Source organism: Pseudomonas sp. UBA4617 (genome assembly GCF_002386445.1).
Classification (GTDB): domain Bacteria; phylum Pseudomonadota; class Gammaproteobacteria; order Pseudomonadales; family Pseudomonadaceae; genus Aquipseudomonas.
The window spans coordinates 1-86,641 of sequence record NZ_DGIR01000008.1; the positions used below are offsets into that span (position 1 = coordinate 1).

The following is an 86,641-nucleotide window of genomic DNA, read 5'->3' on the forward strand; positions in this document are numbered from 1 at the left end:
GCTTGCCCCGCGAAGAGGCCGTAACAGGCTAAATCATTCCTTCTTCTGCAACCGCACTGCCAGCACGTCGCACGGTGCGCCGTGCAGCACGTCATTGGCAGTAGACCCGAGCAACAACGCCAGGCCATGCCGGCCGTGGCTGCCGACCACGATCAGGTCGCATTTCTGATCCTTGGCCAGCTGGTGGATTTCCTGGCGCGGCTGGCCATAGGTCAGGTGCGAGTCGCCGCGGTTGATGTTTGGGTATTTGTTGAACAACCGCTCCATGCGTTCCTTGGCTTGGTCGAACTGCTGCTGTTGCAATTGCGACAGGTCCATGGGCACGTCACCGCCGAACGCCATGGCCATCGGCTCGACGATATGTACCAGCGACACCTTGGCATTCGACGGTGCCGCCAGCGCCATGGCGCGTTTGATCACCGGGTCGCATTCTTCGGTCAGGTCGACGGCGACCAGAAGATGTTCGTAGGACATGAGCGGAACTCCTGACAATCGCGATAGAAGAAGTATGGTCGCTTTCGGGCGGGTCTTCCGTGAAAAATGGCTAACCGGCTCATTTGCAACGTTTTATGAGAACTACTGATATGACGGTATTGCTGGTGGTGTCAATCCTTGCGCTGATTCTCAGCCCGCTTTCCTGGCTGCGCACCTCGCGCAAGCAGAATGAGCAGATGAAGCTGCGCCTGGAGGCCCGGCGCATGGGCCTGGCCATGCAGCTGGCGCCGCAGCAGTGGCCGCACTGGCTGGAAAGGCAGCCGCCAAGCCCGTGCCCGCAATACCACCGGGCGCGCCGTCGCGGGCATGAGGACAGCTTCAGCTTCTGGCAGGTCAGCCCCGGGGTGTGGTGGAACCAGTGGCGAGAACCCTGTGAGGACCCGCGCTTCATGGAGCCCCTGGCGCGTTTGCCGGCCAGCGTCTACAAGGTCGAAGCCGATGCGCGGATGATCGCGCTGTACTGGACCGAGCGGGGTGATACGGCTGTGTTGCAGGATGTTGCCTACGTCCTCGAAACCCTGGCCTGAGACCTGGCTGCACGGCGCCTCGTCCAAGAGCATGCGGCGCTTTTTGAACCTCCATGACGACAAAGCGGCGGCTTGGCATACCCTGAAGGGGTGGGGAGCCAAGTCGCCGCTTTGCGTTCTGCTGCGCAGAAAGGCCAGGCAGGCCGGGTATCTTCGAGCAAGTGGCAGTGTAGCTGCCATGGATCGCCGTGCAAGTTAAAAAACGCAAGCGTTTTCCCATCGTTCGTGGTCAATCGCTGACATGAATGGTCAGCGATCACTGTCATCATGTTTTGTACCTGGGCGATACAAAATGACTGGAAAGTCGCGTTTTAGCCCCGCACGGGAGCATTTGACAACGTCGATCTTTTCGGAGAATGTGTGCACACCCAAATCAAACGGGCGTATGAATTGAGCGTTTGTATGTCACCACGCCAAGCCATACTTCCGACTAGCGCGCTGACGGGTGTGCCTGGGGCAGGGCAGCTAGGCCTGCTTTTGCTGCAGCGATCGGCGTGTACGTTCAGCTTCCATATCGTGGAGATCAGTTGATGATTTACGAAGGTAAAGCCATCACGGTTAAGGCTCTTGAAAGTGGCATCGTCGAGCTCAAGTTCGACCTCAAGGGTGAGTCCGTCAACAAGTTCAACCGCCTGACCCTGAACGAGCTTCGCCAGGCTGTCGATGCCATCCAGGCCGACGCCTCGGTCAAGGGTGTGATCGTCAGCAGTGGCAAGGACGTGTTCATCGTCGGCGCCGACATCACCGAGTTCGTCGACAACTTCAAGCTGCCCGAGGCCGAACTGGTCGCCGGCAACCTGGAAGCCAACCGCATCTTCAACGCCTTCGAAGACCTCGAAGTGCCGACCGTCGCGGCCATCAACGGCATCGCCCTGGGCGGTGGCCTGGAAATGTGCCTGGCCGCCGACTACCGGGTCATGTCCAGCAGCGCCAAGATCGGCCTGCCGGAAGTCAAGCTGGGGATCTACCCGGGCTTCGGCGGTACCGTGCGCCTGCCGCGTCTGATCGGTTCGGACAATGCCATCGAGTGGATCGCCGCCGGCAAGGAAAACCGCGCCGAAGACGCCCTCAAGGTGGGCGCGGTCGATGCCGTGGTCGCCCCTGAGCTGCTCATGGCCGGTGCCCTCGACCTGATCAAGCGTGCCATCAGCGGTGAGCTGGACTACAAGGCCAAGCGCCAGCCCAAGCTGGAAAAGCTCAAGCTCAACGCCATCGAGCAGATGATGGCCTTCGAGACCGCCAAAGGCTTCGTTGCCGGCCAGGCTGGCCCGAACTACCCAGCTCCGGTCGAAGCCATCAAGACCATCCAGAAGGCGGCCAATTTCGGCCGTGACAAGGCCCTGGAAGTGGAAGCCGCAGGCTTTGCCAAGCTGGCCCGGACCTCGGTCGCCGAGAGCCTGGTCGGCCTGTTCCTGAACGATCAGGAACTCAAGCGCAAGGCCAAGGCACATGACGAGATCGCCCGCGACGTGAAGCAGGCCGCGGTGCTCGGCGCCGGCATCATGGGCGGCGGCATCGCCTACCAGTCGGCGGTCAAGGGCACGCCGATCCTGATGAAGGACATCCGCGAGGAAGCCATCCAGCTGGGTCTGAACGAGGCCTCCAAGCTGCTCGGCAACCGCGTCGAGAAAGGCCGTTTGACCCCGGCCAAGATGGCCGAGGCACTTAACGCCATTCGCCCGACCCTGTCCTATGGCGACTTCGCCAACGTCGACATCGTCGTCGAGGCGGTGGTCGAGAACCCGAAGGTCAAGCAGGCCGTGCTGGCGGAAGTGGAAAGCCAGGTGAAAGACGATGCGATCCTCGCCTCGAACACCTCCACCATTTCCATCAACCTGCTGGCCAAGGCGCTCAAGCGCCCGGAGAACTTTGTCGGCATGCACTTCTTCAACCCGGTGCACATGATGCCGCTGGTGGAGGTGATCCGTGGCGAGAAGTCCAGTGAAGTGGCCGTCGCCACCACAGTGGCCTATGCCAAGAAAATGGGCAAGAACCCTATCGTGGTCAACGACTGCCCTGGCTTCCTGGTCAATCGCGTGCTGTTCCCGTACTTCGGCGGTTTCGCCAAGCTGGTCAGCGCCGGTGTCGACTTCGTACGGATCGACAAGGTCATGGAGAAGTTCGGCTGGCCGATGGGCCCTGCCTACCTGATGGACGTGGTCGGCATCGACACCGGTCACCACGGCCGCGACGTGATGGCCGAAGGCTTCCCGGACCGCATGAAGGATGAGCGGCGCTCGGCCGTCGATGCCCTGTACGAGGCCAATTGCCTGGGCCAGAAGAATGGCAAAGGCTTCTACGCCTACGAAACCGACAAGCGCGGCAAGCCGAAGAAGGTCGCCGACGCCAGCGTGCTCGACGTGCTCAAGCCGATCGTCTTCGAGCAGCGTGAAGTCAGCGACGAAGACATCATCAACTGGATGATGATCCCGCTGTGCCTGGAGACTGTGCGTTGCCTGGAAGACGGCATCGTCGAAACCGCAGCCGAAGCCGACATGGGCCTGGTCTATGGCATTGGTTTCCCTCCTTTCCGCGGTGGTGCGCTGCGCTACATCGACTCGATCGGTGTGGCCGAATTCGTCGCCCTGGCCGATCAGTATGCCGACCTGGGGCCGCTGTACCACCCGACCGCCAAGTTGCGTGAAATGGCCAAGAACGGCCAGCGCTTCTTCAACTGAGCGGTCAACGAGCTAGAGCGAGAGATTTGATATGAGCCTGAATCCAAGAGACGTGGTGATTGTCGACTTCGGTCGCACGCCAATGGGCCGCTCCAAGGGTGGCATGCACCGTAATACCCGCGCCGAAGACATGTCGGCGCACCTGATCAGCAAGCTGCTGGAACGCAACGACAAGGTCGACCCGAAAGAGGTCGAGGACGTGATCTGGGGCTGCGTCAACCAGACCCTGGAACAGGGCTGGAACATCGCCCGCATGGCCTCGCTGATGACCCAGATCCCGCACACCTCCGCAGCGCAGACCGTCAGCCGCCTGTGTGGCTCGTCGATGAGCGCGCTGCACACTGCCGCCCAGGCAATCATGACCGGTAACGGTGATGTGTTCGTGGTCGGTGGCGTCGAGCACATGGGCCACGTCAGCATGATGCATGGCGTGGATCCTAACCCGCACCTGTCCCTGCATGCGGCCAAGGCTTCCGGAATGATGGGCCTGACCGCTGAAATGCTCGGCAAGATGCACGGCATTACCCGTGAGCAGCAGGACCTGTTCGGCCTGCGTTCGCACCAGCTGGCCCACAAGGCTACGGTCGAAGGCAAGTTCAAGGACGAGATCATCCCGATGCAGGGCTATGACGAGAACGGCTTCCTCAAGGTTTTCGACTTCGACGAAACCATTCGCCCGGAAACCACCCTCGAAGGCCTGGCGGCGCTCAAGCCGGCGTTCAACCCGAAAGGCGGCACCGTCACTGCTGGTACCTCGTCGCAGATCACCGACGGTGCCTCGTGCATGATCGTCATGTCCGGGCAGCGCGCCATGGACCTGGGCATCCAGCCACTGGCGGTCATTCGCGCCATGGCGGTGGCTGGTGTCGACCCGGCGATCATGGGCTACGGCCCCGTGCCGTCGACCCAGAAAGCCCTCAAGCGCGCCGGCCTGACCATGGCCGACATCGACTTCATCGAACTCAACGAAGCCTTCGCTGCACAGGCCCTGCCAGTGCTGAAAGATTTGAAAGTGCTCGACAAGATGGATGAGAAGGTTAACCTGCACGGCGGCGCCATTGCCTTGGGCCACCCGTTCGGTTGCTCCGGGGCACGAATTTCCGGCACCCTGCTCAACGTCATGAAGCAGAATGGCGGTACCCTGGGGGTGGCGACCATGTGCGTGGGTCTCGGCCAAGGTATCACCACTGTCTTCGAACGCGTCTGATCGCGTTGGCGGACAGCGACCGGGGCCTTGTGCCCCGGTTTTGTTTTTTCAGGTTTTTTCAAGAGGGTGGGCAACATGCAGATACAACCAGGCATATACCGGCATTACAAAGGGCCTGAGTACCGTGTCTTCAGTGTTGCGCGGCACTCCGAAAGCGAAGAGTGGATGGTTTTCTACCAATGCCTGTATGGTGATTACAGCTTCTGGGTACGGCCCCTTTCGATGTTCGAGGAGTCCGTCGAGGTTGACGGGGAACAGGTGCCACGCTTTGCTTTGGTCAAGGCCGAAGAGGGGCTTCCCGGGCTGCTGGGCAAGTCGCAAGCGTGACAGTCCGAGCTTGACCTCACACTTTTGCCACTATATATAGCGGTGCCGCGTCTGGCACCTGACGCGTTTTTCATCTTCAGATTCAGGAATACTCCGATCCATGGGCAAATCGCTGGTCATTGTGGAATCCCCGGCCAAGGCCAAGACCATCAACAAGTATCTGGGCAACCAGTACGTGGTGAAGTCGAGTATCGGCCATATCCGAGACCTCCCCACCAGCGGTTCGGCCAGCGCCAGCAAAGAGCCGGCCGCCAAGCGTGGCAAGGCCGCGGGTGAGGCTCCGGCGCTGTCGCCGAAGGAAAAGGCCCGCCGCCAGCTGGTGGCACGCATGGGCGTCGACCCGGAGCACGGCTGGAAGGCCAAGTACGAGATCCTGCCCGGCAAGGAAAAGGTGATCGAAGAGCTGCGCCGTCTGGCCAAGGACGCCGACACCATCTATCTCGCAACCGACTTGGACCGCGAGGGGGAAGCCATTGCCTGGCACCTGCGCGAGGCCATCGGCGGCGACGATAGCCGCTACAAGCGTGTGGTGTTCAACGAAATTACCAAGAAGGCCATCCAGGATGCCTTCTCGCAGCCGGGCGAGCTGGACATCGACCGGGTCAATGCCCAGCAGGCGCGGCGCTTCCTTGACCGTGTGGTCGGCTACATGGTTTCGCCGCTGCTGTGGGCCAAGATTGCCCGCGGCCTGTCCGCCGGCCGTGTGCAGTCGGTGGCGGTGAAGCTGGTGGTGGAGCGCGAGCGCGAGATCCGCGCGTTCATCCCGGAAGAGTACTGGGAAATCCACGCTGATCTCGGCACGGCCAAGAACGCCAAGGTGCGCTTCGAAGTGGCACGCGAGAAGGGCGAGGCCTTCAAGCCGCTGAACGAAGCCCAGGCCATGGCTGCGCTGGAAAAGCTCAAGGCCTCCAGCTACAGCGTGGTCAAGCGCGAAGACCGCCCGACCAGCAGCAAGCCGTCGGCACCGTTCATTACCTCCACCTTGCAGCAAGCGGCCAGCAACCGCCTGGGCTTCGGTGTGAAGAAAACCATGATGATGGCCCAGCGCTTGTACGAAGCGGGCTACATCACCTACATGCGTACCGACTCGACCAACCTGTCGGCCGACGCCCTGGACATGGCGCGCAGTTACATCGAACGTGAATTCGGCAAGCAGTACCTGCCGGAGGCGCCGCTGGTGTATGGCAGCAAGGAAGGCGCCCAAGAGGCGCACGAAGCAATTCGTCCTTCCGACGTCAACACCCACCCGAGCAAGCTCAGTGGCATGGAGCGCGACGCCGAGCGCCTGTACGAGCTGATCTGGCGTCAGTTCCTGGCCTGCCAGATGCCACCAGCGCAGTACCTGTCCACCAGCGTCACCGTGGCTGCCGGCGACTTCGAGCTGCGAGCCAAGGGCCGTATCCTCAAGTTTGACGGTTACACCCGAGTGCTGCCGCAGCAGAGCAAGCCGGGCGAAGACGACGTGTTGCCGGAAATGGTCCAGGGTGAAGCGCTGAAGCCCATCCAGATCGACCCGAGCCAGCATTTCACCAAGCCACCGGCGCGCTTCACCGAAGCCAGCCTGGTCAAGGAAATGGAGAAGCGCGGCATCGGTCGTCCATCGACCTACGCGGCGATCATCTCGACCATCCAGGACCGTGGTTATGTGACCCTGCACAACCGCCGCTTCTACTCGGAGAAGATGGGTGACATCGTCACCGAGCGGCTGTCGGAGAGTTTCTCCAACCTGATGGACTACGGCTTTACCGCCGACATGGAAGAGAACCTCGACGACGTGGCCCAGGGTGAGCGTGACTGGAAGAACGTGCTCGACGAGTTCTATGGCGACTTCAGCAAGAAGCTGCAGACTGCCGAGTCCAGCGAAGACGGCATGCGCGCCAACCAGCCGACCATGACCAACATTCCGTGCAAGGAATGTGGCCGCCCGATGATGATTCGTACTGCCTCGACCGGCGTGTTCCTCGGTTGCTCGGGCTACAGCCTGCCGCCGAAAGAGCGCTGCAAGGCCACCGTGAACCTGGTGCCGGGCGATGAGATTGCCGCCGACGACGAGGGTGAATCGGAATCCCGTGTGCTGCTGGGCAAGCACCGCTGCCCGATCTGCGCCACGGCGATGGACGCCTACCTATTGGATGAGAAGCACAAGCTGCACATCTGCGGTAACAACCCGGATTGCGCCGGCTATGAGATCGAAGAAGGCAACTATCGCATCAAGGGCTACGAAGGGCCGAGCCTGGAATGTGACAAGTGCGGCAGCGAGATGCAGTTGAAAACTGGCCGTTTCGGCAAGTTCTTCGGTTGCACCAACCCGGCCTGCAAGAACACCCGCAAGCTGCTCAAGAGTGGTGAGGCGGCGCCACCGAAGATGGACAAGGTGGATATGCCTGAGCTCAAGTGCGAGAAGGTTGACGATACCTACGTGCTGCGTGATGGCGCTTCGGGGCTGTTCCTGGCTGCCAGCCAGTTCCCCAAGAACCGTGAGACGCGCGCTCCGCTGGTGCTGGAGATCGTGCCGCACAAGCACGAGATCGATCCGAAGTACCACTTCCTGTGCGATGCACCGCAGAAAGACCCGGATGGTCGCCCAGCGGTGATCCGTTACAGCCGCAAGACCAAGGAGCAGTACGTGCAATCCGAAGTCGATGGCAAGCCGACCGGCTGGAAGGCGTTCTACGACGGCAATGCGTGGAAGGTTGAAGACAAGCGCTGATCCTTGAGTGCTGTAATCGGGGCCGCTTTGCGGCCCCAATCATTTATGATGCAGCTATCCGCCTTGCAGCCTCATGGGAGGGCACCGAGATGGCCCAGGAACTCTATACCCGCACCAACCAGAAACTGTTCTTCGCTGGCCTCGCCCTGGAGTCCATGGCCAAGGCCGAACAAAGCCAGGCAATGAACGCCCAGGGCCTGGTCCAGGCTGAGCGCGAATCGGCGCTGTTTCACCTGTACGGCGCGCTGCTGGGGTTGTGCCATGAGATTGGTGGCTTCTACCGCTTGCCTGTGGTTGCTACTGTCGAGCAAGCACTGGCTGACGACGCCCTGAACGGCATCGCTATCCCGGAAGTGGCCGAGCTGCTGGAGTTGGCGCGCCAGCATGAAACCTGGCTGGCACAAATGCTCGGTGCTTATGCCGATTTGTTCCGACCACCGGTCGCGAAGAAAACACCAAAAACGGACGTTACCCAGCCGCTGATTCAGGCGGTCAATCTCGATGAGCCTGAGCATCCGGCGCTGTCACGCGCGGAACTGGAAAGCTGGCGCAGCAACCTCAAAGGTCTTGTAAGACGTTTCCGTGACGCGTTGAGTGAGTGCTGACAGCCGCTACGGCTGGTACAATACTGGCCTTTCGCGGAGAACTGCCATTTATGTCTACGTCGTTTCTGGAAATTGTCGAGTTGCCTGATGGCCGCATCGAACTGCGTCGCGCCGAGGATGAGGGCTCTCTGGTAACCCTGGATTTTTCGGAAGACGCCAAGGCGTTCCTGCAGGGCCAGCATGTGGAAGTAGCCAAGGCCATGCTCAGTGTGGGCGTGCAGATGGCCGGTCGCCTGATGGATGGCGAGCTCGAACGTGATGAAGGGCCACGCGTGCTGCACTGACAGGCAGCAGGTGTCAGGTGTTTAGCTACAGCAGGCAAAGCCTGAGCATCAGCCGAGGCGGATGTTCAGGCTTTGTGCGTTTCCGGTGCTGGCGGCACGCAGCAATTGCTGGCGTGCAGTGGCGTTGATATTGCCCAGCCAGCTGACCACGGTGTGGCTACGGCCCAGGCGCAGCGCTTCGCATGCCAATTGCAGCGGGCTTTGATTGCCGCGAGGGTGCAGCAGCAGGATGCGTTCACGGTTGAGCCCGGCGTCGCGCAGCCAGGTCTGGGTCAGGCTTGACGGCGGGGCGATCAGGGTCAGCCAGCGGCTCTCGTCCTCTTCGCTCAACTCGCGCAGAACCGGGGCCAGCAGGCTGTGGCAATGCCCGGGGGCGCCGCGCAACGACAGTTCGCTGAACAGCTCGGGCTGGGTGCTCTTGCGCGCCACTTCGCTGGCTTTCAGGCCTGGCAGTACGGGCTGGGCGAGGAATGCTTCGAACAATGGCAACTGGGCTTGCTCGGGTGCGTGAATGAACTGCTGCATGACGCCTCCTGGATCAGCGGCGAATGACGCCGACGCTCAAGCCCTCGATCACCAGTTCCTGTTCTTTCAGGTCGACTTCGATAGGGGCGAATTCGGGATTTTCGGCAAGCAGCCAGACCTTGCTGCCTTCACGCTTGAAGCGCTTGACGGTGACTTCATCACCGATCCGGGCCACGACGATCTGGCCGTTGCGCGCTTCACGGCAGGTATGTACCGCCAGCAGGTCGCCGTCGAAGATGCCGACATCCTTCATGCTCATGCCGTGCACGCGCAGCAGGTAGTCGGCCTGGGGATGGAAAAAGTCGGGGCTGATGTTGCAGGATTGCTCGATGTGCTGTTCGGCGAGGATCGGTGCACCGGCAGCAACCCGGCCGATGATCGGCAGGCCGCTTTCCTCGGCCTTGGCTTCCAGGCCGGGGATGCGGATGCCACGGGAGGCGCCCGGGGTCATCTCGATCGCACCTTTGCGAGCGAGGGCCTTGAGGTGCTCCTCGGCGGCGTTGGGCGACTTGAAGCCCAGCTCCTGAGCGATCTCGGCGCGCGTGGGCGGGAAGCCGTTGTCTTCCAGGCAACGCTTGATGAACGCGAGAATTTCGGCTTGGCGTGGCGTGAGTTTCAACATGGTGAGCGCTCTGTCTTTTTGTACAGTGACTGGGATTATATACAGTACTGGATGCGCTGCAACCTGTAACCCGCAATAAAAATGCCGAACGACGCAGCAACCCCCGCCTGCGCTATGCCTGGCTGGGGCTTGCAGCTTGAAGCGCGGCGCTTTTAAATGGCGACCGGCCAGTCACCGAGCCTTGACAGAAGCAGGGCTGAAACGTATGTTTCAAACACCTGTTTGTCTGGCGGAGTAGTCGGAGTAGTCATGGCCCAATCGGAAACCGTTGAACGCATTCTCGATGCTGCCGAGCAGCTGTTCGCGGAAAGGGGGTTCGCCGAAACCTCGTTGCGTCTGATTACCAGCAAGGCCGGCGTCAACCTGGCGGCGGTCAACTATCACTTCGGCTCCAAGAAGGCCTTGATCCAGGCAGTGTTCTCGCGCTTCCTCGGGCCGTTCTGTGCCAGCCTCGAGCGTGAACTGGAGCGGCGCCAGGCCAAGCCGGAGCACAAGCCCAGCCTCGAGGAGCTGCTGGAAATGCTGGTGGAGCAGGCCTTGGCCGTGCAGCCACGCAGCAACAACGACCTGTCGATCTTCATGCGCCTGCTGGGCCTGGCCTTCAGCCAGAGCCAAGGCCACCTGCGGCGGTACCTGGAAGACATGTACGGCAAGGTGTTCCGCCGCTACATGCTGCTGGTCAACGAAGCCGCGCCGCGCATCCCGCCGCTCGAGCTGTTCTGGCGCGTGCACTTCATGCTCGGTGCCGCAGCCTTCAGCATGTCCGGTATCAAGGCCCTGCGGGCGATCGCCGAGACCGACTTCGGTATCAACACCTCGATCGAACAGGTGATGCGCCTGATGGTGCCATTCCTCGCTGCGGGCATGCGTGCCGATAGTGGCGTCACCGACGCGGCCATGGCCGCTGCCCAGTTGCGCCCACGCAGCAAGGCCGGTACCGCCACTGCCAAAGCCTGAAGGCTGGGCGGGGCAGGGCGCTTCGGCTAAGCTAGCGCCCATGTCCGATCTTGATCTGTTGCACATTTCCCTTGCCGACCAGCGTCTGTATGGCTTCGCCCGTGGTCAGCTGTGCCTGCGCCTGCCGGTTTCCACGGCGCGCAACGGTGCTGGTGAGCGCAATGGTTCGGGTTGCACGCCGTGTGGCTTGCACCAGGTGCGGGCGAAGATCGGTGCAGGCCTGCCGCTGAATGCGGTGCTGGCCGGGCGGCGCTGGACCGGCGAGGTGTGGTCGCCGGCCTTGCACGCGCAGTATCCCGGCCGGGACTGGATCCTCACCCGCATCCTCTGGCTCAGCGGTTGCGAACCGGGGGTCAACCGCCTGGGTGCGGTCGATACCTTCCGCCGCTTTATCTACCTGCACGGGACCCCGGATACGGAACCCATGGGCGTAGCGCTGTCCCATGGCTGCATACGCCTGCGCAACACCGATTTGCTCAACCTGTTCGAGCGGGTGCCGGCGCATTGCCTGGTGCGCATCGAGCAGGCCGCTTGCCCCCAGTGGGCTTCTCTCAGTCTTCAATGAAGGATTACCCATGACTGTCAGCCTGCAAGGCTCCTTGATGGTGGATATCGCCGGTAAATGGCTGACCGCCGAAGACCGTCACCTGTTGCGCCAGCCTGAGGTGGCCGGCCTGATCATCTTTGCCCGTAACATCGACAGCCCGCGCCAGGTGCGTGAGCTATGCGCCTCGATTCGTGCCATTCGCCCCGACCTGATCCTGGCGGTGGACCAGGAAGGCGGGCGCGTGCAGCGCCTGCGCCAGGGTTTTGTGCGCCTGCCAGCCATGCGTGCGCTGGCCGACAACGACAACGCCGAGTACCTGGCCGAGCAATGCGGCTGGTTGATGGCGACCGAGGTGCTGGCGGTTGGCCTGGACCTCAGCTTTGCCCCGGTGCTCGACCTGGATCACCAGCGCAGTGCGGTGGTCGGCAGTCGCGCCTTCGAGGGTGACCCACTGCGTGCCACGCAACTGGCCGGGGCGTTCATCCGCGGCATGAACGCGGCGGGCATGGCGGCGTGTGGCAAACATTTCCCGGGCCATGGCTGGGCCGAGGCGGACTCGCATGTGGCGATCCCCACGGATGAGCGCAGCCTCGCGCAATTGCGCCAGGCCGACCTGGTGCCGTTTGCCCGCTTGAGCGGGCAACTGGCGGCAGTGATGCCGGCGCATGTCATTTATCCGCAGGTCGACAGCCAGCCGGCCGGCTTCTCGCGGCGTTGGCTGCAAGACATTCTGCGGGGGGAGTTGGGCTTTGACGGGGTGATCTTCAGTGACGACCTGTCGATGGCCGGTGCACATGTGGTTGGCGATGCGGCCAGCCGGATCGAGGCGGCCTTGACTGCGGGCTGCGACATGGGTCTGGTGTGCAACGACCGGGCTGCAGCCGAGCTGGCGCTGACTGCGGCGCAGCGGATGAAGGTCAGGCCCTCGCCGCGGATTGCACGGATGCGCGGGCAGGGGTTCGCACGCACCGATTACCGCCAGCAGCCGCGGTGGCTGGAGGCGCTGGGGGCATTGAAAGAGGCGCAGCTGGTCGATTGACCGCGGCGGCCGGTTCGCCGGTCGGCCCACTGTCGCAGGAACAGCCTGTTGCTGGCGGTGCGATACCTGTAGCGGCAGGTTTACCTGCGAAGTGGCCGCAATGGCAACTCATGACGCGGGCTCTATCGCCCGCGCTTGCCCGGCAATGGCGCGAACAGCGCCTCGATCTCTTCATCCCCCAGCCGCCACTGCCCGGCTTGCCCACCATCCAGCAGGCCCGCTGCCAGCGCCGCTTTCTCCTGCTGCAACAGCTGGATCTTCTCTTCCACCGTGCCTCGTGTGATCAGTTTGTACACGAACACCGGCTTGTCCTGGCCAATGCGGTAGGCGCGGTCGGTGGCCTGGTTCTCGCTGGCCGGGTTCCACCAAGGGTCGAAGTGGATCACCGTGTCTGCAGCCGTCAGGTTCAGGCCCACACCACCGGCCTTGAGGCTGATCAGGAAAACTTCGCTGTCACCCTGCTGGAATTGCTGCACCGGCGTGCGCCGGTCACGGGTATCGCCAGTCAGCAGGCTGTAGCGGATCTTGCGTTTGTTCAGCTCTTCCTCGATCAACGCCAGCATCGAGGTGAATTGCGAAAACAGCAGCACCCGGCGCCCTTCGCTGAGCAGCTCTTCGAGCATTTCCAGCAGCGCGCCCAGTTTGCCTTTGTCGGCTTGGTTGCCTTTGCTTTCCACCCCTTTGACCAGACGCAGGTCGCAACATACCTGGCGTAGCTTGAGCAAGGCGTCGAGGATGACGATCTGGCTGCGGGCGGCCCCATTGCGGGCGATTTCGTCGCGGACCTTCTTGTCCATGGCCACTCGCACGGCCTCGTAGGTGTCACGCTGGGCATCGCTGAGCTCGACCCAGTGCACCATCTCGGTCTTGGCTGGCAGTTCGGTGGCCACCTGCTCCTTGGTGCGGCGCAGCAGGAACGGGCGGATGCGGTTGGCCAGGTGGGCCATGCGCTCGCTGTCGCCGTGGCGCTCGATCGGGGTGCGGTAGTCCTGGTTGAAGCGCTTCAGGTCGCCCAGCCACCCGGGCATGAGGAAGTGGAAGAGCGACCACAGCTCGCCGAGGTTGTTCTCCATCGGCGTGCCGGTCAGGCACAGGCGCTGCCCGGCCTGCAGTTCGCAGACGGCAAGGGCGGCCTTGCTGGTGCTGCTCTTGATGTTCTGCGCCTCGTCCAGCACCAGCACGTGCCAGGTCCGGAGGCGCAGGTGTTCGAGGTCGCGAGGTACCAGGGCATAGGTAGTCAGCACCAGGTCATAATCGTGCAGGTTGGCGAAATGCTTGCTGCGCCCGGGCCCGTGCAAGGCCAGAACCCGCAGGCCGGGGGCGAAGCGTTGAGCTTCGTCGAGCCAGTTCGGGATCAGGCTGGTGGGCATGACTGCCAGCGCCGGTGTGTTCATGCGCCCGGACTGTTTTTCCAGCAGCAGGTGTGCCAGGGTCTGCAAGGTCTTGCCCAGGCCCATGTCGTCGCCAAGGATGCCGCCGGTGCCCATTTCCCGCAGCGCCTGCAGCCAGTTCAGGCCCTGCTGCTGGTAGGGACGCAGGCTGGCTTGCAGGCCGGCCGGCGGTGGCGCCTGCAGGTCGCGGGCATCGCGCAGGCGGCGACCGAGATCGCGCACACGCTCGCCGCCTTCCCAGTGCAGTGGCAGGCCTTCGATTTCGTTCAGGCGCGCGGCGTCGGCGCGGTCCAGGCGCAGCGATGGGCCCGCGGCATGGTCGTGCAGGTAGAGTTCGCCGAGGGTGCCCATGACCGCCTTGATCCGGCCGTACGGCAGGGCGACGCGCAAGGCCGGCGCGTCGAGGCGCCCGCGGTTGAGGTCGAGCAGCAGGTGTTCGTCGTCGCTGCGCCGGGCCAGTTCGCTGGGGCGCAGCAGTTCCGGGTTGCTGCGCAGCAGTTGCAGTACGATCGGCAACAGGCTGTGGCGCTGGCCATCGACCACGATGCCAAGCTCCAGGTCGAACCATTCATGGCCAGGTGCTTCGTCAACGCTGGCGTACCAGTCGTCCACTTCCTGCAGGTTGAAGGCAAAGTCGCGTTGGATGTCGATGTCCCAACCGGCCTCGCGCAAGCGTGGCAGGCCTGCGCGGGCAAAACGTAGCCAGGCTTCGTCGTCGGGAAGCTGGAGCATCTCGCCAGCGCTGTCGGGCAACGCCTTGCTCTGCCGGGTGGCGGGCGTGAAACCGAGGTCGCGCAGCACCTTGCGCAGCGCCTGCTCGGCCTGCGGTTGGCGACGGATGCGCTGGCTGGTGTCGCCGACCAGGCGGGTCAGCGGTTTGTCGTCGCTGCCGCTGGCGCGCAGGCCGTCGTAGTCGAATGCCAGCGCGGCACGGTGCTGCATCTGCCGTTGCATACGGCCGGTCTTGGGCATGTAGGCACTGAATTCCAGGCTGCCGAGGGTCAGCCTCCCTCTTGGCGTGAGGTCTTCGATTTGCCTGGTGCTCACGGCTGTGGGGGTGGGCACGTGGCGGTTCAGGGCGTTCAAGCGATGGCTCAAGGGAACGACCAAATGCTCGGGAACAACAGGCGCACGCGCGAGCTGGCTGGCAATGAAGGGGTCGAGGTCATGGCGCAGCTTGCCGGTCTGGTGCGAATGCCTGTCGACATAGTACATGGGTTCGATAGGCAGTACCTGCAGCTGCCGGTGGCCATCGTGATACCAGGCGCCGCGGTAGCTGCCATTGTCAAGCCTGACCCAGCGGAACTCGGCATGCAGCTCCGGCCCGGAAGACAATGGCGCAGCGTCGTCTTCGAACAGTAGGCGATCAGTGGCCAGGGCGTAGCTGTAGAGTTCCGCACCCTGCTTGCCTTCCAGTTGCACCACGGGCGTAATCGTCTTGCTGCGGGCATCGATCAGGCGCAACAGCCGGGCGTCGTCCTCGGTGACATAGCGAGGGGTGTAGTAGATCATCTCGGGCATCGACGTGATGCGGCCGATCTTCAGTGTGCCGTCTGTCTGCCGCGTGCCCTTGATCGGTTCGAGCCGCCAGTGCTCATGATCCAGTTGAATACGGTAATAGATTGCCGGGCCTTTGCGTGCGGGTTCGCGTGAGGCAGCGGGTTGGGACGGTGACTCGAGTGCCTGCACCCACAGGTTGAGGTCCGGTGGCAGCGAAAGCGCGGCCTGCTCCGATGGCGCTGCGGCCTCAAGGCGGTCGCTACCATCCTGCAACTGCAGTAATGCAGCAACGCAGTGCTTGCAGTTGAGGGCGACGGGACAGGAGCAGCGCCCGAACATGCGCAGGTCGCCGTGGTTGAGGACCAGCTGGATGGTCTGCTGGTAGGTCTGGCCGGCCGAGCCCTTGCAGCTTGCCTCGACCGTTGCGCCATGCTGCGACAGGATGCGCGTCCGCTCTTGCGCCGCATAATCGCGGCCTCGTGCCAGTACGCCGGCCTCGATGAACCTCACCCAGCCCGGGTGGGCCCTCAGCAGTTGCTGCGCATCGCCGCTGCTCACATCACTGCTCCATCATCTCCGGGTCCATTACCGGCATCTTCGGCGTGCCCGGTGGTGTCACCTTCAGCAGCAGCGCCAGGTGCCCGCCGTCAAGGAAGGTCAGTTGCCCACCCTTGACGTTGCTGTTGCTCTGCTTGAACTGCTCGCTTTGCAGCACGCTGCCGTTGCCGTCCAGCTGGTTGACCCAGAAATTGGCCTCGACCGCGATGAAGCGGCCCTCGGCAATGCTCAGGTTGCCTTCGATGGGGTAATGGCCGAACTGCTCGGCGCCTTCGCCCAGGGCGATACGGCTGGGTTCGCTGCCGACCCGCTGCTGCCAGGCCTTGTGCATCAGGACGGTGTAGTCGGCGGTGGCTTCCAGGCGGGTGGCTTCGTCTTCCAGCGCCAGGCGGCGCTCGGCGTCCTTTTCCAGGCGCGGGGCGCCGGCGCTCCAGTTTTCCGGGGCAAACGGGCTGGTGAAGGCGGGCACGCTGTTCTGCCGTACCAGGATCATTTCTACCTGATAAAGGCCTTCGGCGAAGGCAGCCGGGGCGAACAGCGCCAGCAGCAGGGTCAGGCAACGGATGGCACGCATGGGTCTTCCTTAAGCAGGCTGTGGAGTCAGGCGCTCGAACAGCGCCTCCAGGGTATTGAAGCGTTCGTCGGGGCGTTCCATCGGTACCAGAAAGCGGAACTGGGTGGCGCCTTCGAACTTGTAGCGTTTGGGCTGGCCCTGGATCAGCTTGATCAGGGTCAGCGGGTCGACCGGCGTCTCGGCCTCGAACTCGATCTTGCCGCCATTGGGGCCGGCATCGACTTTCTTGATGCCAAGCTTTTCCGCCTGCAGCTTGAGCGAGGTCAGGCGCATGAGGTTCTTGGTCGGCTCGGGCAGCAGGCCGAAGCGGTCGATCATCTCCACCTGCAGGTCCTTGAGGCCTTCTTCGTCGGCGGCCGAGGCGATGCGCTTGTACAGGATCAGCCGTGCATGCACGTCGGGCAGGTAGTCCTCGGGGATCAGGGCCGGCAGGCGCAGGTTGATTTCCGGGCCACCGCCCAGCGGCTGCTCCAGGTTGGGCTGGGTACCCTTGCGGATCGCCTTGACCGCGCGCTCGAGCATTTCCATGTACAGGGTGAAGCCCACCGCCTGGATCTGCCCGCTCTGGCCTTCGCCCAGCAGCTCGCCGGCGCCGCGGATCTCCAGGTCGTTGGTGGCCAGGACGAAGCCGGCACCGAGGTCCTGGGTGTTGGCGATCGCCTCCAGGCGTTTCTCGGCATCGGCGCTGACCTTTTGCCGGGTGGGTGTCAGCAGGTAGGCGTAGGCCTGGTGGTGGCTACGGCCAACCCGGCCGCGCAGCTGGTGCAGCTGGGCCAGGCCGAACTTGTCGGCACGCTCGATGACGATGGTGTTGGCGCTGGGCACGTCGATGCCGGTTTCGATGATGGTCGAGGCCACCAGCACGTTGAAGCGCTTGTGGTAGAAGTCGCTCATCACCTGTTCCAGCTCGCGCTCGCGCATCTGCCCATGGCCGATGCCGATGCGCGCCTCGGGGACCAGCTCGGCAAGATCGGCGGCGCATTTCTCGATGGTCTTCACATCGTTGTGCAGGTAGTACACCTGGCCGCCGCGCAACAGTTCACGCAGCAGCGCCTCCTTCACCGTGCTCTTGTTCTGCTCCATGACGAAGGTGCGAACCGACAGGCGGCGCGCCGGTGGCGTGGCAATGATCGACAGGTCGCGCATGCCCGCCACGGCCATGTTCAGCGTACGCGGAATCGGCGTGGCGGTGAGGGTGAGGATGTCCACCTCGCTGCGCAGGGCCTTGAGCTGTTCTTTCTGGCGCACGCCGAAGCGGTGCTCTTCGTCGATGATGGCCAGGCCCAGGTCCTTGAAGCGCACGTCGTCCTGCAGCAGCTTGTGGGTACCGATGAGGATGTCGATCTTGCCTTCGGCGAGGTCTGCGGCGGCGGCGGCCACCTCTTTGGCCGACTTGAAGCGGCTCATCACCTCCACGGTCACCGGCCAGTCGGCAAAGCGGTCACGGAAGCTGTTGTAGTGCTGTTGGGCGAGCAGGGTGGTGGGCACCAGCACGGCCACCTGGCGGCCACTGTGTACGGCAATGAATGCCGCGCGCATGGCCACTTCGGTCTTGCCGAAGCCGACGTCGCCGCACACCAGCCGGTCCATCGGCTTGGGCGCCAGCATGTCGGCGCGCACGGCTTCGATGGCGGCCTGCTGGTCCGGGGTTTCCTCGAACGGGAAGCCGGCGCTGAAGGTGGCGTAGTCGGCGGCCGGATCGGCGAACGCATAACCTTTGCGTGCGGCGCGGCGGGCATAGATGTCGAGCAGCTCGGCGGCGACATCGCGTACCTGTTCGGCAGCCTTGCGCTTGGCCTTCTGCCAGGCCTCCGAACCCAGCCGGTGCAACGGCGCCAGGGCATCGTCGCTGCCGGTGTAGCGGGCGATCAGGTGCAGGTTGGCCACGGGCACGTACAGCTTGGCGCCTTCGGCGTATTCCAGGGTGAGGAATTCGGCGGCCTGGCCTTCGATTTCCAGCGTGGCCAGGCCCAGGTAGCGGCCGACGCCATGGTCGATGTGCACCACCGGTGCGCCTTCACGCAGCTCGGTGAGGTTCTTGATCACCGCGTCGTTGGCGGTTTCGCCACGCTTGTCGCGGCGCCTGCGCTGCATGACGCGCTGGCCGAACAGCGGGCTTTCGGCGATGAGGGCGACGGCCGGGTCGTCCAGCAGCAGGCCATCGTCCAGCGGGGCGATGGTGATCGCCAGGCGCTCGGCGCCAGTGATGAAGTCGGCCCAGCCATCGACGCCCTGTGGGCGCAGTTTCAGCCGCTCGAGCAGCTCCAGCAGTACTTCGCGGCGCCCCGCCGATTCTGCGGTGAACAGCACGCGGCCAGGGAACTGGTCGAGGAAGTTGGCCAGTTCGGCCAGCGGCTGGTTGGCCTTGGCCTCGATCGCCAGGTTGGGCAGCGCGCGCGCCGGGAAGCGTTCGCGGCCGACCCCGGGCTCGAGGTCCTCGCTGCTGACCACCACCCGTGGCCATTGCTTGAGCCGGGCAAAGCAGTCTTCCACCGGCAGGAACAGCTCGGCGGGCGGCAGCAAGGGCCGGCTCAGGTCGCCACGGCGGTCTTCATAACGCCCGCGCACGTCGTTCCAGAAATGCTCGGCAGCCTGTTCCACGCCGGGCAGCGAGAACACCTGGGTGTCGGCTGGCAGGTAGTCGAACAAGGTCGAGGTTTCTTCGAAGAACAGCGGCAGGTAGTACTCGATACCGGCGGGGATGATACCGCTGGCCAGGTCCTGGAAGATCGCGCTGCGGCGGAAGTCGACGTCGAAGCGTTCACGGAAGCGCGCCTTGAAGCGGGTCACTTCCTCTTTCTGCATCGGGAATTCGCGCGCCGGCAGCAGGCGTACCGAATCGACCTTGTCGATCGAGCGCTGGGTCTCGGGGTCGAAGGTGCGCAGGGTTTCGATCTCGTCATCGAACAGGTCGATGCGGTAGGGCAGCTTGCTGCCCATCGGGAACAGGTCGATCAGCGCACCGCGCACGGCGAACTCGCCATGCTCGTAGACGGTATCGACACAGCGATAGCCGCTGGCTTCCAGGCGCGTGCGCATCTGTTCGACATCGATGGTCTGGCCGACGTCCAGCACCAGGCTGCTGCCCAGCAGGAAGCGGGTCGGCGCCAGGCGGTGCAGGGCGGTGGTGACCGGTACCACGAGGATGCCATGGCTCAGCTCCGGCAGGCGGTACAGGCTGGCGATGCGCTGGGAGATGATGTCCTGGTGCGGCGAGAACAGGTCGTAGGGCAGGGTTTCCCAATCGGGGAACGGCAGCACCGGCAGGTCCGGCGCAAAGAAGCGAAGTTCCTGTTCCAGACGATCGGCCGCCTGGCTGTCGGCAGTCAGCAGCAAAGTGAAGCGGCCCGCGCTGCTGGCGGCCTCGGCGATGGCCAGGCTGAGGGCGGCTCCGGGGAGATTACCCCAGGTTTGTTTGCCGGCCGTGGCCGACATTTGCGGTAGGCGCAGAACTGACACGGGAGATTGCACTCCAAGCGTTGCGGCAAAGAGATCGATTGTACCGGTGACGGTGCCGGCTGTCAGGCTCGAAAGGGCATGAACGCTGGCTTGCGTGACCGCGACAGGCGCTCATTGCCGGTTACGCGTTGGGGCGTCATAATGTAGCCCCTTTTTTCTGTCCCTACATGTGGAAGGTTCCCGTGACTCAGAAGCCCGACCAGTGTCTTGGTGAGTGGATCGATCGTGAAGCCCTGGCTGAAGCGATGATCCCGCTTATCGGTCAGCTCTACCGCAACAACAATGTGGTGAGCTCGATTTATGGCCGTAGCCTGATCAACCGTTCGGTTATCTCGATCCTCAAGGCGCACCGCTTTGCGCGTCATCGTCAAGCCGACGAGACCGAACTGTCCGTACACGAGACATTCCCCCTGCTGAAGGCCATGAGCGAGCTGAAGCTGGGCGCCGCCTCGGTCGACCTGGGCAAGCTGGCCAACAAGTTCAAGCAGGAAGGCAATGGCCGTACTGCCGAGCAGTTCGTCCGTGAAGAACTGGCCGAAGTGGTAGGTCAGCAGAACGCTTCGTCGCGCAAGGGCACCGACGTCGTGCTGTACGGCTTCGGCCGCATCGGCCGCCTGCTGGCGCGCATCCTGATCGAGAAGACCGGTGGCGGCGACGGCCTGCGCCTGCGTGCCATCGTCGTGCGCAAGGGCGCCGAGAACGACCTGGTCAAGCGTGCCAGCCTGCTGCGCCGTGACTCGGTGCACGGCCCGTTCGATGGCACCATCACCATCGACGAAGCCAACAACACCATCACCGCCAACGGCAACCTGATCCAGGTTATCTACGCCAAGAGCCCAAGCGAAGTCGACTACACCCAGTACGGCATCGAGAACGCGCTGATCGTCGACAACACCGGCGTATGGCGTGATGCCGACGGCCTGGGCCAGCACCTGGCCTGCCCGGGCGCTGCCCGCGTGATCCTCACCGCACCTGGCAAGGGCGCGCTGAAGAACATCGTGCACGGCATCAACCACGGTGACATCGCTGCCGATGACAAGATCATCTCGGCCGCTTCCTGCACCACCAACGCCATCGTGCCGGTGCTCAAGGCCATCAACGACCAGTACGGCATCGTCAACGGCCACGTCGAAACCGTTCACTCGTTCACCAACGACCAGAACCTGATCGACAACTTCCACAAGGGCAGCCGCCGTGGCCGTGCCGCGCCGCTGAACATGGTCATCACCGAAACCGGCGCCGCCACTGCTGCTGCCAAGGCGCTGCCAGTGCTCAAGGGCAAGCTGACCGGCAACGCCATTCGCGTACCGACGCCGAACGTTTCGATGGCCATCCTGAACCTGAACCTGGAAAAGCCTACCTCGCGCGACGAGATCAACGAGTACCTGCGCCAGACCGCCATGCACTCGGAACTGCACAAGCAGATCGACTACGTCAGCTCGCAGGAAGTGGTTTCGACCGACTTCGTCGGCTCGCGCCACGCCGGTGTGGTTGATGCTGAAGCGACCATCGCCAACGATAACCGCGTTGTGCTGTACGTCTGGTACGACAACGAATTCGGTTACAGCTGCCAGGTGGTTCGCGTGATGGAAGAGATGGCCGGTGTGAACCCGCCAGCGTTTCCGCGCTGATTCGCTTGTAAGGCAATGAAAAAACGGGAACCTTCGGGTTCCCGTTTTTTTATCCAGAATTTGTGTTGCCAGTACTGGTAATCGAGAGGACGAAGCTTGCGCACAGCCTTGCTGTTCATTCTCATGCTCCTGACCGCTTGCAACCAGGGCCCCGCCCTGGAGCGCCTGGGCGGCCCGACCATGGGCAGCAGCTATAGCATCCAGTATGTGCGTGAGCCCGGCGGCCCTGCCCCGGCCCAGGTGCAAGCCGCGGTCGAAACCATTCTGCAGGGCATCGACCAGCACTACTCGACCTACCGCAGCGATTCCACCGTCAGCCAGTTCAACCAGTTGCCCGCCAAACAGTGCCAGGCCCTACCGGCCGACATGCTCGAACTGGTCAGCCTGGGCCAGCAACTGGCCGAGCAGAGCGACGGCGCCTTCGACCTCACCGTCGAGCCGTTGCTCGACCTGTGGGGCTTCGGCCCACAGGCGCGCCACATGCAAGTGCCCGACCCCCGGGCGCTGGCCCGGGCGCGCCAACGGGTAGGCTACCGGCACCTGCATATCCAGGGCCAGGCCCTGTGCAAGGACGCTCCGGTGCAGCTCGACTTCAACAGCATTGCCGCTGGCCATGCCGTCGACCTGATCGCTACACGCCTGCAGGCCATGGGCGTAGCCAGCTTTGTCGCCGAAGTGACCGGCGAGCTCAAGGCCGTCGGCCGCAAGCCTGACGGCAGCCCCTGGCGCATCGCCCTGGAGCTGCCCCGCGAAGACCGCCAGATCGCCCGCCAGGTCATTCCGCTCGATGGCCTTTCGGTATCAACCTCGGGTGACTATCGGCATTATTTCGAGGACAATGGCCGGCGCTATTCGCACACCTTCGATGCCCGTCTCGGGCGCCCGGTGCAGCACGACCTGGCCGCGGTCACCGTGCTCGATGCCTCGGCCCTGCGGGCAGACGGCTATTCGACGCTGCTGTTGATCCTCGGCCCGCAGCGCGGCTGGGATTTTGCCATTACGCATGGCCTGCCGGCTGTTCTGGTGACTCGGGCCGAGGGTGGCTTCGTCTCCCAAGCTACGCCCGCGTTCGAACGGGCAGTGAAAGGCGAGTGAAAGCACAAGCAGGGATGATCGCCGCCAGGGAGTGGGTGAACCACATGTAGTGCGGGCGAAACTGGCCTACGACGCGACCAAGGGTTAATGTGCGCGGCGTTCACGCTTGATTAGACTGCACCCGAATTTTCTCATGGCGCCCCGGCGGCATGATCGCGCCCCGCGAGCGACCGTGGCTTGCGGGCCAGTTCTGAAGGAGTACGCATGGCTGTCTACAACTACGACGTAGTGGTGCTGGGTTCCGGCCCGGCCGGGGAAGGCGCGGCAATGAACGCCGCCAAAGCAGGGCGCAAGGTAGCGATGGTCGACAGCCGTCGCCAGGTGGGGGGCAACTGCACCCACCTCGGCACCATCCCGTCCAAGGCACTGCGTCACTCGGTGCGGCAGATCATGCAGTTCAACACCAACCCGATGTTCCGTGCCATCGGCGAGCCGCGCTGGTTCTCGTTCCCCGACGTGCTGAAGAGCGCCGAGAAGGTCATCGCCAAGCAGGTGGCCTCGCGCACCGGCTATTACGCCCGTAACCGCGTTGATGTGTTCGTCGGCACCGGCAGCTTCGCCGACGAGCAGACCATCGAAGTGGTCTGCCCGAACGGTGTGGTGGAAAAGCTCAACGCCAAGCACATCATCATTGCCACCGGCTCGCGCCCCTATCGCCCGGCCGACATCGACTTCAACCACCCGCGCGTGTACGACAGCGACACCATCCTCAGCCTCAGCCACACCCCGCGCAAGCTGATCGTGTACGGCGCCGGTGTGATCGGTTGCGAGTACGCCTCGATCTTCAGCGGCCTCGGCGTGCTGGTGGAACTGGTGGACAACCGTGGTCAGCTGCTGAGCTTCCTCGATTCGGAAATTTCCCAGGCGCTGAGCTACCACTTCAGCAACAACAACATCACCGTACGCCACAACGAAGACTACGAGCGTGTCGAAGGCCTGGACAACGGTGTGATCCTGCACCTGAAATCGGGCAAGAAGATCAAGGCCGACGCCTTGCTGTGGTGCAACGGCCGTACTGGCAACACCGACAAGCTGGGCCTGGAAAATATCGGCATCAAGGTCAACAGCCGCGGCCAGATCGAGGTCGACGAGAGCTACCGCACCAGCGTGCCGAACATCTACGGCGCCGGTGACGTGATCGGCTGGCCAAGCCTGGCCAGTGCTGCACACGACCAGGGCCGCTCGGCCGCGGGCAGCATCGTCGACAATGGCAGCTGGCGTTTCGTCAACGACGTGCCGACCGGCATCTACACCATTCCCGAGATCAGCTCGATCGGCAAGAACGAGCAGGAGCTGACCCAGGCCAAGGTGCCATACGAGGTGGGCAAGGCCTTCTTCAAGAGCATGGCCCGTGCGCAGATTGCCGGCGAGCCGCAAGGCATGCTGAAGATCCTGTTCCATCGCGAAACGCTGGAAGTGCTGGGTGTGCACTGCTTCGGCTACCAGGCTTCGGAAATCGTCCACATCGGCCAGGCAGTGATGAACCAGCCGGGCGAGCTGAACAACCTGAAGTACTTCGTCAACACCACGTTCAACTACCCGACCATGGCCGAAGCCTATCGGGTAGCTGCCTACGACGGCCTGAACCGGCTTTTTTGAGCGGCTCCGACCGGTGGCCTGAGCCGGTCGGAGAGACCGATTTCAACCCTGCCCGAGGGTGGTCTTGGCCAAACCGGGAAAGTCTGTAATCAGGCTGTCCACGCCAAAGTCAGCGAGCCGGCGCATCAGTGCCGGTTCGTTGACCGTCCATACCGACACGTGCAGCCCCTGGCCCTGCGCTTTCAACAGGCGCTCCGGCGTGCACAGTGTCCAGTTCAATGCCAGCAGGTCGCAGCCGTAGTTCTGTGCCACCTTCAGCGGGTCGAGCCAGGCGTATTCGGCCACCAGCCCGCGTTGCACATCCGGCACCAGTTCCTGTGCGGCGCCCAGCACTTCGCGCGAGCTCGAGGTGATGGTCACCTTGTCCAGCAGGCCGTACTGCTGGGCCAGTTCACGGATCGCCAGCACGGTGGTGGCGGCGCGGGTGCGTGAGGCGCTTTTCACTTCCAGCTGCCAGTGCTCGAACGGGCATTTCTGGAACAGCTCTTCCAGCCGCGGGATCGGGCAGGGCTGGACGTGGCCAGGGCCGCCTTTGCGCGCGTCGATCCTGACCAGGTCGGCGGCCGCGTGTTCGACCACCTTGCCGCGCTTGCCGGTGGTGCGCTTGAGGGTGGGGTCGTGGATCACCATCAGCTCGTTGTCGGCCGACAGGTGCAGGTCCAGCTCGCAGCGGGTCACGCCGTGAGCCAGGCACTGCTGGAAGCTCTTCAGGGTATTCTCGGGCGCTTCGCCCTTGGCGCCGCGATGGCCGTAGATCAGGGTCACGTTCGTTCCTTCAAATCAGGGAAAAGTTGGGCTCAGGAGGCGGGGTCGTTCTGTTCCAGCTGCTGGCGCCGTTGTTGCTGCTGGCGCTGCAGGATGTAGCGGGCCAGTAATTGACGCTGGGCGTCGGTCATGTCGGTGAATTCGCTGCCGACCTCGAAGCCGCCCTGCGGGCGCGGGTCGCAATGGGTAATCTTGCCGCGCAGCAGCAAACCATGGGCGCGTGGCATCAGCACCATCTTCACTTTCACCCGGGTACCGGGGGCCAGCCGCGTGGCTTGCGTGAATTCGATGCCGCCCTCGGAAATGACTACCGGCTGGAGTTGGCCCACTTCGCCGATCAGGGTTTGGGCGACCACCGCGCTGAGCAGGTCGAGGCGTTTGTTCTGCGCACGCAGGAATGCGGCGAGGGTGCGGTCCTTTTCGCTCAACTGGCGTAGCAGGTGCTGCGACTCGAAGTCGGACAGGTGCAGCTCGCTGAGCAGGTTGAACAGCGGCGAATCATCTTGCAACACATCTGGGTCAAGGGCTTCGGCCGCGCTGAGGGGGCTGATTTGAAGTGCGATCTGATCTTCGATGCGGTAGTATTCGCGGCGATCTTCTTCGTCTAATGTCGTCATGGCGAACCCAAGGTAGCGGCGGTGGTCCGAGTGTAAAGCCGCCGTAGGCGCCTCGCCACAAGGACGTTCCCTTTCATCCGAACAAGCCCCGACATGTTCAGACCTCTTTTCGCATTCATCGGCACGCGTTATACCCGTGCCAAACGTCGCAATCACTTCGTCTCGTTCATTTCCCTGACCTCGATGATCGGCCTCGCCCTGGGCGTGGTGGTGATGATCGTGGTGCTCTCGGTGATGAACGGTTTCGACCACGAGATGCGCACCCGCGTGCTGGGCATGATCCCGCATGCCACGCTGGAGAGCGGCCAGCCCATAGCCGACTGGCCGGCCCTTGCCCAACAAGTAAAGCAGAATCCGCAGGTACTGGCGGTTGCGCCGTTCACCCAGATGCAGGGCCTGCTGACCCATGACGGCAAGGTGCAGAAGGTGCTGCTCAACGGCATCGACCCGGCTCGCGAGCGCGAGGTGTCGATCATCGACAAGTTCGTCCTGCAGGGCCGCCTCGACCAGCTGGCGCCGGGCGAGTGGGGCATCATGATCGGCGACAAGGCCGCGACCAAGCTGGGGGTTTCGATCGGCGACAAGCTCACCTTTGTCGCCCCCGAGGTCAGCGTGACCCCGGCCGGCATGTTCCCGCGCATGAAGCGCTTCACCGTGGTCGGTACCTTCCACGTCGGGGCGGGCGAGATCGACGGCTACCTGGGCCTGACCAACATCAGTGACCTGTCCCGCCTGCACCGCTGGAAACCCGACCAGGTGCAGGGCCTGCGTCTGAAGTTCGACGACCTGTTCCAGGCGCCGCGCGTGGCCTGGGACATCGCCCAGCGCCTGGGTGAGCAGGAGTTCTACAGCCGTGACTGGACCCGCACCCATGGCAACCTGTACCAGGCGATCCGCATGGAAAAGGCCATGATCGGCCTGCTGTTGCTGCTGATCGTCGCGGTGGCGGCATTCAACATCATTTCCACCCTGGTGATGGTGGTCAACGACAAGCGCGGCGACATTGCCATCCTGCGCACCCTGGGCGCCACGCCCGGGCAGATCATGCTCATCTTCATGGTCCAGGGCACGGTGATCGGGGTGATCGGTACCCTGATCGGCGCCGTGGTCGGGATCGTCGCCGCGCTGAATGTCAGTGCGGTGATCGCCGGCATCGAGAAACTGATCGGGCACAAGTTCCTCAATGCCGACGTGTACTTCATCGATTACCTGCCGTCGCAGATCCAGGCCCAGGACGTGTACATGGTCTGTGCCGCGGCGCTGGTCCTGAGTTTCTTCGCCACCCTGTACCCGGCCTGGCGTGCGGCGCGCACCCAGCCTGCAGAGGCGCTACGTTATGAGTGAGTCGCGCATGAGTGATAAAGCCGTTCTGAGTTGCCGCAACCTGGGCAAGTCCTACGACGAGGGCCCGGAGTCGGTGCAGGTACTGTCCGGTCTCAACCTCGAGCTGCACGCCGGTGAGCGCGTGGCTATCGTCGGCAGCTCAGGCTCCGGCAAGAGTACCTTGCTCAACCTGCTGGGCGGCCTCGACCGGCCGACCCAGGGCAGCGTCTGGCTGGCTGGCGAGGAGCTGTCGGCGCTGGGCGAGCGGGCGCGTGGCCTGCTGCGCAACCGGGAACTGGGCTTTGTCTACCAGTTCCACCACCTGCTGCCGGAATTCACCGCCATCGAGAACGTGTGCATGCCGTTGCTGATCGGCCGTACCCCGATTCCCGAGGCCCGCGAGCGTGCCGAGGCGCTGCTCAAACGTGTCGGCCTGGCCCACCGCTTCAACCACAAACCGGCCGAGCTGTCCGGCGGCGAGCGCCAGCGGGTGGCGATTGCCCGGGCGCTGGCCAACCGCCCGGGTCTGGTGATGCTCGACGAGCCGACCGGCAACCTCGATCACCACACCGCGCAAGGCATCCAGGAATTGATGCAGGAACTTTCCAGTGCTTCGCGCACCGCGTTCCTGGTGGTGACCCACGACCTTAACCTGGCACGCCAGATGGATCGCGTGCTGAAGCTCGACGACGGTCACCTGGTGGCGATCTGATCGACTGCACGGGGTGGCGGCGCCGCCCCGTTTTCCTGTTTTCATTGGGTGTTTCCGTACATGTTCAGACCCTTGCCCATCTTCATCGGCGCGCGCTATACCCGAGCCAAGCGCCGCAACCACTTCATCTCGTTCATCTCGATGACCTCGATGATCGGCCTGTCGCTGGGTGTGCTGGCGATGATCGTGGTGCTGTCGGTGATGAACGGTTTCCAGCGTGAAATGAGCTCGCGCATTCTCGGCCTGGTGCCACATGCCGCCGTGCTTGGCGTGCAGCCGCTGGACAACTGGCACAAGGTGGCCGATGCTGCCCTGCAGGACCCGGCGGTGATGGCGGCAGCGCCAATTACCGAAATGGAAGGCATGCTCTCGTACAAGGGGGCGATGCAGCCGATTCAGGTCGGCGGTATCGACCCGGCCGAGGAGGGCAAAGTCTCGATCGTGGGCCAGCACATCGTCCAGGGGCGCCTGCAGGACCTGCAGCCGGGTGAGTTCGGTGTGGTCATCGGCGAGCTGACCGCGCGCCGCTTTCGCCTCAACACCGGTGACAAGCTGACCCTGATCGTGCCGGAAATCAGCAAGGAGCCCGGCGGCATCACCCCGCGCATGCAGCGCCTGACCGTGGTCGGCATCTTCAAGGTGGGGGCCGAGCTGGACGGCTCGCAGGCCTACATCCATGTGGCCGATGCTGGCGCCATGCAGCGCTGGGCGCCGGGCCAGGTGCAGGGCGTGCGCCTGAAGCTGCACGACCTGTATGCCGCGCCGCAGGTGTCCAAGGCCATCGCTGCCAGGCTGGGCGATGCCTACCGTGCCGATGACTGGTCCCATACCCAGGGCAGCCTGTTCAGCGCCATGAAGATGGAAAAGACCATGATCGGCCTGCTGTTGATGATGATCATCGCGGTTGCCGCGTTCAACATCATCGCCACCCTGGTGATGGTGGTGAACGACAAGGGCCCGGACATCGCCATCCTGCGCACCCTGGGTGCCACACCGGCGCAGATCATGGGTACGTTCATGGTCCAGGGCAGCCTGATCGGCATTGTCGGCACGCTGATTGGCGGCGTGCTGGGGGTAATTGCGGCGTTCAATGTCAGCCAGATCGTCGGCTGGCTGGAGCGGGTGAGCGGGCAGCACATCTTTACTTCGGATGTGTACTTCATCAGCAGCCTGCCATCGCAGTTGCAGTGGGGGGATGTGGCGATCATCTGTACGGCCGGGTTGGTGATGAGCTTCCTCGCGACCATCTATCCGGCTTATCGCGCGTCGCAGGTGCAGCCGGCGATTGGCCTGGCGGTCTGATGTCTGCTTGAGATACTGGGGGCGCAGAGCCGCCCCCGGTTTACCGCTTTTCAGTGAACACGATGACGAACCGTGTCCAGCCATCCTCGCACTCAGCTCGAATGCTTCCACCATGGGCCTGCACGATCGACCGCGTAATCGCCAGCCCCAACCCTGCATGTTCGCTGCTGCCCTCCCGCCGTGCGGGGTCCACCCGGTAGAAGCGGTCGAACAACCGCGGCAACGTTGACGGGGCGATGGCCGTCCCGGTATTGGCCACGCAAAGCGTCGGCCCCGGCGCCAGCGTCACCCGTATCTGCCCACCCGCCGGGGTAAAGCGCAAGGCATTGTCGAGCAGGTTGGACAACGCCCGGCGCAGCATGTGCCGGTCGCCCTGCAGCCAGGCCTCACCCTCGCGCGACAGCTGCACGTTGCTGTCCTCGGCCAGCGGGGCGTAGTACTCCAGCAGCGCATCCACTTCCTCATGCAGCACCAGCGGCGTGTGCCCCGGCATCAGCAGGCCATGGTCGGCCTTGGCCAGGAACAGCATGTCGTTGACCATCTGCGCCATCCGCTGCAACTCCTCCAGGTTGCCATGCAGGGCCTCACGATATTCCTCGAGGCTGCGTGGGCGGGTGAGGGTGACCTGGGTATGGGTCAGCAGGTTGGACAGCGGCGTGCGCAGCTCGTGGGCAATATCGGCAGAGAATGCTGACAGGCGCTGGAAGGCATTGTCCAGGCGCTGCAACATGGCGTTCATGGCAGTGGCCAGCTCGGCCAGTTCTTCGGGCATCTGCGCCACCGGCAGGCGGGTGGTCAGCGACCGCGCCGACACGCTGGCGGCGACCTGGCCCATCTGCCGCAACGGGCGTAGCCCACGGCGTGCGGCCCAGGCACCGAGCAGCGCGGTGGCCAGCGCCGACAGGCCGACCGTCAACCAGATCAGGCGCTGCATGCCCTGCAGGAAGTGCTGGTGGTGGGTGATATCCAGGTACAGGGTCAGTTGCGGCGACTGCGCGGCGTCTTGTACCAGGTACCCGGCCAGGCTGCGGTAGTCCGTGCCTTGCTCCTGCAAGGTCGCCAGCCCGTCGGGCAGCGGAGCCCGGGGCAGGCCCGTGCGGCTTTCGAACCAGGTAGCACCGTCGCTGCCGCTGATGCGCAGGGCCAGGTCAGCCTGATGGCCCAGTTCATCGCGCAGGGCGGGCAGGCGCGCCTGCAGCTCGGCCGGGGTGGTGATGCCGGCCAGCTGGGTGCGGAACAGCGACAGGCGCGAGTCCAGCAGTTGCTGGTCCAGTTCAACGAAGTGCCGTGCGCTGGCCTGGCTGAAGACCAAGCCTGCGCCGAGCGAGACGGCGGCAGTGCAGGCGGCGAACAGCAGGGCCAGGCGGCTGCCGAGGGACACCTGGCGGATCATGCCTCGCGCTCTTCGAGGACGTAGCCCATGCCGCGTACGGTGTGAATCAGCTTGTTCGGGTGCGGGTCGTCGATCTTCAGGCGCAGGCGGCGGATTGCAACCTCGATCACATTGGTGTCGCTGTCGAAATTCATGTCCCACACCTGAGAGGCGATCAGCGATTTGGGCAACACCTCGCCCTGGCGGCGCAGCAGCAGTTCGAGCAGGGCGAACTCCTTGGCGGTCAGGTCGATGCGCTGGCCGGCACGCTCGGCGCGGCGACGGATCAGGTCCAGGCGCAGGTCGGCCAGGCTCAGGGTGGTGTCCTGGCAGGGGCTGCTGCCCCGGCGCAACAGGCTGCGCACCCGTGCCAGCAGTTCGGAGAAGGCGAACGGCTTGACCAGGTAATCATCGGCGCCCAGCTCCAGTCCGTGTACCCGGTCTTCGATGGCGTCGCGGGCGGTGAGGAACAGCACCGGTGTATCCATGCCGGCCTGGCGTACGGCCTGGAGAATCTGCCAGCCGTCCCGCCCGGGCAGCATCACGTCGAGAATCAGCAGGTCGTGGTCGCCGGTCAGGGCCAGGAACTGGCCGGTCTCGCCATCGGTGGCCAGCTCGGTGGCGAAGCCGGCTTCGTTCAGGCCCTGGCTCAGGTATTGGCCGGTGCGGGCCTGGTCTTCGACGATCAGCAGTTTCATTGGGTTGCATTAGCTCCAGGTAGCGGCGCTGTCACGGTGGGAGCCGCAAGCGCGCTCCCACAGTGACAGTACAGGGCTTTGGCCAAGATGATACGTGACCAGGCAGCCGCCCGCGCAAACTGACAAAGTTGTAATTCCCGCTAACCACCCGCTGACTTGCGCTGCAAGGCAGGGCGCAAAACCGGTAGACTAGGCGCAATTTCGAACTTTCAGGTCAGTTTCCATGCATCCTGCTGCCGAACATTCCCCGCTGGGCAAGTCCAGCGAATACATTGCCACCTATTCCCCGCAGTTGCTGTTCCCGATCCCGCGTACCGCGAAGTGGGCCGAACTGGGGGTCACTGCCGAGACCTTGCCCTGGCAGGGCGTGGATTACTGGAACTGCTTCGAGCTGAGCTGGCTGCTGCCCTCTGGCAAGCCGGTAGTGGCGATCGGCGAGTTCGCCATCCCGGCCGATTCGCCGAACATCATCGAGTCCAAGTCGTTCAAGCTGTACCTGAATTCCCTGAACCAGACTGTGTTCGCTTCGTCTGGCGAGCTTCAGGCCTGCCTGGAGAAAGACCTGTCCGCCGCTGCCGGCAAGCCGGTTGGCGTGAAGGTGCGCAGCCTGGCCGAAGTCGAGGCGCAGGGTGTGGTGCCCCTGCCGGGGCAGTGCATCGATACACTGGACGTTGCCATCAGCAACTACCAGCAGCCGCAGCCCGAACTGCTGCGTTGCAGCGCTGACCAGGTGGTCGAGGAAACCCTGCACAGCCACCTGTTGAAATCCAACTGCCCGGTCACCGGCCAGCCGGACTGGGGCAGCGTGGTGGTCGAGTACAAGGGCAGGGCGCTGGACCCAGCCAGCCTGCTGACCTACCTGATCAGCTTCCGCCAGCATGCCGACTTCCATGAGCAGTGCGTGGAGCGGATCTACCTGGATCTGAAGAACCTGCTGCAGCCGGAGTACTTGACGGTGTATGCGCGCTATGTGCGCCGCGGTGGGCTGGATATCAACCCATACCGCAGCACCCGCGCGATCAGCCCGCAGAACCAGCGTCTGGTTCGCCAGTAAGGTATCGGGGCCGCTTTGCGGCCCCGTTTTTTCAGATGCCCATGCTGTGCAGCGAGTTGGCAATGCTGCGCAGGGTGGCGGTGAGGTCGGGGTGGTCGGCCTCGAAGCGCTCGATCGCCAGGTTCACCCCGTCCACCAGGTTGTTGTCTGGCGTGGCTTCTTCAAGTTTCAGTTGCGCCTCGATCTGGCGTGCTTCTTCATGCAGCGCGGCCAGCTCTTCGTCCGAAAGCGGCAGGTTGCGGTCCAGTTGCTCGCGCAAGCTGTTCAGGCGCTCTTGCAATTCGCGGGCAGGCATTGGCAGTTCTCCATCAATGGCTTGGCAAGCCATGGACCTCAGCGAAGCGGCAAAGGTTCTGGCTTGTGTTCAGCGTAATCCACCTGTCGCAGCTTTGCATGATCCGTATCAACGGTGCTGTATCAGGGTTTTTCGCCCTTGTGCCGACGCTGGGCGATATCCTGCAGGCAGGTGTCCAGCGCTTCGAGATGGTCGATCACCGAATGCACGCCCAGGCTGAACAGTTCCAGCGTCGCCTTGCCACGGACCAGGTCCCGTTGCTGCGCGGTCATGGCCTGCCATTGCCGTGAATTGTGGTCGCAGAACGGGCTGCAGGCGGCCAACCCCACCGTCCACAGCCCCGCATTGAGGCCAGACTGCAGCAGGCGCGGCTCGCCGCTGACCAGCACGCAGCCATCCAGGCGCTCGCTCTGCAGCGTCATCAGTGCCTGCCAGCAGGCGTTCGGTGCCGGCCAGCGCGCGTCATTCACCGTATGCCCCGGCAACCAGTCGGGCAGTACATGGGCCAGGCGCTGGCTGTGGCTGGGGTCGTGCTCATCCAGCCAGATGCACGGCACTTGGCGTTGGCGCAGGCTGGCGAGGGTGGCGAGTGCGCCTGGGGCGGGGGACGGTGCGCCATTGGCGGTTTGCACCAGGCAGCCGCGCAAGCCGAACAGCACAGCGGTGAAGGCGGGTGCAGCATCCATGGCAACGTCCCTCAAATACTCCGCAGGCTATTGGGCGATTGTTACCGCCCTGTGACAGCGTGCACGGCGCAACCGTTGTTCACAAATTATCGAGCAGCGCTGTGTAAAGCTGCTTATCAGCCCGCAAGCCTCTATACTGCCGCCGTACAGCAGCGCCCCGTTGCGCTTGCGGCCGAGAAATCCGATGGAGAAACACCTATGCGTAGGATCGGTGCCAGTGTGATCGAACGAGTCACCCAGGCCTGTGTCTGTGCCAGCATGCTGCTGGCGCCCGTGGCAGCTACCCAGGCCGCCACTGAGGAAGATCCCTGGGAAGCGGTCAACCGCCCGATCTTCCGCTTCAACGATACCCTTGACACCTATGCCCTCAAGCCGTTGGCCAAGGGTTACCAGGCGGTCACCCCGCAGTTCCTCGAAGACGGCATCCACAACGTCTTCCGCAACCTCGGCGACGTGACCAACCTGGCCAACGACCTGCTGCAGCTCAAGCCTCATGCCGCAGGCGTGGACACGGCGCGACTGATCGTCAACACCACCTTCGGCCTGGGCGGCTTCTTCGATGTCGGCACCCGGATGGGCCTGCAGCGCAACGATGAGGACTTCGGCCAGACCCTCGGCTACTGGGGTGTGCCGAGTGGCCCGTACGTGGTTATCCCGTTGCTCGGCCCGAGCACCGTGCGTGACGGCGTGGCCAGGTACCCGGACACCTATACCAAACCCTACCGCTACATCGACCATGTGCCGACGCGCAACTCGATCTTCGCCCTGGACCTGATCGACACCCGCGCCGACCTGCTGTCGGCCGAGAAGCTGATCCAGGGCGACAAGTACATCTTCATTCGCAATGCCTACCTGCAGAACCGCGAGTTCAAGGTCAAGGATGGCGAAGTCGAAGACGACTTCTGATCTGCCGCCTGCCTGGTCCTGCACGATCCCGTGCGCCAGGCAGGTGGATCATTGCATGGCCAGGATCCGCAGGCCGAACTTCTGCTGGCCATCCGGCTGGTCGGCAATCCACACGACTTCGGTACTGGCATGCAGCCCTTTCAGCGCCGGATGCTCGGATTCGATCCGCACCTCGATACGGTCGCCTACCTGGAAGCGTTGCGCGGCCTGCACTTGCATGCCGCTGCTGGACAGGTCCAGGCACACCGCCGCAATCACCTGGCCTTCATGCAACAGGCTGACCTCGGTGTCGATGCGCATGCGGATGAAGTCGCGTTTTTCGGCATGGCTGGAGGGCGTGTGGGGCATGCTGCATGCTTCCTGTCGGGTTACCCTGGACGACTTTCTTATAACTCTCGGTGATTTGCGCTGTAAAGTGCGGCGAGGTCGACCCTTGCATGCTTGAAACGCCTGCCGGATGGGAGTACCGTCTGCGCCTTACAAGGTACCTCTGACAGTTGCCGGGCAGGTGTTCTTGTCCTACAACTCAAGTAGAGCGTGACTATAGAGAATTCCCGTAGCTGGCCGTCTGCCTTGCCGACACCGCTGCACCAACCCAATCGGCGCCGTTCGCCCACATGCAGAAAACCAGTGCAACGCTGCTGATCATCGATGACGACGACGTGGTCCGTGCGAGCCTCGCCGCCTATCTTGAAGACAGTGGTTTCAGCGTCCTCCAGGCCGGCAATGGCCAGCAGGGGCTTCAGGTCTTCGAAGAACACCAGCCCGACCTCGTGATCTGCGATCTGCGCATGCCGCAGATGGGCGGCCTCGAGCTGATTCGCCAGGTCAGCGAGCGCGCGCCGCAGCTACCGGTGATCGTGGTGTCCGGTGCCGGTGTCATGAGCGATGCGGTGGAAGCGTTGCGCCTGGGCGCTGCCGACTACCTGATCAAGCCGCTGGAAGACCTGGCCGTGCTCGAGCACTCGGTGCGACGGGCTCTCGACCGTTCGCGCCTGGTGCTGGAAAACCAGCGCTATCGCGACAAGCTCGAAGCCGCCAACCGCGAGCTGGAGGCCAGCCTGCACCTGTTGCAGGAGGACCAGACAGCCGGTCGCCAGGTACAGATGAACATGCTGCCGGAAAGCCCTTGGGTGGCCGGCGAGTTCGCATTCGAGCACCAGATCATCCCATCGCTGTACCTGTCGGGTGATTTTGCCGATTACTTCCGTGTAGACGAACGGCGCATTGCCTTCTACCTGGCCGATGTGTCCGGGCATGGTGCGTCGTCGGCGTTCGTCACCGTGCTGCTGAAGTTCATGACCACGCGGCTGTTGTTCGAGTTCAAGCGCGGCGGCAAGATGCGTGAGTTCAAGCCTTCGCAGGTGCTCAGCCACATCAACCGCGGGCTGATCAACTGCAAGTTGGGCAAGCACGTGACCATGGTCGGCGGTGTGATCGACGAAGACACCGGCCTGCTGACCTACGCGGTTGGCGGCCATCTGCCGTTGCCGGTGCTGCATACTCCGGAGCATACCCGTTACCTGGAAGGCCGCGGCCTGCCGGTGGGGCTGTTCGACGAGGCCAACTATCAGGACCTGGTCGTGGAACTGCCGCCGCGGTTCAGCCTCAGCCTGATGTCCGATGGTATTCTGGACCTTTTGCCGGGTGACACGCTCAAAGATAAAGAAACCGCCCTGCCGGAAATCGTCAGGGCAGCAGGTGGTAGCCTGGATGGGCTGCGTCAACGTTTTGGATTGGCTACGCTTGGGGAGATGCCGGATGATATCGCCCTATTGGTGTTGAGCAGGAACCTTCAATGAGTACCGGTAGAATCCAGTTCGCCGAGCAGAGTGGTACCTTTGTACTGAAATTCGTCGGTGAAGTGCGTCTGACCTTGTGTTCGGCGCTGGATGCGACGATCGAGAAAATCTTCACGGCGTTGAATTTCTCGGCGATTGTCATCGACCTGACCGAAACCGAGAGCATCGACAGCACCACCTTGGGCCTGCTGGCCAAACTGTCGATCCTGTCGCGGCAGAAGGTGGGCCTGCTGCCGACCGTGGTCACTACCAATCCGGACATTTCCCGTTTGTTGCAATCGATGGGTTTCGATCAGGTGTTCAACATCGTCGATCGACCCATTCCATGCCCGGAATGCCTGACCGACCTGCCGTCGCAGGACCAGAATGAGGACGTGGTGCGTTCCAAGGTGCTGGAGGCGCACAAGATCCTCATGGGCCTGAACGACTCCAACCGCGAAGCGTTCCATGACCTGGTGAATGCGCTGGAGCGTAGCTGAGGCTCATATGAGCCTCGCTGCTGTCAGCTCAGCGTCCTTCTTTTTTCAGTTCCAGTTGTGCATTGCCCCGGTGCCTATGTGCCGCTGGGCACCCAAGTTGCATTGTAACTTTCAATAATTACCGCCGCTTCGGCCCTTTCGGGGTGAGAATTTTCTAGTTTATGGCTAGTTATTCTTCCGCGGACGTGTAGCTATTGTTCGCTGGTGTTGAGTGTCTTTTCCGTGCCCTGTTTCAAGTATGCCTCTGGCATCAGTGTTTGGTCGCTGTGCAACAGGGCATTATTGCCGTTTGCCAAATAGGTTGTAACGGGGTGTTGTAAAATTTCAGTTACAGGTTGCGCGGGCGGCAAAGTTTTTCTGCGTGTTATGGTCGTTGCTCTCACTAAGGGAGCAATTATCATGAATGCTGTAGTGCAGTCGGGTGATGATCAAGTTGGCAGCATGCTGGAGAAACTCGCCAAGCTTTGGAAGACACGAGCGGCGGTAAACAATGGGTTGCAAGATTACACCAACTTGGAGTTTGAACCTGAGCGCCACGATTTTTCGGAAGTGCTCTTGCCCTTCAGGGGCCACGCCGCATGGCTTGAGGCGAGCGCTGCGCAGAAATCCAAAGTGCTTAGTTATGCCTGGGTATTGTATAACGTCAAAACCATTTATATCGAAACGAATGTGGTTGCACCCGCTTGTGAAGATATCATCAAGTCACCGCCGGTAACCTCCAGGAACAGAGCGCTGCTGCAAACCGTCATGGCAGATGCCATGCTGGACGAAGCGTTGCACACGCGGATGTCGCTGGAAGCCTGTAATTACATATACGCGATGCGCGACATCGACTATCTGGATTTCTCTGATTTCAACCTGGTCAAGTGGCGTGCTCGGGTACTGGACGAGTGTCATGCAGAGTGGCAGCGGCGGCTCACGCGGTTCGCCATCGCTTGCGCCAGCGAGACGTTGATTACCGACTATTTGAAAGTCATGGCGGAAGATAGCAACATCCAATCGATTTGCCATCAAGTAACCAAAACCCATGCCGTGGACGAATGGAGCCATTCAAGTGTCTTTAGTTTCGTTGCCGCAGACGTGCTCGCTGACCTTTCCGAGCAGGAGCGCCGGTATTTCAGAACCATTCTCCTGCGCACGGTAGAAATGTTCGCGAACAATGAATTGGGCGGTTGGGCCAAAGCATTCACACTGTTTGATTTTCCGGGTGCGGAAGCGATGCTGGCCGACACGGGCGACAGTAACGAAGTGGCTATCTACCGTGCGTCGGTAGAGCGACTGATAGAACGTCTAGGTCTGGATGCACAGAGGGTCATTTATAGCCAGACTGCTCAGAGCGGAGCCTGATGCCATTATGGTTGCTACTTTGCAATTGGTCTGCGAAGGTGTTTCTCCCGTTGCAGATAAAATCAAGTGTTTGCGTTTTCGCATCCTTGGGCCGCGCGATGAACGCTGGACCCTGACCGCCGGCCGCTATGTTCAGATCATTTATCCAGATACCCAGGGCGTGCGACAACAACGTTGCTACTCGGTGACGCGCGTACTTTCAACCAATGTGTTCGAAGTGGTGGTAAAAAGAAGTGGGCACCAGCGTGTCTCAGACAATCTGTTCGACAAGATTGCCGGTGGCGACCTTTTACAGTTGTGTGGCGTCGGTGGAGCCATCACGGTTGAGCGCTTGACATCCTCCAAGACTGTACTTCTGCTGGCAGGCGGTATTGGTTTGACCTTGCCGATAGCCCTTGTCAGGGAACTCAAACAACTGAGTGACGAGGGCCAGCAAGTTCCCCACGTTACCCTGCTGGCGTGTAGTTCAGTTCAAGCCGAGATGCCATTCCAGCATGAGCTGACGGCGCTCGCTGCGAACGAAAATTGGTTTTCGGCAAACTTGCATGTAACACGCGAGCCTGCCTCTTTGCCCCTGAAGGAGGGGCGCCTGGACAGCACCTGCATCGCTGCCATGTCGCGCCCGGACACGGTGGTTATCTGCGGAAGTGGTGGATTCGCAAAATCCATGCGCGCACTGGTCCTGCAATCTTTCCCGCAAGCCGACATCTTGGTCGAAGCTTTTTCACCGGTGGCCTCCGAGGCTGTCCCCATTCCGGCGGCAACGGCTGAAGGCGCGCGCTTGCAGGTTGCTGGAACTGGGGTATCGCTGCCATTGCAGGCGGGGCGCAGCCTGCTCGACCACTTGCTCGACGAGCAAGTTGCAATTGCAAATGAATGCCGCTCGGGGATTTGCGGGAGCTGCAAGGTCAGGCTTGTGGAAGGCGAATGCCAGCACGAGATGGATTTCGCACTGGCCCAGCATGAGCGTGATCAAGGCTATGTACTGGCCTGTTGTTGTTACCCCAAGGACGGTTCTTTGACCATTGCCATCTGAACTCACTTCAGCACATCCAGAGGAAATTATGAAAACGCTGTTAGCGCTACGGCACGTTCATTTCGAAGATCTCGGTCAGCTTGAGCCCATGCTGGTCGAGCTGGGCTATCGCATCAGTTATGTCGATGCCTGCACGGCCGACTTGCGTCACCTGGACGTACGCGGTGCGGATCTGATGATTGTCCTGGGCGGGCCAATCGGCGCCCATGACGATGAGCGTTATCCGTTCCTGAGTGACGAACTCGAACTGATCAGGCAGCGGCTTGCGTCGAACAAACCTTTGCTGGGAATTTGCCTCGGCGCGCAGTTGATCGCGCGAGCCCTTGGGGCCGGCGTGGCGCCAATGCCGCAAAAGGAAATCGGGTTTTCCGAGGTGCATTTGACATTGGAGGGCGGTGGTTCTGCGCTTGTCGAGTTAGTGGGTGTGCCTGTCTTGCATTGGCACGGTGATCAGTTCGAGTTGCCCCAGGGTGCACAGTGGTTGGCAGAAAGCGATGTCTGCAAACACCAGGCATTTTCCGTTGGCAATCATGTGCTTGCGTTGCAATTCCACCTGGAGGTCGATTGCCAGCGCATTGAACAGTGGCTGGTCGGGCATGCGCACGAACTGGCTTGCGAAAACATCGACCCGAAAAAAATCAGGCGTGATGCCCAAGTGCTAGGGGAGCGGCTGCGTATGGCATGCTCCCGCACCTTGCTTGGATGGGTGAAGCGTTTTTCCTGATATTTTCAATCCGCAGGTGGCGCAATGAATTCCGCTTTTGAACTGCCATCCGCATTGAGCTGGAAAACCCGCTCAGGTTGCCCCTTCTCGTTGAAGAACACCTGACCCAACCCTGCACTGTTCCATAGCCGCTCCCCAGCCTTGCTACGGTTGGGGGTGCGTGGCACCACCTCCATCTGCCGACGCTTGGTAAACCAGTTCAGCGGCGAGCGCGGTGAATAAAGCCAGCGGTTGAGCCGATCCAGCACATCCAGCAAGCGCCGTGGGAACTCGTTCTTGATCCCGCTGCTGGTCACCTGCCACAGATGCGGGTTGCGCTGGCGATGGCGAATCAGTACCTCGTACACGAATGAATAGTGCACATCACCCGACAGGATCACGTAATGCCCGGGCGTGCGCGAATGGCGGAAGATGTTCAGGATCACCTGTGCCGCGCCACGGTGGGCCATCCAGTTCTCGGCATCCACCAGCAACGGGTAGCCCAGCCAGCTGAATACCCTCTGCACCGTTTCGATCAGCTTCACGCCAAAGAGCGGCGCCGGTGACACGATGATCGCCGAGGGGTGGTCCAGCAGCGCCTGCTGCAGCTCGCACAGTGCTTCCCAGTCGAGCAAGCCGGACGGGTTGGCCAGGTTGCCTTCGCTGCGCCAGCGGCGCGTGCGGGTGTCCAGCACTATCAGCGGTGGTTCGCTGGGCAGGCTGTACTGCCAGCCCTGGAAGCGCAGCAGCTCACCGATCAGCGCGTCCTGATGGCGGGGCAGCGCCTGGCATTGCCGGACCAGGCCGTTGCAGGCATCCGGGTCATTGCCCCAGGCCTGGCACAACAGGTAGCCGAGCAGCGCATTGCCGATGATCCGCCGCGAGAAAGGGTGGCCATAGGCGGTTTCTTCCCACTGCGCCGAGAGGTTCCAGTCGTCGGTGATGTCGTGGTCGTCGAAGATCATCAGGCACGGCAAGTGGGCCATTACCCGCGCTACCTGGCCGAGGTTGCTGGCAAACGCCTGGATCAGCGGCAGCTCCTGCCGGTAACGGGCCTGGCGAGGGGCGGTGAGCCCGCTGGGCATGTCCAGGCTCACCAGTTGCCAGGGCACCGGGGACCACACCAGCAGGTACATGGCCATGACCTCGGCGAAGGTCACCAAGTGGTTGTCAGCGTTGCTGGAAGAAAAGATCGGCTTGCGCTTGCCGCCGAAAAAGCGCTCGCGCAGGGTTTCGTTGCGCTGCTGGGCCGGCAGCAGGTCGGCGCGGTGGTAGTAGCAGGCCGGGTGCCGGTACAGCGCCTGGCTGTCGGCGACCACGGCGCCATCGAGGGTTTCGTCGAACAGGCCCAGGTGCGTGATCAGGGAATGGATGGCGCGCAGCATCGGGCCAGCGACGTCGTCGGCATACACTTGGTCGCCGGTCATCAGCAGCACGGCAGGGCGGTCCGCCGGTGCCGTGCAGGCCTGCAACAGGCGGTCGGCACACAGAAGGCCGTCGGCGGCCGGGTGGTGCGGCTTGCGACAGGAGCCGTGCAGGAGCTGGCCGAGGCGCTCGCGCAGTACCAGGTTTGGGCGGCGTGCGCCGGGGTAGAGCAGGTGCGGTGCCCAGTCGGCAATGCCCTGGCCATTGAGCAGCACGTCATAATCGAGCAGTTGATTGCAGGGCAGGGGGCGAGCAAAGTGAATGTCCAGCAGATGGATGAAGGCGTGCTGGCCCACTGCAACTACCTGGCAATCTGCCTGTGCTTCGCCTGCCGGGCAGATGAATTCGGGCTGCAGTGGTTGGCTGGCGACCAGCCAGATGGCCAGGCGCTGGGGTTCCAGGCGGCGCAGGATCGGGCCGGCAAGGACGAGGGGCAATGGGGTAGAGGAGGTCATCGACAGCTCGGGTGGCTATGTGGGCCTCTCGCCGGCGAAGGGGCCCAGGAATTCAGTGCACAACTAACGCCAGATAAACAGACGGGCGGAAAATGCTGAACACTTCCCGCCCGTCAGGCAAACGCTAAATGTATCAGGCCTTTTCCGCCATCAACTTCTCCAGTTTTTCCTGGTCCCGGGCGAACTGGCGAATGCCCTCGGCCAGTTTCTCGGTACCCATGGCATCCTCGTTCATCGCCCAGCGGAACTGGCTTTCATTCAGTTGCTGCTTGGCCTCGCCAGCCTTGCCCGGCTGCAGTACCCGTGGCAACACGCCCTGGTCATCGCTCAGTTGCTGCAGCAGTTCGGGGCTGATGGTCAGGCGGTCGCAGCCGGCCAGTTGCTCGATCTGGCCGATATTGCGGAAGCTGGCGCCCATGACCACGGTGTCGTAGCCATTGGCCTTGTAGTAGTTGTAGATGCGCGTTACCGACTGCACGCCTGGGTCCTCGGCGCCCACGTATTCCTGGCCGGTGCTTTTCTTGTACCAGTCGTAGATACGCCCCACGAACGGCGAAATCAGGAATACCCCGGCATCGGCGCAGGCCTGGGCCTGGGCGAAGGAGAACAGCAAGGTGAGGTTGGTCTGGATGCCTTCCTTCTCCAGCTTCTCGGCAGCGCGGATGCCTTCCCAGGTGGAAGCCAGCTTGATCAGCACGCGCTCGCGGCCCACGCCGGCGGCCTCGTACAGTTCGACGAGCTTGCGGGCTTTGGCCAGCAGGGCCGGTTCATCGAACGACAGGCGGGCATCCACCTCGGTGGAGATACGCCCCGGGATGACCTTGAGGATGCCCGAACCCACGGCCACCGCGAAGCGGTCGCAGGCCAGGTCGACGTCGCCCTTGGCATCGGTTTTCACCTGCTTGAGCAGGTCGGCATAGCCGGGGATGGCGGCGGCTTTGAGCAACAGCGACGGGTTGGTGGTGGCATCGACCGGTTTCAGCCGGGTGATGGCATCCAGGTCTCCGGTGTCGGCGACCACGGTGGTGAACTGCTTGAGTTGTTCCAGCTTGGAGGTCATGGGCGTGCTCTGTCCTGTGCAATGACTCGACATTACCCGAGCCCCGACGGCCGCTCAAGGGCCTGGGCACGGGCTTGCCCGGAAGGGCTGTGCGAAAGGTGAAGATTCGAGTCGCAGGCTGCGCTGAGGTTCCGCAGCGGTTGCCTGACAGTGGCCAGGCCGGTGCTCGCTGTCGCGTAGCCTGAACGCTCAGCGTCCCTGCAACAGCTCCACCGCCTGGTCGAACACCGCCAACGGCTCCGCCGCCTTGTGGATGTCCGCCGACAGCAACTGGCGGAACCGCCGGGCACCATTGAACCCTTGGGCCAACCCCAGGATATGCCGGGTGACGTGATGCATGGCCCCGCCCGCCTGCATGTGCGCGACGATATAAGGCCGCAACTGCGCCAGCGCCTCGCTACGGCTGACGACCGGCGCTTCGCTGCCGAACAGCTGCTGGTCCACCTCGGCCAGCAAGTAGGGGTTATGGTAGGCCTCGCGGCCGAGCATCACGCCGTCGAAGGTCTGCAGGTGCGCCTGGCACTCGGCCAAGGTCTTGATGCCGCCATTGAGCACGATCTCCAGGTCCGGGAAGTCTGCCTTCAACTGCGCCGCCACGTCATAGCGCAATGGCGGGATCTCGCGGTTTTCCTTCGGCGACAACCCTTCCAGGATCGCGATGCGCGCGTGCACGGTAAAACTGCGGCAGCCGGCCTCGCGCACCTGGCCGACGAAGTCACACAGCTCGGCGTAGCTGTCGCGGCCATTGATGCCGATGCGGTGCTTGACCGTTACCGGGGTCGACACGGCATCGCGCATGGCCTTCACGCAATCGGCCACCAGCGCCGGGTGGGCCATCAGGCAGGCGCCGATCATGTTGTTCTGCACCCGGTCGCTGGGGCAGCCGACGTTGAGGTTGACCTCGTCGTAGCCGGCTTCTTCAGCCAGCCGGGCGCAGGCGGCCAGGTCGGCCGGCACGCTGCCGCCCAGTTGCAAGGCCAGCGGGTGCTCGGTGGTATCGTGGCGCAGGAATCGGTGGGCGTCGTTGTGCAGCAGGGCGCCGGTGGTGACCATTTCGGTGTAGAGCAGGGTTTGCCTGGAGAGCAGGCGCAGGAAGAACCGGCAGTGGCGGTCGGTCCAGTCCATCATCGGTGCAACGCTGAAGCGGCGAGAGGGCTCAGGGCGCGTGGTTTGTGGCTTTGAGGCTGATTCTAGGGGCATTTGGGTCTACACGTTTTTGTGCCGCTTTCCGGGGTTGTGGGGCGTTTTTGGTGCGGCATCGGCACGGTGTACCACCGCCAAGACGCTTGTACCAACGGAAATCATGGCAGCGGTCAAAGCATGGGCAAGGCTGATGGGACGGTCGGCTGTACCGTCCAGATCCGCCTCGGGAAACAGGTGGCTTAGTCTATCAAGAACCCCGGACGTTCGCTCGAAACCTGCTTGTTGACCCAATACCGTCTGAAACCGGCGGCTGGTACCGCCGAAAACGGTCACATGTCTTGCCGCTGGAAGCCCTCGACAGCCGACAGCATCAATGCCGGCTCCCGCCTGCTACAGGGCTCCCTGATATTGGGGGACGTCTGCTGGCCGACTGCTACTCGCGCAGCAAGCTCTTTTCCTGGGAAATGTAACCGACGGCCTGCTTCGGCAGCAGTAGCGACAAGACTTCGGTTGGAACAAGGTTGTGCTTGATCGCCTCGCCCCCCAGCATTTCCGAGCCTGGAATGCTCAGATGGCCCGGGTCGTAATACAGCGGTTTGCCATTCAGGTAGGCGGAGCAAGTTCCGTCCTTGCAAATCAGGTTACGAATGCTGAATGTCTGGACGTTGACGAAATCCTTCGCTATCAACCGAATCTTTTCGTTTGCGGAAAGGTCGCCTTCATCCGCGTAGGCAGAGCGCTTTTCGCAATCGGCAAATGGTATTTTTACCGATTTACGGGTGCACTCTTTGTCGTAGTCGACAAAGCCGGGTGCGCGCAGCGCGACGATTACGTTTTTTCCGGTTGCCGTCAGTTGCTTGAGCGTTTCGCGCATGTCCGCTTCAAAATTTGGGTTCTGGGCATACACTTGCCAGGTTGCGCCAATAATGACTGTTTTGTATGGGGCGAGATTTTGCCGCACCATCTGGTTGAAGGCTGGGCAGCTTTCCTGATAGCCCTTGACCACATACTTTTGGCTCAGGTTTCCGGGGAAAGGCGGGCAAGAGGGGTGCTCAAGGTTTCGAAGCGAAAAGCCGTAGTGGTCCGCCACCACTTTGAAGTAGCCCATGAAATGAGCGGCATTGGAATCACCGAAGAGGATCGTATCCGTTGGGCCAGTGCCCACGACGCATTTCGGGTTCGAAATGATTGCAGGCTTTGGCATTCCTTGGCATACGTACGGGTAGGAGTAAGCGGGACCTGTGTTGTCATCCAGCGCTTTGAGCTTTTCAGCATAGCCATTCGGCGTGAGTGGGCCGAACATCCCGTTCGATTGAATCGTCATTGCAGATACCGCACAGACCGAGGCGGCAGCCATGCCGATGGACAACGTTTTCAGGCTGCTCTTCGCATTGCGGAACGGTTTTTCGATATAGAAGTAAGACACCACCGTCAACGCACTCATCGCCGCAAAGCATGCCAGCCCACCGACAAGGGTAAGTTCGCCGAACGAATAGCGGTAAAGCGCCAGAACGGGCCAGTGCCAGAGGTACAGCGAGAACGAAATCAGGCCAACGGCAGTCATGGGTTTCAGCGCGAGCAGCTTACCCACCAGGTTCGAAGAGAATGCGCAGCCAGCAATGATCAGCGCTGCGCCCATGGCCGGCACCGCGGAGATGAAGCCAGGGAATCCCTCCTCTTCACGGATGAAGATCAAGGACAGAATCACCAATCCGGCGCCGGTATAAGCCAGGCCTGAGGCCGCGCGAGTGGAGATCCGATCGCGCGCTGCTTCACAGCTGAAGTAGGCCAGTGCACCGATCAAAAGCTCGCCGGCCCGCGAAGGAAGCATATAGTAGGCGAACGTAGGGTCTGCAGCGAGTTTGGACTGCCCGTACCAGAACGAGGCCACGGCAGCGAGACAGGCCGTCAGCACAACAAGTCTGCGTCCACCGAACTTGAGCGATAGCAACAGCAAGCCTGGCCATACCAGATAAAACTGCTCCTCGACGCCGAGTGACCACATATGAAGCAGTGGCACAGTGTCGGAGGATGCTGCGAAGTAACTGGTATCCAGAAACTTCCAGAAGAAGATGTTCGCTGCCGAGAAGGTCGCGGCTACAGCGGATTGGGAGAGCTGCAGCGCGTCTGCCGGCAGCATCAGGGCGGAACCGGCTATTAGTGTTGCCAATGTGACGAACAGTGCAGCAGGGAAAATCCGTCGAACGCGGCGCATGTAGAAGTCGGCGAGCGAGAAGGTTCCTGCAGCGATCTGCCTGGCCACGATGCCCGTGATCAGATAGCCGGAAATGACGAAGAAAATGTCGACGCCGACAAAGCCACCCGGCATCCACTGCTTGTTGAAGTGGAAGATCGTAACCGCCAGGACGGCCACGGCCCGCAGGCCGTCAATGTCCGGGCGGTACGCTAATGCTTTGCTCATGAAATCCCTTTCGGCGGGCGCAGCCCTGGTAAGGAGTAGAAGGTTGCGGATTCTACAACTGATGTCGTCATGATGTCAGGGACACATTAGGTGGAGCGTAAACACACGTCTCCCCTCTGCGTACCGGCGTTGGTATACGCTCAAGTGAAAAAAGAGCAACGGGCGGTTCCTTTTCGCCCTCCCTGTACCTGGCCAGGATTGCCTGTTTCAACTTCTCTCGCCTGGCGCCATGGATCACAGCGCGCCGATGCGATCCAGCTCCTTCTGCAACCCGTCGCGATCCAATGAGGCAAACGGCAAGCTGAAGAACGCTGCGCAGCGCTTGCGGATATGCTCCAGGGTTGCGCGGAAGGCGGCGTCGATCAGCGTTTCGTCGCCCTCGACCTCGGACGGGTCCTCCAGCCCCCAATGGGTTTTCAGCGCGGTGCCGAAGTACACCGGGCAGGCTTCGCCGGCGGCTTTGTCGCACACGGTGATGACAATGTCCGGCGGGCTGCCTGCGAAGGCATCATTGCCCTTGCTGCTGAGGCCCTCGGTGGCTATGCCGGCCTGTTGCAGGGTAGTGAGGCTGCGCGGCAACACCTGCCCCCTGGGGAAGCTGCCGGCGCTGATCGCCTCGAACCCTGCCGGCGCCATATGGTTAAAAAGGGCTTCGGAAAGGATGCTGCGGCAACTGTTGGCGGTGCACATGAACAGAACTCGCATGAAAAACTCCTCGCGTGGGGCGGAATGTCAGAGGCTAAGGCGCAATGCCAGTGCCGACAGGGTGATCAGCAGCACGGGCAGGGTCAGCAAAATGCCGACCTTGAAGTAATACCCCCAGGTGATACGCACTCCCTTGCGTTCCAGCACATGCAACCACAACAGCGTGGCGAGGCTGCCGATCGGAGTGATCTTCGGCCCCAGGTCACAGCCGATCACGTTGGCGTAGACCATGGCGTCGCGCACCAGCCCTTCGGCGCCACTGCCCTGGATCGACAGGGCGCCGACCAGCACGCTGGGCATGTTGTTCATCACCGATGACAGCAGTGCCGACAGCAGGCCGGTGCCGATGGCGGCGCCCCACACCCCATGTTCGGCAAGGCGCTCGAGCCAGTGGCTGAGGAAGTCGGTCAGGCCGGCGTTCTTCAGGCCGTAGACCACCAGGTACATGCCAAGGGAAAAGACCACCACCTGCCACGGCGCTTCGCGCAGCACGCGGCGGGTGGAAATCCGGTGGCCGCGTGCAGCGACCGCGAACAGCAACGCGGCGCACACGGCCGCGACTGCACTGATCGGGATACCGAGCGGTTCCAGGGCGAACAGGCCGACCAGCAAGACCAGCAGCGTCCACCAGCCCACGACGAAGGTCGCCTGGTCGCGAATCGCCGCCCGCGGCGCCTGCAAGGCTTCGACGGCGTACTGCTTCGGCAGGTCGCGACGGAAGTACAGGAACAGCACCAGCAAGGTGGCGGCCACGCTCGCCAGGTTCACTGGCACCATCACCGAGGCGTACTCGGCGAACCCCAGCCCGAAGTAGTCGGCGGACACGATGTTCACCAGGTTGGACACCACCAGCGGCAGGCTGGCGGTGTCGGCGATGAAGCCCGCGGCCATGACGAATGCCAGCGTGGCTGCCGGCGAGAAGCGCAAGGCCATCAGCATCGACATGACGATGGGGGTAAGGATCAGTGCTGCCCCATCGTTGGCGAACAGCGCCGATACCGCAGCGCCTAGCAGGACGCAGAAGGCGAACAAGCGGTAGCCGCTGCCCTTGGCCCAGCGCGCCACATGCAGCGCCGCCCACTCGAAGAAACCGGCTTCGTCCAGCAGCAGGCTGATGATGATGACGGCGATGAAGGTGGCGGTGGCGTTCCAGACGATGGCCCACACGGTCGGGATGTCGCCCAGCGACACCGCGCCGGCCGCCAGCGCGATCAGCGCGCCGAGCGCGGCACTCCAGCCGACGCCAAGACCCTTGGGTTGCCAGATGACCAGGATGAGGGTGAACAGAAAAACGCTGAGTGCGACTAGCATGGCAGGCTCGATAGGCATTGGATTCAGCAGCAGGCGCTGGTTCGGACAGGGCGACCGTCCATGTTCTGCAGGCGCTCGGTGTTGGCTTGCAGCCATTGGGCATTGGCTTTCAGGGTCACCTGCAGCAGCTCGATGGCCCAACTGGGCAGGGCCGGGTTGAGGCGGTAATACACCCATTGGCCTTGCCGGCGGTCCAGCAGCACGCCACTGCTGCGCAGTTGCGCCAGGTGCCGGCTGACCTTCGGCTGGCTGTCGCCGAGGGCGCACATCAGCTCGCATACGCAGAGTTCGCCAAGGCTGGCGATCAGCAGGGTGGCACGTGCGCGGGTTTCGTCGGCCAGGCTTTTGAAGAGTTCTGAAGGACTGATCATGCTGCGGCTCATTACATATGGATAGGCGAATATACGAATTTTCATATGTATTGAGCAAGTAGCGGATAGCCAGCGAGCCAGACGGCTTGCAAGCGCGACACGACCGTCATGAAGGCGAACGGACTTGACTCGTGAAAATTTCACTGTATTTTTTCATGAAAAATAACTCTAAAAATTTCACGGCAGTCCGAATCGATGAAGATGCACGAAGAGGTTGAAGCCCTCGCGATCCTTATTCACGACCTGCGCAATTTCAAGAACCTCACCCTGGGCGAGCTGGCCGTGCGCACCAACCGCTCGGTGGGCTTCCTGTCCCAGGTCGAGCGCGGGGTCTCGCGCCCGAGCGTGGCCGACCTCACCGCCATCAGCGAAGCGCTCGGCGTATCCACCGCGTACTTCTACAACCTGAGCAAGCCACGTGGCATCAGCTGGGTCACGCGCCCTTACGAGCGGCGCACGCTGTACCTGGAATCGGGCATCACCGATGTTTTGGCTTCGCCGAGCATCACCGGTGCCTTTGCCATGCTCGACAGCCATCTCGAGCCTGGCGCGTGCAGTGGCGAGCCGTACCTGACCGACCGTTCCGAGCAGGGCTGTTTCGTGCTCGAAGGCGAACTCACGGTATGGCTGGACGACGGCGATGCCGTGACCCTGCTGGCCAACGACTGTTTCCAGCTGCAACCCTACGCGCAATTCCGTTACGCCAACCTGACAGAAAACCCCACCCGTGTGCTCTGGGTCTTCAACTGAATTCGTTCACCTAACAAGGACAAGAAGATGAGTGTCATCTTTCCGGACGTGCTGACAGAAGTGCGCGCGTTCCGCGCCAGATACCCAGAAATACGTTATGTCGACCTGATTGCGCTGGATATCCCCGGTCACTTCTACGGCAAGCGCTACCCCATGGACATGCTGGAAAAGGTGGCTGCCGGCACGCCGCTGAAACTGCCGCAGAACTGTGTGTTGCTCGGCACCCAGGGTGGTCTGTACCCGATCGGTGACTACTGCTTCGCCGATGGCGACCCGGATGCCGTTCGGCGCCTGGTGCCGGGTACCTTGAAGCCGGTGCGTTGGGAGCAGGAAGTGATCGCCCAGATGCTGATCACCTCCGACGGCACCGCCAGGCCGATCGAGTTCGAGCCTCGTGAGGTGCTGGCCCGCGTGCTGCAGCGCCTGGCCAGGCGCGGCATTCGTCCGGTGGTGGCCTTCGAGCTGGAGTTCTACCTGTTCGACCGCCAGCTGGCCAACGGCCTGCCGCAGTACCCTCGCGACACGGCAAGCGGCGACCAGGACGACCAGCCGAACATGCACATCGAGCGGTTGTCGCGCTTTTCCTCGGTGCTGCACGAGATGGTCGACGCTGCCAACGAGCAAGGCGTGCCGGCCAATGTGATCACCGCCGAGCTGGGCCCGGGCCAGTTCGAGATCAATTTCTCGCACAGCGACGATGCCTTGAGTGCAGCCGACTGGTCGGCACTGTTCTGCCGCAGCACGCGTGGTGTCGCGATGAAACATGGCTATCGGGCCAGCTTCATGAGCAAGCCGTACCTGGATGCGCCGGGCAGCGGCATGCATGTGCATGTCAGCCTGTACGACGATGCCGGCAACAACATCCTGGCGGTCGACGAGCAACGCAAGCTGCGCCATGCCGTGGCAGGCTGCCTGGAGCTGCTGCCCCACTGCATGCCGATCTTCGCCCCGAACCACAATGCCTACCGCCGCTACGGCGCGATGGTCAATGCGGCGAGCAAGGCCAGCTGGGGCTTCGAAGATCGTGATGCGTGCATTCGCATTCCCGAGTCCGACCCGCGCAACCTGCGCATCGAACACCGCCTTGCCGGCGCCGACGCCAACCCGTACCTGGTACTGGCGGCCATTCTGACCGGCATGGAGCATGGCCTGGACAGGGGCGTCGAACCCATCGCCCCGCTCAACGACAACCGCCAGAGCGGCATCGATTTCCCCAAGGAGGCCTTCAGTGCCCTGGCTGCCATGCGCCACCACCCGGTACTCAACCAAGGCCTGGGCAGTGAGTTCGTGATGGTCTATTGCGAAAACAAGTACCAGGAGCAACAGGACTTCATGCGCCACATCGATGCCCGCGAATACCGCTGGTTCCTGTAACTGCCAAGGTGCCTCTGAGCCCTTTCTTTCTAGCGTTTCAATACAACGCGCAACCTGGATTTGCCGGAGGAAGATATGCCACGTGTGCCCGTGATCGGCATTACTGCTTGCACCCGCGTGATCGAGCAGCATGCCACCCAGACCATCAGCGAGAAGTATGCACGTGCGGCGGCCGAGGCGGCGTGCGGGTTGCCGATCGTGATACCCAGCCTCGCCGAGCTGATTGACGGCGCGGATATCCTCGACGTGGTGGATGGGCTGATTTTTACCGGTTCGCCGTCCAACATCGAACCGTTCCACTACCAGGGCCCGGCCAGTGCTGTGGGCACCCATCACGATCCGCTGCGGGACGCCACCACTTTGCCGCTGATGCGCGCGGCCATTGCCACGGGTGTGCCGGTGCTCGGCATCTGCCGCGGCTTGCAGGAAATGAACGTGGCCCTGGGTGGCAGCCTGCACCAGAACGTTCACGAGACCGGGCTGTTCATGGACCACCGCGAAGGCAAGGGCGAGCCCATCGACAAGCAGTATGGCCCGCGGCACGCGCTGCATGTCGAACCCGGCGGCATGCTCGAGCGCATGGGCCTGCCAGCGCTCATCGAGGTCAACTCCATCCACGGCCAGGGCATCGATGTGCTGGCCCCCGGGCTGCGGGTGGAAGCGCTGGCACCTGATGGGCTGGTAGAAGCGATTTCGGTGGAGCACAGCAAGGGGTTTGCCCTGGCAGTGCAATGGCACCCGGAATTCCAGGTCATGGATAACCCGCATTACCTGATCCTCTTCCAAGCCTTCGGCAAGGCTTGCCGGCAACGTTCGGTAATGCGTCAGAAGCTGATGCTGTCCGCCTGAATGCGACCGTTCGCAACCTACAAAAAATACGGCGCAGCCCGGCTGCGCAAGCAGATGGAGTGAAGCAATGAGTGAACAGAATTCCCGCACCCTGGCCTGGCAGGCGATGAGCCGCGACCATCACCTGGCCCCGTTCAGCGATGTGAAGCAACTGGCCGAGAAGGGCCCGCGCATCATCACCTCGGCCAAGGGCGTATACCTGTGGGACAGCGAAGGCAACCAGATACTCGATGGCATGGCAGGCCTGTGGTGCGTTGCGGTCGGCTACGGCCGCGATGAGCTGGCCGAGGTCGCCAGCCGGCAGATGAAGCAGTTGCCGTATTACAACCTGTTCTTCCAGACCGCGCACCCGCCGGCGCTGGAGCTGGCCAAGGCCATCGCCGATGTCGCTCCACCAGGCATGAACCATGTGTTCTTCACTGGCTCCGGCTCAGAAGGTAACGACACCGTGCTGCGCATGGTTCGCCATTACTGGGCGATCAAGGGCCATAAGCAGAAGAAAGTGATCATTGGCCGCATCAACGGCTACCACGGCTCCACCGTGGCAGGCGCGGGCCTGGGGGGCATGAGCGGCATGCACCAGCAGGGTGGGCTGATCCCGGATATCGTGCATATCCCGCAGCCTTACTGGTATGGCGAAGGCGGCGACATGACCGAGGCCGACTTCGGCGTGTGGGCGGCCGAGCAGTTGGAGGAAAAGATTCTCGAGGTTGGCGCGGACAACGTCGCTGCCTTCATCGCCGAACCGATCCAGGGCGCCGGTGGCGTGATCATCCCGCCGGACACCTACTGGCCGAAGGTCAAGGAGATCCTCGCCCGGTACGACATCCTGTTCGTCGCCGACGAGGTGATCTGCGGCTTCGGCCGAACCGGTGAGTGGTTCGGTAGCGACTATTACGGCCTCAAGCCCGACTTGATGACCATCGCCAAGGGCCTCACCTCCGGCTACATCCCCATGGGCGGGGTGATCGTGCGTGATGAAATGGCCAAGGTGCTCAGCGAAGGCGGCGACTTCAACCACGGCTTCACCTATTCCGGCCACCCGGTGGCGGCTGCGGTGGGCCTGGAGAACCTGCGTATCCTGCGCGACGAGCAGATCATCGAGCAGGTGCGCAGGCAAACCGCGCCCTACCTGCAGCAGCGCCTGCGCGAGCTGGCCGACCACCCGCTGGTGGGCGAGGTGCGCGGCCTGGGCATGCTCGGCGCGATCGAACTGGTGCAGGACAAGGCCACCCGCGCCCGTTACCAGGGCAAAGGTGTCGGCATGATCTGCCGCCAGCACTGCTTCGACAATGGCCTGATCATGCGCGCCGTCGGCGATACCATGATCATTGCGCCACCGCTGGTGATCAGCATCGCGGAAATCGACGAACTGGTGGAAAAGGCCCGCAAGTGCCTGGACCTGACGTACGAGGCTGTTCGTTAGCGCCAGCCAGTGTCATCCGGGGCGGCAAGGCGGCCCCGGTCTGCCCACGTGAAGCCTTGCTTTGTGCCATGAATCCTGTACTTTTCAGGGCATCAATTTCCCTGTCCGATAGTCGCGATTCAACATGAAAGTGCACGAAGAGATCGAAGGCCTGGCCGTATTGATTCGCGACCTGCGCAAGTTCAAGGGCCTGACCCTGGGTGAGCTGGCCCAGCGCATCGGCCGTTCGGTGGGTTTTCTTTCCCAGGTCGAGCGCGGCGTCTCGCGGCCAACCGTGGCCGACCTCACGGCCATCAGCGAAGAACTCGGTGTCTCCACCGCCTATTTCTACAAGCTGGACAAGCCGCGTGAGCTCGACTGGGTGACCCGGCCACACGAGCGCCGTACGCTTCATCTGGCCGGCGGCATCACCGATGTGCTGGCATCCCCGACCATAACGGGGGCGTTCTCCATGCTCGACAGCCACCTGGAGCCGGGCGCCAGCAGTGGCGAGGAATACCTGGACGACAGCTCGGAACAGGGCTGTTTCGTGCTTGAAGGCGAACTGACCGTCTGGCTGGATGGCGGTGAGCCGGTAACGCTGCGCGCCAGTGACAGCTTTCAGCTGCAACCGCATGCCAGTTTTCGTTACGCCAACCTCACCGACAAGCCCACCCGGGTGCTCTGGGTGTTCAGCTGAGTCGATAGCACTCAGGCTTGTGAGGGTTACTTACGCGCTTGGTCATCAAGCGCAGTTCATGCGGCTGTCAGGCAGGCTGTCAGCACGCCAGGAAGGAACCTCTTATCTCGCGGTTTCGTATAAGACGAAATCGATCACTGGCAAAGGAATGCATCACCATGAACAACACCGACCGGGCCCTGCTGGGCTCAGGGCTATTGATTCCAGTCTGGCTCTTCATTGGCGTGTTTCTGACTTCGCTTGGCTATCCCGGGTACAGCCACGTCGATCAGGCGATGAGCCAGTTAGGGGCAACCGGTGCTCCCACTCACGGCTACTCCGCGTGGGTGAACAATTTCCCCCTGGGGCTGCTGTTCGCGCTTTTCGCCCTGGGTCTTGCACGGCGTTTCGCCGGCTCGCGACTGGCACTGTTCAGCGCCGCGTTGATATTGCTTCACGGCCTGGCCAGTTTGGCGACGGGCCTGTTCGCCTGTGACGAGGGGTGCGCACCGGCACAGCCTTCCATTTCCCAACATCTGCACAACGCGGCAGGCCTGGTCATGTTCCTCTCATTGACACTGGCGAGCGCGGTGTGGTGCTTGCTGGGCAGGCGATTGCTGTTGTCACCCGCGTTCGCAGGCCTCTGCGGGCTTTGCGTGGTGCTGGCGATCACCACCGTGGCGTTGATGGCCAAAGCCGTGGCAGACGGCCACGGGTTTGGTCTGTACCAGCGACTCAACTATGGCGTGTCGGTCATCTGGGTCGCTGCGCTGGCATGGGCTTCGCTGCGGGGAAGGTCGGCCACGAGCGGCGGCGACGCAGTGACCGTGACCGCTAAGCAGCCGCCGATCATTTAGGGCAAAGGGCAGGGGAGCTTGGCACCCTGCCAGTATTGTCTGCTCAGTGCGCAAGGGTTAGGTTGCTGGGCTCTTTTCAAGGACGATATCGATGAAACGGACCCTGCCGCTGTTATTCGCCTGCGCGCTGTTCCCCCTGCAAGCCTGGTCGGCGCTGGAGATCGGCCAGTTCACCCTGGGCATGCCCAAGCCCCAGGCCCTGGCCATCCTGCAACAGCAGTTCGGCGAGGTCGAGCAGTTGACGGGCTACCACTATCAGGTACCCACCGAGTTCGTTCAGGGGCGTAAGCCGAAGGGCGACTTCAACCTTGGCGGTATTCCCATCACGCAGGTGAAGGCTTCCTTCAACGACACCGACCAGCTTCGTCAGCTGGAGCTGCGCTTGGCCAGTACCGACGAGGCGCGGGTTCAGCAACTGCTGCCGATGGCGCGGCAGGCCAAGCCTGTGCCGAACAGCGGTGGCCGGCTGGAGGCATTTTCTGCCGACGGTGAAATGGTGTACTGGGTGTCCAGGGACCGCGGCTGGACGGTGGTGACTATCGCTGACATGGCCAGCTCGGAGCAGAATATCAAGGCGCGGGCCAAGAGCGATGAACGCTTCGTCCAGCCGAACCGCAAGTACGACAAGCTGATCGAGACGGCCGAGGCGGTGGAAGGCAAGCACTGATTGCCGCTTCTACAACAGCAGCCAGCGCGGCCTTGATAGCGGTACGAACCTCGCGTCGGTTTCAGGATGCGCCTGGTCGTTCGCACGCAACCCTCCGGCGCCACAAGTGCCATGCTTGCAGGATGCCTCGGACCAGTACGCGCAGACGTACGGCCGCAGGCAAGGAGGCCGCTGGACCACGCAACCGTGACGTGGCCGGCGCGCCGCAGCAGAACACGCCGGATACCTGCCCTAACAACTTTCAGGCGGGGTCCGTGATGCCGAGGTCCGCTGTATGCCTGATGATTTGCTCCACCTGCCCGTGATCCACGAAATCCTGGCTCGCGACAAGGATACCCCCGGCGCCCTGTTGCCGATCCTGCATGCCATCCAGCACGCCATCGGCTACGTCCCCGATGCCGCTGTCGGCGAAATTGCTCATGCCCTGAACCTCAGCCTGGCCGAGGTCCGCGGGGTGATCAGCTTCTACCACGATTTCCGCACCACGCCACCGGCGCGCCATACCCTGCGCCTGTGCCGCGCCGAGTCGTGCCAGAGCCGTGGCGCCGAGGCGCTGGCCGCGCAGCTGCGCGAGCAACTGGCGCTGGACGACCATGGCACCAGCGCCGACGGCGCCATCGCACTGCGCCCGGTCTATTGCCTGGGGGCCTGCGCCTGCTCACCGGCCCTGGAGCTGGACGGCCAGGTGCATGCACGCCTCACCCCTGAACGTCTGCGGGCGTTGGTCAACGCCTGCCGGGAGGACGCCGCATGCTGAAGCTGTACATCCCCTGTGATTCGGTAGCCCGTGCGGTCGGCGCCGACCAGGTAGTCGATGCCTTGCAGCGCGAGGCCGAGCGCCGCCAGCTGGCTGTGGATATCCAGCGCACCAGCTCACGCGGGCTCTATTGGCTGGAGCCGCTGCTGGAGTGTGACAGTGCGCAAGGGCGCCTGGGTTTCGGCCCGGTCACCCCTGAAGACGTACCGGCCTTGCTCGATGCCCTGTCCGGTGAAGCAAGCCACTCGCTGGCGCTGGGCCCGGTCGAACAAATTCCGTATCTGCAGACCCAGCAGCGCCTGCTGTTCGCCCGCGCTGGCATCACCCGGCCACTGTCGTTGGACGATTACCGCGCCCATGGCGGTTTCGCCGGCCTTGAAGCGGCGGTGGCCCTTGGCGGTGCCAATGTAGTCGCTGCCGTACTCGATTCCGGCTTGCGTGGCCGCGGTGGTGCGGCCTTTCCGGCCGGCATCAAGTGGCGCACCGTGCGTGACGCCGGGGCAGGGCAGAAGTACGTGGTGTGCAATGCCGACGAAGGCGACTCGGGTACCTTCGCCGACCGCATGCTGATGGAGGGCGACCCGTTCCTGCTGATCGAAGGGATGATCATCGCCGGCCTCGCCGTGGGCGCCGACAAGGGCTATATCTACGTGCGCTCGGAATACCCCGACGCCATCCGCGTGCTCGACCAGGCCTTCGCCATCGCCCGTGAGGCTGGCTACCTCGGCAGCGACGTGGCCGGCAGCGGCCAGGCCTTCGACCTGGAAGTGCGGGTCGGCGCCGGTGCCTATATCTGCGGTGAGGAAACCGCGCTGCTCGAGTCCATCGAAGGCAAGCGCGGCATCGTCCGTGCCAAGCCACCGCTGCCCGCGTTGCAAGGCCTGTTCGGCTTGCCGACGCTGGTGCACAACGTACTGACCCTGGCCTCGGTGCCGGTCATCCTGGCCAAGGGCGCGGCGTTCTACCGTGACTTCGGCATGGGCCGTTCGCTGGGCACCATGCCGTTCCAGCTGGCTGGCAACATTCGTCACGGCGGGCTGGTCGAGCGTGCCTTCGGCCTGACCCTGCGCGAGCTGGTGGAAGGCTATGGTGGCGGCACCGCCAGTGGTCGGCCGCTGAAGGCTGCGCAGGTGGGGGGGCCGCTGGGCGCCTGGGTGCCGCCCAGCCACTTCGATACGCCGCTGGACTATGAAGCGTTCGCGGCCGTGGGCGCGATGCTCGGCCATGGCGGTGTGGTCGTGGCCGACGACACCCTGAACATGGCCAGCATGGCGCGCTTCGCCCTGCAGTTCTGTGCCGAGGAATCCTGCGGCAAGTGTACCCCGTGCCGCATCGGCTCGACCCGCGGCATGGAAGTGGTCGACCGCCTGATCGCCACCAGCGACCTGACCGAACGCCATGACCAGGCCCTGTTGCTGCGCGACCTGTGCGACACCATGCAGTACGGCTCGCTGTGCGCCATGGGCGGCATGACCGCCTACCCGGTGGCCAGCGCCCTCAAGTACTTCCCCGCCGATTTCGGGCTGACCCACACGGAGGCCGCGCAGTGATCAATTTCTTCGACCCCGCTTCTGATAAAAGCAGCGACCTGGGCACCCCGGCGCGTGACAGCGAGGTGCAGGTCAGCCTGAGCATCGATGGCCGCTCCGTGACCGTGCCCGCCGGCACCTCGGTGATGCGTGCCGCCGCCATGCTGGGCACCAGCATCCCCAAGCTGTGCGCCACCGACAGCCTCGAAGCCTTTGGCTCGTGCCGCATGTGCATGGTGGAAATCGAAGGCATGCGCGGCTACCCGGCGTCCTGCACCACGCCGGTCAGCGAAGGCATGGTGGTACGCACCGAAACCCCGCGCCTGGCCGGGCTGCGGCGCAACGTCATGGAGCTGTACATCTCCGACCACCCGCTGGACTGCCTGACCTGCTCCGCCAACGGCAACTGCGAATTGCAGACCGTGGCCGGCCAGGTCGGCCTGCGCGAGGTGCGCTATGGCTACGACGGGGCCAACCACCTGGCCGAAAAGAAGGACGTATCCAACCCGTATTTCGATTACGAGCCAAGCAAGTGCATTGTCTGCAGCCGTTGCGTGCGTGCATGCGAGGACATTCAGGGCACCTTCGCCCTGACCATCACCGGCCGCGGCTTCGAGTCCCGCGTGGCGGCGGCAGGAGGGGAAAACTTCCTCGCCTCCGAATGTGTGTCCTGCGGTGCCTGCGTGCAGGCCTGCCCGACCGCAACCTTGACGGAAAAGAGCCTGGTGCAGTTGGGCCAGCCCGAGCGCGCGGTCGTTACCACCTGCGCCTACTGCGGCGTCGGCTGCTCGTTCCGCGCCGAAATGAAAGGCGACCAGCTGGTGCGCATGATGCCGGACAAGAACGGCGGCGCCAACCACGGCCATGCCTGCGTCAAGGGCCGTTTCGCCTGGGGCTACGCCACCCACCCGGACCGCATCACCAAGCCGATGATCCGCAAGCGCCTGCAAGACCCTTGGCAGGAAGTCAGCTGGGACGAGGCGGTAAGCTACGCAGCCAGCGAGTTCCGCCGCATCCAGCTCAAGTATGGGCGCGATTCCATTGGCGGCATCACCTCCAGCCGTTGCACCAACGAAGAAGCCTACCTGGTGCAGAAGCTGGTACGCACCGCGTTCGGCAACAACAACGTCGACACCTGCGCACGGGTGTGCCATTCGCCGACTGGCTATGGTCTCAAGCAGACCCTGGGTGAGTCCGCCGGTACGCAGAGCTTCGATTCGGTGATGCAGGCCGATGTGGTGCTGGTGATCGGCGCCAATCCCACCGACGCGCATCCGGTGTTCGGCTCGCAGCTCAAGCGCCGTCTGCGCCAGGGCGCGCGGCTGATCGTGATCGACCCACGCCGCATCGACCTGGTCGATTCGCCGCATGCCCGCGCCGAGCTGCACCTGCAGCTGCGCCCGGGCACCAACGTAGCCATGCTCAATGCCCTGGCCCATGTGATCGTCACGGAAGGCCTGCTGGCCCAGGACTTCATCGACGCGCGCTGCGAGACCGGGGATTTCACCCGCTGGCGCGACTTCGTCAGCCTGCCGGAAAACGCCCCCGAGGTGCTCGGCCCGGTCTGTGGCGTACCAGCCGAACAGATTCGCGCTGCCGCCCGGCTGTACGCCACCGGCGGCAACGCAGCCATCTACTACGGCCTGGGCGTGACCGAACACAGCCAGGGTAGCACCGCAGTGATGGGCATCGCCAACCTGGCCATGGCCACCGGCAACATCGGCCGTGAAGGGGTCGGGGTGAACCCGCTGCGCGGGCAGAACAACGTGCAGGGTTCCTGCGACATGGGCTCGTTCCCCCACGAACTGCCCGGCTACCGGCACATTTCCAACGAGGGCGTACGCGCCGAGTTCGAGCGTGCCTGGGGCGTGACCCTGCAGCCCGACCCGGGCCTGCGTATCCCCAACATGTTCGAAGCGGCGCTGGACGGCAGTTTCAAGGCGCTGTACTGCCAGGGCGAAGACATTGCCCAGAGCGACCCCAACACCCAGCATGTCACCGCGGCCTTGCTGGCCATGGAATGCGTGGTGGTGCAGGACATCTTCCTCAACGAAACCGCCAAGTTTGCCCATGTGTTCCTACCGGGCAGCTCGTTCCTGGAAAAGGACGGCACCTTCACCAACGCCGAGCGGCGCATCTCGCGCGTGCGCAAGGTGATGGAGCCGTTGGCCGGCAAGGCCGACTGGGAGGCGACCATGGCCCTGGCCAATGCCCTGGGCTACCCGATGAACTACCGTCACCCGTCCGAGATCATGGACGAGATCGCCCGCCTGACGCCGACCTTCCACCGCGTCAGCTACGCCGAGATCGACCGCCACGGCAGCCTGCAGTGGCCGTGCAACGACGCTGCGCCGGACGGCACGCCGACCATGCACATCGACCAGTTCGTGCGCGGCAAGGGGCGGTTCATGCTCACCGGTTACGTGGCCACCGACGAGAAGGTCAACAACCGCTACCCGCTGCTGCTGACCACCGGGCGCATCCTTAGCCAGTACAACGTCGGCGCCCAGACCCGGCGCACCGCCAACGTCGTCTGGCATGACGCCGACTGCCTGGAAATTCACCCGACCGACGCCGAAAGCCGCGGCATCCAGGACGGGGACTGGGTCGGCATCGGCAGCCGAGCCGGGCAGACCGTACTGCGCGCCAAGGTCAGTACGCGGGTGGCGCCGGGGGTGGTGTACACCACGTTCCACTTCCCCGAATCCGGAGCCAACGTGATCACCACCGACAACTCCGACTGGGCCACCAACTGCCCCGAGTACAAGGTGACGGCGGTGGAGGTGGTGAAAGTGTTCCAGCCTTCGCAATGGCAGAAGCGTTATCAGGACTTCAGTGAGGAACAGCGGCGGTTGCTGCAGGAACGCCGTAGCGCAGAAAAGGCCGAGGTGCGCCGATGAGCGTCGACAGCCTGGTCAAGATGGCCAACCAGATTGCCCATTACTTCGACAGCGAGCCGGACCACGCGCTGGCGGTGCAGGGGGTACGCAACCACCTGCAGAGCTTCTGGACGCCGGCGATGCGCCGACAATTGCTGGAATGGATTGAAGCCCACGCGGGGGAGGGGCTCGACCCGAAGGTGCGGGAGGCATTGAGCTAGCCACCGGGGCTGCTGTGCAGCCCATCGCCGGCAAGCCAGCTGCCACAGGTCGCGTCAATTGCAGGAGCGGATTTATCCGCGATACAGGCGACGCGTTGGCGCTGGCTTGCCGACGATAGTGCTCCGACAGGCTGAATTCAGCCGCGGGCCAGCTCAGCCAGGTGGGCAATGGCCTCTTCGCTCTTGAGCACCAGCACATCCCCCACCAGCGCATCCAGCACCACTTCCGAGGTATTGCCGATCAGCGCCCCGGAAATTCCCGTGCGGCACACCGTACCGATCACCGTCACCACCGCCTCGAGCTGCTGCTCGGTATGCGGAATCAGCACATCCGCCGGCCCTTCGGCCACGTGCAAGCGCTCCTCGCTGATGTCGTACTCGGCCTGGAACGCCATGCATGCATCGCGATAACGCTTTTCGATGGTCTCGCTCAACTGGTACACCGGATCCGAGGCCGACAGCATCGGCGAAGGATGGGCGCTGATCACATGCAGCTCGCCGTGGGCCAGTTTGGCGATCTCGAAACCGTGGTCGATGATGCTGGCATGCAGGCGCTGGTGGTCTTTGTCCTGGTTGCCCACGTCCACGGCGGCGAGGATCTTGCCGCCCGTCCACGGTCGCTCGCTCTTGACCATCAGTACGGCGCTCGGGCACTGGCGTAGCAGTTTCCAGTCACTGGGGGTAAGCAGGGCCTTTTTCAGCGGGTTGTCCGGGCGGTGCTCCTTGATCACCAGTTCACAGCCTTCGGCCTGCTGCACCGCGATGATCGATTCATGCAAGCTTTCATGCCAGGCCTGTTCATGGGTGACCTTGTCGTAGCCGTCATCATGCAGCTGGCTGCCGAGCAGGCTCAGCAGTGCGCTATGGTCATGCTTCTTGTCGCACATCAGCAGGTGCAGGCGCGCGCCGGTGACACCGGCAATCAGCTTGGCCCGGGTCAGGGCCCGGCTGTGGGCGTGCGCGGGGTCGAGCACGACGAGGATGCTGCGGACGGCTTGCATGGGCGTGAACTCCGTTCAAAGGTGGCGAACAATGCCTGACTATAGTCGGCGCTTCCCCCAATGGCGCTTGATACACATCAAGCATAGTTGCTGGCGTCGCCCGTTGCCGCCGGTATAATCGCCAGCCCTGCCTGGCTTGTGTGGTTGCACGCTTATGTCCCTGATCCCCGAAATCGACGCCTTTCTTGGTTGCCCGACGCCAGATGCCTGGATCGAAGCGGCACTGGCCGACCAGGAAACCCTGCTGATCGACCACAAGAACTGCGAATTCAAGGCTGCCAGCACTGCATTGAGCCTGATTGCCAAGTACAACACACACCTAGACCTGATCAACATGATGTCGCGCCTGGCCCGCGAGGAGCTGGTGCATCACGAGCAGGTGCTGCGCCTGATGAAACGCCGTGGCGTGCCGCTGCGCCCGGTGTCGGCGGGGCGCTATGCGTCGGGGCTGCGGCGGCTGGTGCGGGCCCACGAGCCAGTCAAGCTGGTCGATACGCTGGTGGTGGGGGCGTTCATCGAGGCGCGCAGCTGCGAGCGTTTTGCCGCGCTGGTGCCGCACCTGGACGAGGAGCTGGGCCGCTTCTACCACGGCCTGCTGAAAAGCGAAGCGCGCCATTACCAGGGTTACCTGAAACTGGCGCATCACTACGGCGATGAGGCAGACATTGCCCGCCGGGTGGAACTGGTCCGCGCAGCGGAAGTCGAGCTGATCCAGTCACCGGATCAGGAACTGCGCTTCCACAGTGGTATCCCGCTGGCGCAGGCCGCCTGATTCGCACCCGGCGGCCCGGGCATCAGTGACGGCGCCCCAGCAGCAGGCCGACCAGCAGACCGAGCCCGGCAGAAACCGCCACGGTCTGCCACGGGTGGCCACCGATGTAATCCTGGGTCGCCTCCACCACCGGTTGCGCCCTGTTGCGCACCCTGTTGGCGGCATGGCGCGCCTGACGCAGTTTCAGGCCCACCTGGGCGCGCAAGGTTTCTGCCTCGTCACCTACCAGTGCGGCGCTCTCGTTCAGCAGCCGTTCTGACTCTTCGATCAGTGCCTGCAGTTCACTGAATACCTGGTCCTTGATCTGATCGCTGTCACCCAGCGTGGCTTTTTTGCGGGCCATGAACGCGTCCTCGTCGATGGTTGGTTTGAACAATGGATACTGGTGCGCCAGAAAAGTTGCCTCGGTGCGTGGCTGAACTGTTGGTGTAAGATAGCCGCCATTTACGATCAGGCAGGTGATTCATGAGTTTCAATCTGGCCAATATGAGCTTCGAGGAACGGGCACAGATCGAGGCAGAGAAGGCCCGGCTGTTCGAGTTGTGGCAGAACAACCTGGGCAAGGCCAAGGGCGAAGCGGCGCGACTGATCGCCGAAAAGCCCCGGCGCAAGGGCAAGTGGGCCGAGTGGGTGCGTGCCGAGCTGGACGGTATGTCACCACCGGAATACGCCAGCATGGTGCGCAGCGAAGTCAACAAACTGATGGCCGCCGCCAGCGCCAACCGCTGAGCAGCCCTGGCCTGGCGCCTAGCGGTAGGCGCCCTTGGGCAGGTCCAGCTGGCCCTCGTCGGTAAAGCGCACCGTCCCCAGCGCGCCGCCGGCCAGCTTGCCGCGCAGTTTGTAAGGCAAGCCCTGCAGCGAATCCAGCTGGCCCAGCCCATAGGCCTGGCGCAGGAAGGCGAATGCGGTGATGCTCACCGGCACCACGACCACTGCTTCGCCATACCGGCCAATATGCCCTTGCTGGTCACTGACCCCGGCGGCCAGCGGCTGGCCGTTCACCTCCAGGTTCAGGGCAATGCCGTCGTAGTCGATCGGCGCTTCATTAGGGTTCTGCACGCGCATTTTCACGGCCATGCGCAGCTCCAGTTCCTGGCCTGGCAGTGGCTCGATGCCGATCACGCTGACAGTCACCGGGTCGCGTGGCTGGAACAGGGCACAGGCCGCCTGGGCGCAGGCCAGCAGCACGATCAGTAACAGGCGGGTGTAGCGATACAGACGGGCAGTCATGACGGGCGACCTTGCCGTAGTGAGCGGTCGGTCAGTGTGGCAAATGCGCGATGGCGTTGAAAGTGTCGGTACAGATGAAAGATACTGTTTCTCATTAACGTCCGATAATTTCTCTTACTGGCCGTAACCTAACCCATGCTGACTTCACCCGTGTCGGGCCTGTTGACGAGTTTCCAGGAACACTACGACGACCTGCTGCAGTTCTTGACCCGGCGCATGAGCGACCGCCAGCGCGCCGCCGACGTTGCCCAGGAAACCTACCTGAAGCTGGTCAACATCGACCAGCAGGCGCTACCGGTGCTGCACGCGCGGCGTTTCATCTTCCGCGTGGCCGGCAACCTGGCGATCGATGCCCTGCGTCGCGAACAGCGCATCGCGGCCAGCCACGGGTATGGCGACGAGGCCGGCGAGGTGGCCTGCCCGGCGCCAGCGCCGGAGGCTGCGTTGCTGGCCCGGGAGCGCTTGCAAGCCCTCGACCATGCACTGCTGCAGCTGTCCGACAATGCCCGCCAGGCCTTGCTGCTCAACCGCATCGAAGGCCTGACCCAGGCGCAGGTCGCACAACGGCTGGGCGTCTCCGAGAGCATGGTAGCCAAGTACATCGGCCAGGCCCTGCGCCATTGCCGCAACCACCTCAGGCAGGCGGGGCTGGCTGCCGCACTGTTGCTGGCCGTTGGTGCGGCCGCTTGGCGGCAGGCGCCGGTGCTGCTGGCGGATTATCACACCGGGGTAGGGGAGCGGCAGGTCATTATCCTGGCCGACGGCTCGCGGGTGACGTTGAACAGCGCCAGTGCCCTGAACGTCGTGTTCAGTGACCACGAGCGGCGGGTAGTGCTGGAGTCCGGGGAGGCCTTGTTCGAGACCCGCGATGATCCACGGCCGTTTGTGGTCGATACGGCCGGCGAGCCTGTGCAGGGCAGCGCGGCCACCTTCAGCGTGCGCCGTGATGGCCATGTGGTGCTGGCGCGAGGCGAGGCCAGGGTTGGCGAGCATGCACTGCCCGTCGCTGCCGATGCCGGCGCGCAGCTGGCCTGGCAGCGCGGCAAGCTGATCTTCAACGGCAAGCCGCTGGGGCTGGTGCTGACGGAGCTTGAGCGTTACCGGCATGGACGGATCGTGTTGTCGGACAGCAAGCTGGCGGCGATGGAAGTCAGCGGGGTGTTCGACCTCGATGAGCCGCAAGCCCTGTTGCGGACCCTGGAGCAGCGCTATGGCCTGCGGGTGACCTACCTGCCATGGCTGGCCGTGGTTTATTGATCTGCCTGTGCGTGCCTGTTGGTGGGCAAAGGAATGGAAATATTTTTCATTTGCCACTGCAAGTTCCGGCACGCCAGATCGTCGTAGGGAGACTGATCAGCAACTCATTCTCATTTACGACTTGTCTGGAAGCTCATCCGTGCCTCTGATGCTCAAGCCCTTGCCCCGCCGCCGTGTCCCTTTTCATCACGCCCTGATCTCCTGCAGTGCCTTGGCCATGTTGCTCGGCCCGCTGCAGGCCGGCGCCGCGACTGCTGCCGACCAGGCCCAGGTCCAGGCGCGCCAGGTCCAGCTGGACCTGCCAGCCCAACCCCTGGATCAGGCCCTGACCAACTTCGCCGACCAGGCCGGTCTGCACCTGCTGTACACCACCGGCGATGTAGCCGGCCAGGCGAGCCCGGCCTTGCGAGGCAGCTACAGCATCGAGCAGGCGCTGCAACAGCTGCTGGCCGGCAGCGGCATGCACTGGCAGTTCAACGATGCCCGCACGGTGACCCTGCACAAAGCTGATACTGCACCCCAGGCAGTCAACCTCAAGCCGATCGAAGTCAGCGTGGCCTCGCGTACCAGTACCGCGATCAGTGAAATCCCTGGCACCGTATGGGTGGTCGACCAGCAGCAGCTGCGCGAGCAGATCGACAGCGGCGTCAGCCTGAAGGAAGCCATCGGCAAACTGGTGCCAGGCCTCGACCTGGCGCCGGAAGGGCGCACCAACTATGGCCAGAACATGCGCGGGCGCAACGTACTGGTGATGATCGACGGGGTCAGCCAGAACAGCTCGCGCGGCCTGTCGCGCCAGTTCGACAGTATTTCGCCGTTCAACGTCGAGCGGGTCGAGGTGTTGTCCGGCGCCAGCGCCATCTACGGCGGCGGCGCCACTGGCGGCATCATCAACATCGTGACCAAGAAAGGCGAACCGGGCCCGGCGCGCTTCGAGACCCAGCTTGGCGCCAGCAGCGGCTTCAACAACAGCGACGACCTGGCCACCCGTATCGCCCAGTCGATCAGTGGTGGCAATGAGCGGGTCAATGCCCGCCTGGGTATCTCCGGCGAGCAGAACGAGGCCTTTTACGACGGCGCGGGCGAGCAGATCTTCATCGACAACACCCAGACCGACCTGCAGTACAACCGCACTGTCGACGTGCTCGGTACTCTCGGGCTGCAACTGAACGACCAGCAGAGCCTTGACCTGCTGGCCCAGTACTATGACTCGGGCAACCATGGCAGCACGGGTATCTACTTCCCCAACCTGAACTACAACGCCCCGTCCGACCTGGAAGACGCCGAGCTGCGCAGCGGCTACTCGTCGGGCCTGGAACCGCGTACCCGGCGCCTGCTGCTCAACGCCAACTACCACCATACCGACGTGCTGGGCCAGGATTTCTACCTGCAGGCCTCGTACCGCAAGGAAGACGACAACTTCTACCCGTTCCCGTACTACAACCGCGCCACCCCCACGGGCTCGCGCGGGGTGTATTTTGCCGCCTCGCAGCAGAACTTCGAGGTCACCAGCCTCAAGGGCCTGTTCGCCAAGCAGTGGGATACGCTGAAGCTGACGTATGGTGTCGATCTGGACCATGAGCGTTTCAATGCCCAGCAGACCACCTTCAACGCCCAGACTTCCTCCGAGTCCGGTGGCCTGGAGCTGGACAAGGAAAGCAAGGCCGCGCGCTACCCCAGCTATCAGGTCGACGGTGTTTCGGTCTATGCCCAGCTGGACTGGCATGCCAGCGACAACCTGACCCTGTCCGGCGGCGCCCGGCGCCAGCAGATGGACGTGGACGTCAGCGACTTCAAGGGCGTGCCGGGCGGCAGCAACGATTACCAGGTCAATCTGTTCAACGTTGGCGCCATCTACGACTTCAAGAACGGCCACCAGGTGTGGACCAACTACGGCGAAGGCTTCGACCTGCCCGACCCGGCCAAATTCTACGGCAAGCCAGGTCTGAGCGTTGCCGACAACCCTCTGGCCGGTATCAAGAGCCGCCAGGTGGAACTGGGCTGGCGCTATGCCGACCTGGACTGGGATGCGCAGGCGGCGCTTTACTACATCTGGTCGGACAAGATCATCAACGTCGACTCGCAAACCCTGACCATCGATGTGGAAGAGCAGAAGAGCCGTGACTTCGGTTTCGAAGGTGCGCTGACCCGTCACTTCCAGAGCGGCTGGGAAACCGGCGGCACGTTGCACCTGACGCGTTCCGAAGAAGAGGATGCCGATGGCGACTGGATCAAGCGGGATGCCCGCTATGCTTCGCTGTCCAAGGCCACCGCGTTTGTCGGCTGGAAGGGTGACGGGCGCACGGCGCGGTTGCAGGCCAACCACGCGTTCAGCTTGAAGGACGACGCCGACCACGAGATCGACGGCTACACCACCTTCGACCTGCTGGGTAGCCAGGACACCGGCTTCGGCACCTTCAGCGCCGGCATCCAGAACCTGCTGGACAAGCAGTACAGCACGGTCTGGGGGCAGCGCGCGACACTGTTCTACTCGCCGACCTACGGGCCGGCATACCTGTATGACTACCAGGGGCGTGGGCGCACCTACACCCTGACCTGGAGCATGGCTTACTGATGGTCGTTGCCTGAACCGGCCGTTTCGCGGGTTTACTCGGGAAGCGGCCGGTTCAGGCAAACGCTGCCAGCAGATCCTGCGCAAACGCCTGCTGTGCTTCGCCAACCCCTTGCGCCCGATGCCGGGCCAAGGTAAACGGCACGCCGAAATCCAGCCCCGGATCCAGCGCCCATGCCCGCCAGGTGCACCGCCAGGGCACCGAGGCGGCGATCACGGCGATTCGCCAGCGGGTGGGTGAACGACCGGTGTACCTGACCTTCGATGTCGACTGTCTCGACCCGGCCTATGCGCCCGGTACCGGCACGCCGGTGTGCGGCGGCCTGAGTACCCTGCAGGCGCTGGAGATTCTTGGGGGATTGCGTGGTATCAATCTGGTGGGCATGGACTTGGTGGAGGTGGCACCGGCCTATGACCACGCCGATATCACCGCGCTGGCGGGGGCTACCCTGGCGATGGAAATGCTGTGCCTGTATGCGGCGCGGCACAAGGTGCAGGACCAGTAATCGGGGCCGAGGCGAACGCTTTCTCTTAGGAGCGGCCTCGTGTCGCGAAGGGCTGCGCAGCAGCCGCCGAAGCCCATACTGAAACATCAGGAATCATCTGCGCACGCATTCACACTTTTGCCGCGAACCCTTCGCGCCGTAGGCTATCAAACCCACCAGGCGCGGCCTTTTCGTACAGGAGGTGAAGCATGACCCCGACATTGCCCATCCTGGCAATCGGCCTGGCGCTGTGCCTGCCCGCGCACGCCGCGGCCCAGCCACCCGCGCCCGTCGCCGCTGGCAACAGCAACCCCTACAACAGCCCGATCCAGCGCGCCAACCCCAACAGCCGCCAGGGCAGCATGCCGGCCGCGCCGCCGCTGCGTGGCCCGTCCACCGAGCCTTACCCACGCCCGCCCACGCTGGATAATCGTGGCATTGGCAACGGTGACAATCTGCGCCGCCAGCAACAGACCCCGAACCTGGAACCCACCCGGCCGCCTCGCGACAATCCGCGCGCGCCTTGAGCCAAGTACGTAAAGGAATCCTGCATGCGCCAAGCAACCTGGCTTGTCACCGTGACTGCCGCCGCCCTGCTGCCCTTGTTGGCGCAGGCGGCGGCCGAACAGCAATTTCGCAGTGAAGAAGGTACCTTGACCGTCAGCACCCTGGCCGATGGCCTGCGCCACCCGTGGGCCCTGGCGTTCCTGCCGGGCGGCAAGGACATGCTGGTCACCGAACGAGCCGGCAACCTGCGGCTGGTCAACGCCGAAGGCAAGGTCGGCCCACCGATCAGCGGCGTGCCGAACGTCTGGGCCGAAGGCCAGGGCGGCCTGCTGGATGTGGTGCTGTCCCCGGATTTCACCAAGGACCGCACCGTCTACCTGTCCTATGCCGAGGAGGGCAGTGATGGCAAGGCCGGTACCGCAGTGGGCCGTGGCCAATTGTCCTCGGACCGTGCCCGGCTGGAGCATTTCAGCGTAATCTTCCGCCAGCAGCCCAAACTGTCGGACGGCAACCACTTCGGCTCGCGCCTGGTGTTCGACCGTGACGGCTACCTGTTCATCGCCCTCGGCGAGAACAACCAGCGCCCGACTGCGCAAGACCTGGACAAGCTGCAAGGCAAGATCGTGCGCATCCTGCCAGACGGTGAAGTACCCAAGGACAACCCCTTCGTCGGCCAGGACAATGTGCGACCGGAGATCTGGTCGTACGGCCATCGCAACCAGCAAGGCGCCGCGCTCAACCCCTGGACCGGCAAGCTCTGGACCCACGAGCACGGCCCGCGGGGCGGCGACGAGATCAACATCCCCAAGCCCGGCAAGAATTACGGCTGGCCCGTGGCGACCCATGGCATCAATTACTCGCTGCTGCCTATTCCCGAGGCCCAGGGCAAGCATGTGGACGCGATGGTCGACCCACACCATGTCTGGGAGCAGTCACCGGGGGTCAGCGGCATGGCGTTCTACGACAGCCCGACGTTCAAGGCGTGGGACCACAACCTGTTCATTGGTGCGCTGGCCACCCAGGAGCTGATCCGTCTGCAGCTGGATGGCGACAAGGTGGTGCATGAAGAGCGGCTGCTGGGTGAGCTGAAGGCGCGGATCCGCGATGTACGGGTGGGCCCGGACGGGTACCTGTATGTACTGACCGATGACAAGGACGGTGCGCTGCTGAAGGTCGGGCTGGGCGACGGCACCTGACGCAGTCCCGGTAGGCGCGCCGGTCGGGTAGAATGCCGCGCATGGCTATCGACCCTCAATCCCTTTACCAGCAGGCCCTGGCCCAACAGGGCTATGTTGCCGACCCTGCCCAGGCACGCGCCGTCGAGGCGTTGCAGGCCTGCTTCCAAGCTGTCGAACAAGGCCGCCCCAGCCTCGGCATCTACCTGTGGGGCCCGGTCGGCCGTGGCAAGACCTGGCTGATGGACCAGTTTCACCGGTGCCTGCAAGTTCCCAGTCGGCGCCAGCACTTCCACCATTTCATGGCCTGGGTCCACCAGCGCCTGTTCCAGCTCAACGGTACCGCCGACCCGCTGCTGGCGCTGGCCCGGGAGCTGGCCGCGCAGATCCGCGTGCTGTGTTTCGACGAGCTGTTCGTCAGCGATATCGGCGATGCAATCATCCTCGGCCGTCTGTTCCAGGTGCTGTTCGAACAGGGCGTGGTCGTTGTCGGCACCTCCAACCAGCCACCCGAGCAGCTTTACCGCGATGGCTTCAACCGTGAGCGTTTCCTGCCAGCGATCGCCGCCATCCAGCGGTACATGCAGGTACTGCCGGTGGCCGGCGCACAGGACCATCGCCTGCACCCCGGCGCCCCCCGCCAGCGTTACTGGGTGGCGCAGGCGGGGCAAGCCAGCCAGCTGGATGAAGTGTTCCGCCGGCTCAGCCCGAACGATGCCGGCGATGAGCGGCCCCTTGCCCTGGGGGCCAGGCAGGTGCAGGTGGTGCGGCGCAGCCAGCAGGCTATCTGGTGCCGCTTCAGCGACTTGTGCGAACAGCCGCTGGCAGCCATGGAATTCATGGCCTTGTGTGACCGTTTTCCAGCCATCCTGGTATCGGGCATTCCGGCGCTCGGCGGTGAACAGCGGGCCGGGCGCATCGCCCGTGGCACCGAGGATGGCGCGCAGCGGGTGGCGGCGGGCGAGCGTGAACTGCCGGCGCTGTCACCCAGGGATGATGCGGTGCGCCGCTTCATCGCCCTGGTCGACGAATGCTATGACCGCCGGGTGGCGTTGTATCTGGAGGCTCAGGTGCCGCTCGATGCCCTCTACACTCATGGGTATCTGGCGTTCCCGTACCAACGGACCCTGAGCCGGCTACGGGAGATGCAACTGCAACGCTTCGCCTGAAAAGGAGTGTAGCCATGGAGCCGTTGTCGCATTATCTGCTGACCCAGGCCTACAACAATGGCTGGGCCAACCACCGCCTGTACAAGGCTTGCCTGCAGCTGACCCAGGACGAATTCGTCGCCCCGCGCTGCAGTTTTTTCCCGTCGATCAAGGCCACCCTCAACCACCTGCTGACGGTGGACTGGTTCTACCTGCACATGCTCGAATGCGAGCAGCGCGGGGAGTTGCCCGACGCCGATGGCGAGCGTTTCTTCGAGCCGGAACAGCCGTTCGCCACCTGTACCGATCTGCATGCCGAGCAAGCCCAGGCCGATCACCGGCTGATCACCTATTGCCGAGGCCTGCGTGATGACGAGCTGGGCCGCTACGTGAACATCGTGCGGCCCGACCGGGTGCAGCGTGAGCAACGCTTGCGCCTGCTGGCTCACCTGTTCGAGCACCAGGTGCATCACCGCGGCCAGGTGCATGCGATGCTCAGCGACACGGCAATCCGGCCACCGCAGCTGGACGAGTTTTTCTGCGAGGAGGAGGCGGGCTTGCGGGCAGGCGATTTTGCCGAATTGGGCTGGACCGAGGCGCAAGTCTGGAAAGGTTAAGGACAGCAGGACAGCCCCTCGCTACCGGCTCATTTGTCCAGCCACTCGACCAGCGTCCGGTTGAACCGTACTGGCTCTTCGATCTGCGGCGCATGCCCCATGCCTTCGAAGGTGATCAGTTCACCCTTGGGCATCAGCTTGGCGACCTGCGGCCCCAGCACGGCGTACTTGCCCAGCCTGGCTTTCACCTCCGGCGGCGCGATATCACTGCCGATGGCGGTGGTGTCCTGGTCGCCGATGAGCAGCAGGGTCGGCATCTGCAGGTCCTTGAACTCGTAATACACCGGCTGGGTGAAGATCATGTCGTAGATCAGCGCCGAGTTCCACGCCACCGCCTCATGCCCCGGCCCCTGGTTGAGGCCGACCAGCATCTGTACCCAGCGCTCGTACTCCGGCTTCCAGCGCCCGGCGTAGTAGGTCTTGCGCTCATACTCGCGCACCCCGTCGGCGTCCAGCTTGAGTTCGCGGGCAAACCACTGGTCCACCGTGCGGTAGGGCACACCCAAGGCTTTCCAGTCTTCCAGGCCAATGGGATTGACCAGCACCAGGCGTTGTACCTGCTGCGGATACATCAGCGCGTAGCGGGTGGCGAGCATGCCGCCGGTGGAGTGGCCGAGCAGCACGGCTTGCCTGACTCCCAGCTGTTCGAGCAGGGCGTGGGTATTGCTCGCCAGTTGCTGGAAGCTGTACTGGTAATGCGCCGGCTTGGTGGCGCTGCAGAAACCGACCTGGTCGGGGGCGATAACCCGGTAGCCAGCCTTGCTCAGGGCATCGATGGTGGTTTCCCAGGTGGCGGCGCAGAAGTTCTTGCCGTGCATCAGCACCACGCTACGGCCGTTTGCCTGGCCTTGTGCAGGCACGTCCATGTAACCCATCTGCAGGGCCTGGCCTTGGGACTGGAAATTGAAATGCCTGAGTGGGTACGGGTAGCTGAAGCCTTCGAGTTGGGGGCCGTAGGTGGGCGACTCGAAGGCGATGGCCGGGCTGCCGACAAGACAGGCCAGGGCCAGGGCGGTTGCGCGCAGCATCGGGGCACTCCGTGTAGGACCATGTAGGAAGAAGCGACTTTAACAGTCGATTGACCACACAAAGCGCGAAAGATGTTACCGGGCGTGAAACCAGCCAGACCGGCCCGCGTCAGTTGCCATTACCAGCAGGACATCAGTAGCTGGCGATCACGCTGTCCTTGCCATCCTGGGTCACGCCGATGACCTGGTAGGCATCCTTGTGATCACCCATTTCCATGCCCGGCGAGCCCATCGGCATGCCCGGCACGGCCAGGCCCTTGAGGTCGTTGCGCTTGGCCAGCAGGCGTACCTGCTCGGCCGGCACGTGGCCTTCGACGAATTTGCCATCGATCACCCCGGTGTGGCAGGACGCCAGGCGTGGTGCCACACCCAGGCGCTGCTTGACCGCGCTCATGTTCGGCTCGACGTGGTCGTTGACGGTAAAGCCGCTGTCGCGCAGGTGACTGATCCAGGCTTTGCAACAGCCGCAGTTAGGGTCGCGGTACACGTCGATGGTTTCGGCGGCCTGGGCCAGGCCGGTGACGGCCAGCAGGCCCAGGGTCAGCAGGTGTTTGCGCAGCATGGGTGAAGCCCTCCTTTGGAAAACGCAGGCCAGCAGCATAGCGCAATCGGCCCCTGGCGCGGCGTGGCCTGTTGCAGCTGCCAGGGCTGTCGGGCACCCAGTTCCGCTCAGGTACGGGTTCCGGATGCCGCTGCGTGGCCGCGCTGGCTAACGTTTTGGTGGACCTATCTGAGAGGCTTTAGCATGACCCTATCATTAGAGAGTCTGTCGTACACCAAGAACAATCTGATTGGCATCGGCCCCGACCTGTCTGAACAGGAACGGCTGGACGTGCAGCTGTTGCTGGATCATGCCGATGATTTTGCAAGCCGCTTCCTTGATCGGGACGAATTGTGGAAGAGCTGGCTCGACCGCTTTCGCAATCGTCTGGAGAAACACGGTTGCGTAAAAACGGATGTCCTGGCGCTGCCGCCCCAGGTCATCAAGGACTATGACGATTTCGCTACCAAGCTCGCGCCCATTGGGACCGGCAATACAGCGACGCTGTTGGCCCAACTGGCGCGTGCATCCATGCAGCAGCTGCGAATCAGCGCCCATGCCAAGAAGTTCTTGCAGTCGGGATGGGAAAACGACGTTACCTCTTCGTTTCTGGTTACACCTTGCCAGAAGGACGAGACAGGCCAGATCCATCTGGCGGTGTACGCCCTCCGTTTCAATGGCAGCGTCGAAATACGCGACTTTGGCTTCTGGAGCGAGACCCAGCGAGACATCGTCATGTGGAATATTGGCACCGCCTACCGTTTCGATGTGCAACGTTTCGCCGGCTTTCGTGAGCAGATTCGTAAAGAGTTGACCAGCCGGCGGCTTCAGGCCGTTACCAGGATCGAACTGTAGTCATCCGGCTCAAGGCAGGTCGCGCATCAACAGGCCGTACGCCAGGGGCACCTGCTCAGGAACAGGAAGGTAGATGGTGTGGCCATCGCCGGGGGCGACCTTCACGGGTCGCCGCTGGCTGTCGCTCATGTGCTCAAGGTCGAAGTGGTAGTTGCCACGCGGGGTCATCAGCTCCATATGGTCACCCACGGCGAAGCGGTTCTTTACCTTGACCTCGGCCAGGCCATCGACACGCGTTCCGGTCAGCTCGCCCACGAACTGCTGGCGCTCGGATACCGAGTTGCCGCGCTGGTAGTTCTGGTATTCATCGTGCACATGGCGGCGCAGGAAGCCCTCGGTGTAGCCTCGTTGTGCCAGCGACTCGAGGTTGTCCATCAGCGCGCGGTCGAATGGCCGCCCGGCCACCGCGTCGTCGATGGCCTGGCGGTACGCCTGCACGGCACGCGCGCAGTAGAAATGCGACTTGGTGCGGCCCTCGATCTTGAGTGAATGCACGCCTATGCCGGTCAGACGGGCGACATGCTGGATGGCGCGCAGGTCCTTGGCATTCATGATGTAGGTGCCGTGTTCGTCCTCGAACGCAGGCATTTCGCTGCCGGGGCGGTTGCTCTCCTGGAGCAGGAACAGTTGGTCGGTCGGTGCACCCAGGCCCAGGGTAGGTTGTACTTCGCGCACGATGTCGCCGGTCGCATTCTCGGTGGCGGGCGTGGCGTCGTACTTCCAGCGGCAGGCGTTGGTGCAGGTGCCCTGGTTGGCATCGCGCTTGTTGAGGTAGCCCGACAGCAGGCAACGGCCGGAATAGGCCATGCACAGGGCACCGTGGACGAACACTTCCAGCTCCATGTCCGGCACTTGCTGGCGAATTTCCTCTATTTCCTCGAGCGACAGCTCGCGCGACAGGATTACCCGGCTCAGGCCCAGCTGCTGCCAGAACTGCACGCTGGCCCAGTTGACCGTGTTGGCCTGCACCGACAGGTGCACCGGCATCTGCGGGAAATGCTGGCGTACCAGCATGATCAGGCCTGGGTCGGACATGATCAGCGCGTCCGGCGCCATCTCGATCACCGGCGCCAGGTCCTTGAGAAAGGTCTTCAGCTTGGCATTGTGCGGCGCAATGTTGACCACCACATAGAAGCGCTTGCCCATGGCATGCGCCTCCTGGATGCCCAGCGCCAGGTTGGCATGGTCGAACTCGTTATTGCGCACCCGCAAGCTGTAGCGCGGCTGGCCGGCGTAGACCGCGTCGGCGCCATAGGCAAAGGCGTAGCGCATGGTCTTGAGGGTGCCGGCTGGGGCCAGCAGTTCGGGCTTGGCGGTAGGGGTCATGTGCGCACCGGGGCAAAAGGCGCGGATGCTAGTGCTCCCGGACACTCCGGGTATTGATTTGCATCAAGCAAAGCGTGGCACTTTTACCCACGCGGTGCGCACTAATATCCCAGAAGCCACGCGAGGACAGGTGATGAACGAAACCGCTTTACAGAACCGAGCCCTGGCAGTGCTCCTGGCGCTGGTGACCATTGCCTTCGTGTGGATCCTGTTGCCTTACTATGGCGCGATTTTCTGGGCGGTAATACTCGGCATCCTGTTCGCCCCGTTGCAGCGCCACCTGTTGATCCGCTTCGGGCGCCGACGCAACCTGGCGGCGGCTACCACCCTGCTGGTGTGCCTGCTGGTGGCGGTGTTGCCGGTCATCATCACCAGTGCCCTGCTGGTGCAGGAGGGCGCCGTGCTGTACCAGCGCATCGAGAGCGGGCAACTGGACATCGCCGGCTATGTCGAGCGCGGCAAGGACATGCTCCCGACCTTCGCCCAGCGCGGCCTGGACAACATGGGCATGGGCAACCTGGACGGGCTGCGCGACAAGATCAGCAAGTGGGCGACCCAGGGCAGCCAGGTGCTGGCCAGCCGGGCGTTCAGCTTTGGTCAGGGCACGTTCGAGTTCGTGGTCAGCTTCGGCGTCATGATGTACCTGTTGTTCTTCTTCCTGCGCGAAGGCGCGGAGGTCGCGCGCCGCGTACGGCTGGCGGTACCGCTGCCCGAGCAGCAGAAGCGCCGCCTGCAGTTGAAGTTCAACCGCGTGGTGCGGGCGACGGTGAAAGGCAACGTGCTGGTGGCCATTACCCAAGGGGCGTTGGGCGGCTTCATCTTCTGGGTGCTGGATATTCCCAGCGCGCTGGTGTGGGCGGTGCTGATGGCGTTCCTGTCGCTGCTGCCGGCGGTGGGTGCGGGCATCGTATGGGCGCCGGTAGCGGCGTATTTCCTGCTGACCGGGGCGATCCTGCCGGGAGTGATCCTCACAGCGTTCGGGGTGCTGGTGATCGGCTTGGTGGACAACCTGCTGCGGCCGATCCTGGTGGGCAAGGATACGCGCATGCCGGATTACCTGATCCTGGTGTCGACCTTGGGCGGGCTGGCCGTGTTCGGCCTCAACGGTTTCGTCATCGGGCCGTTGATCGCGGCGCTGTTCGTGTCGAGCTGGGCGATCTTCGCCGCGACCAAGCCGCAGGTGCAGTTGCCGGAGTAGGGGATGGGCCGCAGCGCGGCCCCGTTGAAGGTTCAGGATGCCTGCGGCATCTCGCCCTTGGCCAGGCGCCGGTTGATATCGGCGACCACTTCGGGCAATTCGTTGATCGTATCGATCAGGTAATGCGGACGGGAGCCGGCAAACAGCGCGTGGATGCGCTGGCGTTCGCTTTCCAGCTTCTCTGCGCTCAGTGCACGGTAGCCCTCCCAGGTCAGCCCCAGGGCATTGCCCGAACACACCAGGGCCACGGTCCACATGCCGGCCCGGCGGCCTTCGAGAATGCCCGGCACGGTGTCGTCGACCTTCACGCAGGCCGCCACATCGTCGATGCCCAGCGCGATCACGTTGGCCAGGGCCTGGGCCGGCCAGGGGCGGCCGTTCGGGGTTTCGTCGGTGGCCACCACGTGGTCGGCCACGTAACCGTTCTGCGCCGCCAGCGCCACCACCTTGTCCATCACCACTTTCGGGTAGCCCGAGCACGAGCCGATCTTCAGCCCGTCGCGGCGCAGCCCGGTGAGCGTATCCAGCGCACCGGGGATCAGCGCCGAGTGCACGGCGATCTTCTCGATCTGCAGCGGCATGAAGCGGTTGTAGATGGCAGTGACATCATCGTCGGTCGGGGCGCGGCCGAAGACCTGGCGGTAACGCTCGGCAATTTCCGGCACATTGCACAGGGTGCGTATGTGGTCCCATTTGCCCATGCCCATCGGGCCGCGGGCTTCCTCGATGGAGACCTGCACATCGAATTCGGCGAACGCTTCGACAAAGATCTGGGTCGGAGCGAAGGAGCCGAAGTCGACCACGGTGCCGGCCCAGTCGAGAATGGCGGCCTGCAGTTGGTTGGGGTTGGTGTAGTTCATGTGCGCTGATTCCTGAATTCGGGTGGGCAACGGGTCAGATATCCAGTACTTCCATTTCCCGCAGCGCGTCGGCCACGGCATTTACGGCGGCTTGCATGCCGTCCGCCCCGACCACGCCAATACAGCCGACGCGGAAGGTTTCGACCTGGGTCAGCTTGCCAGGGTAGAGGATGAAACCCTTGGCCTTGACCCGCTCGTAGAAATCCTTGAACTGGTAGCGGGCATCGTGCGGTGCGTGGAAGGTGACAATGATCGGCGCCTGGATCTCGGCTGGCAGGAAGCTGCGCAGGCCGATGGCGGCCATGCCGGCGAGCAGGGTCTTGCAGTTGTCGGCGTAGCGCTGATGACGTGCTGGCAGCCCACCTTCCTCGTTGTACTGCTGCAGCGCTTCATGCAGCGCGGCCACCACATGGGTTGGCGGGGTGAAGCGCCATTGGCCGGTCCTGGCCATGTACGCGTGCTGGTCGTGCAGGTCCATGGCCAGCGAGTGGGCATTGCCTTCGGCGGCAGCCAGGGCGGCTTTTTCGGCGAACACGAAGCCCATCCCGGGTACGCCCTCCAGGCACTTGCCGGAAGCGGCGATCAGTGCCTCGAAGGGAATTTCGCGGGCATCGATGGGCAGTGCGCCGAACGAGCTCATGGCGTCGATGATCAGGCGTTTGCCGTGGCCTTTGACCACCTGGGCGATCTCGCGCAGCGGGTTGAGGATGCCTGTGCTGGTTTCGCAATGGATCAGCGCGACATGGCTGATTGTCGGGTCGGCGGCCAGCAGGCGGTCGACATCGGCGGCGGTGGTCGGTTGGTCTTCAGCGGTTTCGAAAGTGCTGTAGGCGCGGCCGAGTACCTTGCAGATCTTCGCCAGGCGCTGGCCATAAGCACCATTGATCAACACCAGGACTTTGCCGTCACGTGGCACCAGGGTGCCGATGGCCGCTTCCACGGCGAAGGTGCCGCTGCCCTGCAACGGTACGCAGTGGTGGCTGGCGCTGCCAGCGATGATCGCCAGCAACTGCTCGCAGACGCTGGCAGTCAGCTGGTTGAAGTCGCGGTCCCATGAGCCCCAGTCCACCAGCATGGCTTGGCGGGTGCGGATCGATGTGGTCAGGGGACCTGGAGTCAGCAGAATCGGGGCGTTGCTCATGCCGTTGTTCCTCGCAAGCGGTGGGCTGAAACTACGCAGCTAGGTTGCAATTCCGGCTCTCATCAATCAAATTGTTTGTTGTTATCAAAGCTATAAGTCAGGCCGATACCAATGAACCTGTTTCAGCTTCGCGCTTTTGACGCGGTAGCCCGTGAAGGCAGCTTTACCCGTGCTGCAGCGCGCCTGTTCATCAGCCAGCCGGCGGTGACCGGGCACGTGAAGGCGTTGGAGGAGCATTACCAGATCACCCTGCTGCGGCGTACTGCACGGCGGGTGGAGTTGACTGAGGAAGGTACCCGCCTGGCGGCCATCACCCGCGCCATGTTCGGCCTGGCGGAAGAGGCGCAGACCATGCTCGAGGCCAATCGCCAGCTGCTGACCGGCCGCCTGGAGGTGGCGGCAGACGGCCCGCACCGGGTCATGCCGATGCTGGCAATGCTGCGCGAGCGTTACCCGGGCATCACGGTCAACCTGCGTTTGGGCAACGCCCAGGAGACCCTCGCGGCACTGCTTGGCGAGCACGCCGATGTGGCGGTGCTGACCGAGATCGAGCCACGCAAGGGCCTGCATTTGCAGCGCCTGTGCGAGTCGCGGCTGTGCGCCTTGCTGCCGGCGGGGCATGCCTGGGCCAGCAGCGAGGGCGAACTGCCGCTGGCCGCTTTGCACCAGCAGATCATGGTGTTGCGCGAACCGAGCTCGACCACCCGTCGCACCTTTGACAAGGCGTGCAGCCAGGCGGCTGTGCAGCCCCGGGTAGTGCTGGAGCTGGACAGCCGCGAAGCGGTGACCGAGGCCGTGGCCTGCGAACTGGGCGTCGGCGTGGTGTCATCGACCGAGGTGGCCAACGACCCACGGGTAGTGGCGCGGCCATTGGCCGGTCGAGGCCTGGTCAATCAGCACCTGGTCGGTTGCCTGGAGCGCCGTCGGGAGCTGCGCCTGATCCAGGCATTCCTCGGCCTGGCTGCGCAGCTGTGATGGCTGTTTTGCAAGGGGCGACCTAAGATGGCCGATATTGAGCGGACACCATCGTCGATGAGCGAAAAAGACACCATTTCCATGCAGCTGGTGCGTGAGGCACTGTTGCAGACCTGCCCCGCTGGCGAACCCGACAGCGGCCTGCTGGCCAGGGCCGGCATCGCCGTCGAGCAACTGCACCTGCCACAAGCCCGCGTCAGCGCCGAAGCCTACGCCCGCCTCTGGCGCTTGCTGACGCGGCGCTGCAACGACGAATTCTTCGCCATGGACCCCCGTGGCCTGCGTAGCGGCAGCCTGGCCTTCATGTGCCGGGCCAGCATGGCGCAGCCGACGCTGGGTGCCGGCCTGGACACCGCGCTGGCGTTCCTGTCGCTGATGCTGGAAGACCTGCAGCCGAGCCTGGTGCGCCAGCAAGGCCTGGCCGAGATCGTCATCAACGAACCGCGTGACGCGCCGCGCCGGGCCTTCACCTATTTCACCTTCTGGATGATCGTGCACGGTGTGACCTGCTGGCTGGCCGGGCGGCGCATCCCGATCCTGGCCATCGACCTGCGTTGTGCCGAGCCGCCATTCTGCGATGACTACCGGGTGATGTTCTCGGAGAACTTGCAGTTCGAGCGCCCGCGCACGCGCATGATTATCGCCGCCGACAGCCTTGACCTGCCGATCAGGCGCACGCATGAGGAGCTGCAGCGTTTTCTTGCCGAAGCCCCCGGCAATATCCTGGTCAAGTACCGCGACCCGGCCAGCTTCGCCCGGCGTCTACGCCATGACTTGCTGCATCAGGCCCCTGGACAATGGCCGGATGGCGACACCCTGGCCCGCCAATTGTGCCTGTCACCATCGACGTTGCGCCGCCGTCTTGCCGAAGAAGGGCAGACTTACCAAGGCCTCAAGGACAGCGTGCGACGGGAACTGGCGATTGCCTGGCTGAGCGGGGAAGAGGCTGCCCTGGGCGAGATTGCCGAACGTCTTGGCTTTGCCGACAACAGTTCGTTCTACAAGGCATTCCGAAAGTGGTTCGGCTGCAACCCCGGGCACTACCGCGCATTGACCCAGGCGCGCGCGCCGGGGCGTTGAGGTACAGACCTGGCTGCCAGGCGGCAGCGTCCAGGTGCACGAGACGCTTCCCTCTGCGTTGTGCCTTGCCAGTTGTACAGCGTGACCGGCTCTGGCCAATACTCAGGAGCCGCTCATGCCCGCTGTCACTGCCAGTCACGATCAATTCATAGCAGCCCGGTTGCCGGCCTGGCTCAAACGCGCTTCGCGAGCCCAGATCAATACCCTGCGTAACAGCCTGAAGGCACACCATGCGAGCCAGGCCCGCCTGCGTGAACTGATGCCTGATCTGCTGCCGCCCCCGCAGTTCGCCGAAAAGCGCCTGTCGAAGTTGCTGGATGCACCCTTGCCGGACGGGGTGGCTTTTGCCCAGCTCGAATGGCTTCAGGTTGCACCACGGTTTGCCAGGCTTCCCGGGACACTGATACAGACCTACGAATACAGCGAAAGCCGTGAAAACGGCTTGCAGCGGCTAATGCGCAACTTTGCTGCAGGTACCAGCTACTTCAAAGGCACTGGTAACGAACGCCGATGCCGATAGCCGCGCAGCAGCGGCCGGGCACGCGGAGTGGAAGGCTGTTGGGTTCGACCTGCTGAACCTGGCCGGGTTCTTCATTCCTGTCGTCGGCGCCCTGCTCATGGGGCAGCTGGTGGTCCAGGTCTGTTCGGATGTGTACGAAGGCGTGACGGATTGGTCCAGGGGGCACCAGCACGAAGCGCTTAACCATCTACTATGCGTTGCCGAGACCGTGGCGGCCACGGCGGCTACCGTAGCAGGTGCCAGCTTTCTGCGCAGCGCGTTCGTCGACAGCCTCGAACCGGTAAGTGTCGGAAACCAGAACAGCCGCCTGTGGCGCTACGACCCCGAGCAATATCAATCCATGCCAGACACCATTCACTTGCATGAGGATGGGCGCTTTGCCGTGGGTGAGCGCCGCTGGATCCGCATCGATGGACGCTATCTGGAGGTACATGAGCCGGTTGCCGATGGGCCCTATCGCTTGCGCCATGCATCGATGGACCAAGGTTATGGCCCGGTAGTGCTGCATAACGGCGAGCGTAGCTGGCGTCTGCTGCATGAACAGCCGCTGGCCTGGGAGGAACCCGGGCGGATGCTCGATGTGCTGTGGCCACAGCATCCCGCTATCGAGCCTGGGCAGGCAGAGCAGATATTGCGGGTGGCGGGTGTCGATCTGGAGGAGCTGCGGGGTGTGCTGGTGGAGAACCGCTGCGCCCCGGTAAACCTGGGGCAAACCCTGCGTGCTTTCCAGGCACAGGCGCGTATCGAGGCGTTCTTTTCGCGCGCTCGCCTGAATACCCTGATGCCGCCCGACAGTGAGCTGCTGGCTTGGTGTGAGGGCCGGCCGCAGGTTGGCAAGGGGCTGGCCAAGGTGCTGGAGCAGGAAGCTGAATTACGACCGCAATTGTTCGCCCAGCTGACGCAGCAGCCATTTGCCGAGGACCCGCTGACGCTGTTGGTCAGGCGTGACTTTCCAGGGTTGCCTTCGGCCTATGTGAAAGAAGTGGTCGGGCAGGCAAGCCAACTTGAGCGGGACATGGCGCGCGTCGAACAACGCTTGCCGTTGAACTGTGCGCAAGCCGCACGTTCGTTGTTGCGCCTGGCGCGGCTGAACCGGGCGTTGGCCGGGTTATACCTGAGTAGCGGCTACAGCGATGAAACGGGGGAGCTTGCGCTGACGTTGCTCGATAGCCTTGAATTCGAGAACATCGCGATTGACCTGCGTGCGGGCGAGGTGGATGGGCGTTCAATCAAGCTCCTCGGTAGTGCTGGGCAAGGTCAGGCCGACAGGATACTGGTGCGCAGCAATGGCAGGTTCCAGCTTTACAACGGCCTGGGTGAGCAGCAAGCGGTTACCTTGGCCGACCCAGGCTGCATCTTCGAGGCCATCTTCGCAGCGCTGGCACCCGCGCAGCGGCCAGGTATCGACTCGGCGGAACAGTTGCGCGACCAGTTGCTGGCGCAGTTGCCCGCTTCGCATTGGGGCGTGACCCGCATGCTTGGCTGGCCCGAACAGCGCAACTGGTTCAACCCGGGCCGTCGGCTGCAGGATGGGCGTGTGGGGTACCCCCTCAGCGACCGTCCTGCCGTCAACCCCAGGGACGAGCAGGCGATCGTTCGCGACCGGCTGCGCGCGCTGTACCCAGGCCTGGACGAGCCAGCGCTGGATGAGGAACTGGCGCGACTGCAGGAGGGCGAGCGCCCGATATTCGAGCGGCTGGTTGAACTCCAGGACGCCCACGACCAGCTGGTTCAGCAGCTGAACCGCTGGGTCGCCAGCGAGTTGCAGGAAAGTCGCCAGGCCGCGCGCAGGTTGAGCGCAGACAGCATTCTTCGGGCATGGCGATTACAAGGTGATGCGGTCGCGGCTGGCGAAGGTCGAGCGCAGGGGCAGCACTTGTCATTGTCAGGCACGCAATTGCGTACGCTGCCGTCGTTACCGCCGCAGATCGAGTTTCATCGGGTTACGGTGCTGAGCCTCCACGATACGCTGGTCAACGATATTCCGGTCGATTTCCTGCGCGCGTTCGGCGCCCTGACCGAGCTGAACCTGAGCGGCAACCAATTGCTACGCCTGCCCTTGGGCATCGCTTATCTGCCGGATGTCCAGGTGTTGCGCCTGGCACATAACCAGATCCGGCTCGATGCCCAGGCAACCGAGATTCTCCATGGTCTGCCCAATCTGGTCCTCCTCGACCTTAGCTATAACCGGCTGGAGGCGCTGGACCTGCGGCTTCACCATTTCCCCCGGTTGACCAACCTGAACCTGCGCCATTGTCGGCTTGGCACCTGGCCACAATCCCTGGAAATGTGTGTTTCGCTCGAGCGTGCCGACCTGCGTGACAACCAGTTGCGCACGGTGCCGGACGAGATCCAGCAAATGCCCTACGCATTCCGCCGCGCCGTCCTGATAGATCGCAATCCGCTGTCGAACATTGCGTTGCAGCGGTTTCATGCCCTTGACGTGATCAATGAACACGGGCACCTGCCTGAGACCGCCTGGCCGGTGGTAGACCTGCCTCGGACGCTGACGCTTCTGCTTGCTGATGCAGACGCAGCAGAACAACTGCTACGGCAGGGCCTGTGGCAGCGAATGCAGCAGCAACCGGCGAGCAACCGGTTGTTCAGGCTGTTGGCCCGTCTGGAATTCACCGCAGACTATCGTCAGGCGGGAGCGGCACGAACAGAAATGGTCGAGGGCGTGTGGAGATTACTGGGTGCGCTGGACGCCGACCCGGTACTGTGCGCACGGATCTTCGAACGTGCCGGCCTGCCCCTGTCCTGTTCGGATGCGGTCGCCAGCCACTTCAGTGCCCTGCAACTGGAAGTCATGCAGGCCCAGGCGGAAACCCAGGCGCTCGAACCGCAGAACAGAAACCGGTTGCTGGCACTGGGTCGACAGCTGTTGCGCCTGGAGCAGCTTGAGGGGATAGCTTATCGGGATGGTCGGCAGCGCCTCTTGGCTGGCCTGCATGTCGACGAACTGGCCTTGCCGCTGGCCTACCGAGTGCGCCTGCGTGTTCGCCTGGAGTTGCCCTGCCAACCCCATGCCATGAACTACCCCGATGCGGTGGAACTGGCAGATTCGCAGGTCGAGGAGGCATTCCGGCGGGTGACTCACGCTCAGACGATCAGCGCCCTGACCGATAGCCTGAGCCAGCGTGAATTCTGGCGCCGTTATCTGCGCCAGCACCACCAGCAGATGTTCGCCGCCCTCGCAGCTGACTACAGCCAGCGCTCGGTCCGGCTTCAAGCGCAGAGGCCTGCCCTGGGGCAGGCTGAATACCAAGCGCAACTGGGTCGGCTGCGCAACCGGGAAGTTGGATATCGAGCGCCTGATCAGCGGGCTGACCGAGTCCTATCTGCGCGCTGTTGAGCGCGGCGAGGGCTGAGCCAAGGCGGCCAAACCGGTCATCCAGATTGACAGCTTTGGCCATTGTCGCCATGCCTGAGCGGCGCGAACATCGTCGGACCGATGGCTAACTCCAAAAACAACAAACCAGGAGTCCGACGATGCGTGATTACGCCGAGGCCGTTCGTGCATTCGACCATGACCAGGCAGCTGCTGCGGCGCTGCATGGTGACCTCGCTGCCCTCAATGCCTGTGTCGAATGCTGCGACCGCCATGCCGGGGACGGCAGGCTGGCACTGACCTGCATGGACCGTGACGGCAACACTGCGCGGTACAGTTTCGACCAGCTCAGCGACCTGGCTGCCCGTTTCGCCACAGTGCTCAAGGCCCAAGGTGTGCAAGCGGGAGATCGAGTCGCTGGCTTGATGCCGCGTACTGCCGAACTGTTGATCACGATTCTTGCCACCTGGCGTCTCGGGGCTGTGTACCAGCCACTGTTCACCGCCTTCGGCCCCAAGGCCATCGAGCACCGTCTGGAACAGTCCCACGCCCGTGTGGTCGTCACCGACAGCAACAACCGCGTCAAGCTGGACGATGTTCACGGCTGCCCGACCGTCATCACGGTCAACGCCCGCAGTGGCGAGCTGGATTTCCAGCAGAGCCTGGCCAGCGCAACGGAGCGCTGCGAGCCGGTGATGCGTTCGGGTAACGACCCATTCCTGCTGATGTTCACATCCGGCACCACTGGCCCGGCCAAGCCGCTGGAGGTGCCGCTGCGCGCGATCGTCGCGTTCCAGGGCTACATGCGTGACGCCATCGGCCTGCGCCCGGAGGACAACTTCTGGAACCTGGCCGACCCGGGCTGGGCCTATGGCCTGTACTACGCCGTTACCGGCCCGCTGTCGCTGGGCCATGCCACTACCTTCTACGACGGCCCGTTCAGCGTCGACAGCTGCGCCCGGGTGATTGATACACTGGGCATCACCAACCTGGCCGGTTCGCCTACCGCTTACCGTCTGCTGATTGCCGCCGGCGACGACTTCGCCAGGCCGGTCAAGGGCCGCCTGCGCGTGGTCAGCAGCGCCGGCGAGCCGCTCAACCCCGAAGTGATCCGCTGGTTTGCCGACGCGCTGGGGGTGACCATCCACGACCACTATGGCCAGACCGAACTAGGCATGGTGCTGTGCAACCACCATGGCCTGCAGCACCCGGTGCACCTGGGTTCGGCCGGCTTCGCCATACCTGGCCACCGCATCGTGGTGCTGGACGAGCAGGGCAACGAACTGCCCGCCGGCCAGCCGGGCATCCTTGCCGTCGACCGCGAACAGTCGCCGCTGTGCTGGTTCGCCGGCTACCACGGCCAGCCGACCAAAGCCTTCGTCGGCAAGTACTACCTCAGCGGCGACACCGTAGAACTGAATCACGACGGCAGCATCAGCTTCGTCGGCCGCAGTGACGACGTGATCACCACTTCGGGCTACCGGGTTGGCCCGTTCGACGTGGAAAGCGCGCTGATCGAACACCCGGCAGTGGTCGAGGCCGCCGTGATCGGCAAACCGGACCCTGAGCGTACCGAGCTGATCAAGGCCTTCGTGATCCTGGCCAGCGGCCATGTCGGCAGCGCCGCGCTGGAGGAAGCCCTGCGCCAGCACGTGCGCCAGCGGCTGTATGCGCATGCCTACCCCAGGGAAATCGAATTCGTCAGCGAGCTGCCCAAGACCCCGAGCGGCAAGCTGCAACGCTTCATCCTGCGTAACCAGGAAGTTGCCAAACAACAAGCGCATCAGGCCACCCCTGCCGGCGCCTGAAAGGAAACCGAACATGCAAATAGTCAACAAGCACTTCATTGTCAGCGGCGCCGCCTCCGGGCTGGGCGCGGCCTCCGCGCAGATGCTGGTCGAGGCCGGCGCAAAGGTCATGCTGGTCGACCTCAATGCCCAGGCTGTCGAAGCCAAGGCCCGCGAGCTAGGCGAAAACGCCCGCTTCGCGGTGGCCGACATCAGCGACGAGCAGGCTGCCCAGGCAGCGGTCGACGCCGCTATCAGTGCCTTCGGCAGCCTGCACGGGCTGATCAACTGCGCCGGTATCGTCGGGGCCGAAAAAGTGCTCGGCAAGCAGGGCCCGCACGGCCTGGCGAGCTTTGCCAAGGTCATCAACGTCAACCTCATCGGCAGCTTCAACCTGCTACGCCTGGCCGCAGCGGCCATGGCCGAAGGTGCGGCCGACGAGGGTGGTGAGCGCGGGGTGATCATCAACACCGCTTCCATCGCCGCCTATGACGGCCAGATCGGCCAGGCCGCCTACGCGGCCTCCAAAGGCGCCATCGCCAGCCTGACCTTGCCGACGGCACGCGAACTGGCGCGCTTCGGCATCCGGGTGATGACCATCGCCCCCGGCATCTTCGAAACCCCGATGATGGCCGGCATGAGCGAGGAAGTACGGGCATCGCTGGCAGCCGGCGTGCCGTTCCCGCCACGCCTGGGTCGCCCACAGGAATATGCCGCGCTGGCCCGCCACATCATCGAGAACAGCATGCTCAACGGCGAGGTGATCCGCCTCGACGGTGCACTGCGCATGGCTGCCAAGTAAGGAGAACCAACATGACCCTTGCCAACGACCCGATCGTAATCGTCAGCGCCGTGCGCACGCCCATGGGCGGCCTGCAGGGCGACCTCAAGAGCCTGACGGCGCCACAGCTGGGCAGCGCGGCCATTCGCGCTGCCGTCGAGCGCGCCG

Annotated in this window: 78 protein-coding genes and 3 pseudogenes; 52 read left to right on the forward strand and 29 right to left on the reverse strand. The window is 63.3% G+C overall.

Annotation, left to right across the window (positions count from 1 at the left end; translation table 11 throughout):
* Positions 1 to 33: 33 nt before the first annotated feature.
* Positions 34 to 474, reverse strand: a complete 441-nt coding sequence (locus tag B4L76_RS01830) for a universal stress protein (RefSeq protein ID WP_296230065.1) — start codon at positions 472 to 474, stop codon at positions 34 to 36.
* Between the two features lie 110 nt (positions 475 to 584).
* On the opposite strand from B4L76_RS01830, the gene B4L76_RS01835 reads away from it, so the two are divergent.
* The 7 genes from B4L76_RS01835 to B4L76_RS01865 all read left to right on the forward strand — a co-directional run bounded on the left by B4L76_RS01835 (position 585) and on the right by B4L76_RS01865 (position 8,833).
* Positions 585 to 1,022 carry a hypothetical protein gene (locus tag B4L76_RS01835; RefSeq protein WP_296230193.1) on the forward strand — a complete coding sequence of 146 codons (438 nt, stop codon included), beginning with the start codon at positions 585 to 587 and terminating at the stop codon, positions 1,020 to 1,022.
* Between the two features lie 530 nt (positions 1,023 to 1,552).
* Positions 1,553 to 3,700: a fatty acid oxidation complex subunit alpha FadB gene (fadB, locus tag B4L76_RS01840; protein WP_296230066.1), complete on the forward strand. Its 2,148-nt coding sequence runs from the start codon at positions 1,553 to 1,555 to the stop codon at positions 3,698 to 3,700.
* A 31-nt stretch (positions 3,701 to 3,731) separates the two neighbouring features.
* Positions 3,732 to 4,907, forward strand: a complete 1,176-nt coding sequence (gene fadA / locus B4L76_RS01845; protein ID WP_225777031.1) for an acetyl-CoA C-acyltransferase FadA — start codon at positions 3,732 to 3,734, stop codon at positions 4,905 to 4,907.
* Positions 4,908 to 4,982: 75 nt separating this feature from the next.
* Positions 4,983 to 5,234, forward strand: coding sequence for a DUF1653 domain-containing protein (locus B4L76_RS01850; protein ID WP_296230068.1), 252 nt, complete (start codon positions 4,983 to 4,985; stop codon positions 5,232 to 5,234).
* 100 nt (positions 5,235 to 5,334) lie between these two features.
* Positions 5,335 to 7,944, forward strand: a complete 2,610-nt coding sequence (gene topA, locus B4L76_RS01855; protein ID WP_296230069.1) for a type I DNA topoisomerase — start codon at positions 5,335 to 5,337, stop codon at positions 7,942 to 7,944.
* A gap of 89 nt (positions 7,945 to 8,033) precedes the next feature.
* Complete coding sequence (locus B4L76_RS01860; RefSeq protein ID WP_296230070.1) at positions 8,034 to 8,549, forward strand: DUF6586 family protein; 516 nt, start codon at positions 8,034 to 8,036, stop codon at positions 8,547 to 8,549.
* Positions 8,550 to 8,599: 50 nt separating this feature from the next.
* Positions 8,600 to 8,833, forward strand: a complete 234-nt coding sequence (locus B4L76_RS01865; protein ID WP_004376430.1) for a hypothetical protein — start codon at positions 8,600 to 8,602, stop codon at positions 8,831 to 8,833.
* Between the two features lie 48 nt (positions 8,834 to 8,881).
* Here the strand turns inward: B4L76_RS01865 and sulA are convergent, their stop codons facing one another.
* The gene (gene sulA / locus B4L76_RS01870; protein WP_296230073.1) at positions 8,882 to 9,358 is read right to left on the reverse strand and encodes an SOS-induced cell division inhibitor SulA; all 477 of its coding nucleotides are present in this window, start codon (positions 9,356 to 9,358) and stop codon (positions 8,882 to 8,884) included.
* Between the two features lie 13 nt (positions 9,359 to 9,371).
* Complete coding sequence (gene lexA, locus B4L76_RS01875; protein WP_114170995.1) at positions 9,372 to 9,980, reverse strand: transcriptional repressor LexA; 609 nt, start codon at positions 9,978 to 9,980, stop codon at positions 9,372 to 9,374.
* Between the two features lie 249 nt (positions 9,981 to 10,229).
* Between lexA and B4L76_RS01880 the strand changes: the two genes are divergently transcribed.
* From B4L76_RS01880 to nagZ, 3 genes are read left to right on the forward strand one after another with little or no spacing between them, the layout of a single operon-like run.
* Entirely contained in the window at positions 10,230 to 10,937 is a 708-nt protein-coding gene (locus B4L76_RS01880; RefSeq protein ID WP_296230074.1) for a TetR/AcrR family transcriptional regulator, read from the forward strand.
* Between the two features lie 40 nt (positions 10,938 to 10,977).
* Positions 10,978 to 11,502 (forward strand): L,D-transpeptidase, encoded by a 525-nt coding sequence (locus B4L76_RS01885; RefSeq protein ID WP_296230075.1) that lies wholly within the window; start codon positions 10,978 to 10,980, stop codon positions 11,500 to 11,502.
* Positions 11,503 to 11,524: 22 nt separating this feature from the next.
* Complete coding sequence (nagZ, locus tag B4L76_RS01890; protein ID WP_296230194.1) at positions 11,525 to 12,523, forward strand: beta-N-acetylhexosaminidase; 999 nt, start codon at positions 11,525 to 11,527, stop codon at positions 12,521 to 12,523.
* Positions 12,524 to 12,645: 122 nt separating this feature from the next.
* Here the strand turns inward: nagZ and B4L76_RS01895 are convergent, their stop codons facing one another.
* From B4L76_RS01895 to mfd, 3 genes are read right to left on the reverse strand one after another with little or no spacing between them, the layout of a single operon-like run.
* Positions 12,646 to 15,972 (reverse strand): DEAD/DEAH box helicase, encoded by a 3,327-nt coding sequence (locus tag B4L76_RS01895; protein WP_296230076.1) that lies wholly within the window; start codon positions 15,970 to 15,972, stop codon positions 12,646 to 12,648.
* A 1-nt stretch (position 15,973) separates the two neighbouring features.
* Positions 15,974 to 16,546 carry a CsiV family protein gene (locus B4L76_RS01900; RefSeq protein WP_296230078.1) on the reverse strand — a complete coding sequence of 191 codons (573 nt, stop codon included), beginning with the start codon at positions 16,544 to 16,546 and terminating at the stop codon, positions 15,974 to 15,976.
* Between the two features lie 9 nt (positions 16,547 to 16,555).
* Complete coding sequence (mfd, locus tag B4L76_RS01905; RefSeq protein ID WP_296230079.1) at positions 16,556 to 20,005, reverse strand: transcription-repair coupling factor; 3,450 nt, start codon at positions 20,003 to 20,005, stop codon at positions 16,556 to 16,558.
* 167 nt (positions 20,006 to 20,172) lie between these two features.
* On the opposite strand from mfd, the gene B4L76_RS01910 reads away from it, so the two are divergent.
* The 3 genes from B4L76_RS01910 to sthA all read left to right on the forward strand — a co-directional run bounded on the left by B4L76_RS01910 (position 20,173) and on the right by sthA (position 24,330).
* Complete coding sequence (locus B4L76_RS01910) at positions 20,173 to 21,636, forward strand: glyceraldehyde-3-phosphate dehydrogenase (RefSeq protein ID WP_296230080.1); 1,464 nt, start codon at positions 20,173 to 20,175, stop codon at positions 21,634 to 21,636.
* Between the two features lie 96 nt (positions 21,637 to 21,732).
* Entirely contained in the window at positions 21,733 to 22,731 is a 999-nt protein-coding gene (locus B4L76_RS01915; protein ID WP_296230081.1) for an FAD:protein FMN transferase, read from the forward strand.
* A gap of 204 nt (positions 22,732 to 22,935) precedes the next feature.
* On the forward strand, positions 22,936 to 24,330 hold the full coding sequence (gene sthA, locus B4L76_RS01920) for a Si-specific NAD(P)(+) transhydrogenase (RefSeq protein WP_170029103.1): 1,395 nt from the start codon (positions 22,936 to 22,938) through the stop codon (positions 24,328 to 24,330).
* Between the two features lie 42 nt (positions 24,331 to 24,372).
* On the opposite strand, the gene B4L76_RS01925 is transcribed toward sthA, so the two are convergent.
* The gene (locus B4L76_RS01925; RefSeq protein WP_296230084.1) at positions 24,373 to 25,095 is read right to left on the reverse strand and encodes a glycerophosphodiester phosphodiesterase; all 723 of its coding nucleotides are present in this window, start codon (positions 25,093 to 25,095) and stop codon (positions 24,373 to 24,375) included.
* Between the two features lie 32 nt (positions 25,096 to 25,127).
* Complete coding sequence (locus B4L76_RS01930; protein WP_296230086.1) at positions 25,128 to 25,712, reverse strand: PilZ domain-containing protein; 585 nt, start codon at positions 25,710 to 25,712, stop codon at positions 25,128 to 25,130.
* 93 nt (positions 25,713 to 25,805) lie between these two features.
* Here B4L76_RS01930 and B4L76_RS01935 point away from each other — a divergent pair, with 93 nt between their 5' ends.
* The 3 genes from B4L76_RS01935 to B4L76_RS01945 are packed head-to-tail and all read left to right on the forward strand — an operon-like array spanning position 25,806 to position 29,049.
* Positions 25,806 to 27,056, forward strand: coding sequence for a lipoprotein-releasing ABC transporter permease subunit (locus tag B4L76_RS01935; RefSeq protein ID WP_296230087.1), 1,251 nt, complete (start codon positions 25,806 to 25,808; stop codon positions 27,054 to 27,056).
* 7 nt (positions 27,057 to 27,063) lie between these two features.
* Entirely contained in the window at positions 27,064 to 27,747 is a 684-nt protein-coding gene (lolD, locus tag B4L76_RS01940) for a lipoprotein-releasing ABC transporter ATP-binding protein LolD (protein ID WP_296230090.1), read from the forward strand.
* Positions 27,748 to 27,807: 60 nt separating this feature from the next.
* Positions 27,808 to 29,049, forward strand: coding sequence for a lipoprotein-releasing ABC transporter permease subunit (locus B4L76_RS01945; protein ID WP_296230092.1), 1,242 nt, complete (start codon positions 27,808 to 27,810; stop codon positions 29,047 to 29,049).
* A 40-nt stretch (positions 29,050 to 29,089) separates the two neighbouring features.
* Here the strand turns inward: B4L76_RS01945 and B4L76_RS01950 are convergent, their stop codons facing one another.
* Together B4L76_RS01950 and cinR are read right to left on the reverse strand one after the other, a co-directional pair.
* Complete coding sequence (locus B4L76_RS01950) at positions 29,090 to 30,442, reverse strand: heavy metal sensor histidine kinase (RefSeq protein WP_296230094.1); 1,353 nt, start codon at positions 30,440 to 30,442, stop codon at positions 29,090 to 29,092.
* Positions 30,439 to 31,119: a two-component system response regulator CinR gene (gene cinR, locus B4L76_RS01955; protein WP_296230095.1), complete on the reverse strand. Its 681-nt coding sequence runs from the start codon at positions 31,117 to 31,119 to the stop codon at positions 30,439 to 30,441. The genes B4L76_RS01950 and cinR overlap by 4 nt, the downstream gene beginning before the upstream one ends.
* A gap of 223 nt (positions 31,120 to 31,342) precedes the next feature.
* Between cinR and queF the strand changes: the two genes are divergently transcribed.
* Positions 31,343 to 32,173, forward strand: coding sequence for an NADPH-dependent 7-cyano-7-deazaguanine reductase QueF (gene queF, locus B4L76_RS01960; RefSeq protein ID WP_296230096.1), 831 nt, complete (start codon positions 31,343 to 31,345; stop codon positions 32,171 to 32,173).
* Between the two features lie 31 nt (positions 32,174 to 32,204).
* Here queF and B4L76_RS01965 read toward each other — a convergent pair whose 3' ends face one another.
* On the reverse strand, positions 32,205 to 32,468 hold the full coding sequence (locus tag B4L76_RS01965) for a DUF4404 family protein (protein ID WP_296230098.1): 264 nt from the start codon (positions 32,466 to 32,468) through the stop codon (positions 32,205 to 32,207).
* A 122-nt stretch (positions 32,469 to 32,590) separates the two neighbouring features.
* On the reverse strand, positions 32,591 to 33,154 hold the full coding sequence (locus tag B4L76_RS01970; protein WP_296230100.1) for a phosphonoacetaldehyde phosphonohydrolase-related protein: 564 nt from the start codon (positions 33,152 to 33,154) through the stop codon (positions 32,591 to 32,593).
* Positions 33,155 to 33,352: 198 nt separating this feature from the next.
* On the opposite strand from B4L76_RS01970, the gene B4L76_RS01975 reads away from it, so the two are divergent.
* The gene (locus B4L76_RS01975; RefSeq protein WP_296230102.1) at positions 33,353 to 34,060 is read left to right on the forward strand and encodes an MlaA family lipoprotein; all 708 of its coding nucleotides are present in this window, start codon (positions 33,353 to 33,355) and stop codon (positions 34,058 to 34,060) included.
* Between the two features lie 48 nt (positions 34,061 to 34,108).
* On the opposite strand, the gene B4L76_RS01980 is transcribed toward B4L76_RS01975, so the two are convergent.
* A complete protein-coding gene (locus B4L76_RS01980; protein WP_296230105.1) occupies positions 34,109 to 34,408 on the reverse strand; it encodes a PilZ domain-containing protein in 300 nt (99 codons plus the stop codon).
* A 269-nt stretch (positions 34,409 to 34,677) separates the two neighbouring features.
* On the opposite strand from B4L76_RS01980, the gene rssB reads away from it, so the two are divergent.
* The 5 genes from rssB to B4L76_RS02005 all read left to right on the forward strand — a co-directional run bounded on the left by rssB (position 34,678) and on the right by B4L76_RS02005 (position 39,448).
* The gene (gene rssB / locus B4L76_RS01985; RefSeq protein ID WP_296230107.1) at positions 34,678 to 35,862 is read left to right on the forward strand and encodes a two-component system response regulator RssB; all 1,185 of its coding nucleotides are present in this window, start codon (positions 34,678 to 34,680) and stop codon (positions 35,860 to 35,862) included.
* Positions 35,859 to 36,341: an anti-sigma factor antagonist RssC gene (rssC, locus tag B4L76_RS01990; protein WP_009686305.1), complete on the forward strand. Its 483-nt coding sequence runs from the start codon at positions 35,859 to 35,861 to the stop codon at positions 36,339 to 36,341. The genes rssB and rssC overlap by 4 nt, the downstream gene beginning before the upstream one ends.
* Before the next feature lie 399 nt (positions 36,342 to 36,740).
* On the forward strand, positions 36,741 to 37,688 hold the full coding sequence (locus B4L76_RS01995) for a diiron oxygenase (RefSeq protein ID WP_296230117.1): 948 nt from the start codon (positions 36,741 to 36,743) through the stop codon (positions 37,686 to 37,688).
* A 7-nt stretch (positions 37,689 to 37,695) separates the two neighbouring features.
* A complete protein-coding gene (locus B4L76_RS02000; protein ID WP_296230119.1) occupies positions 37,696 to 38,724 on the forward strand; it encodes a 2Fe-2S iron-sulfur cluster-binding protein in 1,029 nt (342 codons plus the stop codon).
* 28 nt (positions 38,725 to 38,752) lie between these two features.
* Positions 38,753 to 39,448, forward strand: a complete 696-nt coding sequence (locus B4L76_RS02005; RefSeq protein WP_296230121.1) for a glutamine amidotransferase — start codon at positions 38,753 to 38,755, stop codon at positions 39,446 to 39,448.
* 5 nt (positions 39,449 to 39,453) lie between these two features.
* Here the strand turns inward: B4L76_RS02005 and B4L76_RS02010 are convergent, their stop codons facing one another.
* The 7 genes from B4L76_RS02010 to B4L76_RS02040 all read right to left on the reverse strand — a co-directional run bounded on the left by B4L76_RS02010 (position 39,454) and on the right by B4L76_RS02040 (position 48,319).
* A complete protein-coding gene (locus tag B4L76_RS02010) occupies positions 39,454 to 41,307 on the reverse strand; it encodes an alkaline phosphatase D family protein (RefSeq protein WP_296230123.1) in 1,854 nt (617 codons plus the stop codon).
* A gap of 133 nt (positions 41,308 to 41,440) precedes the next feature.
* Positions 41,441 to 42,367: a transaldolase gene (gene tal, locus B4L76_RS02015; RefSeq protein WP_296230125.1), complete on the reverse strand. Its 927-nt coding sequence runs from the start codon at positions 42,365 to 42,367 to the stop codon at positions 41,441 to 41,443.
* Positions 42,368 to 42,556: 189 nt separating this feature from the next.
* The gene (gene dusA, locus B4L76_RS02020; RefSeq protein WP_296230127.1) at positions 42,557 to 43,567 is read right to left on the reverse strand and encodes a tRNA dihydrouridine(20/20a) synthase DusA; all 1,011 of its coding nucleotides are present in this window, start codon (positions 43,565 to 43,567) and stop codon (positions 42,557 to 42,559) included.
* Between the two features lie 376 nt (positions 43,568 to 43,943).
* The gene (locus B4L76_RS02025; protein ID WP_296230128.1) at positions 43,944 to 45,932 is read right to left on the reverse strand and encodes an acyltransferase family protein; all 1,989 of its coding nucleotides are present in this window, start codon (positions 45,930 to 45,932) and stop codon (positions 43,944 to 43,946) included.
* 234 nt (positions 45,933 to 46,166) lie between these two features.
* The gene (locus tag B4L76_RS02030; RefSeq protein WP_296230129.1) at positions 46,167 to 46,637 is read right to left on the reverse strand and encodes an arsenate reductase ArsC; all 471 of its coding nucleotides are present in this window, start codon (positions 46,635 to 46,637) and stop codon (positions 46,167 to 46,169) included.
* 27 nt (positions 46,638 to 46,664) lie between these two features.
* Positions 46,665 to 47,948, reverse strand: a complete 1,284-nt coding sequence (locus tag B4L76_RS02035) for an arsenic transporter (RefSeq protein WP_296230130.1) — start codon at positions 47,946 to 47,948, stop codon at positions 46,665 to 46,667.
* A 23-nt stretch (positions 47,949 to 47,971) separates the two neighbouring features.
* Positions 47,972 to 48,319, reverse strand: a complete 348-nt coding sequence (locus B4L76_RS02040; protein WP_296230132.1) for a metalloregulator ArsR/SmtB family transcription factor — start codon at positions 48,317 to 48,319, stop codon at positions 47,972 to 47,974.
* A 195-nt stretch (positions 48,320 to 48,514) separates the two neighbouring features.
* Between B4L76_RS02040 and B4L76_RS02045 the strand changes: the two genes are divergently transcribed.
* The 11 genes from B4L76_RS02045 to B4L76_RS02095 all read left to right on the forward strand — a co-directional run bounded on the left by B4L76_RS02045 (position 48,515) and on the right by B4L76_RS02095 (position 60,286).
* Complete coding sequence (locus B4L76_RS02045; protein WP_296230133.1) at positions 48,515 to 49,069, forward strand: helix-turn-helix domain-containing protein; 555 nt, start codon at positions 48,515 to 48,517, stop codon at positions 49,067 to 49,069.
* Positions 49,070 to 49,096: 27 nt separating this feature from the next.
* The gene (locus B4L76_RS02050; RefSeq protein WP_296230135.1) at positions 49,097 to 50,443 is read left to right on the forward strand and encodes a glutamine synthetase family protein; all 1,347 of its coding nucleotides are present in this window, start codon (positions 49,097 to 49,099) and stop codon (positions 50,441 to 50,443) included.
* Between the two features lie 75 nt (positions 50,444 to 50,518).
* Positions 50,519 to 51,292 carry a gamma-glutamyl-gamma-aminobutyrate hydrolase family protein gene (locus B4L76_RS02055; RefSeq protein ID WP_296230137.1) on the forward strand — a complete coding sequence of 258 codons (774 nt, stop codon included), beginning with the start codon at positions 50,519 to 50,521 and terminating at the stop codon, positions 51,290 to 51,292.
* A gap of 67 nt (positions 51,293 to 51,359) precedes the next feature.
* On the forward strand, positions 51,360 to 52,718 hold the full coding sequence (locus tag B4L76_RS02060) for an aspartate aminotransferase family protein (protein ID WP_296230139.1): 1,359 nt from the start codon (positions 51,360 to 51,362) through the stop codon (positions 52,716 to 52,718).
* Positions 52,719 to 52,842: 124 nt separating this feature from the next.
* Positions 52,843 to 53,397, forward strand: a complete 555-nt coding sequence (locus B4L76_RS02065; RefSeq protein WP_063913578.1) for a helix-turn-helix domain-containing protein — start codon at positions 52,843 to 52,845, stop codon at positions 53,395 to 53,397.
* Between the two features lie 158 nt (positions 53,398 to 53,555).
* The gene (locus B4L76_RS02070; protein WP_296230146.1) at positions 53,556 to 54,233 is read left to right on the forward strand and encodes a DUF998 domain-containing protein; all 678 of its coding nucleotides are present in this window, start codon (positions 53,556 to 53,558) and stop codon (positions 54,231 to 54,233) included.
* A gap of 91 nt (positions 54,234 to 54,324) precedes the next feature.
* Positions 54,325 to 54,900: a hypothetical protein gene (locus B4L76_RS02075; RefSeq protein ID WP_296230147.1), complete on the forward strand. Its 576-nt coding sequence runs from the start codon at positions 54,325 to 54,327 to the stop codon at positions 54,898 to 54,900.
* 274 nt (positions 54,901 to 55,174) lie between these two features.
* On the forward strand, positions 55,175 to 55,657 hold the full coding sequence (locus B4L76_RS02080) for a formate dehydrogenase subunit gamma (RefSeq protein ID WP_296230149.1): 483 nt from the start codon (positions 55,175 to 55,177) through the stop codon (positions 55,655 to 55,657).
* Positions 55,651 to 57,207 carry a formate dehydrogenase beta subunit gene (locus B4L76_RS02085; RefSeq protein ID WP_296230151.1) on the forward strand — a complete coding sequence of 519 codons (1,557 nt, stop codon included), beginning with the start codon at positions 55,651 to 55,653 and terminating at the stop codon, positions 57,205 to 57,207. Before B4L76_RS02080 ends, B4L76_RS02085 begins: the two co-directional genes overlap by 7 nt.
* A complete protein-coding gene (gene fdhF / locus B4L76_RS02090; RefSeq protein ID WP_296230153.1) occupies positions 57,204 to 60,086 on the forward strand; it encodes a formate dehydrogenase subunit alpha in 2,883 nt (960 codons plus the stop codon). The genes B4L76_RS02085 and fdhF overlap by 4 nt, the downstream gene beginning before the upstream one ends.
* Positions 60,083 to 60,286, forward strand: a complete 204-nt coding sequence (locus B4L76_RS02095; protein ID WP_296230154.1) for a formate dehydrogenase subunit delta — start codon at positions 60,083 to 60,085, stop codon at positions 60,284 to 60,286. The genes fdhF and B4L76_RS02095 overlap by 4 nt, the downstream gene beginning before the upstream one ends.
* Before the next feature lie 137 nt (positions 60,287 to 60,423).
* Here the strand turns inward: B4L76_RS02095 and B4L76_RS02100 are convergent, their stop codons facing one another.
* On the reverse strand, positions 60,424 to 61,287 hold the full coding sequence (locus B4L76_RS02100; protein WP_296230155.1) for a universal stress protein: 864 nt from the start codon (positions 61,285 to 61,287) through the stop codon (positions 60,424 to 60,426).
* Between the two features lie 154 nt (positions 61,288 to 61,441).
* Here B4L76_RS02100 and B4L76_RS02105 point away from each other — a divergent pair, with 154 nt between their 5' ends.
* Positions 61,442 to 62,059 carry a tRNA-(ms[2]io[6]A)-hydroxylase gene (locus B4L76_RS02105; RefSeq protein WP_186678418.1) on the forward strand — a complete coding sequence of 206 codons (618 nt, stop codon included), beginning with the start codon at positions 61,442 to 61,444 and terminating at the stop codon, positions 62,057 to 62,059.
* Between the two features lie 22 nt (positions 62,060 to 62,081).
* On the opposite strand, the gene B4L76_RS02110 is transcribed toward B4L76_RS02105, so the two are convergent.
* On the reverse strand, positions 62,082 to 62,402 hold the full coding sequence (locus tag B4L76_RS02110) for a DUF883 family protein (RefSeq protein WP_296230159.1): 321 nt from the start codon (positions 62,400 to 62,402) through the stop codon (positions 62,082 to 62,084).
* A gap of 122 nt (positions 62,403 to 62,524) precedes the next feature.
* Here B4L76_RS02110 and B4L76_RS02115 point away from each other — a divergent pair, with 122 nt between their 5' ends.
* Positions 62,525 to 62,788 carry a hypothetical protein gene (locus B4L76_RS02115; protein ID WP_046615887.1) on the forward strand — a complete coding sequence of 88 codons (264 nt, stop codon included), beginning with the start codon at positions 62,525 to 62,527 and terminating at the stop codon, positions 62,786 to 62,788.
* An 18-nt stretch (positions 62,789 to 62,806) separates the two neighbouring features.
* Here B4L76_RS02115 and B4L76_RS02120 read toward each other — a convergent pair whose 3' ends face one another.
* Entirely contained in the window at positions 62,807 to 63,289 is a 483-nt protein-coding gene (locus B4L76_RS02120) for an LEA type 2 family protein (protein ID WP_296230161.1), read from the reverse strand.
* Between the two features lie 135 nt (positions 63,290 to 63,424).
* Between B4L76_RS02120 and B4L76_RS02125 the strand changes: the two genes are divergently transcribed.
* Together B4L76_RS02125 and B4L76_RS02130 are read left to right on the forward strand one after the other, a co-directional pair.
* Positions 63,425 to 64,546 carry a sigma-70 family RNA polymerase sigma factor gene (locus B4L76_RS02125; RefSeq protein ID WP_296230162.1) on the forward strand — a complete coding sequence of 374 codons (1,122 nt, stop codon included), beginning with the start codon at positions 63,425 to 63,427 and terminating at the stop codon, positions 64,544 to 64,546.
* A 148-nt stretch (positions 64,547 to 64,694) separates the two neighbouring features.
* Positions 64,695 to 67,121 (forward strand): TonB-dependent siderophore receptor, encoded by a 2,427-nt coding sequence (locus tag B4L76_RS02130; protein ID WP_296230196.1) that lies wholly within the window; start codon positions 64,695 to 64,697, stop codon positions 67,119 to 67,121.
* Positions 67,122 to 67,173: 52 nt separating this feature from the next.
* Here the strand turns inward: B4L76_RS02130 and B4L76_RS02135 are convergent.
* Positions 67,174 to 67,296 (reverse strand): annotated as a pseudogene (locus B4L76_RS02135) (LysR family transcriptional regulator); the annotation flags it as partial.
* Between B4L76_RS02135 and B4L76_RS02140 the strand changes: the two are divergent.
* The 5 genes and pseudogenes from B4L76_RS02140 to B4L76_RS02160 all read left to right on the forward strand — a co-directional run.
* Positions 67,295 to 67,624, forward strand: a pseudogene (locus B4L76_RS02140) (arginase family protein); the annotation flags it as partial. The pseudogenes B4L76_RS02135 and B4L76_RS02140 sit on opposite strands and share 2 nt — an antisense overlap.
* A gap of 188 nt (positions 67,625 to 67,812) precedes the next feature.
* Positions 67,813 to 68,130, forward strand: coding sequence for a hypothetical protein (locus B4L76_RS02145; protein ID WP_296230163.1), 318 nt, complete (start codon positions 67,813 to 67,815; stop codon positions 68,128 to 68,130).
* Between the two features lie 24 nt (positions 68,131 to 68,154).
* Positions 68,155 to 69,306, forward strand: coding sequence for a PQQ-dependent sugar dehydrogenase (locus B4L76_RS02150; protein WP_296230165.1), 1,152 nt, complete (start codon positions 68,155 to 68,157; stop codon positions 69,304 to 69,306).
* 41 nt (positions 69,307 to 69,347) lie between these two features.
* A complete protein-coding gene (gene zapE / locus B4L76_RS02155) occupies positions 69,348 to 70,454 on the forward strand; it encodes a cell division protein ZapE (RefSeq protein ID WP_296230167.1) in 1,107 nt (368 codons plus the stop codon).
* Positions 70,455 to 70,468: 14 nt separating this feature from the next.
* A complete protein-coding gene (locus B4L76_RS02160; RefSeq protein ID WP_296230168.1) occupies positions 70,469 to 71,050 on the forward strand; it encodes a DinB family protein in 582 nt (193 codons plus the stop codon).
* 29 nt (positions 71,051 to 71,079) lie between these two features.
* On the opposite strand, the gene B4L76_RS02165 is transcribed toward B4L76_RS02160, so the two are convergent.
* Positions 71,080 to 72,078 carry an alpha/beta fold hydrolase gene (locus B4L76_RS02165; protein ID WP_296230169.1) on the reverse strand — a complete coding sequence of 333 codons (999 nt, stop codon included), beginning with the start codon at positions 72,076 to 72,078 and terminating at the stop codon, positions 71,080 to 71,082.
* 133 nt (positions 72,079 to 72,211) lie between these two features.
* Positions 72,212 to 72,640: a DUF411 domain-containing protein gene (locus B4L76_RS02170; protein WP_296230171.1), complete on the reverse strand. Its 429-nt coding sequence runs from the start codon at positions 72,638 to 72,640 to the stop codon at positions 72,212 to 72,214.
* A 183-nt stretch (positions 72,641 to 72,823) separates the two neighbouring features.
* Between B4L76_RS02170 and B4L76_RS02175 the strand changes: the two genes are divergently transcribed.
* On the forward strand, positions 72,824 to 73,474 hold the full coding sequence (locus tag B4L76_RS02175) for a hypothetical protein (RefSeq protein ID WP_296230173.1): 651 nt from the start codon (positions 72,824 to 72,826) through the stop codon (positions 73,472 to 73,474).
* 9 nt (positions 73,475 to 73,483) lie between these two features.
* On the opposite strand, the gene yegQ is transcribed toward B4L76_RS02175, so the two are convergent.
* Positions 73,484 to 74,800: a tRNA 5-hydroxyuridine modification protein YegQ gene (gene yegQ, locus B4L76_RS02180; RefSeq protein ID WP_296230174.1), complete on the reverse strand. Its 1,317-nt coding sequence runs from the start codon at positions 74,798 to 74,800 to the stop codon at positions 73,484 to 73,486.
* A gap of 133 nt (positions 74,801 to 74,933) precedes the next feature.
* On the opposite strand from yegQ, the gene B4L76_RS02185 reads away from it, so the two are divergent.
* Positions 74,934 to 75,998, forward strand: a complete 1,065-nt coding sequence (locus B4L76_RS02185) for an AI-2E family transporter (protein ID WP_296230176.1) — start codon at positions 74,934 to 74,936, stop codon at positions 75,996 to 75,998.
* Positions 75,999 to 76,030: 32 nt separating this feature from the next.
* On the opposite strand, the gene phnX is transcribed toward B4L76_RS02185, so the two are convergent.
* Together phnX and B4L76_RS02195 are read right to left on the reverse strand one after the other, a co-directional pair.
* Entirely contained in the window at positions 76,031 to 76,858 is an 828-nt protein-coding gene (gene phnX / locus B4L76_RS02190) for a phosphonoacetaldehyde hydrolase (protein WP_296230177.1), read from the reverse strand.
* A 34-nt stretch (positions 76,859 to 76,892) separates the two neighbouring features.
* Entirely contained in the window at positions 76,893 to 77,999 is a 1,107-nt protein-coding gene (locus B4L76_RS02195) for a 2-aminoethylphosphonate--pyruvate transaminase (protein WP_296230180.1), read from the reverse strand.
* Between the two features lie 111 nt (positions 78,000 to 78,110).
* On the opposite strand from B4L76_RS02195, the gene B4L76_RS02200 reads away from it, so the two are divergent.
* The 7 genes and pseudogenes from B4L76_RS02200 to B4L76_RS02230 form a co-directional block, all read left to right on the forward strand.
* The gene (locus B4L76_RS02200; protein WP_296230181.1) at positions 78,111 to 78,974 is read left to right on the forward strand and encodes a LysR substrate-binding domain-containing protein; all 864 of its coding nucleotides are present in this window, start codon (positions 78,111 to 78,113) and stop codon (positions 78,972 to 78,974) included.
* Positions 78,975 to 79,031: 57 nt separating this feature from the next.
* Positions 79,032 to 80,054 carry an AraC family transcriptional regulator gene (locus tag B4L76_RS02205; protein ID WP_296230183.1) on the forward strand — a complete coding sequence of 341 codons (1,023 nt, stop codon included), beginning with the start codon at positions 79,032 to 79,034 and terminating at the stop codon, positions 80,052 to 80,054.
* 115 nt (positions 80,055 to 80,169) lie between these two features.
* Positions 80,170 to 80,574, forward strand: a complete 405-nt coding sequence (locus B4L76_RS02210) for a hypothetical protein (protein WP_296230185.1) — start codon at positions 80,170 to 80,172, stop codon at positions 80,572 to 80,574.
* Positions 80,519 to 83,929, forward strand: a complete 3,411-nt coding sequence (locus B4L76_RS02215; RefSeq protein WP_296230187.1) for an NEL-type E3 ubiquitin ligase domain-containing protein — start codon at positions 80,519 to 80,521, stop codon at positions 83,927 to 83,929. The genes B4L76_RS02210 and B4L76_RS02215 overlap by 56 nt, the downstream gene beginning before the upstream one ends.
* A gap of 137 nt (positions 83,930 to 84,066) precedes the next feature.
* Complete coding sequence (locus tag B4L76_RS02220; RefSeq protein WP_296230189.1) at positions 84,067 to 85,713, forward strand: AMP-binding protein; 1,647 nt, start codon at positions 84,067 to 84,069, stop codon at positions 85,711 to 85,713.
* Between the two features lie 13 nt (positions 85,714 to 85,726).
* Positions 85,727 to 86,494: an SDR family NAD(P)-dependent oxidoreductase gene (locus tag B4L76_RS02225; protein ID WP_296230191.1), complete on the forward strand. Its 768-nt coding sequence runs from the start codon at positions 85,727 to 85,729 to the stop codon at positions 86,492 to 86,494.
* 11 nt (positions 86,495 to 86,505) lie between these two features.
* Positions 86,506 to 86,641: pseudogene (locus tag B4L76_RS02230) on the forward strand (acetyl-CoA C-acetyltransferase); the annotation flags it as partial.

Coding starts and splice junctions, on each gene's coding strand:
- B4L76_RS01830 (WP_296230065.1), bottom strand. CDS start 474: ATGTCCTACGAACATCTTCTGGTCGCCGTCGACCTGACCGAAGAATGC.
- B4L76_RS01835 (WP_296230193.1), top strand. CDS start 585: ATGACGGTATTGCTGGTGGTGTCAATCCTTGCGCTGATTCTCAGCCCG.
- fadB (WP_296230066.1), top strand. CDS start 1,553: ATGATTTACGAAGGTAAAGCCATCACGGTTAAGGCTCTTGAAAGTGGC.
- fadA (WP_225777031.1), top strand. CDS start 3,732: ATGAGCCTGAATCCAAGAGACGTGGTGATTGTCGACTTCGGTCGCACG.
- B4L76_RS01850 (WP_296230068.1), top strand. CDS start 4,983: ATGCAGATACAACCAGGCATATACCGGCATTACAAAGGGCCTGAGTAC.
- topA (WP_296230069.1), top strand. CDS start 5,335: ATGGGCAAATCGCTGGTCATTGTGGAATCCCCGGCCAAGGCCAAGACC.
- B4L76_RS01860 (WP_296230070.1), top strand. CDS start 8,034: ATGGCCCAGGAACTCTATACCCGCACCAACCAGAAACTGTTCTTCGCT.
- B4L76_RS01865 (WP_004376430.1), top strand. CDS start 8,600: ATGTCTACGTCGTTTCTGGAAATTGTCGAGTTGCCTGATGGCCGCATC.
- sulA (WP_296230073.1), bottom strand. CDS start 9,358: ATGCAGCAGTTCATTCACGCACCCGAGCAAGCCCAGTTGCCATTGTTC.
- lexA (WP_114170995.1), bottom strand. CDS start 9,980: ATGTTGAAACTCACGCCACGCCAAGCCGAAATTCTCGCGTTCATCAAG.
- B4L76_RS01880 (WP_296230074.1), top strand. CDS start 10,230: ATGGCCCAATCGGAAACCGTTGAACGCATTCTCGATGCTGCCGAGCAG.
- B4L76_RS01885 (WP_296230075.1), top strand. CDS start 10,978: ATGTCCGATCTTGATCTGTTGCACATTTCCCTTGCCGACCAGCGTCTG.
- B4L76_RS01900 (WP_296230078.1), bottom strand. CDS start 16,546: ATGCGTGCCATCCGTTGCCTGACCCTGCTGCTGGCGCTGTTCGCCCCG.
- B4L76_RS01910 (WP_296230080.1), top strand. CDS start 20,173: ATGTGGAAGGTTCCCGTGACTCAGAAGCCCGACCAGTGTCTTGGTGAG.
- sthA (WP_170029103.1), top strand. CDS start 22,936: ATGGCTGTCTACAACTACGACGTAGTGGTGCTGGGTTCCGGCCCGGCC.
- B4L76_RS01930 (WP_296230086.1), bottom strand. CDS start 25,712: ATGACGACATTAGACGAAGAAGATCGCCGCGAATACTACCGCATCGAA.
- B4L76_RS01935 (WP_296230087.1), top strand. CDS start 25,806: ATGTTCAGACCTCTTTTCGCATTCATCGGCACGCGTTATACCCGTGCC.
- lolD (WP_296230090.1), top strand. CDS start 27,064: ATGAGTGATAAAGCCGTTCTGAGTTGCCGCAACCTGGGCAAGTCCTAC.
- B4L76_RS01945 (WP_296230092.1), top strand. CDS start 27,808: ATGTTCAGACCCTTGCCCATCTTCATCGGCGCGCGCTATACCCGAGCC.
- B4L76_RS01950 (WP_296230094.1), bottom strand. CDS start 30,442: ATGATCCGCCAGGTGTCCCTCGGCAGCCGCCTGGCCCTGCTGTTCGCC.
- cinR (WP_296230095.1), bottom strand. CDS start 31,119: ATGAAACTGCTGATCGTCGAAGACCAGGCCCGCACCGGCCAATACCTG.
- queF (WP_296230096.1), top strand. CDS start 31,343: ATGCATCCTGCTGCCGAACATTCCCCGCTGGGCAAGTCCAGCGAATAC.
- B4L76_RS01965 (WP_296230098.1), bottom strand. CDS start 32,468: ATGCCTGCCCGCGAATTGCAAGAGCGCCTGAACAGCTTGCGCGAGCAA.
- B4L76_RS01970 (WP_296230100.1), bottom strand. CDS start 33,154: ATGGATGCTGCACCCGCCTTCACCGCTGTGCTGTTCGGCTTGCGCGGC.
- B4L76_RS01975 (WP_296230102.1), top strand. CDS start 33,353: ATGCGTAGGATCGGTGCCAGTGTGATCGAACGAGTCACCCAGGCCTGT.
- B4L76_RS01980 (WP_296230105.1), bottom strand. CDS start 34,408: ATGCCCCACACGCCCTCCAGCCATGCCGAAAAACGCGACTTCATCCGC.
- rssB (WP_296230107.1), top strand. CDS start 34,678: ATGCAGAAAACCAGTGCAACGCTGCTGATCATCGATGACGACGACGTG.
- rssC (WP_009686305.1), top strand. CDS start 35,859: ATGAGTACCGGTAGAATCCAGTTCGCCGAGCAGAGTGGTACCTTTGTA.
- B4L76_RS01995 (WP_296230117.1), top strand. CDS start 36,741: ATGAATGCTGTAGTGCAGTCGGGTGATGATCAAGTTGGCAGCATGCTG.
- B4L76_RS02000 (WP_296230119.1), top strand. CDS start 37,696: ATGGTTGCTACTTTGCAATTGGTCTGCGAAGGTGTTTCTCCCGTTGCA.
- B4L76_RS02005 (WP_296230121.1), top strand. CDS start 38,753: ATGAAAACGCTGTTAGCGCTACGGCACGTTCATTTCGAAGATCTCGGT.
- B4L76_RS02010 (WP_296230123.1), bottom strand. CDS start 41,307: ATGACCTCCTCTACCCCATTGCCCCTCGTCCTTGCCGGCCCGATCCTG.
- tal (WP_296230125.1), bottom strand. CDS start 42,367: ATGACCTCCAAGCTGGAACAACTCAAGCAGTTCACCACCGTGGTCGCC.
- dusA (WP_296230127.1), bottom strand. CDS start 43,567: ATGCCCCTAGAATCAGCCTCAAAGCCACAAACCACGCGCCCTGAGCCC.
- B4L76_RS02025 (WP_296230128.1), bottom strand. CDS start 45,932: ATGAGCAAAGCATTAGCGTACCGCCCGGACATTGACGGCCTGCGGGCC.
- B4L76_RS02030 (WP_296230129.1), bottom strand. CDS start 46,637: ATGCGAGTTCTGTTCATGTGCACCGCCAACAGTTGCCGCAGCATCCTT.
- B4L76_RS02035 (WP_296230130.1), bottom strand. CDS start 47,948: ATGCTAGTCGCACTCAGCGTTTTTCTGTTCACCCTCATCCTGGTCATC.
- B4L76_RS02040 (WP_296230132.1), bottom strand. CDS start 48,319: ATGATCAGTCCTTCAGAACTCTTCAAAAGCCTGGCCGACGAAACCCGC.
- B4L76_RS02045 (WP_296230133.1), top strand. CDS start 48,515: ATGAAGATGCACGAAGAGGTTGAAGCCCTCGCGATCCTTATTCACGAC.
- B4L76_RS02050 (WP_296230135.1), top strand. CDS start 49,097: ATGAGTGTCATCTTTCCGGACGTGCTGACAGAAGTGCGCGCGTTCCGC.
- B4L76_RS02055 (WP_296230137.1), top strand. CDS start 50,519: ATGCCACGTGTGCCCGTGATCGGCATTACTGCTTGCACCCGCGTGATC.
- B4L76_RS02060 (WP_296230139.1), top strand. CDS start 51,360: ATGAGTGAACAGAATTCCCGCACCCTGGCCTGGCAGGCGATGAGCCGC.
- B4L76_RS02065 (WP_063913578.1), top strand. CDS start 52,843: ATGAAAGTGCACGAAGAGATCGAAGGCCTGGCCGTATTGATTCGCGAC.
- B4L76_RS02070 (WP_296230146.1), top strand. CDS start 53,556: ATGAACAACACCGACCGGGCCCTGCTGGGCTCAGGGCTATTGATTCCA.
- B4L76_RS02075 (WP_296230147.1), top strand. CDS start 54,325: ATGAAACGGACCCTGCCGCTGTTATTCGCCTGCGCGCTGTTCCCCCTG.
- B4L76_RS02080 (WP_296230149.1), top strand. CDS start 55,175: ATGCCTGATGATTTGCTCCACCTGCCCGTGATCCACGAAATCCTGGCT.
- B4L76_RS02085 (WP_296230151.1), top strand. CDS start 55,651: ATGCTGAAGCTGTACATCCCCTGTGATTCGGTAGCCCGTGCGGTCGGC.
- B4L76_RS02095 (WP_296230154.1), top strand. CDS start 60,083: ATGAGCGTCGACAGCCTGGTCAAGATGGCCAACCAGATTGCCCATTAC.
- B4L76_RS02100 (WP_296230155.1), bottom strand. CDS start 61,287: ATGCAAGCCGTCCGCAGCATCCTCGTCGTGCTCGACCCCGCGCACGCC.
- B4L76_RS02105 (WP_186678418.1), top strand. CDS start 61,442: ATGTCCCTGATCCCCGAAATCGACGCCTTTCTTGGTTGCCCGACGCCA.
- B4L76_RS02110 (WP_296230159.1), bottom strand. CDS start 62,402: ATGGCCCGCAAAAAAGCCACGCTGGGTGACAGCGATCAGATCAAGGAC.
- B4L76_RS02115 (WP_046615887.1), top strand. CDS start 62,525: ATGAGTTTCAATCTGGCCAATATGAGCTTCGAGGAACGGGCACAGATC.
- B4L76_RS02120 (WP_296230161.1), bottom strand. CDS start 63,289: ATGACTGCCCGTCTGTATCGCTACACCCGCCTGTTACTGATCGTGCTG.
- B4L76_RS02125 (WP_296230162.1), top strand. CDS start 63,425: ATGCTGACTTCACCCGTGTCGGGCCTGTTGACGAGTTTCCAGGAACAC.
- B4L76_RS02130 (WP_296230196.1), top strand. CDS start 64,695: ATGCTCAAGCCCTTGCCCCGCCGCCGTGTCCCTTTTCATCACGCCCTG.
- B4L76_RS02145 (WP_296230163.1), top strand. CDS start 67,813: ATGACCCCGACATTGCCCATCCTGGCAATCGGCCTGGCGCTGTGCCTG.
- B4L76_RS02150 (WP_296230165.1), top strand. CDS start 68,155: ATGCGCCAAGCAACCTGGCTTGTCACCGTGACTGCCGCCGCCCTGCTG.
- zapE (WP_296230167.1), top strand. CDS start 69,348: ATGGCTATCGACCCTCAATCCCTTTACCAGCAGGCCCTGGCCCAACAG.
- B4L76_RS02160 (WP_296230168.1), top strand. CDS start 70,469: ATGGAGCCGTTGTCGCATTATCTGCTGACCCAGGCCTACAACAATGGC.
- B4L76_RS02165 (WP_296230169.1), bottom strand. CDS start 72,078: ATGCTGCGCGCAACCGCCCTGGCCCTGGCCTGTCTTGTCGGCAGCCCG.
- B4L76_RS02170 (WP_296230171.1), bottom strand. CDS start 72,640: ATGCTGCGCAAACACCTGCTGACCCTGGGCCTGCTGGCCGTCACCGGC.
- B4L76_RS02175 (WP_296230173.1), top strand. CDS start 72,824: ATGACCCTATCATTAGAGAGTCTGTCGTACACCAAGAACAATCTGATT.
- yegQ (WP_296230174.1), bottom strand. CDS start 74,800: ATGACCCCTACCGCCAAGCCCGAACTGCTGGCCCCAGCCGGCACCCTC.
- B4L76_RS02185 (WP_296230176.1), top strand. CDS start 74,934: ATGAACGAAACCGCTTTACAGAACCGAGCCCTGGCAGTGCTCCTGGCG.
- phnX (WP_296230177.1), bottom strand. CDS start 76,858: ATGAACTACACCAACCCCAACCAACTGCAGGCCGCCATTCTCGACTGG.
- B4L76_RS02195 (WP_296230180.1), bottom strand. CDS start 77,999: ATGAGCAACGCCCCGATTCTGCTGACTCCAGGTCCCCTGACCACATCG.
- B4L76_RS02200 (WP_296230181.1), top strand. CDS start 78,111: ATGAACCTGTTTCAGCTTCGCGCTTTTGACGCGGTAGCCCGTGAAGGC.
- B4L76_RS02205 (WP_296230183.1), top strand. CDS start 79,032: ATGAGCGAAAAAGACACCATTTCCATGCAGCTGGTGCGTGAGGCACTG.
- B4L76_RS02210 (WP_296230185.1), top strand. CDS start 80,170: ATGCCCGCTGTCACTGCCAGTCACGATCAATTCATAGCAGCCCGGTTG.
- B4L76_RS02220 (WP_296230189.1), top strand. CDS start 84,067: ATGCGTGATTACGCCGAGGCCGTTCGTGCATTCGACCATGACCAGGCA.
- B4L76_RS02225 (WP_296230191.1), top strand. CDS start 85,727: ATGCAAATAGTCAACAAGCACTTCATTGTCAGCGGCGCCGCCTCCGGG.